This window comes from Nocardioides sp. GCM10028917 (assembly GCF_042666175.1).
In the GTDB taxonomy this organism is placed as follows: domain Bacteria; phylum Actinomycetota; class Actinomycetes; order Propionibacteriales; family Nocardioidaceae; genus Nocardioides.
The window spans coordinates 571,019-683,560 of record NZ_JBHTFL010000003.1 but is presented as its reverse complement, the minus strand read 5'-3'; the positions used below and the strand labels follow the sequence as shown (position 1 = coordinate 683,560).

At 71.8% G+C, this 112,542-nt stretch carries 104 protein-coding genes and 1 pseudogene (1 of these 105 running past the window's edge); 55 read left to right on the top strand and 50 right to left on the bottom strand.

All coding sequences use genetic code 11. The features are described from left to right. The first annotated feature begins 110 nt into the window (after window positions 1–110). Complete coding sequence (locus ACFQW6_RS06545; RefSeq protein WP_378542480.1) at window positions 111–518, top strand: YybH family protein; 408 nt, start codon at window positions 111–113, stop codon at window positions 516–518. 21 nt (window positions 519–539) lie between these two features. On the opposite strand, the gene ACFQW6_RS06540 is transcribed toward ACFQW6_RS06545, so the two are convergent. Continuing rightward, on the bottom strand, window positions 540–1,517 hold the full coding sequence (locus ACFQW6_RS06540) for a trypsin-like serine protease (RefSeq protein WP_378542478.1): 978 nt from the start codon (window positions 1,515–1,517) through the stop codon (window positions 540–542). Window positions 1,518–1,692: 175 nt separating this feature from the next. Here ACFQW6_RS06540 and ACFQW6_RS06535 point away from each other — a divergent pair, with 175 nt between their 5' ends. Further along, on the top strand, window positions 1,693–2,307 hold the full coding sequence (locus ACFQW6_RS06535) for a ClpP family protease (protein WP_378542476.1): 615 nt from the start codon (window positions 1,693–1,695) through the stop codon (window positions 2,305–2,307). Next, window positions 2,304–2,906 carry a ClpP family protease gene (locus ACFQW6_RS06530; protein ID WP_378542474.1) on the top strand — a complete coding sequence of 201 codons (603 nt, stop codon included), beginning with the start codon at window positions 2,304–2,306 and terminating at the stop codon, window positions 2,904–2,906. The genes ACFQW6_RS06535 and ACFQW6_RS06530 overlap by 4 nt, the downstream gene beginning before the upstream one ends. Window positions 2,907–2,920: 14 nt before the next feature. Here ACFQW6_RS06530 and ACFQW6_RS06525 read toward each other — a convergent pair whose 3' ends face one another. The 6 genes from ACFQW6_RS06525 to ACFQW6_RS06500 form a co-directional block, all read right to left on the bottom strand. Next, entirely contained in the window at window positions 2,921–3,217 is a 297-nt protein-coding gene (locus tag ACFQW6_RS06525; protein ID WP_378542472.1) for a helix-turn-helix domain-containing protein, read from the bottom strand. Between the two features lie 58 nt (window positions 3,218–3,275). Continuing rightward, window positions 3,276–4,730 carry a YdiU family protein gene (locus ACFQW6_RS06520; RefSeq protein WP_378542470.1) on the bottom strand — a complete coding sequence of 485 codons (1,455 nt, stop codon included), beginning with the start codon at window positions 4,728–4,730 and terminating at the stop codon, window positions 3,276–3,278. A gap of 52 nt (window positions 4,731–4,782) precedes the next feature. Beyond that, window positions 4,783–6,348 carry a peptide chain release factor 3 gene (locus ACFQW6_RS06515; protein ID WP_378542468.1) on the bottom strand — a complete coding sequence of 522 codons (1,566 nt, stop codon included), beginning with the start codon at window positions 6,346–6,348 and terminating at the stop codon, window positions 4,783–4,785. Window positions 6,349–6,427: 79 nt separating this feature from the next. After that, window positions 6,428–7,135, bottom strand: a complete 708-nt coding sequence (locus ACFQW6_RS06510; protein ID WP_378542466.1) for an ANTAR domain-containing protein — start codon at window positions 7,133–7,135, stop codon at window positions 6,428–6,430. A gap of 28 nt (window positions 7,136–7,163) precedes the next feature. After that, the gene (locus ACFQW6_RS06505) at window positions 7,164–7,877 is read right to left on the bottom strand and encodes a GAF and ANTAR domain-containing protein (protein ID WP_378542464.1); all 714 of its coding nucleotides are present in this window, start codon (window positions 7,875–7,877) and stop codon (window positions 7,164–7,166) included. 55 nt (window positions 7,878–7,932) lie between these two features. Continuing rightward, complete coding sequence (locus tag ACFQW6_RS06500; RefSeq protein ID WP_378542462.1) at window positions 7,933–9,198, bottom strand: ROK family protein; 1,266 nt, start codon at window positions 9,196–9,198, stop codon at window positions 7,933–7,935. Window positions 9,199–9,287: 89 nt separating this feature from the next. On the opposite strand from ACFQW6_RS06500, the gene zwf reads away from it, so the two are divergent. From zwf to ACFQW6_RS06470, 6 genes are all read left to right on the top strand, one after another. Further along, a complete protein-coding gene (zwf, locus tag ACFQW6_RS06495) occupies window positions 9,288–10,766 on the top strand; it encodes a glucose-6-phosphate dehydrogenase (protein WP_378542460.1) in 1,479 nt (492 codons plus the stop codon). Continuing rightward, entirely contained in the window at window positions 10,763–12,655 is a 1,893-nt protein-coding gene (edd, locus tag ACFQW6_RS06490; protein WP_378542458.1) for a phosphogluconate dehydratase, read from the top strand. The genes zwf and edd overlap by 4 nt, the downstream gene beginning before the upstream one ends. Then, window positions 12,639–13,307 (top strand): bifunctional 4-hydroxy-2-oxoglutarate aldolase/2-dehydro-3-deoxy-phosphogluconate aldolase, encoded by a 669-nt coding sequence (eda, locus tag ACFQW6_RS06485; RefSeq protein WP_378542456.1) that lies wholly within the window; start codon window positions 12,639–12,641, stop codon window positions 13,305–13,307. Before edd ends, eda begins: the two co-directional genes overlap by 17 nt. 111 nt (window positions 13,308–13,418) lie before the next feature. Beyond that, window positions 13,419–15,890 (top strand): molybdopterin oxidoreductase family protein, encoded by a 2,472-nt coding sequence (locus ACFQW6_RS06480; RefSeq protein ID WP_378542454.1) that lies wholly within the window; start codon window positions 13,419–13,421, stop codon window positions 15,888–15,890. Then, on the top strand, window positions 15,887–16,417 hold the full coding sequence (locus ACFQW6_RS06475; protein WP_378542452.1) for a hypothetical protein: 531 nt from the start codon (window positions 15,887–15,889) through the stop codon (window positions 16,415–16,417). The genes ACFQW6_RS06480 and ACFQW6_RS06475 overlap by 4 nt, the downstream gene beginning before the upstream one ends. A gap of 138 nt (window positions 16,418–16,555) precedes the next feature. Further along, window positions 16,556–17,830 carry a family 16 glycosylhydrolase gene (locus tag ACFQW6_RS06470; protein WP_378542451.1) on the top strand — a complete coding sequence of 425 codons (1,275 nt, stop codon included), beginning with the start codon at window positions 16,556–16,558 and terminating at the stop codon, window positions 17,828–17,830. Window position 17,831: 1 nt separating this feature from the next. On the opposite strand, the gene ACFQW6_RS06465 is transcribed toward ACFQW6_RS06470, so the two are convergent. Together ACFQW6_RS06465 and ACFQW6_RS06460 are read right to left on the bottom strand one after the other, a co-directional pair. Further along, complete coding sequence (locus ACFQW6_RS06465; RefSeq protein WP_378542449.1) at window positions 17,832–18,089, bottom strand: hypothetical protein; 258 nt, start codon at window positions 18,087–18,089, stop codon at window positions 17,832–17,834. Window positions 18,090–18,153: 64 nt separating this feature from the next. Beyond that, on the bottom strand, window positions 18,154–19,422 hold the full coding sequence (locus tag ACFQW6_RS06460; protein WP_378542447.1) for an MFS transporter: 1,269 nt from the start codon (window positions 19,420–19,422) through the stop codon (window positions 18,154–18,156). Between the two features lie 181 nt (window positions 19,423–19,603). On the opposite strand from ACFQW6_RS06460, the gene ACFQW6_RS06455 reads away from it, so the two are divergent. The 5 genes from ACFQW6_RS06455 (at window position 19,604) to ACFQW6_RS06435 (ending at window position 25,682) form a co-directional block, all read left to right on the top strand. Then, window positions 19,604–21,337, top strand: a complete 1,734-nt coding sequence (locus ACFQW6_RS06455) for a GAF domain-containing protein (protein WP_378542445.1) — start codon at window positions 19,604–19,606, stop codon at window positions 21,335–21,337. A gap of 282 nt (window positions 21,338–21,619) precedes the next feature. Continuing rightward, window positions 21,620–21,934 (top strand): hypothetical protein, encoded by a 315-nt coding sequence (locus tag ACFQW6_RS06450; protein ID WP_378542443.1) that lies wholly within the window; start codon window positions 21,620–21,622, stop codon window positions 21,932–21,934. Between the two features lie 223 nt (window positions 21,935–22,157). Continuing rightward, window positions 22,158–22,856 carry a response regulator gene (locus tag ACFQW6_RS06445; RefSeq protein ID WP_378542441.1) on the top strand — a complete coding sequence of 233 codons (699 nt, stop codon included), beginning with the start codon at window positions 22,158–22,160 and terminating at the stop codon, window positions 22,854–22,856. A gap of 46 nt (window positions 22,857–22,902) precedes the next feature. Further along, the gene (locus tag ACFQW6_RS06440) at window positions 22,903–24,468 is read left to right on the top strand and encodes a hypothetical protein (protein WP_378542439.1); all 1,566 of its coding nucleotides are present in this window, start codon (window positions 22,903–22,905) and stop codon (window positions 24,466–24,468) included. Further along, window positions 24,465–25,682 (top strand): hypothetical protein, encoded by a 1,218-nt coding sequence (locus tag ACFQW6_RS06435; protein ID WP_378542437.1) that lies wholly within the window; start codon window positions 24,465–24,467, stop codon window positions 25,680–25,682. The genes ACFQW6_RS06440 and ACFQW6_RS06435 overlap by 4 nt, the downstream gene beginning before the upstream one ends. On the opposite strand, the gene ACFQW6_RS06430 is transcribed toward ACFQW6_RS06435, so the two are convergent. From ACFQW6_RS06430 to ACFQW6_RS06400, 7 genes are all read right to left on the bottom strand, one after another. After that, window positions 25,657–26,415: a class I SAM-dependent methyltransferase gene (locus ACFQW6_RS06430; protein ID WP_378542436.1), complete on the bottom strand. Its 759-nt coding sequence runs from the start codon at window positions 26,413–26,415 to the stop codon at window positions 25,657–25,659. The genes ACFQW6_RS06435 and ACFQW6_RS06430 overlap by 26 nt on opposite strands. Continuing rightward, window positions 26,412–27,608 carry a dTDP-4-amino-4,6-dideoxygalactose transaminase gene (gene rffA, locus ACFQW6_RS06425; RefSeq protein ID WP_378542434.1) on the bottom strand — a complete coding sequence of 399 codons (1,197 nt, stop codon included), beginning with the start codon at window positions 27,606–27,608 and terminating at the stop codon, window positions 26,412–26,414. The genes ACFQW6_RS06430 and rffA overlap by 4 nt, the downstream gene beginning before the upstream one ends. Window positions 27,609–27,646: 38 nt before the next feature. Then, on the bottom strand, window positions 27,647–28,396 hold the full coding sequence (locus tag ACFQW6_RS06420; RefSeq protein WP_378542432.1) for a sulfotransferase family protein: 750 nt from the start codon (window positions 28,394–28,396) through the stop codon (window positions 27,647–27,649). Next, window positions 28,393–29,334, bottom strand: a complete 942-nt coding sequence (locus ACFQW6_RS06415; protein WP_378542430.1) for a glycosyltransferase family 2 protein — start codon at window positions 29,332–29,334, stop codon at window positions 28,393–28,395. The genes ACFQW6_RS06420 and ACFQW6_RS06415 overlap by 4 nt, the downstream gene beginning before the upstream one ends. A 130-nt stretch (window positions 29,335–29,464) precedes the next feature. Then, entirely contained in the window at window positions 29,465–32,863 is a 3,399-nt protein-coding gene (locus ACFQW6_RS06410) for an error-prone DNA polymerase (protein ID WP_378542428.1), read from the bottom strand. Window positions 32,864–32,881: 18 nt separating this feature from the next. After that, window positions 32,882–34,468, bottom strand: coding sequence for a DNA polymerase Y family protein (locus tag ACFQW6_RS06405; protein ID WP_378542426.1), 1,587 nt, complete (start codon window positions 34,466–34,468; stop codon window positions 32,882–32,884). 27 nt (window positions 34,469–34,495) lie between these two features. Continuing rightward, window positions 34,496–35,176, bottom strand: coding sequence for a hypothetical protein (locus tag ACFQW6_RS06400; RefSeq protein WP_378542424.1), 681 nt, complete (start codon window positions 35,174–35,176; stop codon window positions 34,496–34,498). A gap of 178 nt (window positions 35,177–35,354) precedes the next feature. Between ACFQW6_RS06400 and ACFQW6_RS06395 the strand changes: the two genes are divergently transcribed. Then, window positions 35,355–36,815 (top strand): phospholipase D-like domain-containing protein, encoded by a 1,461-nt coding sequence (locus ACFQW6_RS06395; protein ID WP_378542422.1) that lies wholly within the window; start codon window positions 35,355–35,357, stop codon window positions 36,813–36,815. Window positions 36,816–36,891: 76 nt separating this feature from the next. Here the strand turns inward: ACFQW6_RS06395 and ACFQW6_RS06390 are convergent, their stop codons facing one another. The 5 genes from ACFQW6_RS06390 to ACFQW6_RS06370 form a co-directional block, all read right to left on the bottom strand. Then, a complete protein-coding gene (locus tag ACFQW6_RS06390) occupies window positions 36,892–37,527 on the bottom strand; it encodes a YceI family protein (protein ID WP_378542420.1) in 636 nt (211 codons plus the stop codon). A 145-nt stretch (window positions 37,528–37,672) separates the two neighbouring features. Next, window positions 37,673–37,951, bottom strand: a complete 279-nt coding sequence (catC, locus tag ACFQW6_RS06385; protein ID WP_378542418.1) for a muconolactone Delta-isomerase — start codon at window positions 37,949–37,951, stop codon at window positions 37,673–37,675. A gap of 6 nt (window positions 37,952–37,957) precedes the next feature. Further along, window positions 37,958–38,821 carry a catechol 1,2-dioxygenase gene (gene catA, locus ACFQW6_RS06380; RefSeq protein WP_378542416.1) on the bottom strand — a complete coding sequence of 288 codons (864 nt, stop codon included), beginning with the start codon at window positions 38,819–38,821 and terminating at the stop codon, window positions 37,958–37,960. A gap of 61 nt (window positions 38,822–38,882) precedes the next feature. Next, window positions 38,883–39,983 carry a mandelate racemase/muconate lactonizing enzyme family protein gene (locus ACFQW6_RS06375; protein WP_378542414.1) on the bottom strand — a complete coding sequence of 367 codons (1,101 nt, stop codon included), beginning with the start codon at window positions 39,981–39,983 and terminating at the stop codon, window positions 38,883–38,885. Continuing rightward, window positions 39,980–40,891, bottom strand: coding sequence for a LysR substrate-binding domain-containing protein (locus ACFQW6_RS06370; RefSeq protein ID WP_378542412.1), 912 nt, complete (start codon window positions 40,889–40,891; stop codon window positions 39,980–39,982). The genes ACFQW6_RS06375 and ACFQW6_RS06370 overlap by 4 nt, the downstream gene beginning before the upstream one ends. Before the next feature lie 180 nt (window positions 40,892–41,071). Between ACFQW6_RS06370 and ACFQW6_RS06365 the strand changes: the two genes are divergently transcribed. Further along, a complete protein-coding gene (locus ACFQW6_RS06365) occupies window positions 41,072–41,665 on the top strand; it encodes a DUF6529 family protein (protein WP_378542410.1) in 594 nt (197 codons plus the stop codon). A gap of 20 nt (window positions 41,666–41,685) precedes the next feature. On the opposite strand, the gene ACFQW6_RS06360 is transcribed toward ACFQW6_RS06365, so the two are convergent. From ACFQW6_RS06360 to ACFQW6_RS06330, 7 genes are all read right to left on the bottom strand, one after another. Further along, entirely contained in the window at window positions 41,686–42,855 is a 1,170-nt protein-coding gene (locus ACFQW6_RS06360; RefSeq protein WP_378542408.1) for an endonuclease/exonuclease/phosphatase family protein, read from the bottom strand. Between the two features lie 58 nt (window positions 42,856–42,913). Then, entirely contained in the window at window positions 42,914–44,308 is a 1,395-nt protein-coding gene (locus ACFQW6_RS06355; RefSeq protein ID WP_378542406.1) for an MFS transporter, read from the bottom strand. Between the two features lie 83 nt (window positions 44,309–44,391). Beyond that, on the bottom strand, window positions 44,392–44,946 hold the full coding sequence (locus ACFQW6_RS06350; RefSeq protein WP_378542404.1) for a nuclear transport factor 2 family protein: 555 nt from the start codon (window positions 44,944–44,946) through the stop codon (window positions 44,392–44,394). 1 nt (window position 44,947) lies between these two features. Further along, on the bottom strand, window positions 44,948–45,589 hold the full coding sequence (locus tag ACFQW6_RS06345; RefSeq protein ID WP_378542402.1) for a 3-oxoacid CoA-transferase subunit B: 642 nt from the start codon (window positions 45,587–45,589) through the stop codon (window positions 44,948–44,950). Then, the gene (locus ACFQW6_RS06340; RefSeq protein ID WP_378542400.1) at window positions 45,586–46,386 is read right to left on the bottom strand and encodes a CoA transferase subunit A; all 801 of its coding nucleotides are present in this window, start codon (window positions 46,384–46,386) and stop codon (window positions 45,586–45,588) included. Before ACFQW6_RS06340 ends, ACFQW6_RS06345 begins: the two co-directional genes overlap by 4 nt. Next, window positions 46,383–47,159: a 3-oxoadipate enol-lactonase gene (gene pcaD / locus ACFQW6_RS06335; protein WP_378542398.1), complete on the bottom strand. Its 777-nt coding sequence runs from the start codon at window positions 47,157–47,159 to the stop codon at window positions 46,383–46,385. Before pcaD ends, ACFQW6_RS06340 begins: the two co-directional genes overlap by 4 nt. Then, a complete protein-coding gene (locus ACFQW6_RS06330) occupies window positions 47,156–48,373 on the bottom strand; it encodes an acetyl-CoA C-acetyltransferase (RefSeq protein ID WP_378542396.1) in 1,218 nt (405 codons plus the stop codon). Before ACFQW6_RS06330 ends, pcaD begins: the two co-directional genes overlap by 4 nt. A gap of 279 nt (window positions 48,374–48,652) precedes the next feature. Here ACFQW6_RS06330 and ACFQW6_RS06325 point away from each other — a divergent pair, with 279 nt between their 5' ends. The 6 genes from ACFQW6_RS06325 (at window position 48,653) to ACFQW6_RS06300 (ending at window position 52,007) form a co-directional block, all read left to right on the top strand. Further along, window positions 48,653–49,180: a hypothetical protein gene (locus tag ACFQW6_RS06325; protein WP_378542394.1), complete on the top strand. Its 528-nt coding sequence runs from the start codon at window positions 48,653–48,655 to the stop codon at window positions 49,178–49,180. Between the two features lie 67 nt (window positions 49,181–49,247). Further along, window positions 49,248–50,132 (top strand): LysR family transcriptional regulator, encoded by an 885-nt coding sequence (locus tag ACFQW6_RS06320; protein WP_378542392.1) that lies wholly within the window; start codon window positions 49,248–49,250, stop codon window positions 50,130–50,132. Window positions 50,133–50,228: 96 nt separating this feature from the next. Further along, complete coding sequence (locus ACFQW6_RS06315) at window positions 50,229–50,411, top strand: hypothetical protein (RefSeq protein WP_378542390.1); 183 nt, start codon at window positions 50,229–50,231, stop codon at window positions 50,409–50,411. A 6-nt stretch (window positions 50,412–50,417) separates the two neighbouring features. Then, on the top strand, window positions 50,418–50,576 hold the full coding sequence (locus tag ACFQW6_RS06310) for a hypothetical protein (protein WP_378542388.1): 159 nt from the start codon (window positions 50,418–50,420) through the stop codon (window positions 50,574–50,576). Continuing rightward, complete coding sequence (locus ACFQW6_RS06305; RefSeq protein ID WP_378542386.1) at window positions 50,563–51,147, top strand: TetR/AcrR family transcriptional regulator; 585 nt, start codon at window positions 50,563–50,565, stop codon at window positions 51,145–51,147. Before ACFQW6_RS06310 ends, ACFQW6_RS06305 begins: the two co-directional genes overlap by 14 nt. A 44-nt stretch (window positions 51,148–51,191) precedes the next feature. Continuing rightward, window positions 51,192–52,007 carry a DNA/RNA non-specific endonuclease gene (locus ACFQW6_RS06300; protein WP_378542384.1) on the top strand — a complete coding sequence of 272 codons (816 nt, stop codon included), beginning with the start codon at window positions 51,192–51,194 and terminating at the stop codon, window positions 52,005–52,007. 24 nt (window positions 52,008–52,031) lie between these two features. Here the strand turns inward: ACFQW6_RS06300 and ACFQW6_RS06295 are convergent, their stop codons facing one another. Then, complete coding sequence (locus ACFQW6_RS06295) at window positions 52,032–52,778, bottom strand: IclR family transcriptional regulator (RefSeq protein WP_378542382.1); 747 nt, start codon at window positions 52,776–52,778, stop codon at window positions 52,032–52,034. Between the two features lie 128 nt (window positions 52,779–52,906). Here ACFQW6_RS06295 and pcaH point away from each other — a divergent pair, with 128 nt between their 5' ends. The 4 genes from pcaH to pcaC are packed head-to-tail and all read left to right on the top strand — an operon-like array spanning window position 52,907 to window position 55,598. Then, window positions 52,907–53,713: a protocatechuate 3,4-dioxygenase subunit beta gene (gene pcaH, locus ACFQW6_RS06290; protein ID WP_378542380.1), complete on the top strand. Its 807-nt coding sequence runs from the start codon at window positions 52,907–52,909 to the stop codon at window positions 53,711–53,713. Next, window positions 53,710–54,237 (top strand): protocatechuate 3,4-dioxygenase subunit alpha, encoded by a 528-nt coding sequence (gene pcaG, locus ACFQW6_RS06285; protein WP_378542378.1) that lies wholly within the window; start codon window positions 53,710–53,712, stop codon window positions 54,235–54,237. Before pcaH ends, pcaG begins: the two co-directional genes overlap by 4 nt. Further along, complete coding sequence (locus ACFQW6_RS06280; RefSeq protein WP_378542376.1) at window positions 54,230–55,192, top strand: lyase family protein; 963 nt, start codon at window positions 54,230–54,232, stop codon at window positions 55,190–55,192. Before pcaG ends, ACFQW6_RS06280 begins: the two co-directional genes overlap by 8 nt. A gap of 28 nt (window positions 55,193–55,220) precedes the next feature. Then, window positions 55,221–55,598 carry a 4-carboxymuconolactone decarboxylase gene (gene pcaC, locus ACFQW6_RS06275; protein WP_378542374.1) on the top strand — a complete coding sequence of 126 codons (378 nt, stop codon included), beginning with the start codon at window positions 55,221–55,223 and terminating at the stop codon, window positions 55,596–55,598. Window positions 55,599–55,621: 23 nt separating this feature from the next. Here the strand turns inward: pcaC and ACFQW6_RS06270 are convergent, their stop codons facing one another. Further along, the gene (locus ACFQW6_RS06270) at window positions 55,622–56,602 is read right to left on the bottom strand and encodes a LacI family DNA-binding transcriptional regulator (protein WP_378542372.1); all 981 of its coding nucleotides are present in this window, start codon (window positions 56,600–56,602) and stop codon (window positions 55,622–55,624) included. Between the two features lie 77 nt (window positions 56,603–56,679). Between ACFQW6_RS06270 and ACFQW6_RS06265 the strand changes: the two genes are divergently transcribed. From ACFQW6_RS06265 to ACFQW6_RS06220, 10 genes are all read left to right on the top strand, one after another. Next, window positions 56,680–57,246, top strand: coding sequence for a TRAP transporter small permease (locus tag ACFQW6_RS06265; RefSeq protein WP_378542370.1), 567 nt, complete (start codon window positions 56,680–56,682; stop codon window positions 57,244–57,246). Next, window positions 57,243–58,517 carry a TRAP transporter large permease gene (locus tag ACFQW6_RS06260; RefSeq protein ID WP_378542368.1) on the top strand — a complete coding sequence of 425 codons (1,275 nt, stop codon included), beginning with the start codon at window positions 57,243–57,245 and terminating at the stop codon, window positions 58,515–58,517. Before ACFQW6_RS06265 ends, ACFQW6_RS06260 begins: the two co-directional genes overlap by 4 nt. Then, complete coding sequence (locus ACFQW6_RS06255) at window positions 58,514–59,425, top strand: shikimate dehydrogenase (protein WP_378542366.1); 912 nt, start codon at window positions 58,514–58,516, stop codon at window positions 59,423–59,425. Before ACFQW6_RS06260 ends, ACFQW6_RS06255 begins: the two co-directional genes overlap by 4 nt. Further along, window positions 59,425–60,456: a DctP family TRAP transporter solute-binding subunit gene (locus ACFQW6_RS06250; RefSeq protein ID WP_378542364.1), complete on the top strand. Its 1,032-nt coding sequence runs from the start codon at window positions 59,425–59,427 to the stop codon at window positions 60,454–60,456. The genes ACFQW6_RS06255 and ACFQW6_RS06250 overlap by 1 nt, the downstream gene beginning before the upstream one ends. Window positions 60,457–60,475: 19 nt before the next feature. Further along, a complete protein-coding gene (locus ACFQW6_RS06245; protein WP_378542362.1) occupies window positions 60,476–61,465 on the top strand; it encodes a phosphotriesterase in 990 nt (329 codons plus the stop codon). Further along, on the top strand, window positions 61,465–63,252 hold the full coding sequence (locus tag ACFQW6_RS06240) for a bifunctional sugar phosphate isomerase/epimerase/4-hydroxyphenylpyruvate dioxygenase family protein (protein ID WP_378542360.1): 1,788 nt from the start codon (window positions 61,465–61,467) through the stop codon (window positions 63,250–63,252). The genes ACFQW6_RS06245 and ACFQW6_RS06240 overlap by 1 nt, the downstream gene beginning before the upstream one ends. 99 nt (window positions 63,253–63,351) lie before the next feature. Beyond that, window positions 63,352–65,439, top strand: a complete 2,088-nt coding sequence (locus ACFQW6_RS06235; RefSeq protein ID WP_378542358.1) for an elongation factor G-like protein EF-G2 — start codon at window positions 63,352–63,354, stop codon at window positions 65,437–65,439. Between the two features lie 129 nt (window positions 65,440–65,568). Further along, entirely contained in the window at window positions 65,569–67,104 is a 1,536-nt protein-coding gene (locus ACFQW6_RS06230; RefSeq protein WP_378542356.1) for a DUF3375 domain-containing protein, read from the top strand. After that, window positions 67,101–67,910, top strand: a complete 810-nt coding sequence (locus tag ACFQW6_RS06225; protein WP_378542354.1) for a DUF4194 domain-containing protein — start codon at window positions 67,101–67,103, stop codon at window positions 67,908–67,910. Before ACFQW6_RS06230 ends, ACFQW6_RS06225 begins: the two co-directional genes overlap by 4 nt. Window positions 67,911–67,912: 2 nt before the next feature. After that, window positions 67,913–71,386, top strand: coding sequence for an ATP-binding protein (locus tag ACFQW6_RS06220; RefSeq protein ID WP_378542352.1), 3,474 nt, complete (start codon window positions 67,913–67,915; stop codon window positions 71,384–71,386). A 16-nt stretch (window positions 71,387–71,402) separates the two neighbouring features. On the opposite strand, the gene ACFQW6_RS06215 is transcribed toward ACFQW6_RS06220, so the two are convergent. From ACFQW6_RS06215 to ACFQW6_RS06205, 3 genes are all read right to left on the bottom strand, one after another. Continuing rightward, window positions 71,403–72,776 (bottom strand): FAD-binding oxidoreductase, encoded by a 1,374-nt coding sequence (locus ACFQW6_RS06215; RefSeq protein ID WP_378542350.1) that lies wholly within the window; start codon window positions 72,774–72,776, stop codon window positions 71,403–71,405. A 196-nt stretch (window positions 72,777–72,972) separates the two neighbouring features. After that, entirely contained in the window at window positions 72,973–73,413 is a 441-nt protein-coding gene (locus ACFQW6_RS06210) for a DUF6326 family protein (protein WP_378542348.1), read from the bottom strand. Between the two features lie 275 nt (window positions 73,414–73,688). Continuing rightward, window positions 73,689–75,152 carry an Ig-like domain-containing protein gene (locus ACFQW6_RS06205; protein ID WP_378542346.1) on the bottom strand — a complete coding sequence of 488 codons (1,464 nt, stop codon included), beginning with the start codon at window positions 75,150–75,152 and terminating at the stop codon, window positions 73,689–73,691. 265 nt (window positions 75,153–75,417) lie between these two features. Here ACFQW6_RS06205 and ACFQW6_RS06200 point away from each other — a divergent pair, with 265 nt between their 5' ends. Then, on the top strand, window positions 75,418–75,768 hold the full coding sequence (locus ACFQW6_RS06200; RefSeq protein ID WP_378542344.1) for a response regulator: 351 nt from the start codon (window positions 75,418–75,420) through the stop codon (window positions 75,766–75,768). A 26-nt stretch (window positions 75,769–75,794) separates the two neighbouring features. Beyond that, window positions 75,795–77,525, top strand: a complete 1,731-nt coding sequence (locus ACFQW6_RS06195; RefSeq protein ID WP_378542342.1) for an ATP-binding protein — start codon at window positions 75,795–75,797, stop codon at window positions 77,523–77,525. 34 nt (window positions 77,526–77,559) lie between these two features. Here the strand turns inward: ACFQW6_RS06195 and ACFQW6_RS06190 are convergent, their stop codons facing one another. Next, on the bottom strand, window positions 77,560–78,387 hold the full coding sequence (locus tag ACFQW6_RS06190) for a sigma-70 family RNA polymerase sigma factor (protein WP_378542340.1): 828 nt from the start codon (window positions 78,385–78,387) through the stop codon (window positions 77,560–77,562). 188 nt (window positions 78,388–78,575) lie between these two features. Here ACFQW6_RS06190 and pta point away from each other — a divergent pair, with 188 nt between their 5' ends. Together pta and ACFQW6_RS06180 are read left to right on the top strand one after the other, a co-directional pair. Next, a complete protein-coding gene (gene pta, locus ACFQW6_RS06185) occupies window positions 78,576–80,651 on the top strand; it encodes a phosphate acetyltransferase (protein ID WP_378542338.1) in 2,076 nt (691 codons plus the stop codon). Beyond that, complete coding sequence (locus ACFQW6_RS06180) at window positions 80,648–81,847, top strand: acetate/propionate family kinase (RefSeq protein WP_378542336.1); 1,200 nt, start codon at window positions 80,648–80,650, stop codon at window positions 81,845–81,847. Before pta ends, ACFQW6_RS06180 begins: the two co-directional genes overlap by 4 nt. A gap of 119 nt (window positions 81,848–81,966) precedes the next feature. On the opposite strand, the gene ACFQW6_RS06175 is transcribed toward ACFQW6_RS06180, so the two are convergent. After that, a complete protein-coding gene (locus tag ACFQW6_RS06175) occupies window positions 81,967–82,242 on the bottom strand; it encodes an HU family DNA-binding protein (protein WP_191195978.1) in 276 nt (91 codons plus the stop codon). Between the two features lie 261 nt (window positions 82,243–82,503). On the opposite strand from ACFQW6_RS06175, the gene ACFQW6_RS06170 reads away from it, so the two are divergent. Then, window positions 82,504–84,315 (top strand): histidine kinase N-terminal 7TM domain-containing protein, encoded by a 1,812-nt coding sequence (locus tag ACFQW6_RS06170; protein WP_378542333.1) that lies wholly within the window; start codon window positions 82,504–82,506, stop codon window positions 84,313–84,315. On the opposite strand, the gene ACFQW6_RS06165 is transcribed toward ACFQW6_RS06170, so the two are convergent. Beyond that, window positions 84,312–86,999: a GNAT family N-acetyltransferase gene (locus ACFQW6_RS06165; protein ID WP_378542331.1), complete on the bottom strand. Its 2,688-nt coding sequence runs from the start codon at window positions 86,997–86,999 to the stop codon at window positions 84,312–84,314. The genes ACFQW6_RS06170 and ACFQW6_RS06165 overlap by 4 nt on opposite strands. Before the next feature lie 163 nt (window positions 87,000–87,162). Between ACFQW6_RS06165 and ACFQW6_RS06160 the strand changes: the two genes are divergently transcribed. Continuing rightward, window positions 87,163–87,837: a GAF and ANTAR domain-containing protein gene (locus ACFQW6_RS06160; protein WP_378542329.1), complete on the top strand. Its 675-nt coding sequence runs from the start codon at window positions 87,163–87,165 to the stop codon at window positions 87,835–87,837. Window positions 87,838–87,974: 137 nt separating this feature from the next. Here the strand turns inward: ACFQW6_RS06160 and ACFQW6_RS06155 are convergent, their stop codons facing one another. Beyond that, window positions 87,975–88,685, bottom strand: coding sequence for a transporter substrate-binding domain-containing protein (locus ACFQW6_RS06155; RefSeq protein ID WP_378542327.1), 711 nt, complete (start codon window positions 88,683–88,685; stop codon window positions 87,975–87,977). A 201-nt stretch (window positions 88,686–88,886) separates the two neighbouring features. Between ACFQW6_RS06155 and ACFQW6_RS06150 the strand changes: the two genes are divergently transcribed. Then, on the top strand, window positions 88,887–90,746 hold the full coding sequence (locus ACFQW6_RS06150; protein ID WP_378542325.1) for a histidine kinase N-terminal 7TM domain-containing protein: 1,860 nt from the start codon (window positions 88,887–88,889) through the stop codon (window positions 90,744–90,746). Window positions 90,747–90,781: 35 nt separating this feature from the next. Here the strand turns inward: ACFQW6_RS06150 and ACFQW6_RS06145 are convergent, their stop codons facing one another. Beyond that, entirely contained in the window at window positions 90,782–91,483 is a 702-nt protein-coding gene (locus ACFQW6_RS06145) for a GAF and ANTAR domain-containing protein (RefSeq protein ID WP_378542323.1), read from the bottom strand. A gap of 4 nt (window positions 91,484–91,487) precedes the next feature. Continuing rightward, window positions 91,488–92,216 (bottom strand): GAF and ANTAR domain-containing protein, encoded by a 729-nt coding sequence (locus tag ACFQW6_RS06140; protein ID WP_378542321.1) that lies wholly within the window; start codon window positions 92,214–92,216, stop codon window positions 91,488–91,490. A gap of 181 nt (window positions 92,217–92,397) precedes the next feature. Here ACFQW6_RS06140 and ACFQW6_RS06135 point away from each other — a divergent pair, with 181 nt between their 5' ends. From ACFQW6_RS06135 to ACFQW6_RS06120, 4 genes are all read left to right on the top strand, one after another. Continuing rightward, entirely contained in the window at window positions 92,398–93,102 is a 705-nt protein-coding gene (locus ACFQW6_RS06135; protein WP_378542319.1) for a GAF and ANTAR domain-containing protein, read from the top strand. Window positions 93,103–93,207: 105 nt separating this feature from the next. Continuing rightward, on the top strand, window positions 93,208–93,612 hold the full coding sequence (locus tag ACFQW6_RS06130) for a ChaB family protein (RefSeq protein WP_378542317.1): 405 nt from the start codon (window positions 93,208–93,210) through the stop codon (window positions 93,610–93,612). 107 nt (window positions 93,613–93,719) lie between these two features. Next, window positions 93,720–94,208, top strand: a complete 489-nt coding sequence (locus ACFQW6_RS06125) for a DUF1269 domain-containing protein (RefSeq protein WP_378542315.1) — start codon at window positions 93,720–93,722, stop codon at window positions 94,206–94,208. 39 nt (window positions 94,209–94,247) lie between these two features. Then, window positions 94,248–94,736 (top strand): hypothetical protein, encoded by a 489-nt coding sequence (locus ACFQW6_RS06120; RefSeq protein ID WP_378542313.1) that lies wholly within the window; start codon window positions 94,248–94,250, stop codon window positions 94,734–94,736. Window positions 94,737–94,786: 50 nt separating this feature from the next. On the opposite strand, the gene ACFQW6_RS06115 is transcribed toward ACFQW6_RS06120, so the two are convergent. The 9 genes from ACFQW6_RS06115 to ACFQW6_RS06075 form a co-directional block, all read right to left on the bottom strand. Continuing rightward, window positions 94,787–95,050, bottom strand: a complete 264-nt coding sequence (locus tag ACFQW6_RS06115; RefSeq protein WP_378542311.1) for a GlsB/YeaQ/YmgE family stress response membrane protein — start codon at window positions 95,048–95,050, stop codon at window positions 94,787–94,789. A 48-nt stretch (window positions 95,051–95,098) separates the two neighbouring features. Beyond that, on the bottom strand, window positions 95,099–96,475 hold the full coding sequence (locus tag ACFQW6_RS06110) for a glutamate decarboxylase (RefSeq protein ID WP_378542309.1): 1,377 nt from the start codon (window positions 96,473–96,475) through the stop codon (window positions 95,099–95,101). Further along, window positions 96,472–97,182 carry a hypothetical protein gene (locus tag ACFQW6_RS06105; RefSeq protein WP_378542307.1) on the bottom strand — a complete coding sequence of 237 codons (711 nt, stop codon included), beginning with the start codon at window positions 97,180–97,182 and terminating at the stop codon, window positions 96,472–96,474. The genes ACFQW6_RS06110 and ACFQW6_RS06105 overlap by 4 nt, the downstream gene beginning before the upstream one ends. A 30-nt stretch (window positions 97,183–97,212) precedes the next feature. Beyond that, entirely contained in the window at window positions 97,213–98,136 is a 924-nt protein-coding gene (locus ACFQW6_RS06100) for an HAD family hydrolase (protein ID WP_378542305.1), read from the bottom strand. Then, complete coding sequence (locus ACFQW6_RS06095; RefSeq protein WP_378542303.1) at window positions 98,129–99,088, bottom strand: formylglycine-generating enzyme family protein; 960 nt, start codon at window positions 99,086–99,088, stop codon at window positions 98,129–98,131. The genes ACFQW6_RS06100 and ACFQW6_RS06095 overlap by 8 nt, the downstream gene beginning before the upstream one ends. Window position 99,089: 1 nt before the next feature. Beyond that, entirely contained in the window at window positions 99,090–100,589 is a 1,500-nt protein-coding gene (locus ACFQW6_RS06090; RefSeq protein ID WP_378542301.1) for an arylsulfatase, read from the bottom strand. A gap of 95 nt (window positions 100,590–100,684) precedes the next feature. Further along, window positions 100,685–101,578 (bottom strand): carbohydrate ABC transporter permease, encoded by an 894-nt coding sequence (locus ACFQW6_RS06085; RefSeq protein WP_378542299.1) that lies wholly within the window; start codon window positions 101,576–101,578, stop codon window positions 100,685–100,687. Next, entirely contained in the window at window positions 101,575–102,555 is a 981-nt protein-coding gene (locus ACFQW6_RS06080; protein ID WP_378542297.1) for a carbohydrate ABC transporter permease, read from the bottom strand. The genes ACFQW6_RS06085 and ACFQW6_RS06080 overlap by 4 nt, the downstream gene beginning before the upstream one ends. 4 nt (window positions 102,556–102,559) lie before the next feature. Next, the gene (locus ACFQW6_RS06075) at window positions 102,560–103,870 is read right to left on the bottom strand and encodes an ABC transporter substrate-binding protein (protein ID WP_378542295.1); all 1,311 of its coding nucleotides are present in this window, start codon (window positions 103,868–103,870) and stop codon (window positions 102,560–102,562) included. Between the two features lie 184 nt (window positions 103,871–104,054). Here ACFQW6_RS06075 and ACFQW6_RS06070 point away from each other — a divergent pair, with 184 nt between their 5' ends. The 5 genes and pseudogenes from ACFQW6_RS06070 to chrA all read left to right on the top strand — a co-directional run bounded on the left by ACFQW6_RS06070 (window position 104,055) and on the right by chrA (window position 108,672). After that, window positions 104,055–106,001, top strand: coding sequence for a sugar-binding domain-containing protein (locus ACFQW6_RS06070; RefSeq protein ID WP_378542293.1), 1,947 nt, complete (start codon window positions 104,055–104,057; stop codon window positions 105,999–106,001). A gap of 296 nt (window positions 106,002–106,297) precedes the next feature. Continuing rightward, the gene (locus ACFQW6_RS06065) at window positions 106,298–106,810 is read left to right on the top strand and encodes a Chromate resistance protein ChrB (RefSeq protein ID WP_378542291.1); all 513 of its coding nucleotides are present in this window, start codon (window positions 106,298–106,300) and stop codon (window positions 106,808–106,810) included. Beyond that, window positions 106,807–106,869 (top strand): annotated as a pseudogene (locus ACFQW6_RS06060) (chromate resistance protein); the annotation flags it as partial. The gene ACFQW6_RS06065 and the pseudogene ACFQW6_RS06060, both read left to right, overlap by 4 nt. A 79-nt stretch (window positions 106,870–106,948) precedes the next feature. Beyond that, the gene (locus ACFQW6_RS06055) at window positions 106,949–107,242 is read left to right on the top strand and encodes a chromate resistance protein ChrB domain-containing protein (protein ID WP_378542619.1); all 294 of its coding nucleotides are present in this window, start codon (window positions 106,949–106,951) and stop codon (window positions 107,240–107,242) included. Beyond that, window positions 107,239–108,672: a chromate efflux transporter gene (chrA, locus tag ACFQW6_RS06050; RefSeq protein ID WP_378542617.1), complete on the top strand. Its 1,434-nt coding sequence runs from the start codon at window positions 107,239–107,241 to the stop codon at window positions 108,670–108,672. The genes ACFQW6_RS06055 and chrA overlap by 4 nt, the downstream gene beginning before the upstream one ends. A 34-nt stretch (window positions 108,673–108,706) precedes the next feature. On the opposite strand, the gene ACFQW6_RS06045 is transcribed toward chrA, so the two are convergent. Then, a complete protein-coding gene (locus tag ACFQW6_RS06045) occupies window positions 108,707–109,372 on the bottom strand; it encodes a TetR/AcrR family transcriptional regulator (RefSeq protein WP_378542289.1) in 666 nt (221 codons plus the stop codon). 39 nt (window positions 109,373–109,411) lie between these two features. Between ACFQW6_RS06045 and ACFQW6_RS06040 the strand changes: the two genes are divergently transcribed. Next, a complete protein-coding gene (locus ACFQW6_RS06040) occupies window positions 109,412–110,122 on the top strand; it encodes a hypothetical protein (RefSeq protein ID WP_378542287.1) in 711 nt (236 codons plus the stop codon). Between the two features lie 95 nt (window positions 110,123–110,217). Here ACFQW6_RS06040 and glnA read toward each other — a convergent pair whose 3' ends face one another. After that, window positions 110,218–111,639: a type I glutamate--ammonia ligase gene (gene glnA, locus ACFQW6_RS06035; protein WP_378542285.1), complete on the bottom strand. Its 1,422-nt coding sequence runs from the start codon at window positions 111,637–111,639 to the stop codon at window positions 110,218–110,220. 180 nt (window positions 111,640–111,819) lie between these two features. On the opposite strand from glnA, the gene ACFQW6_RS06030 reads away from it, so the two are divergent. Further along, window positions 111,820–112,203: an RDD family protein gene (locus ACFQW6_RS06030; RefSeq protein WP_378542283.1), complete on the top strand. Its 384-nt coding sequence runs from the start codon at window positions 111,820–111,822 to the stop codon at window positions 112,201–112,203. Between the two features lie 188 nt (window positions 112,204–112,391). After that, window positions 112,392–112,542, top strand: partial view of a vanadium-dependent haloperoxidase gene (locus ACFQW6_RS06025; RefSeq protein ID WP_378542281.1) — the start only. It continues 1,178 nt past the right edge of the window; only the first 151 of its 1,329 coding nucleotides appear in the window; its start codon is at window positions 112,392–112,394; the stop codon falls past the right edge of the window.

The following is a 112,542-nucleotide window of genomic DNA, read 5'->3' as shown; positions in this document are numbered from 1 at the left end:
CGCTAGCCCCGCCGGTGCGGTCGTCTGGGCACGTGCCGGTTGACGGGCGCGCTCGAGAGAGGTGCGATGGACCGCGACCAGACGCCTGCGACAAGGGGAGGGGGAGCGCGATGTCCCACGCCGAGGAGGTCCGTGACCTCGTCCGCCGCTGGACGGAGGCCGTGCACAGGGGCGAACTCGAGTCCGTGCTGGCCGACCACGCGGACGACATCGTCATGTTCGACGTTCCGCCCCCGCACCGCGGGGTGCGCGGGATGGCGGCCTACCGGGAGTTGTGGCCGCCTTTCTTCGAGTGGCAGCGCTCGGGGGCCGTCTTCGAGATCGACGAGATCGAGGTCGTCGCCGGCGAGGACGTCGCGTTCGCGTACGCGCTCCTGCGCTGCGGGACGCCGGACGAGCTCGCCGAGCGGCCGGACCAGCGGCTTCGGCTGACCCTCGGACTGCGGCGGGAAGGCGAGCGGTGGGTGGTCGTGCACGAGCACCACTCGTTCGCCGACACGTCGGGCCCGTCCGGCTGACGGCCGGACGGGCCCGACGGCTCACTCGTAGGCGCCGGCAGGGTCCTCGAGGAAGGCGATGTCGTCGGGCTGGTCGAGGCGGTAGCTGCCACTGGCGTTGCAGTTGTAGTTGAGCCCGAACGACGTCACCGCGACGATGACGTTCTGCTCCTCCAGCTCGGGCGTCGAGATGTCGAACGTCGGCCCACCGGAGTCGCCGAAGCACGTGCCGCCGGTGGTGCCACGGCCCGCGTGGCTGAACATCACCGAGATGTTCTTGTAGCCGTAGGCGCCCTTGAAGCTCACCAGGCGACGGTCGGCCTTGCGGCGCGTGTCACCGCCGAACGACGACTTGGGGCTGCTGCCCTCGAGCCCGTAGCCGACCGACTCGAACAGGCCGTCGCGCCTGGCGGCCTTGGAGTAGTAGGTGTCGAGGTAGTTCTCCTCGGGCAGCGTCCCGAACTCGGTGAGGGGCTCGCCCTCGCCGTCGAGGAGGACGGGCTCGCTGAGCTCGACGACCCCGACGTCGTGCAGCAGGAACGCGGCGTCGACGTAGTCAGGGTGGGTGAAGGTGGACTCGGCCTCGTGCCACGTCGGGCTGGCGTCCAGGGCGGCCGCCCAGTCCTCGTAGCGTTCGTCGTTGCGGTCGGGCACGTAGGTCGAGCTCGGGGGGAGGATGGAGTAGTCGGGTTCCTCCTCGACCGAGAACCACACGTCGGTGCCGCCGTGCAGCGGGTCCTCCGGGACCTCGCCCTCGGTGCCCACGGCGTACGTGCAGTGACCGGCCGTCACGACCGTGTCGGCGTCGATCAGCGTGCCGGTGCAGTTGTACCAGCCGCCGGGGTCGTCGAAGCGCGAGTCGACGGCGTCGGGGACGTAGAACAGCAGCTGTCCGACGAAGGGGTGCTCGTAGTCGTCCGGCTCGCCGCCGACGATGGCGGTGGCGGGCTGCGTGGTCGACACGAGCAGGGCGGCGGACGCGAAGGCGATGACCGTGAGGCGGCCGGGGATCAGCGACATGGGGGGAGTCCTCCTGGTAGCGAGGTGTGCTGGTGCGTCCAACTCAGCGCGACGGAGGGTGGGATGTCCATCCCCCAGATGGGGTAGCGGCCGGCCCGGGTCGTTCAGCTGTCAGCGGATCCACGGGCAGCAGAACCCCCTGTGGCCACGCGCCGCAGCGCGCCACGCTGGCGGCATGACCACCCACACCACTTCCGAACGCATCGAGGACGAGCTGGTCCGACGACTGATGCACCAGCGGATCATCGTCCTCGGCGAGGAGCTCGGCGAGCGCAACGGCAACCGCCTCATGCACCAGCTCCTGCTCCTGTCCGCCGAGGACCCGCGCGCCGACATCAGCCTCTGGATCAGCTCGCCCGGCGGCTCGGTGTCGTCGATGCTCGCCATCCACGACGTCATGCGGCTGATCCCCAACGACGTCAGCACCCTCGCCATGGGCATGGCCGCGAGCGCCGGGCAGTTCCTGCTCTCGGCGGGCACGCCCGGCAAGAGGTACGCCCTGCCGCACGCCCGCGTGCTGCTCCACCAGGGGTCGGCCGGCATCGGCGGCACCGCCGTCGACATCGAGATCCAGGCGGACGACCTGCGGCACACCCGCGACACCGTCCTCGGCCTGATCGCCGAGCACACCGGACAGGACCGCGAGACCGTCGAGCGCGACTCGCGGCGCGACCGCTGGTTCAGCGCCGAGGACGCGCTGGCGTACGGCTTCGTCGACCAGGTGACCAGCTCGGTCGACCACGTGACACCGGCGCGCACCCGCGCGGTGGGGCTGGCGGGTGCGCGATGAGCGGCTACACGATCCCGTACGTCGTCCAGCAGACGCCGCGCGGCGAGCGCACCCTCGACCTCTACTCGCGGCTGCTGTCCGAGCGGATCGTCTACCTCGGCACCGAGATCGACGACGGCGTGGCCAACGCCGTCATCGCCCAGATGCTCCACCTCGCCTCGGAGAACCCCGAGCTCCCGATCAGCCTCTACCTCAACTCGCCCGGGGGCTCGATCACGGCGATGCTGGCGGTCTACGACGCGATGCAGTTCGTGAAGCCGCCGGTCGAGACGGTGTGTGTCGGGCAGGCCGCGTGGACAGCGGCGGTCCTGCTGGCCGGGGGAGCGCCGGGGCGGCGAGCGATCCTGCCGCACGGGCGGGTGGTGCTCCACCAGCCCGCGACGCAGGGCCGCGGCACCATCCCCGACCTGATCCTCGAGGCGGACGAGGTGGCCCGCGTGCGCCTGCTGCTCGAGGAGGTCCTCGCCCAGCACACCGGGCGCACGGCCGAGCAGATCCGGCAGGACACCGACCGCACGCTCGTGCTGCCGGGGGAGGCCGCTGTCGACTACGGGCTCGTCGACACGGTCCTGCGCGAGCAGGGACCGGCGCTGGCCTGAGCGGCCGCGCCGGGTCAGGCAGCCAGGGCCAGGGCGTCCGGCCGGCCGGCGCGCACCGCCAGGCGCCGGACGCTCAGGTCGAGGGCGCCGGCGATGGCCTGCAGCATCTCCGAGGACGGGTCCTTGAGTCCGCGCTCGACCTCGGAGAGGTACTGCACGGACACCCCGGCCCTCTCGGCCACGTCCTTGAGCCGTTCACCCCGGGCCGCGCGCTCGCGATGGAGCTCCTCGCCGACGATCTCGCGCCACAGGCGCTCGGGCGCCGGGGGCGCGTCTGGCTGCTGCTCCGGGAACCGCACGACCTCACCCATGTCGTCGAATGTAGCCACGTCGCCGGTCCCGTGGCACGCCGTTCTGCTGACAGCAGAACTAGGTGCCGCAGAAGGTCGTGTAGGCGCCGAACGAGTCGGGAGCGGGCTCCGCGTAGCGCTCGAGACCGGGCCGCTCGCCGTACGGAGTTGACACCGCCTCGAGCAGCCGGTCGAGCGGCGCGAGGTCGCCGTCGGTGGCTGCGGCGAGGGCCTCCTCGACGAGGTGGTTGCGCGGCACGTAGACCGGGTTGGTGCGGTCCATCGCGTCGGCGTCGGGGTCGATCGCCAGCCAGCGGGCGGTCCACGCGTCGAAGCCGGCGAGGTCGAGGAACATCCCGCGCGCCGGCTCGGCGTCGCCGCGCGCCGCCGCACCGAGGCGGCGGAAGAACGACGTGTGGTCGACGTGGTCGGCCTGGACGAGCGCGACGAGGTCGGCGACGAGGGTCGACGCCTCGGCCGGGTCGACGCCGTCGCGCAGGCCGAGCTTGGCCCGCATGCCGGCGGACCAGGCGGCCGAGTAGCGGTCGCGGAAGGCGCCGAGCGACTCCACGGCGATGGCCACCGCCGCGTCCTGCTCGTCGGACAGGAGGGGCAGGATCGCCTCGGCGAGGCGGGCAAGGTTCCACTCCGCGACCACGGGCTGGTTGCCGAAGGCGTAGCGACCGCCGGTGTCGATGGAGCTGTAGACCGTCGCCGGGTCGAAGGCGTCCATGAAGGCGCACGGTCCGTAGTCGATGGTCTCGCCGGAGATGGTCATGTTGTCGGTGTTCATCACGCCGTGCACGAAGCCGACGAGCATCCACTCCGCGACCAGCGCCGCCTGGGCGGCGACCACCGACTCGAACAGCGCGAGGTGGGGGTGCTCCGCGTCTGCGGCGGCGGGGTGGTGGCGCGCGATCGCGTGGTCGGCCAGGCGTCGGAGCAGCTCGAGGTCGTCGGTGGCCCGGGCGTACTGGAAGGTGCCGACCCGCAGGTGGCTGCTCGCCACCCGCGCCAGCACGGCACCGGGCAGCACGGTCTCGCGCTGCACGGGGCGACCGGTCGCCACGACGGCGAGGCTGCGGGTGGTGGGGATGCCGAGGGCGTGCACCGCCTCGCTGACGACGTACTCGCGCAGCATCGGGCCCACCGCGGCCAGGCCGTCGCCGCCGCGGGAGAACGGCGTACGCCCCGACCCCTTCAGGTGCAGGTCGCGCAGCCGTCCTGAGTCGTCGACGAGCTCGCCGAGCAGCAGGGCGCGGCCGTCGCCGAGGCGCGGGGAGTAGCCGCCGAACTGGTGGCCGGCATAGGCCTGGGCGACCGGAGTCGCCCCCTCGGGAAGTCGGGTGCCGGTCAGCAGGCCGACGCCGTCGCCGCGGAGCCAGTCCGGGTCGAGGCCGAGCGCGGCGGCCAGCGGCTCGTTGAGGGCGAGCACGCGGGGCTCAGGCGTCTCGGCTGCCTGCCAGGGCAGGGCGAGCTCGGGCAGCTCGCGGGCGAAGCGGCCGTCGAGGACGAGGGTGGGTGCCGAGGTCACTCCCTCGACGATACGCGGCGGGCGGGGACGATCCCACCCGTCGGGCGCCACGTCAGGCGCCGCCGGCGGGCAGCGCCTCGAGCATGATGTCGGGGTTGTCGCGGGCGGTGACCTGGGCACGCCACTGGTCCACGAACAGGGCCAGGCGGGTGCCGTCGCTGCGCTCGAGGACCTCGACGCCGCGCTTGCCCGCGAGGGCGGCCGCGCCGTCGGCGTCGGTGCGTCGGGCGACCTGGTAGTCGAGGCGCGAGAAGCGGATCGGCGCGTTGAACTCGTTGGTCATGCGGTCCTCGACGACCTCGAACTGCATCGGGCCGACGGCGGCGAGGACGGGGTTCTGGTCCCCGCGCAGGTCGGAGCGCAGCACCTGCACCACGCCCTCCTGGTCGAGCTGCTCGATGCCGCGCCGGAACTGCTTGTAGCGACTGATGTCGCCGGCGCTGGCCGTGACGAAGTGCTCGGGCGCGAAGCTCGGGACGGGTGGGAACTCGATGGGGTCCCCGACGTAGACGGTGTCGCCGACCCGCAGGGCCTGCGCGTTGACGAAGCCGATGATGTCGCCGGGCTCGGCGCTCTCGACGGCTGCGGTGTCGCGGCCGAAGACCGACTGCGCGAACTTCGTCGCGAAGGGCCGTCCGCTGCCGGCGTGGGTGACGACCATGCCGCGCTCGAAGGTCCCGGACACGACCCGGGCGTAGGCGAGCCGGTCTCGGTGGGCGTTGTTCATCCCCGACTGCACCTTGAAGACGAACGCGCTGAAGTCGTCGGACGGCTCGCGGACGGAGCCGTCGACGCCCTCGGTCGCACTGGGGTCCGGAGCGATGTCGAGCAGCAGGTCGAGCAGCTGCGCGACGCCGAAGTTCTGCAGGGCCGAGGCGAACATCACCGGGGTCGTCTCCCCGGCCAGGAAGCGCTCCTGGTCGTGGTCGGCCTCGTCGAGCGTGAGCAGCTCGTGCTCCTCGAACGCCGCGTTCCACTGGAGGGAGTCGTCGTCCTCGACCTCGTCCGCGCCCATCCGCCGCTCGGGCGCCCGGGTCGCGCCACCGGCGGTGCGGGTGTACTTCACGAACTCGCCCGTACGCCGGTCCAGCACGCCGCGGAAGTCGCCGGCCTCGCCCACCGGCCAGGTCAGGGGCGTGGGCCGGAGCTTGATCTTCTCCTGGATCAGGTCCATCAGCTCGAGGGCCGACAGCCCGGGCCGGTCCCACTTGTTGATGACCGTCAGGACGGGGATCCCGCGCAGCGCGCACACCTTGAAGAGCTTGAGGGTCTGCGGCTCCAGGCCCTTTCCGGCATCGACCAGCATCACGGCGGAGTCGACGGCTGAGAGCACGCGATAGGTGTCCTCGGAGAAGTCGCTGTGGCCCGGGGTGTCGACGAGGTTGATGACGTGGTCGCGGTAGACGAACTGCAGCGCCGCCGAGGTGATCGAGATCCCGCGAGCCTTCTCCATCGCCATCCAGTCCGACACCGTGGCACGCCGGTCGCCCTTGCCGTGCACCGCGCCGGCCTCGGTGATCACCCGCGCGTGCAGGGCCAGGGCCTCGGTGAGGGTGGACTTGCCGGCGTCCGGGTGGCTGATGACGGCGAAGGTACGGCGGGGGCGGGTGTCGGGCACCGCGCGAATCTACCGGCCGAGGACCCCTACCTCCGCTTCCGGGACGCGGTGGTCCGCGAAGCGGCAGCCGGGCGCCGGCTCACTGGTCGGGTCGTTCGTCGTGCAGGCCGAGCACCACGCGTGCGAGCCGGATCACAGGGACGCCGGCCCGGAGGGCAGCGTCCTCGAGCTGCGCGCGCGCCTCGGGCAGGGAGCTGCCGCGCTGTGCGGCGATGACACCCGTCGCCTGGTCGAGCCAGGCCCGCTCCGCGAGCCGGACAGGGGCCTGCTCCGCCTGGTTCCGCGTCGAGAAGGACAGGTCGGCGTTGGTGACGGCGCCCGGTGCCCACGCCCCGAAGGCGGTCGCCAGCTCCGCGTGCTTGTGCTGGAACGTGTCGGCTGCGTCTCCGTAGAGGTTCACGGTGGCGATCACGTCGCCCGCCTGCACCACCGGGAAGGTGAGGGTGCTGTGGATGCCTGCTGCGGCACTCGCCCGGGCGAAGTCGTGCCACTCGCGCTCGTCGAGCAGCCCGCCCGGCGACGAGGCCAGGCCCCGCCCGAGGTCGATCGCGTCCACGCACGGACCGGTCGCGACGTACTGCACGGCGTCCAGCGTCGCGATCTCCTCGTCGGTCGCGACCAGGGTGAAGGTGACGCCGTGCTCACGCGAGCCGATGCTCACGCCGACCAGCCCAGGGGCGATCGTCCGGGCGCGATCAGCCGTCGCGGTGAGGTGCTCGACGAGGTCGCCGTCGTCGTAACGGTCCAGCTCCTCGAGGGCCTCCAGGGTCTCCGGGATCGGTTCCACGGGTCGGTGGTACCCCGACCGGGCGAACCTATGTCCGGTCGGGACGTTCGTCGGTCAGGTCCGGGTCGCGCTCGCCGATCGAGTCGACGAGGTCCTGCGCGACGCTGCGCACCTTCCGGTTCTGGGTGCTCGCCTGCCGGGTGAGGTAGCTGAAGGCCGTCGGCTGGTTCATGCCGTAGCGCTCCATGATGATGCCGACGGCCGCACCGATCAGCGTGCGGGTGCCGATGGCCGTGCTCAGCTGTTCGGCCCTGAGCACGTGACCGAGGGCGAGCCCGGCGTGCACACCGAAGTGCTCTGCCACGCCGACCGACCCCGGGTCGATGGTCGACGACGTGGTGGAGTGCAGGTTGAGGCAGAGGACACCGTGCGAGTCGCTGCGCAGTCGCACCCCGATCTGCGACTGCAGGCCGAGCCGGGTGGCCCGGCCGATGTAGGTCGGCCAGCGCTGCTCGTGCCGAGCTCCCCGCACCACCACGAGCTCCTCCTCCGTCGCCTCCACGCAGGGTCCCTCGTGGGAGGAGGACTGCACCTCGTCGAAGCTGCGGGCGAGGTCGGTGGTCGCCGCGAGCGTCTCCAGGGACCCGTCGGCATGGATCCGGGAGACGCTGACGTGCTCGAACTCCGGCAGGCACCGCCGGGCCTGGAGCACGATCTCCTCGAGCGTCTCGGTCGTGCCGGTCTGCGAGTGGAGGGACGCAGTGGCGTCCCTGATGGTGTCGACGACGCGGTCGCCCGGCATGTGTGCACTCCTACGCTGCGTCCGGCCCACGGGGGCGGCACGGAAATTCTCGGCGTCAGGATAACGCCGCGCGCACAGGCCCGGGGCCGTCTCCGGACGATCCGGGCCAGCGGGCGAGAGCGGCGTCGACGGCGCGCGGGGAGAGCACGGAGTCGAGGGCCAGCCGTACGCAGCCGACCAGCCCGGCGCGGTCGCCGTACGCCGCCGGGACGACCTGCAGGTCCCGCCCGGCCAGCGCCGTGGTGGCGCTGAAGACGCCCTCGCGCAGCCCGGCGGAGAAGGTGTCGAAGGCGCCGGCCATGTCGCCGCCGACGACGACGGTGCGCGGGTTCAGCACGGTGACGGTCGCGGCGAGCGCCTCGCCGATGTGGCGGCCGGACTCGCGCACGACGGCCCGGGCCCGTCCGTTGCCGCGGCCGGCGGCGGCGACCAGGTCGCGCACGTGGTGGACGTCGTCGCCCGCGGCGCGCAGCCGCTCGACGAGCGCCCAGCCGCTCGCGACCGTCTCCAGGCAGCCGGTCTCGCCGCAGCGGCAGCGGAGACCGTCGGCGGCAGGGACCTTGACGTGGCCGAGCTGTCCGGCGGCATTGCGGTGGCCGCGGGTCAGCCGCCCGTCGGCGATGATCGCGAGGCCGATGCCCGTCGACGCCTTGAGCACCAGCGCCTCGTCGTGCTCGTGCACCGTCGGCTCGACATCGGCCCGGGCGGTCGGCATCTGCGACAGCGCCATCACCCGCATGTCGTTGTCGAGCGTGAGGGGAGCGCCGGTGACCTCGTGCAGGTAGGGCGCGAGAGCGACGCCGTCCCAGCCGGTGAGGGCGGGGGAGTCCACGCTCATCGCGCGGGACGGGTCGACCGTGCCTGCCAGCGACATGCCCACCCCGCGCACGTCCTCCCCGCTGCGGCCGAGCTCGTCCAGCATCTGCTCGAGGTGGCGCACGACGAGCGGCATCAGCACGTCGGGTCCCTGGCCCGACTCCTGCTCGAGGCTCGCCGCGGCGAGCTCGGTGCCGTCGAGCGAGCTCACCGAGAGCTGCGAGCGGCTGCGCCCGACGGCGATCCCGAGGACCAGTCCCGCCGCGCTGTTGAGCACGAGCGTCGTGGCGGGGCGCCCGCCGGTCGCGGACTCCTCCTCGCCCTCGAGCACGAGCCCGGCGTCGACGAGCGCGGAGAGCCGGGCGTTCACGGCCGTGCGGGACAGGCCCGTGGCGCGACCGAGGGAGCCGCGCGTGACCGCCTGTCCGGAGCGGATCAGCGCGAGCACCTCGCCGGCGGTCGCCGCGGGCAGGACCGGCGGCGGGGGAGGCGAGGTCTGCGTCATGGTGCGCCGATTGTGGCACCAGGGAATATGTCTTGAAAAGACGTAAGTTGCGTTGCATCAGGACCGAAGCGTCCGTACGGTGGTGTGCCATGGACTCGATCACCCCCGTCGACGCCTGCGACTTCACCGTCTTCGGCGGCACCGGCGACCTCGCCCTGCGCAAGCTCCTCCCCGCGCTCTACCTGCGGGACCGCGACGGGCAGCTGCCCGACGGGTTCCGCGTCATCGGCGTCTCGCGCGCCCAGGTCGACGACGACGGCTACCGCGCCCTGGTGGCCGACGCGCTGCGCGAGCACGTGGTGGCTGAGGACCTCGATGCCCCGGTCGTCGAGCGGCTGCTCGCCCGGCTGCACCACGTGACCCTCGACGTCGCAGACGTCGCGGCCTGGCACCAGCTCCACGACCGCCTCAAGGACGGCGCCGCGTCCGACGACGTCATCCGCGTCTTCTACCTCGCGGTCGCCCCCGGCCTCTTCGGGACCATCTGCGAGCACCTCGACGAGGCCGGTCTGGTGACCGAGCGCTCGCGGGTCGTGCTGGAGAAGCCGATGGGCACCGACCTCGCCACCGCCCAGCAGGTCAACGCCGCGGTCGGTCGCGTGTTCGAGGAGTCGAGCATCTTCCGCATCGACCACTACCTCGGCAAGGAGAGCGTGCAGAACCTCCTGGTCACCCGCTTCGCCAACACGTTCCTCGAGCCGCTGTGGAACAGCCGGTGGGTCGACCACGTGCAGATCACCGTGTCCGAGTCGATCGGCGTCGGCGACCGGGGCTCCTATTACGACCGCTCCGGCGCGCTGCGGGACATGGTGCAGAACCACCTGCTGCAGCTGCTGTGCCTGGTGGCGATGGAGCCGCCGACCTACGTCGACCGCGAGACCGTGCGCGACGAGAAGCTCAAGGTGCTCCAGGCGCTGCGACCGATGACGCCCGAGCTGGTCGACCGTGACACCGTCGCCGGGCAGTACGCCGCCGGGCTGTGCGAGGGCGCCCCCGCGTCGTCGTACGCCGACGAGGTGGGCCACGCCAGCAGCACCGAGACCTTCGTCGCGCTGCGCACGGAGGTGCAGAACTGGCGCTGGGCCGGCGTCCCGTTCTACCTGCGCACCGGCAAGCGGATGCCCGAGCGGGTCTCGGAGATCGTCGTGGTCTTCAAGGAGCCGCCGCACGCGATGTTCCCGCACAGCGAGGGCCCGACCGAGGCCAACCGGCTGCACATCCGCGTGCAGCCCGACGAGGGCATGCGCCTCCACATGACCGCCAAGGAGCCCGGCCCCGGCGGCATCCGGCTGCGCCCGGTCTCGCTCGACCTGAGCTACGCCGCCGCCTTCGGCGGCCGCTCGCCCGACGCCTACGAGCGGCTGCTCATGGACGTCGTGCGCGGCAACACCACCCTCTTCATGCGCCGCGACGAGGTCGAGGCGGCGTGGACCTGGGTGGCTCCCATCCTCGAGCGCTGGTCCCAGCCCTCGCACCGGCCGCGGAAGTACCCGGCCGGCACGCACGGTCCCGTTGCCGCCGTCACGCTCCTCGAGCGCGACGGCCGATCCTGGCAGGAGACAGAATGAGCACCAGCGCATCCCCCGTCCACCCAGTGGTCGCCGAGGTGACCGACCGCATCGCGCAGCGCAGCGCCGCGACGCGCGCCGCCTACCTCGCCCGCACCGACGCCGCGACCGTCAAGGGCCCGGCGCGCGGCAAGCTCGCGTGCGCCAACCTCGCCCACGGCTTCGCCGCCGCCGACGAGCCCGTGAAGTCGGGCCTGAAGTCCGGCCGCAAGCCCAACGTCGCGATCGTCTCCTCCTACAACGACATGCTCTCGGCCCACCAGCCGTTCCGCGACGTGCCCGAGGTCCTCAAGAAGTCGATCGTGCGGGCCGGTGGCCTCGCGCAGTTCGCCGGGGGAGTGCCAGCCATGTGTGACGGCATCACCCAGGGTCGCGCCGGCATGGAGCTCTCGCTCTTCAGCCGCGACCTCATCGCGATGTCGACGGCCGTCGCGCTCTCGCACGACATGTTCGACGCCGCGATGATGCTCGGCGTCTGCGACAAGATCGTGCCGGGGCTGCTCATCGGCGCGCTGTCGTTCGGCCACCTGCCCACCGTCTTCGTGCCGGCCGGCCCGATGACGTCCGGGCTCCCGAACGGCGAGAAGGCGCGCGTGCGCCAGCTCTACGCCGAGGGCAAGGTCGGGCGCGAGGAGCTGCTCGAGGCCGAGTCGGCGTCGTACCACTCCAAGGGCACCTGCACGTTCTACGGCACCGCCAACAGCAACCAGATGCTGATGGAGGTCATGGGCCTGCACCTCCCCGACGCGACGTTCGCCAACCCCGACACCCCGCTGCGCGCGGCGCTCGACCGGGCGGCCGGCGCGCGCGCCGTCGCGATCACCCACGCCGGCGGTGAGCCCACCCCGGTGGGGCACCTGGTGGACGAGAAGGCGATCGTCAACGCCTGCGTCGCCCTGCTCGCGACCGGTGGCTCGACCAACCACACGATGCACCTCGTCGCGATCGCCGCGGCCGCGGGCATCACGCTCACGTGGGACGACCTGTCCGACCTGTCGGCCGCCGTGCCGCTGCTGACGCGGATCTACCCCAACGGCTCGGCGGACATCAACCACTTCGTGGCCGCCGGCGGTACGCCGTTCCTGGTGCACACGCTGCTCAAGCACGGCTACCTGCACGACGACGTCCTGACGGTCTCGGGCCGCGGCCTGTGGCGGCACACCCGCGAGGCGCGGCTCGACGGCGACTCCGACCGGGCAGGGGTGGTGTGGGAGGAGGGCCCGAAGTCGTCCCTCGACACCGACGTGCTGCGCCCGGCCGACCAGCCGTTCGCCCCGGACGGCGGCCTGCGGATGCTCTCCGGACGCCTCGGCCGTGCGGTCATCAAGACCTCCGCCGTCAAGCCCGAGCACCGCGTCGTGACCGCGCCGGCCATCGTCTTCGACGACCAGGCCGACTTCCTCGCCGCCTTCGCCGAGGGCCGCCTCGACGGCCGCGACCTCGTGGCCGTCGTCCGCTACCAGGGCCCGGCCGCCAACGGCATGCCCGAGCTCCACAAGCTGATGCCCGCCCTCGGTGTGCTGCAGGACCGGGGTCAGCGGGTCGCGGTCGTCACCGACGGCCGGATGTCCGGTGCGTCGGGCAAGGTGCCCGCCGCCATCCACGTCACCCCCGAGTCCGCCCTGGGTGGTCCGCTGGCGCGGGTCCGCGACGGCGACCTGGTCACCGTCGACGCCGACGCCGGGGTGCTCGAGGTCGAGCTCCCGGACGCCGAGTTCGAGCGCCGCGAGGCCACCGGCCGCGCGCCCCACGACGTGGAGTGGGCCGGCACCGGTCGGGAGCTGTTCGCCGGGTTCCGCGCCATCGTCGGCACCGCCGAGACCGGCGCGAGCGTGATCCGTCCCCTGCCCGCCCCCACCGAGGAGGCCCCCGTTGTCCAGCCCGTCTGACGTCCAGTCCGCTCCCGGCCTGCTCCCCGGCAGCGGCGGCTCGCTCCTGTCACTGGTGCCCGTCGTGCCGGTCGTCGTGCTCGACGACCTCGACCACGCCGTCCCGGTCGCCCGGGCGCTCGTCGCCGGCGGCCTGCCGGTGATCGAGCTGACCCTCCGCACGCCGGTCGCCCTCGACGCCATCGCCGCGATCGCCTCGGAGGTGCCCGAGATCCTCGTCGGCGCGGGCACGATCACCTCGCCCGAGCTCGTCTCCCGCGCCGTGGATGCCGGGGCGCAGTTCCTCGTGTCTCCCGGTACGACACCGGGGCTGCTGCGGGAGATGGTCGGGTCCGGGGTCCCCTTCCTCCCCGGCACCGCCACGGTCTCCGAGGCGATGACCGTGCTCGAGGCGGGCCTCTCGGAGATGAAGTTCTTCCCGGCTGAGGCCTCCGGTGGCGCGGCGTACCTGAAGTCGCTGGCCTCGCCCCTCCCGGCGGCCCGGTTCTGCCCGACCGGTGGCATCACCGCCGCCAGCGCGCCGTCGTACCTCTCCCTGCCCAACGTCGGCTGCGTGGGCGGCTCGTGGCTCACGCCGGCCGACGCGCTCGCCGCCGGTGACTGGGACCGCGTCGCTGCGCTCGCCCGGGAGGCTGTCGCGCTGGGGTCCTGAGGCTGCACGCCGCCGAAGCCGTCGCGGCGCGCATCACCTCTCGGACACCGGGTACGGCACGAGGTGGAGCCGCCGTGCCGAGGGCCGCACGGCGCAGCCGAGGAGGCAGCCGTGCGACGTGTGGACCGGATCGCGGAGCCCTGGGGCGATCGGACGCCGTACGGCCCCGGCGAGCAGTGGCCCGTGCGGGTGGACACCCACCTCGCCGACGGGCTGGAGCCCGAGGACGTCGACCGCTGGGTGCAGTCGGCGTCGATCCTCCACTCCAACGGCGACGCGATGGACATCGCCGTCAAGGACGGGCGCATCGTCGGCGTCCGAGGCCGGGCGGACGACCGCGTCAACCGTGGGCGGCTGGGGCCCAAGGACCTCTACGGGTGGCAGGCCAACGGCTCGCCCGACCGGCTGACCCGGCCGCTCGTACGTCGCAACGGCGAGCTCGTCGAGACCGACTGGGAGACCGCCATGGAGGCCGTCGCGGGCCGCACCCGCGAGCTGCTCGAGGAGCGCGGCCCCAGCTCCGTCGGGTTCTACACCTCGGGGCAGCTGTTCATCGAGGAGTACTACACCCTCGGCCTGGTCGCCCACGGCGGCATCGGCACCAACCACGTCGACGGCAACACCCGGCTCTGCACGGCCACGGCCGCCGCCGCGCTCAAGGAGTCCTTCGGCAGCGACGGGCAGCCAGGCTCGTACTCCGACATCGACCACGCCGACACGCTCTGCCTCTACGGCCACAACATGGCCGAGACCCAGTCGGTGCTGTGGACCCGCGTGCTCGACCGCCTCGACGGACCGAACCCGCCCCGGCTGGTGTGCGTCGACCCCCGGGAGACGCCGGTCGCCCGACGAGCCGACGTGCACCTCGCCCCGCGCCCCGGCACCAACCTCATGCTGATGAACGCGCTGCTGCGCGAGCTCCTCGACCGCGACCGGGTCGACCTGGCGTACGTCGAAGCGCACGCGGTGGGCCTCGCGGAGCTGCGGAAGACGATCGACCGCTGCACGGTGGAGCAGGCCGCCGACGTCTGCGACGTCCCGGCGGACGACTTGCGCGAGGCCGCGCGCCTCATCGGCACCGCGGAACGACTGATGTCGACGGTGCTGCAGGGCTTCTACCAGTCGCACCAGGCGACCGCGGCCGCGGTGCAGGTCAACAACATCCACATCCTGCGCGGGATGCTGGGCAGGCCCGGCTGCGGCCTCCTGCAGATGAACGGCCAGCCGACCGCGGAGAACACCCGCGAGTGCGGGGCCGACGGGGACCTGCCGGGTTTCCGCAACTGGTCCAACGACGCGCACGTCGAGGACCTGGCGCGGGTCTGGAACATCGACCCGAGCAGCATCCCGCACTACACCGCGCCGACCCACGCCATGCAGATGATGCGCTACGTCGAGGACGGGTCGATCCGCTTCCTCTACGTCACCGCGACCAACCCCGCCGTCTCGATGCCCGAGCTCCGCCGGATGCGCTCGATCCTGTCCCAGGACCGCCTCTTCCTCGTGGTGCAGGACGTCTTCCTCACCGAGACCGCCCGGCTCGCCGACGTGGTGCTGCCGGCCGCGACCTGGGGCGAGAAGACGGGCACCTTCACCAACGCCGACCGCACCGTGCACCTGTCGGAGAAGGCGGTCGATCCGCCCGGGGAGGCGCGTCCGGACCTGGACATCCTGCTCGACTACGCCACCCGTCTCGACCTGCGCGACAAGGACGGCGCGCCGCTCGTGACGTGGCGCACGCCGGAGGAGGCCTTCGAGGCCTGGAAGGAGTGCAGCCGGGGTCGGCCCTGCGACTACACGGGCATCACCTACGACAAGCTCCGCGGCGGCAGCGGCATCCAGTGGCCCTGCAACGAGGAGAACCCGGACGGGTCCGAGCGGATCTACGCCGACGGCGCGTTCTGGTCGCACCCCGACTACTGCGAGGACTACGGGCGCGACCTCGTCACCGGAGCGCCGGCGTCCCCGACGGACTACCGGGCGCTCAACCCCGACGGCAAGGCGATGCTGAAGGCGGCGGAGTACCTGCCACCCCACGACCTGCCGTCGGAGGACTTCCCGTTCCAGCTGGTCACCGGCCGCACGCTCTACCACTTCCACACCCGCACCAAGACCGGGCGGGCGCCCGAGCTGCAGGCCGCGGCACCGGAGGTGTGGGTCGAGGCATCGGCCGGCGACGCGTCGTCGTACGGCTGGGCGGAGGGCGACGTCCTCCGGATCACCACCCCGCGTGGGCACGTGACCGCCCGGGTGCGGGTCAGCGGCATCCGCAAGGGCGTGCTGTTCCTGCCGTTCCACTACGGCTACTGGGACACCCGGGCCGGCCACGAGCCTGACGGGGACGCCGACGGCCGTGCGGCCAACGAGCTGACGCCCACCGACTGGGATCCCGTGTCCAAGCAGCCGATCTTCAAGACGGCCGCTGCCGCCGCGACCCGGGTCAGCGGGTCGGACGGCACGCCGGCGCCCGCACCGACCACCACCGCGTCGAGGCCCGTCGGTCCCGGCGTCCCACCCACGCGAGGCGTCGCCACGGCGCAGGTCACCGAGGAGTCGATGACGACGACCGGGGGTGCGCGATGAGCGCCCCGGACGTGGCGAGGACCCTGCGCAGCCTGCACGGCAACAAGGTGGGCGCCGCGATCGAGGAGCTGCACCGGTCTGAGGACGACCTGGCCAGGACCCTGCTCGACCTCAGCGACCGGCAGCGCACCGACCACGAGATCTTCCACGTCGCGCGTGACATCGCACGATGGTCGCAGCAGCACGTGCGCGAGCTGGCCCGCGTGGGCCGCGACTACGGGCTCGACCTCGACCCCGAGGCGACGCGCGTGTCGCCCGTGGTGGCGCGGGTGAAGCAGAAGGGTGCCGAGCTCGTCGGCCGGCACCACGAGCCCGGCCTGCTGCTGCTCGCGGACCTGCGCCACCTGCACCGCGCGGCGGCGGGCGTCTCTCTCGACTGGGAGGTGCTCGCCCAGACCGCTCAGGCGATGCAGGACGAGGAGCTGCTCGCGCTGTGCCAGGACGCGCACCCGGAGACGGTGCGGCAGATGCGCTGGGCCGATGCCAAGGTCAAGGAGACCGCCGCCCAGGTGATGGTCACGGGCTGACCCGGTCGCACCGTCGATCTCCTCGGACCGGTCGACAACCAATCCGGCCTTCGCGGCGTCCCAGAAGCACCAGCACCACCTCCCGCGACCGCCGCCCCTGCCGCACCCCGTCGCGCTCGACACCCACGAAGGTCGCCCATGCCAGCACGACGTCCTGCCTGCCTGTCTCCCGGTCGCCCCTCCCGTCTCCTGCTCGGCGCTGCGACCGCCCTGCTGCTCCCGGCCGCCCTGCTCGCCCCGGCGCAGCCCGGTGCCGCCAGCGGCTCCGCCCCCGCCCTCAGTCCCGCGGCTGTCGACGACGTGCCCGCCAACGTCTCGGTGCGCGCCGGCGGCCGCCAGCGGATCCGGCTCGAGGCGCTGCCGCAGGTCGTCCAGCCAGGAGGCGCGGTCGCCGGCGCCGACGCGGCCCGCGCCGCCGTCGTCGCCTCGCTCCGGCCGGTCCGCCCGGGCCGCCGCGTGCAGCTCCAGGTGCGAGAGGGCGAGGCGTGGCGGGCCGTCGCCTCGAGGCGGCAGGACGGCCTGGGCCGGGTGCAGTTCGCCGCCGCGGCCGGGGTCGACGGCACGTCCCTCACCTACCGGGTCAAGGCGATGGCGTCGTCGTCGACGAGCCCGTTCACGAGCGCGCCCGTCAGCACCGCCCGCTGGCTCGACGCGACCTGGACCGACGAGTTCGACGGCTCGCACCTCGCCCCGGTCTGGAACCACCGCGGCCGGGAGTACGCCCACGGCAGCCGCCGCTCCTGCGCCAAGGGCGACCCGAGCGCGGCCAGCGTGGGCGGCGGCGCCGTACGACTGAGCGTCACCGCCGACCCGGCTGCCACGACGCGGTGCCGGATCGAGGGACGCGACGCGCGCGCCGGCCGGTTCGCCTACCGCCTCAACGGGCACATCGGCACGCAGCACGCCTTCGCGTTCCGCTACGGCGTCGCGGCCGCGCGGGTGAAGTTCCACCGCCTGCGCGGGCAGCACGGCGCCTTCTGGCTGCAACCGGTCGACGGCATGCAGGCCGGCGCGCTCGGCACCGAGATCGACGTCGTGGAGTACTTCGGCGACCACCACCCGCAGGGCGGGCTGGCCTCCTTCATGCACCGCTACGAGGGCAAGCGCCGGATCGCCTCGGGGGGCTGGATCCCGAACTCACGGTCGTTCCTCGCGAGCCGCAACGACGGCTGGTCGAAGAACTACCACGTCTTCTCGGTGGAGTGGACGCCTCGGATGCTGGTCTTCCGCATCGACGGCAAGGAGACCGGCCGGGTGCGGGGCAAGGTCTCCGCCGTCCCGCAGTTCCCCATCCTGAGCCTCATCGCCGCCAACTACGAGATCCCGAAGATCAAGGAGAAGCGGCTGCCCCAGCACATGTACGTCGACTGGGTCCGGGTCTGGGAGACGGGCGCGCCCGGTCAGGCCGGGTGACTCACCCGCGACCGCCCAGCCCGCGGTAGAGGTCGATCTCGGACCGGAGCCGCGGGGGCAGCGGCGCTCCCGCCAGGGCGAGGGCGTCGGCATAGGCATCGAGGGCGGCGAGCAGCTCCCTGCGGAGCTGCTGCTGCTCGACGTGCCTCTTGTCGTGCCTCGCCCGGTCGAGCACGCGGCGCGCTGCCTTGATGTCCTCCAGCAGCGACGTCAGGCGCTGGTGACGGCCGGGATCGCATCCGGGTTCAGCGTGCAGCATGAGGAGTCCGAACCGCCCAGCGGGGCTGCAGCGCGGTACCGCAGCGTCGTGGACACCCCCCAACCTACCGGCTGCCGCCCACCGGCGCCGCGACGCGGGGCTCGGCCGACGCCGGAAGAGCGGGCTGCTCGCCGGCCGACGCCGCGCGGAGTCGCCGCTGCTGTGTCGACATCAGCGCGACCGCGAGCACCGTCGCACCCACGGTCACGGCGAACGCTGCCGTCGCTCCCGACGTGTCGGCGAGGCGACCGGCGACGCTCGAGCCGAGCGCGTAGCCCAGTCCGGTCGCGCTGGCCAGGGTCGTCATCGCCGCACCGACCCGGGCCGCGGGGACCACGCGCTCGGCGAGGGAGAAGACGGCGATCATGTAGGGCGCCACAGCGAACCCGAGGAAGAGGACGGTGGCGGCGGTGCCGGCCAGCGAGCCGACGACGAGGAGGGGGAGCGCGAGCACGAGCAGCGCCCACGCCGCGACGAGCGCCCGGCGCTCGTGCCCGACGCGCTCGGGGAGGTACGCCGTCGCGAGGCCGGCGAGCGCGCTGCCGACGCCGAGGGTGGCGTGCACCAGCCCGGCCACGCCGGGCGTGCCGGCATCCGTGGCGAGCACGGTGGCACCGGTCTGCGTGGCGCCGAAGAGCATCCCGATGGAGACCTGCGCGCCGACGAGCACGACGAACGCGGCGCCCAGCAGGCGGCCCCCGCCGCCCGGGTGGTCGGCGTCGTGGGCCACGCGCGCGGACGGGTCGAGGGCGAAGGCCGACCCGAAGACCGCCAGCAGGACCGCCGCGACGAGCAGCGCGCCGGACGGCGAGACGAGCGCGACGGAGAGGCCGACCAGGGCGGGCCCGATCGCGAACGACGCCTCGTCGGCCGCTCCCTCGTAGGAGAACGCGGCGTCCACGAGCCGGCGCTGGTGCTTCCCGGTCGAACGGGTCAGCGGCCGCCAACGGACGCGGGCCAGGGGACCCACCTGCGGGAGCACCAGACCGGTGGCTGCGGCGCTGACCACGATGGCGGCGTCCGCGGACCCGCTTCCGACGACGGCGACGAGCGTCGCGAGGCCGGTGGCGCCCAGCAACGACTGGACGAGGACGACGGGACGCTGGCCGACCCGGTCGGCCAGCGAGCCGGCGATCGGGGCACCGACGGCGTTGGCGACGGCGAGGGCGCCCGCGCTGAGCCCGCCGAGGCCGTAGCTGCCGGTCGCCGTGGAGACCAGGAGGAGCGTGCCGAGCTGGCTCATCGCGAGCGGGAGGCGCCCGACGAACGCCACGAGGACGTAGGTCGGGCCGGCGATCGACAGGAGTCGTCGGTAGGAGGCGAGAGGGGTCACGGGGGGTCCTTCGGGTGCGTCGGTACGACGCGCCGAACCCACCTCCAAGGACGCGTTGAACCCTCTGCGGTGCCCATTCTAGGAGCGGTCGCGACGGGTGCGGAATCGCCGCTGGCAGGGTTCCGGTGCGCGCGGCCCGGGACTAGGGTCGGAGCTGTCCCGGGGGACGTCGGGAGGGCGATTGCACGCGCACGGGGAGGGCGGCCAGGAGCCGCAGGCCGATGGTCTGGCGGAGGTCGACTTCGATCACCTCCTCCGGGAGGTCCTGACGCGCGTGCAGGGGGTGCGCGACGAGCAGGTCAGGCTCCGCCACCTCCTCGACGCAGTGGTCGCCATCGCCTCCGAGCTCACCCTCGACGAGGTGCCGACGCGCATCGTCCGCGCCGCGAGCGGCCTCGTCGGCGCACGCTACGCGGCCCTCGGAGTCCTGTCCGAAGGACCCGAACGCGTGCTGCGCACGTTCGTGCACCACGGGATGGGCAGCGACGTGGTCGCGCAGATCGGCAGCTGGCCCACCGGCCACGGCCTCCTGGGCCTGCTGATCGAGGAACCGCGGCCGCTCCGGCTGCGCGACATCGCCGCGCACCCGGCGTCGTACGGGTTCCCCGACCACCACCCGGCGATGACGTCGTTCCTCGGGGTGCCCGTCCGTACGCGCGAGCACGTGTTCGGCTACCTCTATCTCACCGACAAGGAGGGCGGCCAGGACTTCACCGAGGTCGACGAGCTGGTCGCCGTGGCTCTGGCGGCCGCCGCGGGCGTCGCGATCGAGAACGCCACCCTCTACGAGGAGGCCGAGCGACGCCAGGCCTGGTTGAGCGCCACCGTCGAGATCACCTCCCTGCTCTCCGAGGACACACCGACCGACCGGGCGCTGCAGGCCGTGGCCGACCGCGCCAGGTCGGTCTCGGGCGCCGACGTGGCCTGGGTCGTCAGCGGTTCCGACCCCCAGGACCTGCACCTCGAGGTGGTGGCGGGCGCACCGGTCGACCGGGACGCCATGCACGCCCTGCCGATGGAGAGGTCACTGGCCAGCCTGGTGGTGCGCACGGGCGTACCCGTCTCGGTCGACGACCTCGCCACGGATCCGCGCGCCGTGGACCCCTCGTCCCTCGACGGCTGGCCCCAGCTCGGTCCGATGATGGCCCTGCCACTGCGATCGGGCTCCGAGATCGAGGGCGTGATCTCGCTGGCGTGGACACCCGAGCGCATCGACGCGTTCCGGCGCCTCGACCCCCGCCTGCCCACCAGCTTCGCCGAGCAGGCGGCACTCGCCCTGCACGTCGCGAGGAGCCGGGAGGACCGCAAGCGGATGTCGTTGCTGGAGGACCGCGACCGCATCGGGCGAGACCTGCACGACCTCGTCATCCAGCGGCTGTTCGGCGTGGGTCTGGGGCTGGAGAGCACCGTGCGGATGGTGCCCACCGGCGAGCCGGCGCAGCGTCTGCGACAGGCCATCGTCGACATCGACGACACGATCAAGGACATCCGCCGGGCGATCTTCGCCCTCGGGACGCTCGAGGGCTCGACGGACCTGCAGACCGAGATCGAGATCCTCGTCGACCGAGCAGCCGCGACGATGAAGCTGCGGCCCAAGCTCCGGCTCGAGGGGCCGATCCGCACCACCGTGCCCGCAGCGGTCACGCCCGACCTGCTGGCAGTGGTGGGCGAGGCCATGACCAACGTCAGCCGGCACGCGCACGCCTCGACGGTGGAGGTGAGGGTGGTCGTCCACCACGACACGCTCGAGGTGAGCGTCGCCGACGACGGGCGGGGCATGCCGCCGGACGTCCTCGAGAGCGGGCTGCACAACCTGCGTGAGCGGGCGGCCGGTCACGGGGGTGAGCTGTTGGTGGAGTCCGAGGCGGGCGCCGGCACGACCCTCACGTGGCGCGTCCCGCTCGTCGAGAGCTGATCGACCCGGGCGGGCGAAGCCTTCGCGTCCCGGGACTCCTCGGCCGCCGGCGTCCCGGGATCGGGTCCCGAACGTGCTGGGACTTTGGTCCGTTGCGCCCGGCACGGCCCTGCATTGCTATGGACTCGCACCGGGGTCGCACCGGGTGCCCCGCTCCACCGGCGCTCCTCAGCCGCACGCCGCGCTGTCGAACCACGAAGGTCGGTGGAGCGGGGCACCCGCGAGCGAGGCCGGGGCACCGTAAGGAGGAAGCATGGTTCCGCAGCAGGGGGAGGAGCATTCATGACGAACGCGCCCGGAGGAGTGGCCGACCTGGCCTGGATGCCCGGTCTGACCAACGAGGACCTGAGGGAGGCGGCGGACCGCCTCGTCCTCGACCGTTGCGACGTGCCTGCGGGTTCGGTGCTCCGGACGTTCTCGCGCTCGGTGCGCGCCGCCCTGCTCGACGGATTCCTGACCTCGGAAGTGGTGGCGGAGGCCGAGCGCAGGACCAGGGAGCTGCTGGCCCAGCGGCCCGCCGCGGGGGGTCGCCCCCGCTTGCGCGACTGGGCCGGTGTGCGCGTACCCGAGGTGCCCCGACCGCGGAGGGCGCGATGACCGCCCGGGACCGTCGACGCACCCGGAGCCGCGTCGGCCCGGACACCGAGCGTGCCTCGTGGAGGCGCTGGCGAGCCCGGTCCGCCGTGCGCGCAGCCCGCCTCGTCTCTGCTGCGGCGCACCGACGCACGCGGGAGGACGCGACGTAGGGACCGGTCAGGACCAGTCAGGACCGGGCAGGAAGTCCGGGGCCATCCGCCCCGGGCAGGAGTACCGTGCTCGTATGGACGGACATGCTCATGTCCCCGTCACGGAAGACACCATCACGGTGTTCTTGCTGGACGACCACGAGCTCGTCCGGCGGGGGGTCCGCACCCTCCTGGAGTGCGAGCCCGGCATCGAGGTGATCGGCGAGGCCGGCTCGGCCGCGGAGGGCGAGGCTCTCATCACCGCGCTCCGTCCCCGCGTCGCCATCGTGGACGGTCGTCTGCCCGACGGCTCGGGCATCGAGGTGTGCCGCCAGGTCCGGTCGGTCGACCGGCGCATCGAGGTGCTCGTCCTGACGTCGTACGACGACGACGACGCGCTGTTCGCGGCCATCATGGCCGGCGCCTCCGGCTACGTGCTGAAGCAGATCAGCAGCGGGGACCTCGTCACGGCCGTACGGCGGGTGGCGGCGGGCCAGTCGATGCTCGACCCGGCCGTGACGGCCCGGGTGCTGCACCGGCTGCGACAGGGGTCGGACCGGGACCCGCTCACCCAGCACCTGACGCCCAAGGAGGAGCAGGTCCTCGGGCTGGTGGCCGAGGGGCTGACCAACCGCCAGATCGCGGAGCGGCTCGGCGTGGCCGAGAAGACGGTGAAGAACTATGTGTCGACACTGCTCGCGAAGCTCGGTGTGGAGAGCCGGACGCAGGCGGCGGTGATGGCGGCCCGCCGTCCCGCCTCGGGCGAGGGCCGTCCGGGACACCGGGCCACGTAGGTCGCCCCTGCGCGTCCCTGCGCCCGGGCCTCCGTAGGGTGTCCGCGTGCCCCCTCGCCCCGACCGGTCCGACGGCGTCCGACCCGGTGGGGTCTCTCGGCTGCGCGCGATCGACCCGCTGGTGCCTGCGGTGGCCGGGGTGTCCCTGGTGGTCTACGTGCTGCACGGCTTCCAGGGGATGCTGAGCCGCGATCTCGGCATCTACAGCTACGCCGGCCAGCAGGTGGCCGACGGCGTCCCGCCCTACCTCGGCGTGCTCAACCGTGCCGGGCCGCTGGCGCACGTGCTGCCCGGCGTGGGGGCGCTCGTCGCGCGCCTCGGCGGACTCGACGACGTCATCACCATGCGGGTGTTCTTCATGCTGATGGCCACCGCCGCTGTGTGCGTCTCCTACCTGCTCGGGCGCGACCTCTTCCGCTCCCGCGGTGCCGGCCTGGTGACCGCGAGCGCGATGCTAGCCGTCCACGGCTTCATCCAGTACGCGTCCAACGGGCCGCGCGAGAAGACCCCGATGACGCTCTTCGTGCTCGGCGCGCTGTGGGCGGTGACGCACCGGCGCTGGTTCACCGCGGGCGTCCTGACGAGCCTGGCCACGCTGTGCCTGCAGACGGCGTTCTTCAGCACCTTCACAACCGTGGCGGTGGGCGCGCTCCTGCTCGCCACGGGCGGCCGGGTCCGCGCGCTCGCGCGTATCGCCGTCGGCGGGCTGGTGCCGGTGGCGGTGCTCGGCACCTGGTTCGCGCTGGCGGGGTCGCTGGGCGCCGCGTGGGACGGCTTCTACGCCATCAACCGCCGCTACACGGTCCCCAACCCGCTCGACGCCGAGCGCGAGATGGTGTGGGACGACCTCCAGGGCGCCTACGGGGTGACGGTGTGGCTGCTGCTGGCCGGGACGATCCTGCTGGTCCTGGTCTCCCTGGCCGCCCTGTCCCGCCGGGCGCGGGCCGCGGAGCCGGGACTGGTCGTGCTGCCAGCCATGTCGGCCGGTCTCGTGGCCGGTCTCGCGTGGATCCTCCAGGAGTACGACGCGTGGCCCGACCTGTTCCCGGTGCTTCCGTTCGCGGCGGTGGGCTTGGGGGCCGGCTTCGCGGTCGCCACCCACGGCTTCGCTCGCCGTCGCCGGGACGCCGTGGCGGGGGTGCTCGCCGTCGCTGCCGTCGTCATCGCGCTGACCTACTCGCTCTCGACCCGGAACGACTCCCTGCGGGACCAGCGCGAGGCCACGGACGCGGTGCTGGCGGTCCTGCCCGCCGACGCCACCATCACGTCGATCGAGGCGCCGCAGCCACTCGTGCTGACGGGGCGGACCAACCCGACGCGCTACCAGATGTTCCGCAGCGGGTTGCAGGACTACATGGAGGACACCTGGCCCGGGGGGCTGGACGGCTTCAAGCGCGACCTCGTCGCGGACGGCCCTGACCTCGTCGCGGTGGGGGAGACGGTCTCGCGTCGCTGGCGCGCGTCGATCCAGCCGGACTACGTGTACGTCGGCAGCGCGCCGCTCTGGGACTGGTATGCCCGCGCGTCGCTGGGTGACGAGGCGATCGCCGAGCTGCGGGCGGCGGCAGGCTACGACGCCGACGACCCGCTGGCCGAGCCGCTCGTGCCATGAGCCGACGCAGCGCCTCGCTCCTGCTCGCCACCGGTTCGGTGGTGAGCGGGGTGCTGGCCTACGTCCTGTTCGCCCTGGTCACCCGCGGGCTGGGCGCGAGCGCCGCGGCGCCGGTGTCGGTGCTGTGGACGGTGTGGGCGCTCGCAGGCGCTGCGTTCACCTTCCCGCTGCAGCACTGGATCACCCGGTGCCTCACCGCCGGCCGGGCGGGCGAGGTCCGCGGCTCCGCCGGTCGCGTCGCCGCCGTCGTGGTGGCCGCGAGCGTCGCCACCGGCGCCCTGGCCTGGGCGTTCCGGGACCGGCTTTTCCACCGCGACGACGCGTGGTTCCCCGCTCTCGTCGTGCTCGTGGTCCTCGGCTCGGCCGCCGTCGGCGTGCTGCGGGGCAGCCTGGCGGGCCGGGGCCGGATGGGGGCGGTGGCCGTGAGCCTGGTCGCGGAGAACGCGGTGCGGTGCCTCCTCGTGGCCGTGCTGCTGCTGGCGCAGGTGCACGACCCGGTCGCCCACGGCCTGTGCCTGGTCGCCGGGTCGTTGGTCGCGCTGTGGCCCGGCACCTGGCGTTTCGACGAGGTGGGTGCCGGCCGCGGCGGCTCGCTGTCGTTCCTGGGCGGCGCTGCGACGGGACAGCTGCTGGCGCAGGGCGTGCTGACCGGGGGAGCGGTGGTCCTGGCCCTGCTCGGCGGCGCACCCGGGGAGATCACGGCGGTGTTCGCGACGCTGGCGCTGTTCCGCGCGCCGTACATGGTCGTGCTGGGCACGCTGCCGCAGGTCACGCACCACGTCACCGGGCTCGTCGAGGCGGGCGACCTGCCGGCCCTCCGCCTCCTCGCGGGACGCCTCGCGGTGCTGGGGACCGTGGTCGTCACGCTCGGCGCCGTGATCGGCGGGACTGCAGGCCCGGCACTCGTGCGCGCGATCTTCGGCGACACCGTCGAGATCGGTCATGGCGATTCCGGGGTCATCGCGACCGGCTGTGCCCTGGCCCTGGTCAACGTCGTGCTCATGGTGGCCGCGCTCGCGCTGGACCGCCCGGGACGGGTCGCCGGTGCCTGGGGACTCGCCGTCCTCGCGGGCGCCGTCGTGCTGCTGCCGACGACCTGGTTGCTGCCGGTCGAGCGTGTCGCCTTCGCGTTCGTCGCGGCCGAGCTCGCGGCGACGGTGCTCCTCGCGGTGGTCGCGTCGTCGGCGCTCAGGGCCGGGCGGACGACGGCCTGACGGCCACGACGAACACGGACGAGCCGAAGGGCAGGTCGCGCCGGCGCAGGAGCCGCGCCTCCGCCCGGCACACGGCCATGAGCACCCGGTCGAGGCCCGGCGAGACCTCGGGCAGGCGGGAGTCGCCGGTGGCGGCCGGACGCAGGCGGCGGCGCAGCCGCTCGGCCGCGAAGAGCGGGAACACGCCGCCGAAGGCGTACGTCGCCCGCTGCACCTCCATCCCGGCGGCCTCGACCAGCCCGGTGATGCCGGCGCGCGTGTAGCGGCGGTGGTGACCCGCCTGGACGTCGTGGTCCGACCACGCCCACTGGTAGGCCGGCACCGAGAGCAGCATCCGCCCGCCGGGCACCAGCACGCGCCGCAGCTCGGACACCGCGCGGGCGTCGTCCGCGCAGTGCTCGACCACGTCGAACGCGGAGACGACGTCGAAGGTCCGGTCGCCGAAGGGCAGCTCGGTCGCCGACCCCACGATCCCCTCGCCGGGCCGCAGGCCGTCGGGGAACAGGTCGAGGCCCACGTGCTGGTGCTGCCCTCGCATCCACCCCACGCTGGGGGCGTCCGCGCTGCCGACGTCGAGGGTGCGGCTCGGGGCAGCGAGGTGCGGTGCCATCACCGCGGCGAGCAGGTCGGTGCGGGCCCGGTGCCACCAGTAGCCCTCGCGGTGCAGCGACGACGAGCCCGGTTGTCCGTCCGGTCCGAGCGCGTCGGGTCCGGGCCCCGGAGCGGGGCTCACCGCTCCGGGAGGGTGGAGGCGCTCGCCTCGAGGAATGCGGCCACCACGCGATCGAGGTCGGGGTCGGACAGGTTGTTGTGGAAGGGCAGGCGCAGCAGCCGCTGGCTCACGTCCTGCGAGACCGGGCAGTCGGTCTCCCGGACCGCGAAGGAGCGCCCGGCCTCGGAGGTGTGGAGCGGCTGGTAGTGGAAGGTGGCCTGCACGCCTGCCTTGCGCATCAGCTCGAGCACGTCGTTGCGCCGGTCGTGGTGCGACAGCAGGACGTAGAACATGTGGTGGGCCGAGCCCCGGTCGTCGGGCACTCGCATGACCTCGAAGCCCAGCTCGTCGGCGTACGGCGCCAGCGCCGAGGCGTAGCGCTCGCTGACGCGCCGGCGCTTGCCCTGCACCGCGTCGCGCTGCTCGAGCTGGCCGAGGAGGTAGGCGGCGAGGACGTCGGAGAGGCCGAACGAGGAGCCGGTGTCCTTCCAGGTGTACTTGTCGACCTGGCCGAGCATGAAGGCGTGGCGGTTGGTGCCCTTGTCGTAGAGCACGCGGGCGCGGTCGACGTCCTCGGGGTCGTTGAGCAGGAGCGCGCCGCCCTCACCGCAGACGAAGTTCTTGGTCTCGTGGAAGCTGAGCGTGGCGAAGCGTCCCAGGCTGCCGAGCGGCTCGCCGCGCCACGTGCCGAAGAGCCCGTGCGCGTTGTCCTCCACCAGCCGCACCTCCGGCCAGTCGGCCAGGACGTCGCGGATCCCCTGCACGTCGCACGCCACGCCGGCGTAGTGCACGATCACCACCGCCCGCACGTGCTCGTCGAGGAGGGTGGCGAGGTGCGCGGGGTCCAGGCCCAGCGTGTCCGGCTCGATGTCGCAGAAGAGCAGGCCGGCGCCCTGCCGCGCGAACGCGAGGCCCGTGCTGGTGAACGTGAACGACGGGACGATGACCGTGTCGCCCTCCTGGAGGTCCATCAGCATCGCCGACAGCTCGAGGGCTGCCGTGCACGAGGTCGTCATCAGCACCTCGGCGGACCCGGCGTCGGCGGCGAGGAGCTCGGCCGCACGACGCGCGAAGGCACCCCCGGACGACAGGTGGCCGCCCCGGACCACCTCCTGGACGTAGTCGAGCTCGCGCCCCTCCACCGACGGGACGTTGAACGGGATGTCCGGCAGCTCTGCGGCGGGACCGTCCTCGATCTCCTGTGCCTGTGCCACAGCGGGCACCTCCCTCTCGTCGTTCGTCTCGTCGCGGGTCACCACGGCAGCGGCCTCCCCAATCGGTCGGCCAGTCGTGCGTTGCTCTCCTCGAAGTACCCCTCGAGCGTGCTTGTCACGCCTGCATCGAGCGCGGGCGCGACGCCCGGCGCCGCGTTGACCCGCTCGTCGTCGGGAACCGGCGTACGGCCCGGGTCGAGCCCGAGGTCCGCCACCAGCCCGGTCAGCACCGCGGGGTCGGCCAGCAGCTCCTCGGTGAAGAGCACGTGCGTGGTCGAGGGGAACGTCGCGGACCAGGGCTCGAGCTGCTCGGCGTAGCGGCCACGGCGCAGGTAGGCGAAGGGCGAGACGGACGAGCGCTGCCGGTCCCACTGCCGGTCGTCGCGCAGGTCGGCGAGCAGGGCGTCCTCGAGGTCGAGGGTCTCGAACCCGTTCGCGGTGCTGAAGCGCCAGTGCGACACGGCGCGGCGCACGGGGTCGCGCAGCAGCACGACCACCTCGGGCTCGCCGAGCATCTCCGCCGCGCGGCCCGGGGCCTGCGGGTCCTCCAGGTAGCTGGTGCTCTTGTCGCCCAGGACCTGCTCGTCGCGGGCGTGCGCGAACCACGTGCGGTGGTAGGCCTCGACGCCGCGCGCGGATAGGGCCGCGTCGTTGAAGACCTTGGGCTCGGGAGGCGACGGCCGGGCCATCGTGACGTCGGGGTGCGCGTCGAGCGCCCGGCTCAGGTAGGTCGTGCCGCACCGTTGCGCGCCCACGACCAGCAGGTGCCGGTGGTCGCAGCCGCTCACGAGGACACCCGTCGCGCCACGTGGTAGGTGTTGACGGCGCTGACCGCGTTGAGCGTCCGGACGACGTACTCGCCCAGCATCGACAGCAGCATGATGACGAAGCCGTTCATCAACGCGAGCAGCACCGCGATCGTCGTCCAGCCGGGCACGGACGAGTCCACGAACAGCGCGCGGACGAGGTAGAAGAGGCCGAGCAGGAAGCTGCCGGCGGCGACCGCGAAGCCGATGCCAGCGGCCAGCCGCAGTGGGAACACGGAGTAGCTGAACAGGATGGTCAGCACGAGCGAGGCGATGCGGCGCAGGCCGTAGTTGCTGGTGCCCACCGGTCGCGGGTCGTGACGGACGAGCACGTCGGCGGGGTCGCTGGAGAACATCAGCGCCTGACCCGTGATGTAGGGGTGGGCGGTGCGGGACCCGCAGATCCGCTCCACCACGTCGCGCCGCAGGATGCGGAAGTTGGACACGGCCAGGCCGGGCGGCTGGTCGAAGACCCGCCGGTTGATCATGCTGATCGCCCTGCTGCCGAGCCGGCGGTAGCCCCGCGCCTGCTTGCGGTCGAAGCGGCCGAAGACGACGTCGTGGCCCTCCATCGCCTTCTCGATGAGCAGCAGGGCCTGGTCGGGCGGGTTCTGCAGGTCGTCGTCGAGGGTGATCACGTAGTCCCCGGTCGCCTCCCGCATGCCGGCGACGTTGGCGTGGTGCTGGCCGTAGTTGCGCAGCAGGTCGAGCGCGACGACGTGCGGGCTCTGCGTGGCCCGGGCGCTGATGACGTCCCAGCTGCCGTCGCGGCTGCCGTCGTTGACGAGGACGACCTGGTGGCGCAGCCCGGCGGACTCGAAGACCTCCAGGACCGCGTCGATCGTGCGCCCGACCACGTCCTGGCTGTTGTAGACCGGGATCACGACCGAGTAGGAGAAGTCGGCCGGGTCGGCGCTCACGGTGCCCCTCTCGCGGTGCGGCTCGTCGTCCACCACCCCCGAGTGGGCGGCTCGCCCCGAGCATAGGGCCGACCCCCGGGCCCGCGCCCCACCCCTCGGCACCCGCCACCGGTCGTGCGGACACCGGACGTCAGCGGAAGTCGCGCGACGACGCCCGGGCCTGGAGGACCGCGCCGGCGCCGGGGACGACGACGTCGATGCCCTCGACGCGGTCGGCCACGAGGTTGGTGACGCCCTCGTTGCGCTCGAGCCGTCCGCGCACGACCACCGCCACCTTGTTGCGGGCCGCCTGCCGGTGGGCCTTCATCACCCCGATCGAGCACACGACGTTGAGCATGCCGGTCTCGTCCTCGAGGTTGAGGAAGGTGACGCCCATGGCGGTGCCCGGACGCTGGCGGTGGGTGACGAGCCCGCCGACGTGGACCCGCCGGCCGGACTCGGCCTGGGCCAGCTCCGCGACGGACCGCACGCCGGCGCGGCGCAGCTCGTCGCGAAGGTGCTCGATCGGGTGGCGGTCGGGCGAGACGCCGGTGGCCCAGAGGTCGGCGAGGGTGAGCTCCGCATCGCTCATCCCGGGCAGCGTCGGCGCGGCAGGTGCGGGGGTGATGCCGGGCAGGTGCTCGGACCCCTCGGCGAAGCCGGCCGCCCACAGCGCCGATCGCCGGTCGAGCCCCCAGGCGTCGAACGCGCCGGCGGTGGCCAGCGCCTCCAGCTGCGCGGACGTCAGGTCGGCACGCCGGGAGAGGTCGGTGATGCCGGTGAACGCGGCCTCGTCGCGTGCGGCGACGATCCGGTGCGCGACCTCGAGGCCGATGCCACGCACCGAGTCCAGCCCGAGGCGTACGGCGAGCGTCCCGTCGCGGCGGTGGGCGGGCACCGGGTCGGGGGTGCCCGGCACCCACTCCACGCGCTCGAAGCGGGGCCGGCAGCACGCGTCGAGACCCGTGGCCGTCACCGCCTCGGACGGCCGGATCGGCTCGAGGTCGGCCTGCGCCCCCGACAGGGTGACGTCCGGGCGGCGTACGTCGACGTCGTGGCGGCGGGCGTCGTGGACCAGCGACTGCGGGGAGTAGAAGCCCATCGGCTGGTTGCGCAGCAGCCCCGCCAGGAAGGCGGCCGGGTAGTGCAGCTTGAACCACGAGGACGCGTAGACGAGCAGCGCGAAGGACAGGGCGTGCGACTCGGCGAACCCGAAGTTGGCGAAGGACAGGATCTTGACGTAGATCGAGTCGGCCAGGTCGCCGGTGATGCCGCGGCGCTGCATGCCGGCGTAGAGCTTCTGCTTGACCGACTCGATGCGCTCGACGCCCCGCTTGGAGCCCATCGCGCGACGCAGCAGGTCGGCATCGTCGCGGCTGCAGTCACCGAGGGTGACCGCCATGGCCATCAGCTGCTCCTGGAACAACGGCACGCCCTTGGTGCGCTCGAGCACCGGCACCAGCTCGGGGTGGTCGTAGGTCACCGGCTCCTGCCCGGTCGCGCGCCGCACGTAGGGGTGCACCGCGCCGCCCTGGATCGGGCCGGGACGGATGAGGGCGATCTCGATGGCGAGGTCGTAGAACTCGCGGGGACGCAGCCGGGGTAGCGTGCCGATCTGCGCGCGGCTCTCGACCTGGAACACGCCGATGGAGTCGGCGCGGCACAGCATGTCGTAGACGGCCGGCTCCTCCTTGGGCATCGTCGCCAGGTCCCACTGCTCGCCCAGGTGGTCGGCGACGAGCCGCATCATGTGGTCGAGCGCGCCGAGCATCCCCAGGCCGAGCAGGTCGAACTTGACCAGCCCCATCGACTCGCAGGCGTCCTTGTCCCACTGCAGCACGGTGCGCTTGTCCATCCGCCCCCGCTCGATGGGGCAGACCTCACCGATCGGTCGCTCGGTCAGCACCATCCCGCCGGAGTGGATGCCGAGGTGGCGCGGGGCTCCCATCAGCTCCTCGGCCAGCGCGACCACCGGGGCCGGCACGTCGTGGGCGGCCGGGTCGCCCATGTCGCCGGCGACGACCGACTTCCAGCCGTCGATCTGCTTGGACCAGGCGTCCTGCTGGCCGGGGGAGAAGCCGAGCGCCTTGGCGGCGTCGCGCACCGCCATCCGCGGGCGGTAGGCGATGACGTTGGCGACCTGGGCGGCGTTGCGGCGACCGTAGGTGTCGTAGACCCACTGGATGACCTCCTCGCGCCGGTCGGAGTCGAAGTCGACGTCGATGTCGGGCTCCTCGTCGCGGTGGGCGGAGATGAAGCGCTCGAAGGGGAGCTTGTAGAAGACCGCGTCGACGGCGGTGATGCCGAGGGCGTAGCAGACCGCGGAGCTGGCGGCCGATCCTCGGCCCTGGCAGAGGATCTTCTGCTCGCGGGCGAAGGCCACGATGTCGTGGACGATGACGAAGTAGCCCGCGAAGTCCTTCTCGGCGATGACCCGCAGCTCGTGCTCGAGCCGCTCGCGCGCCTCCGGCTCGTGGGGCACGCCGGCGTACCTCTCGGCGAACCCGCGCTCCGCGAGCACCCGCAGCCACGAGTCGGCAGTGTGTCCTTGGGGGATCTGTCGCTTGGGCAGCGCGGGTGAGGCCTTGCGCAGGTCGAAGGCCAGCTCGCCGGCCAGGGTGACGCTGCGCGCCACGGCGTGGGGGTACGACGGCAGCGCGGCGGCCGTCTCGGCCCCGCTGCGCAGGTGGGCCGAGCCCGACAGGTCGAGCCAGCCGTCGAGCTCGGCCAGGCTGCGCCGGGCCCGCACCGCTGCCATCGCCGAGGCGAGTTTGTGCCGCTGCGGGGTGGCGTGGTGGACGTTGCCGGCGGCGACGACGTCGAGGCCGTGGACGGCGGCCAGCCCGGCCAGGGAGGCGTTGGTGGAGTCGCCGCCGGGGCGCGGGGAGAGCTCGACGAGCACGTGCTCGAGGCCGAAGAGCGACGTCAGCCGGTCGAGCGCCTCGGCCGCCGCCGTCTCACCACCCGTGGCGAGTGCCTGCCGCACCGCACCCTTGCGGCAGCCGGTGAGCACCGCCCAGTGGCCGCGCCCCTGCTCGGCCAGCTCGTCGAGGTCGTAGACGGGTCGGCCCTTCTCGTCGCCTCGCAGGTGGGCCTCGGTCATCGCCGCGGCCAGCCGGTGGTAGCCCTCGACGCCCCGCGCCAGCACCAGCAGGTGGCTGCCCTCGGGGTCGGGGACGCCGTTCTGCGGCCCGCTCAGGCCGAGCGACAGCTCGGCGCCGAAGACGGTGGGCAGGTCGTAGGCGGCCGCCGCCTCGGCCAGCATGGGGGCGCCGTAGAAGCCGTCGTGGTCGGTCACGGCGAGGGCGTGCAGGCCCAGCCGCACGGCCTCCTCGACGAGCTCGGCCGGGGAGGAGGCGCCGTCGAGGAAGCTGAAGTGGCTGTGGCAGTGCAGCTCGGCGTAGGGGGTGACCGCGGTCGGTCGCTCGATCGAGCGCGCCTCGGTCGAGGCCCGCTTCCGACGCGACACCGGGGCGTCGTCGGCACCGGGCAGGCCGCTCAGCCGGCGCTCCAGCTCCTTCCACGGCATGGTGGGGTTGTTCCAGCCCATCAGCGCACCCCTGTCCGATCAGTCATAGCCCGCCTCCAGGGACCAGCCGTCGGGTGCTCGCAGCAGGAGCCAGGCGCGACCGTCTGCGCCGACGACCTGGAAGCGCGCGGTGGGTCCGGCCCCGCCCGACCACCAGCCCTCGTCGGTGGGCCACGGTCCCGCCCACGCCGTCACCGGCTGCCAGGGCAGGTCGCCGGTCTGCCCGGCGACCCGGAAGTGCCGCGGCTGGGCGCTCACCACGCCGCGGTCCGTGACGCACACCGGGCGGCCGCCGTCGTCGACCACCTCCGCGGCCCGGGGAGGGACGAACACCCGGACCGGTGCCGGCCCGGGCACCCGCCCGGGCCACGGCCGGTCCACCGGACGCAGGTCGACCGCCCGCTCGCCCCACGGCACCAGCGCCTGCCGCGCCGACGGGCTGCGGCCGCCCTGCAGCACCGGGCGGCGGACGGCGTCGAAGCCGACCATGCCCTGCACCCGGGCCACCCCGCGCTCGACGAGGTCGTCGGAGGCCGACCCCCAGAGCGCCTCGCCGTGCGCGGCCGCCGGCTCGACGAGCTCGGGCACGAACCGGACCCGGTCGATCGGCGCGCGAACGACGCCCGCGTCCTTGCGGCCGCGCAGGGAGCCGCTGACGCCGCTCGTGGACCCGGCCGACTGGAGCTGCCAGTGGACGCGGTCGACGAGGTCGCGCGCGCTGAAGTGGCGCGGGTGCAGCCAGGAGCGCGACGAGCACACGACGCCGTCGGACTCGGCCTCGACCCGCACGCCGGTGGCGACGAGCTGGTGGTGGGCGAGCTGGGTGACGAAGCGTTCTGCGGTGGTTCGGACGCTGAAGGTGATCGCCTCGACGGAGTCGAGCGGCGGCTCGAACGGCACCTCCGCGTCGAGCTCGGGCGGCGGGGTGCGCGCCGCGAACAGCGTCGGGTCCTCGCCCCGCGCCCGTCGCCGGACCGTCGCGCCGTAGGCGCCGAGCCGGTGCTTGACCGCGTCGCCCGGCAGGTCGGCGAGGTCGCCCAGGGTGCGCAGGCCGAGCCGCTGCAGGAGTCCCACGAGCTCGCGACCGCGGGCGCCGTCGTCCTGCAGCACGTGGACGGGCAGTCCGCGCAGGAACGCGGGTGACTCTCCGGGAGGGACGACCGTCCACGCCTGCACCTCCGCCACCCGGGCGGCCTGCTCGGCGGTGAACAGGTCGTCGGCGATGCCGACCCGCACGTCCCACACGCCCGTCTCGACCAGCGCCTGGCAGGCGGTCGCCGCTGCCGCGGTCTCGCTGCCGTACCAGCTGCCCGGAGCCCGGACGGCGAGCAGACCGGGCCGCAGGGCGGCGACGCCGGGGCGCAGGTCCTCGACCACCGCGAGCACCGGCTCGAAGGCACGGGCGTCACGGTCGGGGTTGGCCGGCAGCAGCAGCAGCTCGGGACACCGCGCCTGCGCGTCGCGACGCCGCTGCCCCCGGCGTACGCCCTCGGCACGGGCGGGACCGTTGCAGACCTCCACGACGTTGGCCGCCAGCACGGCGGCGGGGGAGCGGAGGGACCGGTCGGCCTCCTCGAGCGCCGCGACCACGGACCAGTCGGGGCACCACACGACCATGACCCTCATCGTCGGACCCTCATCGCCGGACCCTCGTCATGCGGGTCGGACCTCCCGGATCTCGCGGGCCTCCCGGTCGGGGCCCGGGTCGACGCGGTGCACGCCCGGCCAGGCCAGGTCGGCGCGCTGGGGTGGCCGCGCACCCCGGTGCACCGCGACGCGCGCCCGCCGCTCCCGCAGCTCACCGCCGCCCGACGCCGGGCCGGTCCAGGCCGACTCCTCGACGCTCAGCCGGGCCGAGACCCGCGGCCACTGGCCGTGGACGACCAGCACCGCGGACCTCGTGCGCAGCCGGGAGTCGAGGAGCCCCGCGGTGCGCTCGTCGACGGTGGCCGGTGGGCGGAGCACCACCACCCGCAGCACGTCGACGAGGGCGGCGGTCACCTCGAGCCAGTGCTCGCCGGGGTCGGGCACCAGCACGGTGCGCGACAGCTCGATCCCCAGCTCCGCGGCGGCCTCGGCGCCGAAGTCGGCGCAGCCGGCGAAGCCCACCCACTCCCCGGCCCGCGAGGCCCCGGCGGCCAGGGCGAGCGCAAGCGAGGCCGAGTCGACGGCGTAGGTCGAACCCGCGTGCAGCGGGACCAGGTCGGCCAACCCTGGCAGGGTCGCGACCGGCTCACCTGCAGGCCTGCGCTCCATCGCGGCGACCCGCTCGCGCAGCTGCTCGACCACGGACCGGCCCGGGTCGAGCGCGGCGACGGAGCGGGCGGACGACATGTCCCCATGATCGAACACGTGTTCGAACGAGTCAAGCGAGGCCGTGCCGACGCCGCCCTCCGGGTGGGACATCAGACCACGGCCGGCACGTCGTGGTGAGACGCGGCCCTGTGCGCGGCCCGGATGGGGTCGGGTCTGCTTATGCTGACCGGACGCGCTCGATGGAAAGGTGGGGGTCGTGTCGAAGATCTCGGGGCTCGTGGGAAGCCTGGGCCTCGTGCTGGTGGTGTCGTTGGGTCTGGTGGCCCCCGGGCAGGCGAACGGAGTGGCGTCGTCCGCCGACACGTCGTCGGCGCCCGAGTCGAAGCCGAAGCCGAAGCCGAACAAGTGGGAGGCCTTCAGTGGCCCCTTCTTCAACGACCCCCATCTCGCCAAGGGTCACTTCCAGATCGAGCGGCGGGTGATCAAGACGATCAACAACACGCCCAAGGGCTCGTCGATCAGGATCGCGATCTACTCCTTCGACCGCCTGCCGGTAGCCCGCGCGCTGGTGGCGGCCCACCGTCGCGGGGTGCAGGTGCAGATGCTCCTCAACGACCACTGGGAGACGCCCGCCATGAAGGTGGTGCGCGCCGAGATCGGCAAGAACCGCAACAAGGGCAGCTTCATCTACAAGTGCAAGCAGAGCTGCCGGGGAGCTGCCAACGAGTTCAACAACCTGCACACGAAGTTCTACCTCTTCAGCCAGGCCGGCACGTCCGAGGACGTCGTGGCGGTGGGCTCGGCCAACATGACGCGCAACGCCGCCATCCACCAGTGGAACGACCTCTACTTCACTGACGGCGACCACGAGATGTTCCGCCAGTTCGTGGCCCTCTTCAAGGACATGTCCCAGGACTACGACACCCGTCAGGAGCCGTGGGTCTTCTGCGGCGTCCCGACCGGTCCGGCGTGCGACGACTCGGTCGACAAGCACACGGCCGTCGCGTTCCCGCGGGTCTCGCGACCGAAGGACGACCTGGTGGTCCAGATGCTCGACCGGATCCAGTGCCTCACGCCCGACCCGGTGACCGGCAAGGTCAAGCGCACCCGCCTGGCCCTGTCGATGCACACGATGCGCGGCGCCCGCGGCAACTACCTGGCCGAGGCGATCCGTCAGAAGTGGGTCCAGGGGTGCGACGTACGGGTCAGCTACGGCCTCATCGGCTACCACACGAAGGGCGCCATCGCCGCCCCCACCAAGCGCGGCCGGATCCCGCTCCGCTCGACGGGGATGGACTACGACCTCGACGACAACTTCGACCTGAACAACGACGGCATCGACGACCTGATCCTCGACTACTACAGCCACCAGAAGTACTTCATCATCCAGGGCACCTACAACGGCGTCCCCGACACCTCGATGGTGCTGACCGGATCGGTGAACTGGTCGAGCCTGAGCACGGCCAACGACGAGGTGTGGTTCACCGTGAAGGGCGCGGTGGTGGCGAACAAGTACCTCAAGAACTTCGACTACCAGTGGAACAACACCCGCAACACCCGCAACGCCTACACGACGACGTACGCGAACTTCCGGGTCCGCCGCGAGGTGCGACAGCCGGACGGCACCGTGCGCACCGTCTGGCGGACCGTCCGTCGCCCGGTCACCACCGTGGAGCCCGACCGATACCTGCCGGGTCCCTACTGGGAAGCCGACTGACCGACGCGTCGGGCCAGACGCGCGGACGGACCCGGGACCAGTGGTCCCGGGTCCGTCCGTCAGGGGGTGCTGGTGATCAGGCGTTCTTGATCGCGGAGACGTCGAACTCGAGCTTGATCTTCTCCGAGACCAGGACGCCGCCGGTCTCGAGGGCCGCGTTCCAGGAGAGGTCCCAGTCCTTGCGGTTGATCGTGGTCGCGCCCTCGAAGCCGACGCGGGTGTTGCCGAACGGGTCGATCGCGGTGCCGGTCTCCTCGAAGGGGATCGTGACCGACTGGGTGGTGCCCTTGATGGTCAGGTCGCCGGTGACGGTCCACTCGGCGCCGTCGCGCTCGACCGAGGTCGACGCGAAGGTGATGGCGTCGTGGTTCTCGACGTCGAAGAAGTCGGCGGAGACCAGGTGGCCGTCGCGGTCGGCGGAGCCGGTCGAGATGCTGGCGGGTCGGATGGTGAGGGAGACGGTCGAGGCGGCCGGGTTCTCGGCGTCGACGTGCGCGGTGCCCTCGAAGTCGGTGAACTGGCCGCGGACGGTCGTGACCATCGCGTGGCGGGCCGAGAAGCCGAGGCGGGAGTGGCTGGCGTCGATGGTGTAGTCACCGGTGAGCGCGTCGCGCTCGGCGACGGCCACGGGGGCGGCGGCCTGGTCGACGGCCGGGGTGGGCGTCGAGGTGGCGACGTGGGCGGGCTTGGACGTGCGGCGGAAGAACGACATGGGAACTCCTGGAGGATACGGGGGTTGGTTGACGATTCAACTAACCTAACCGGTCGGCGTCCGTTCTCATTCCCGCCCCGGTGTGATCCGCGCCTCACGGCGACGGCCCGACCGTCCGGACGGAGGGTCGGGCCGTCTCCCGTGTTCAGGCGATCGACGAGGGGTGCTTCGCCAGCGGAGTGACCTGGATGTCCATGTAGGGGAACAGCGGGAGCCCTGACAGCAGCTCGTGGAGCGCGTCGTTGGACTCGACGTCGAAGATCGAGACGTTGGCGTACTCGCCGACCACGCGCCACAGGTGCGGCCAGCGACCGGAGCGCTGCACCTCCTGGGCGTACGCCTTCTCCCGGGCGACGAGGTCGGCCTTGACGTCGGCATCCATGTCGAGCGGGATCCGGACGTCCATGCGCACGTGGTAGAGCATCGGCCCTCAGCCCTCCGCGGGGTCGAGGACGAAGCCGTAGGCCACCGTCGCGGAGCCGTCGGCCCGCTGCTGCGGGTCGAGGATCAGCTCGGGCTTCACGGCCGAGGCGATGTCGTCGTCGTTGTGCTCGTCGCCGGGGAAGTACAGCTGGGCGGTGAGGAGCTCGTGGCCGGGTGCCGAGACCTTGACGTGCAGGTGGGCGGGACGCCAGGCGTGCCAGCCGGCGGCGGCGATGAGCTTGCCGCAGGAGCCGTCGGTGGGGATCTGGTAGGGCGCGGGCTGCACCGTGGTGATCTCGAAGCGACCGTCCTCGTTGGTGGTGAAGGAGCCGCGGAGGTTCCACTCGGGGATGCCGGGGGCGAACTGCGAGTAGAAGCCGTCGTCGTCGGCGTGCCAGAGCTCGACCTTGGCGCCGCCCAGCGGCAAGCCTGCGGTCGAGGTGACCTGACCGCTCCACACGAGCGGGGTGCCGCCCTCGTCGTCGCGCATCGAGATGGTGCCCCTCGCGCCGTGATCGGGAGCGTCCGGGACGTAGTAGGGGCCCTCGATCGAGCCCTTGTTGCCCTCGCGGTGCTCGGTCGCGACGTCCTCGACGACGTGCTCCAGCCAGACGTCGAGGAAGAGCGGCCACTCGCCGTCCTCGCCCACGCCGATCAGCCACGCCTTGAGGGCGTTGAACTCGTCGTACGTGACCTTGTGCGTGCGCACGGTCGTGTAGATCGCCTCGAGCACCTCGCGGGCCAGGGTGTCGACGCGCTCGGCGGGGACGTCCTTCACTGCGGCGTACGGCGACTTGTCGGCGTGGAAGCGCTCGGTGGCGCTGGCGCCGGAGGCCGCCGCGGTGGCGGACTCGGTGACGGTGGTGGACATGGGGTGCTCCTCGGGAGGGGTGGGGTGTGGTGCGGCGGGTGGGAAGAGGTCCTGGGTCGGGTCAGTCCTGGCGGTAGTGCGCGAGCTTGTCGGGGTCGATGACCGCCCCGAGCCCCGGGCCGGACCGGGCGACGAGCTGGCCGCCGCGGATCTCGAGCGGGTCGGCGAGCAGGTCGTCGGTCATGTCGAGGAAGTTCGACAGCTCCCCCGCGCGGCGCGAGGTGAGCTCGAAGGCCGAGCCGAACGCGACCGAGCACAGCGACCCGAGCTGGCCGTCGATCTGGTTGCCGATCACGAGCTCGAGGCCCAGCCCCTCGGCGAGGTGGTGGACGCGCCGGCTGGTGGTGAAGCCCGTGCGCGCGGTCTTGATGCTGATCGCGGTGGCGGAGCCGCCGAGGACCTCGCGGGTCACCTCGGCGGGGGTCACCGCCGACTCGTCGGCGATGAAGGGGACGTCGAGCTGCTGCACCAGCCAGCGGCGTCCGAGCACGTCGTCGGCCGGGCACAGCTCCTCGGCGAAGGTGAGACCCAGGTCGGCCATCTCGGCCATCGCGCGCGCCGACTCGGAGGCCGACCAGCCGCGGTTGCCATCGACGTACAGCTCGACGTCGTCGCCGAGCTCCTCGCGCAGGGCACGGACGACGGCCGTGTCGAGGCGGTAGGGGTGGCGACCGACCTTCACCTTGAAGGTGGTGATGCCGTAGGTGTCGCGCATCCGCTCGGCCTCGGTGACCATCGCTGCGGGCTCGTCGAAGCCGAGCATGTGCGAGACGTGCATGCGGTCGGTGTAGCCGCCGAGCAGCTCGGTGACGCTGTAGCCCAGCGACTGGCCCAGGGCGTCCCAGATGGCCATGTCGAGCGCCGACTTGGCGGTGGGGTTGCCGATCGTGCGGGAGAGCCGGGTGTGGATCTGCTCGCGCTCCATCAGGTCGAGGCCGACCACCTGGCCGGCGAAGATGGTGTGGATGACCGCCACGATGCCGGCCTGGGTCTCGCCGTAGGTGAAGGGTCGCGGCGGGGCCTCCGCGACGCCGACGACGCCGTCGTCCGTGGTGACGCGGACGAGCACGTGCTCGGCGACGCGCACCTCGCCGCTCGCGAACCTGAGTGGCTTGCGGTAGGGGATGGCGAACGGGATCGCCTCCACGCGGGTGATCTTCATCGGTCGACCTCGTCGGAGTCGGAGAGGGCCACGGGGGAGCCGGCGGACAGGACGTCGAGGACCGCGAGCACCGCGGGGTTGGTCTCGTCGGCGCGCCACACGAGGGCCAGGTCGACGGTCGGGGCGTCGGTGACGTCGCGGAAGGCCACGCCGGCGAGCGGGGCCGCCCGGACGGAGGCGGGGACCAGCGCGACGCCGAGGTCGGCGGCGACGAGCGGCAGCAGGACCGAGATGCCGGCCGCCTCGTGCTCGCGGATCGGCACGAAGTCGACCTCGCGGGCGCTGCGCAGGACGGCGTCGTTGACCGCGGAGTCCGGACCGGAGAAGAGGACGAAGCGCTCGGTGCGCAGGTCGCTCATCGAGACGCTCGGCCGGTCGGCCAGCGGGTGGTCCTCGGCGACCGCGAGCACCAGCGGCTCGGTCGAGAGGGTGCGCGAGGCGAGTCCGTCGCCGGTCATCGGCGGACGCAGCACGCCGAGGTCGAGGGTCCCCTCGTGCAGCCCGTCGACCTGAGCGGGGGTGAGCAGGTCGGCGTGGATCTCGAGCGCCATGCCGGGGAGCTCGCGCTTGACGGTGCGCGCCATCCGGGGCAGCTCGGTGTGGGCCGCGCTGCCGGTGAAGGCGATGCGGACGAGGCCCTGCCGGCCGGCAGCGATGCGTCGTACGCCGCGCACGCCGGCCTCCACCGACTCCAGGATGCGCGCCACCTCGAGCTGGAAGAACTCGCCGGCGGGGGTGAGCCGCACCTGGCGGGTGGTCCTGACGAAAAGAGGGGTGCCGAGCTCGGCCTCGAGCTGGCGGATCGACTGCGACAGGGCGGGCTGCGCCAGGTGGAGGCGGTCGGCCGCGCGCCCGAAGTGGCGGGTCTCGGCCACCGCGGCGAAGTAGCGCAGGTGTCGCAGCTCCACAGGGTCCTCCGGATCGACAAGACGGTGACGACGCTCACGTCGTCGGTCGACTCACGGTAGGTCCGGACATTGATCGATGACAAGGACTTGTTTCGCCGCCATTGATACGCCAGGTCGATCAAACGGCGACGGGGTGCGAGCGGGGTTCCGCGGCGCACGCGATCGGCGCATCCTGACTCCATGGCCGACCCTGCGGCAGCGAGGACCTCCGGGAGGATGACGGTCCCGCTCGCGGCCTTCGCGGCGGGCGCCGTGGTGGCGGTGCTGCTCGGCGTGTTCGGGCGGGTGCACGACCCGACCCTCAGCGGGACCACCGATCTCGGCTTTCGCACGGTGATCGAGATGAAGGTCGTGCTCACGACGGTGATCGGCGTGCTGGCGGTGCTCCAGCTGCTGAGTGCCCTCTGGCTCTACGGTCGTCTCGGCGGCCGGCCACCGTCCTGGCTCGGCACGGCGCACCGGGTCTCGGGCGCTCTTGCGCTGCTGCTCGTGGTGTTCGTCGGCTACAGCTGCCTGTGGGCGCTCGGCCTCGAGGTGGGCACGCTCCACACCGGCGAGGCGGTGCCGCTGCGCGCCGTCGTCCACGGCGTGCTCGGCTGCGCGGTCTTCGGTGGGGTGGTCGTCAAGCTCGTGGCGGTGCGGGCCCGCCGCGCTCCCGGCTGGTTCCTGCCGGTCGCGGGCGGGCTCCTCCTCACCCTCCTGCTCGTCGTCGTGCTGACCTCGGCGGGCTGGTACCTCGCCGCCCGCGGCTGGCCCAGCCACGGCGGCTGGTGATCCCGAGCACTGGTCCCCGGCTACTGACCCCGGCGGGCCGGGATCACCAGGCGCGCCACCACTCCGGCGTGATCGGAGGGCCACAGGCCCGACGCCGTCATCTCGGACGGGTCGTCGCCGATGATGGTCGCGCGCGGCGCCTTCACGTCGTCGCTGTGCAGGACCAGGTCGATCCGCGAGGTGAGCGGGTTGTCCGGGTCGGTCAGGGTCGCACCGAGGCAGCAGGTGAAGCCGGGGTCGCCCGGGTGGCTGCTCGTCCACGCGTCGGCGCCCACGCCCGCCAGGAGCCGGACGTACGCCGGTGCGTCGGGAGCGTCGGAGTTGTAGTCGCCGACGTAGACCATCGGGAGCGCTCCGAGCTGCGTCGTGAGCGCGGCCTGCGCGGCGAGGAGCTCGCCGACCTGGGCCACGCGCACCTGCTCGCCGTCGACGCCAGGGACCCCGAAGGCCTCGAGGTGCGAGTTGACGAAGCGGAACGTCGCCTTGCCGACGGACAGGTCGGCCGAGCCCCACCCACGTGCGACCGGCAGCAGGGCACCGTCGACCGGGAAGCTGATGATCGTCTGGTACGTCCCGGTGCGGGCGTTGGTCGCGTCGACGTCATCACGGACGATGATCACGTCGCGGTCGGCGAGGCTGACCGCCCGGGTCGGGAACGTGGCGGTCGGGCTGGCCAGGTAGGGGATCGGCGGCGAGGAGAAGTTGTCCGCCGTCGCCCCGGCGACCTCCCGGTAGTCGGCCCCCCGCTCCTCGAGGGCGTCGAGCAGCAGGTCGAGGAAGTCGTAGGCGATCGTCGGGTTGCTCGTCGTGCCGTTGACAGGGTTGTAGGCGTACGTCGTCCAGGTGGTCACCTCCTGCAGGCCGACGGCGTCCGCGTCGGCCGCCACGATCTCGTCGGCGATCGCCCCCATCCGCTCCTCGGGCCGGGTCGCCTGGACGGCGGCCCACGTCTGCGTCGCCGCACCGACGATGGCGGCGTCGTTGCCGCTGGCGAGGGCCAGCAGGATCGGGCTGAGGTCGGCGCCGAGGTAGAGGTTGCGGGTCATCACGGTGGCCGTGCGTGCCGGGGTGCCGTGTCCGGCACCGGGAGGACCGGCATGGACGCTGGCGCTGGGCACCAGTGCGGTGCCCAGCGCGAGTGCCGTGGCGAGGAGGCCGAGGAGGACGCGATGGCGAGGGGCTCTGGTCATCCTCGGACCGTGGCACTCCCCGTCACCGCGGGCAAGCCCCCATTTGGGGGCATTGCCGTCAGCCGTCGCGGGACCCCGTGAGGGCCGGCTGCCGGAGCGTCGTCCCGACGGGTGCCGGCGCGGCCGCGTCGCCGTCGGAGAGGCTCGTCCGGTAGGTCTCCGGGGCGAGCAGCGCGGAGACGAACGTGATCGCGGCCAGCACGACGACGTAGATGCCGACCGGCCAGGAGGCACCGTTCGCCGAGGCGGCGAGGCTGACGGCGATCAGCGGGGCGAAGCCACCGAAGATGATCGCGGCGAACTCGCGGCTGACGGCCGCACCGCTGTAGCGGCTGGCCGTGCTGAACAGCTCGGACAGGATCACGCCCTGCACGCCGAACATGATGCCGACGCTGCCGCCCTGGGCGAGCGCGAGGGCGAGCATGGCGAGCACCGGCCGGCCGCTGTCGACCAGCATGAAGAACGGGAAGGCGAACGCGATCGCGTAGACCGCGCCCACCATCAGCACGGGGCGGCGGCCGAACCGGTCGGAGGCGATGCCGGCCAGCGGCGCCGTGATCATGACGACCAGACCGGCGACGAGGAGGCCGGTCGTGCCGGTCACCCGGTCGTAGCCGGCGTCGGCCATGTAGGACAGCGCGAACACCTGGTAGAGGTGGCTGAAGGAGAGGGGAGCCGCGACGAGGCCCATCACCAGGAGCATGCTGCGCCACTGGGTACGCACCAGGGTGAGGAGCGGCGCCTTGGCCGGCGCGACGTCCTCCGTGGCCTCCTCGAAGGCCGGCGTCTCCTCCAGGCGCAGGCGGATCCACAGGCCGAGCGCGATGAGCAGCAGGCTCGCCAGGAACGGCAGCCGCCAGCCCCACGCCGCGAACTGTGCGTCGGTCGTCAGCGACGTGGTCAGCAGCAGGGCGCCGGACGACAGCACCAGGCCGAGGTAGACCCCGGCCGCGGAGAAGGAGCCGAAGAGCCCGCGACGGCCGGGGGGTGCGTACTCGACGGCGTACACCGAGGCGCCGCTGTACTCCGCGCCCGACCCCATGCCCTGCAGCAGCCGCAGCACCACGAGCAGCAGGGGTGCGGCCATGCCGATCATCGCGTGGGAGGGGATGAGAGCCATCGCCGTGGTGGAGAGGCCCATCAGCATGAGCGTCGCGATGAGGGCGGGGCGGCGACCGTGCTTGTCGCCGATGTGGCCGAAGACCATCGCCCCGATCGGGCGGGCGACGAACCCGACGCCGAAGGTCGCCAGCGACAGGAGGAGCGACGTCGACTCCGAGGCGGTCGGGAAGAACACCTGCCCGAACACCAGGGCCGCGGCCGCGCCGTAGAGGAAGTAGTCGTACCACTCCAGTGCCGAGCCGAGGAGCACGGCGGTGCAGACCCGCGTCAGCGTACGACGGTCGGGGGCCGGCTGGCCCGACGGGGTGGACGCGGTGAGGGTGTGGGACATCGAGGTCTCCGGTGGTGGATGGCTGCACGTAGGCGCGCAGCAGCGGCTCCCGGCACGTCGTCGTGCCGGGGGTGCGGACCGGGTCAGCGGTGGGAGGCGGTGACCCGTTCGAGGGTGCGTACGTCGGCCGCGGCGCGGGCGGGTGCCCAGCCGTAGCGACCGGGGGCCCAGTCCTCGTAACCGGGGACCCAGAAGAAGAACGTCACCTGACGCTCGGCGAAGCGCCACCGGCCGTCGGCACCGCGGACCATCCGGTCCTGGTAGCGCCCGGCGGCGACGTGGGCGCGACCGTCGACGACGCACGGCTGGTCGAGCCACGTCGCGCCGGTCGCTGCGTGGGCAGGTGTGCCCACGAGGTCGATGGTCTCGTTGGACGAGAAGTGCCACCAGGCCGACAGCGGGCCGTCCTGGAGGTCGGAGAAGAAGGAGCGCAGCTCGTCGTGGCCGCGCGCGGTGGAGAGCCCGACGAACGCGCCGTCGGGGGTGAAGAGGTCGACCAGGTCGTCCCAGCGGCCGTCGTCGAGGGCCTGGCAGTAGTGCGCGCGGAGCTGCCCGATCGCGTGCAGGTCCTCCAGACGACGCACCCGTGCGGCCAGGTCCTCAGCGGGGTCCTGCTCGACGGGCCCGGGGGTCGGCACGTCAGACCCCGACCGGCACCCGGACCGGGGCCCCGGTCCGCTCGCTGATCTCCTCGACGGTGACGCCCGGCGCGAGCTCGACGAGCTCGAAGCCGTCGCCGGCGACGTCGAGGACGCCGAGGTCGGTGACCACGCGGTCGACGACCCGACGGCCCGTGAGCGGCAGGTCGCACGTCGCGACGAGCTTGTGGCTGCCGCCGCGCGACACGTGCTCCATCAGCACGATCACCCGGCGGGCGCCGCTCACGAGGTCCATCGCGCCGCCCATGCCCTTGACCATCGAGCCCGGCACCATCCAGTTGGCGAGGTCACCGGCCATGGAGACCTGCATCCCGCCGAGGACGGCCGTGTCGATGTGGCTGCCGCGGATCATCGCGAAGCTCAGGGAGGAGTCGAAGAACGACGCGCCCGGCAGCACGGTCACCGTCTGCTTGCCGGCGTTGATGAGGTCGGGATCGACCTCGTCCTCGTAGGGGTAGGGGCCGACGCCGAGGATGCCGTTCTCGGCGTGCAGGGTCACCGTCGAGGTCGCCGCCAGGTGGGCGGGGATCATCGTCGGCAGACCGATCCCGAGGTTCACGTACTCACCCGGCTTCAGCTCCAGCGCCGCGCGCGCGGCCATCTCGTCACGCGTCCAGCTCATGCTCGTGCGGCCTCTCGGGGTCGGGTGGTCAGCTTCTCGATGTCCTTCTCCTGCGCCTGGGCCGGTGTGAGCTCGACGACGCGCTGGACGAAGACACCGGGCAGGTGGACGTCGTCCGGGTCGATGTCGCCGATCTCGACGACCTCCTCGGCCTCGACGATCGTCAGTCGGCCGGCCATCGCGGCCGGGATGTTGAAGTTGCGGGCCGAGGCGTGGAAGACGCAGTTGCCGGCGCGATCCACCCGGGCCGCCCGGACGAGGGCGACGTCGGTGACGATCGACTCCTCGAGCACCATGTCGACGCCCTGGAAGGTGCGTACCTCCTTGGGCTCCGAGGCCAGTGCCACGGTGCCGTCGGGGTGGTAGCGCCAGGGCAGGCCGCCCTCGGAGACCATCGTCCCGACGCCGGTCGGGGTGAAGAACGCCCCGATGCCGGCCCCGCCCGCCCGCAGTCGTTCGGCGAGGGTGCCTTGCGGGGTGAGCTCGACGGTCAGCTCGCCGGCGAGGTACTGCCGGCCGAACTCCTTGTTCTCACCGACGTACGACGCGATGACACGGGTGATCCGGCGGGCCTCGAGGAGCAGCCCCAGGCCGGCACCGTCGACGCCGCAGTTGTTGGACACGACCGTGAGGTCGTCGGCGCCCTGGTCGAGGAGCGCGCTGATCAGTGTCCACGGGATGCCGACGAGGCCGAAGCCGCCGACCGCCAGGCTGGATCCGGGCGCGATGTCGGCGACGGCCTCCTCGGCGCCACTGACCACCTTGTCGATGCGGTCGATGCCGTCGATGCTCCTCATGCCGCCCCGCCCCTCAGGTGCTCGATGATCGCGGGGGTGATGGTCTGCGGCTGCTCGGCGTTGGCGAGGTGGGCCGAGTCGGGCACGACGAGCAGACGCCCGTCCCGGACGCCGTCGGCGATCGCCTCGAGGTGTGGGGGAGGGGTGGCGGGGTCGTCGGCGCCGGCGATCGCCAGCGTCGGGGCAGTGATGCCGGCGAGGTCGTCGCGCAGGTCCATCCCGGCGATGACCTCGCAGCACGAGGCGTAGCCCTCGGCCGGGGTCGCCGCCACGATGCCCTCGCACGCGGCCTTCACGTCGGGGTTCTTCTCCAGGAACTCCGGGGTGAACCACCGCGCGACGACGGCCTCGGCCACGGCGGTGCTCCCGTTGGCGCGAACGGTCGCGGCGCGGTCGTGCCACGCGCTCGACGGCTCGAGGCGCGCGCCGGTGCACAGCACCACGAGGCGGTCGACGCGCTCGGGGTTGCGGGCGGCGAGGCGCAAGGCGGTCATGCCGCCCAGCGAGAGGCCGACGACGTGCGCCTTCTCGACCCCGAGGGTGTCGAGCAGGGCGACGACGTCGTCCGCGAGGTCGTCGATGTCGTACGGGCCCTGCGGGACGGGCGAGCCGCCGTGGCCGCGGGTGTCGTAGCGGACGACGCGGAAGTGCTCGGCCAGCTCGTCGGCCTGGGCGTCCCACATCGACGTCGTGGAGCCGAGCGAGTTGGACAGGACGACGACGGGTGCGCCCTCCGGCCCGGTCACGACGTGGTGGACCTCGACGGCGCTCATGTGGCGACCCGCTCGAAGATCGCGGCGAGGCCCTGGCCGCCGCCGATGCACATGGTCTCGAGGCCGTAGCGCGACTCGCGGCGCTGCATCTCGTGGGCCATCGTCGCGAGGATGCGTGCGCCGGTCGCGCCGACGGGGTGGCCGAGGGAGATGCCCGAGCCGTTGGGGTTGAGCCGCTCGTCGGTGGGGTCGACCTTCCACTCGCGCAGGCAGGCCAGCACCTGGGCGGCGAACGCCTCGTTGAGCTCGATCAGGTCGATCTCGTCGAGGGTGAGCCCGGCGCGGTCGAGGGCGGCGGCGGTCGCAGGGACCGGGCCGATGCCCATCACCTCGGGGCCGACACCGGCCACGGCCCACGACCTCAGGGCCAGCAGGGGGCGCAGGCCGCGACGCTCGGCCTCCTGGCGGGTGGTCACGACGCACATCGCGGCTCCGTCGTTCTGGCCGCTGGCGTTGCCGGCGGTGACGGTGGAGGCAGGATCGATCTTCTGGCGCACCGGCCTCAGCGCGGCGAGCTGCTCGAGGGTGGTCTCCGGACGCGGGTGCTCGTCGCGGTCGACGACGACGTCCGGCTTGCCGCGGCGGCCCGGGACGGTGACCGGCACGAGCTCGTCGGAGAACCGGCCGGCCTCGTGGGCGGCGCCGGCACGCTGCTGGGAGCGGACCGAGAGCTCGTCCTGCTCCTCGCGCGAGATGTCGTACTCCTTGCGGAGGTTCTCGGCCGTCTCGAGCATGCCGCCGGGGACCGGGTGGTCCTTGCCCCCGGCGGTCTCGCGGGCGCGGACCAGGCGGTCCATCAGCTCGACCGAGCCGCCCTTGACCCCGGTGCGCAGGCCGAGGGCGTAGTGCTCGACGTTGGACATCGACTCGGCACCGCCGGCGACGATCAGGGTGCCGCCACCGCTGGCGATCTGCGAGGCGGCGTAGAGCACCGCCTGCAGCCCGGAGCCGCAGCGGCGGTCGAGCTGGAGGCCGGGCACGCCGGTGCCGAGACCCGCGTCGAGGGCGGCGATGCGGCCGATGGCCGGGTTCTCCCCGCTGGGGTAGCAGTTGCCGAGGATCACGTCGTCCACGTCGCCCTCCTGCAGGCCCGTCCGACGCACGAGCTCGGTCAGGGTGGTCGACGCCAGGTCGACCGCGGACAGCGAGGCCAACGCGCCGCCGTAGCGACCGACGGGGGTGCGTACGGGTTCACAGATGACGATGTCGGGCATGGATCGAACCTAGTCGTGACGTTCGATACAGTGAAGTATCCATTTTGCTGCCACTGAGACGCTGAGCGTCCTAAACGTGGGGCGGGTACTCCCCGGCGCGTCGGACGACCAGAAGTCCCGCGTCGGACCCAGCCTGCGCGTGAGACCCGCCGCCCGCCGCAAGTTGTGGTCGTCCGACACTCCGTTCCGAGGATGCCGGTCACTCGGGCGACGTACCTCCGACCCTTGCGGCTGGTGAGCACCGGGCGCGACCATGGGATCCGGCGAGGGGGGAGTCGCATGGACGCAACGAGATGGAGTGCTCGCGCACTGTCCGCCTGCGCGGTCGGCGCGGTCGTGGCGGTGGCGGGAACGGCCCACGCGGGCACGGGGACGTTCGACGACCCGGTCGGCGACTCGACGGGCGTCGACATCAGCGCGGTGCGTGTGGTGCACCGGAACGCGGTGAAGGTGAGCGTCCGCTCGGCCGTCCCGCTGGCGGCGGGGCAGGACTACGCCTTCTGGATAGACACCGGTCGCGGACCGCGGCCGACGTTCCACGTGTCGTTCCGCGCCAACTCGGACTTCGACGACTCGGTCGCGGTCGTGCGGTCCTTCGGCCGGCGACCGATCCGCGTGGTGACGTGCCCGGGCATGCGTGCCCACGCCGACATGTTCGACGGCGAGCCGGTATCGGTCCGGATCCCGCGGAGCTGCATCGGCGATCCGAGGACGATCCGTGTTGCGGTGAGGTTCGAGGACGAGACCACCGGCTCGGTGGACTGGGCGCCGGAGCGACGGACGTTCACGCCCTGGGTGGCGCGGTAGTCCCGCTATCCGGTGAGACGCAGCTCGGCCCACATGCTGCCAACTGGGACCCTGCGAGTATGAGTGGATGGAACTGCGCCACCTCCGCTACTTCGTCGCTGTCGCCGAGCAGCGGCACTTCGGGCGGGCTGCCGAGCTGCTCCACATGGCACAGCCGCCGCTCTCGCAGCAGATCCGCCAGCTGGAGGCCGAGCTCGGCGTCACCCTGCTCACCCGCACGACCCGACGCGTGGACCTGACCGCCGCCGGCGCGGCCTACCTGGTCCGGGCACGCGAGATCCTCGCCGCGGTGGACGCCGCGGGGGAGGAGGCGGGACGGATCGCATCCGGCAGCTCGGGCCGGCTCGTCGTCGGCTGCGTCGGGTCAGCGACGTACTCGCTCCTCCCGGCCCTCGCCCGCCGGCTGCGCGAGCAGCTCCCGGCCGTCGACTTCGGCTTCCGCGGCGAGATGCTCTCGCCCGAGCAGGTCGAGCGGCTCAGGGACGGCTCGCTCGACCTCGCGCTCCTGCGCCGCCTGCCCGACCAGACGGGTCTCACCGTGACGAGCGTGCGGCACGACCGCCTGCTCGTGGCGATGCCGCGCGAGCACCGCTACGCCGGACGGCAGCGGCTCCGGGTGGCCGACCTGGCGGAGGAGGACCTCGTGGTGCACGCCGGGGGAGGCCGGTCGGCGATGAACGCCCTCGTGCAGGACCTGTTCGGCGACGCGGGGCACGAGGCGCGGGTCGTCCACCAGGTCGCGGAGACCTCGACGCTGGTCACGTTCGTGGCTGCCGGGCTCGGCATCGCGGTGGTGCCGGAGCCGACCGCAGCGCTGGCGGTGCCCGGTGTCGTCTACGTCTCGCTCGTCGGGGTGCCGGGCATCGAGCTGGTCGCCGCGCACCGCACCGACGACGACAACCCGGTGCTCGCCCGGGCGCTCGCCGCCCTGTCGGCGGTGGCGGAGGGGTGACCGGGCGAGGGGTTTTGGCTCCCGGCGCCAATATCGCTACGCTAGTCGTATCGCAATCCTGTTGGGCCGGTCGGCCGGCTCGGGAAGAGGTGGCACATGACTACCGAAGTGATCGTGTTCATCGTTGCGGCGTCGATCGCGGGCGGGCTGTCGATGGGCGCCGTCACGTGGATCTACTTCCTCGACAAGTGGCGGAAGGACCCGGAGAAGTCGTCGACGCCGCCGGCGCCCTCGGTCTTCGCGCGGCCCGATGATCGTCGGCTCGACGAGGTTGCGTGAGCGAAGATGCACCCGTTGCTCGTCCTGCTCGCGTTCGGCCTCGCTGCCCTGCTGACGTACGTCCTCGTGCTCGGGCTGCTCACGGCGCTGTCGGTCCCCCGGCACGAGACCGAGGAGGAGTCCGCGTCGGACCCGATGGCACGGCGTGAGCATGCCCGACACTGATGAGGCCGGTCCTCGGCCGGGACGACCGCGCGAGGCGTCGGTGGACCAACGCCTGAGGGAAGCCGTCCTCGCGCTGCTCCGCGAGGGCGGCCCGGGCGCCGTCACCATGGACCGCGTGGCGGCGACCTCGGGCGTCGCGAAGACCACCATCTATCGCCGCCACCCCAACCGCGGCGAGCTGCTGACGGCCGTCCTCTCCGCGGCGATCGGCCTGCCGGACGTGCCGGACGAGGGCGACGTCCGCGACAAGATCCGCTTCGCGCTCGAGCAGGCGTGGCACCAGATGGGCGTCGTGCTGGGACCGGGCGGCCTCGCGGCGATCGTGGGCGACAGCGACCCGGAGTTCACCGATCTGTTCCGCGCCGCGCTGCAGCCCTACATCGCCAACCTCGTCCGCCGGATTCGCGAGGACGTCGAGGCCGGCCTCCTGCGGGAGGGCCTCGACGCCGAGGGCGTGGTGAGCCTGCTGATCGGGGCCTACCTCGGCGAGCTCGTCCGCCGCGGCGAGGTGTCGCCGGAGTGGATGGACCGGGCGCTCGAGCTCCTGTGGGTTCTCATGGCTCCCGGCTGAGCGCGGCACCGCCGCCTGTCCGAGGCGTGCGCGAGACTGCGGCCATGGCCGACCTCGGGTACGACCCCCGCTTCCTCGACACCGATCTCGCACCGCCGCAGGCGCCTGCTCCCGGTCCGGACGAGGACCCCGCGCTCGCCACGCCGCTCGACTACGCGCACTTCACGGTCCGGATGCACCCCGATCGTGGGCTGGCGTGGTGGGTGGCCTGGAACATCGACGGCCTGCGCCTGTTCCCTGGTGACAGCATCAGCCGCTCGGGACAGGTCTTCCGGCTCGACCCCCGCATCCCGGCCGACGCGCAGACCGGTGAGGAGGTGTACGCCGACAACGACCTCGACCGCGGCCACGTCGCGCGCCGCTCCGACCTGCTGTGGGGCACTCTCGACGAGGCGAAGCAGGCCAACTCCGACTCGTTCCACTTCACCAACATCACGCCCCAGCACCAGGACTTCAACCAGTCCGGACGCGGCGGGGTCTGGGGCCTTCTCGAGAACGCCGTGCTCGAGCTCGACGGCCTCGAGGACCGGCGCCTGACCCTGTTCGGCGGGCCCGTGCTCGGTCCGGACGACCCGCCCTACCGGGGCGTCCAGCTGCCGGTCGAGCACTGGAAGGTCGTCGTCTACCGGCTCGACGGCGAGCTGCGCGCGAAGGCGTTCGTGCTGACCCAGGACCTCGACGGCCTCGAGGGCGCGGTGCCCGACTTCCTCGAGGACTTCGACACCTGGCTCGTCCCGCTCGACCTGCTCGAGGAGCGCACCGGTCTGGACTTCACCGGTCTGCAGGACGCCGTCGAGCCCGACGAGCTCCGGCCCGCCGGCCCCGTCCTGGTCACGGACGCCGAGCAGGTCGCCTGGTAGCACCCCTCGCGGCTGGTGCTGCCTTCACCGTGTCAGGCGGGTGATCCCCGCCGCCGCGACCGAGAGCGCGGCGACGAGCCGTTCGCGGTCGCGGCGCAGCGACGGCACGACGACGCCGAGTGCGGCGACCACGTCACCGTCGGCGTCGCGCACCGGCACCGCGACGGAGCAGGCGCCCAGCGTCAGCTCCTCCCGGGTGGTCGCGAAACCGTCGCGTCGGACCCGCTCGAGCTGGCGGGCCAGGGTGCCCGGCGTGACGATCGTGTACGGCGTCAGCCTCTGCAGGTCGGCCAGCACCCGCTGCTGCACGTCGGCCGGGGCGTGCGCGAGCAGCACCTTGCCGACGCCGGTGGCGTGCATCGGCAGCCGCGAGCCGACGCGGCTCACCACCGGCACCGAGGCGACGCCGGAGAGCCGGTCGAGGTAGAGGACCTGGTCGCCGTCGCGCTCGGCGAGGTGGACCGTCGCGCGGGTGGCTGCCTGCAGGTCCTGGAGGAAGGGTGCCGCGACCTCGCGCAGCCCCGTCTGCACCGGCGCGAGCAGGCCGATGTCCCACAGTCGCCGACCGACGACGTACGAGCCGTCGTCGGTGCGCTCCAGTGCACCGGCGGCGAGCAGGCGTCGGACGATCCGAAGGGTCGTGGGCGGGGACAGGTCGCTGCGTGCGGCCAGCCGGGTCAGTGTCAGCCGTCGGTGGCGCTCGTCGAACGCGCCGAGCACGTCGAGGGTGCGGTCGACCAGCGACGCGCCGGGAGCGGAGCCACCTGCCACGTGCGCAGCCTATTCCACTGAGTGACATTCGGGTGGTGACGCGACCACCGCCACCTCCCTACCGTCCGACCCATGACCACCACCCGCTCCCGCGCCGGCGCCACCTACCTCGCGGAGGGATACACCGGATGGCCGTCGACGTGACCACCGAGCGCGACCCGGGGACGGGGCTGGAGCTGCAGGCCGTCATCGACGCCGAGATCCGTGACATCTGGGCGTCGTACGCCGCCCGCGACGCGGTGGAGACGCAGCCGCGGCGCGACTACGCGCCGTACCGGTCCTCCCGGCTGCGTCACCCCACGAAGGATCTCCAGCAGGCCGACCCCGAGGGGATCGAGCTGTGGGCGCCGGTGTTCGGCGCACGCGACGTCGGCGAGCTCGAGTCGGACCTCACGATCCAGCGGGGCGGCGAGCCGGTGGGGGAGCGGATGGTCGTCACGGGTCGCGTCCTCGACGGCGAGGGGCGGCCGGTGCGCCACCAGCTCGTGGAGATCTGGCAGGCCAACGCCGGTGGGCGCTACGTCCACCAGCGCGACCAGCACCCGGCGGCGCTCGATCCGCACTTCACCGGCATGGGAAGGTGCCTCACCGACGCCGACGGCACCTATCGGTTCACCACCATCCGGCCCGGCCCCTACCCGTGGAGGAACCACCACAACGCCTGGCGGCCGGCGCACATCCACTTCTCGCTCTTCGGCACCGACTTCACCCAGCGGCTGGTGACCCAGATGTACTTCCCGGGCGACCCGCTCTTCGACCGCGACCCGATCTACCAGTCCATCGTCGACCCGCGCGCCCGTGAACGGCTGGTGGCGACCTACGACCACGACCTGACGCAGCACGAGTGGGCCACCGGCTATCGGTGGGACATCGTGTTGACGGGGTCGCACCGCACCCCGCTCGACCAGGACCTTGCCGAGGAGGACCACGCGTGACCCCCATCCCGACTCCCGGCCAGACGGTCGGACCGTTCTTCCACGACGCGCTGCCCTACGACGGCGACCAGGAGCTGGTGCCGCCGGGCACGGCAGGAGCGGTGCGCCTGCACGGCACGGTGCACGACGGCGCGGGCGAGCCGGTGCCCGACGCCGTCCTCGAGCTCTGGCAGGCCGACGCGGCCGGTGAGGTCGTGCAGCGGGCGGGCTCGCTCCACCGCGACGGCTGGACGTTCACCGGTTTCGGTCGGAGCGCGACCGACGCGGAGGGGCGCTACTGCTTCACCACGGTGGTCCCAGGGGATGCGGCGCCGTTCTTCGCGATCACCGTCTTCGCGCGCGGGCTGCTCCACCGGCTCTTCACGCGTGCATATCTTCCCGGCACGTCCGACGCGTTCCTCGACGGGCTGGAGGCGGACCGTCGTCCGACCCTCGTGGCCGTCGCCGACGAGTCCGGCTTCCGCTTCGACGTACGCCTCCAGGGCGAGGACGAGACCGTCTTCCTCGACTTCGGCGATGAGTGAGCTGCTCTGGCCCGGCGACCGCCGGGCCGGTGACGTGTTCACCGACGAGGCGTTCGTGACAGCGATGGTGGCTGTCGAGTCGGCGTGGGCGGACACCTCCCTCACGGTCCCGGACGGTCCGTTCGACGCGGAGGCCGGCGGCAACGCGGTCATCCCGCTCGTCGCCGCTCTGCGCGACGCCAACCCCGGGGTGGACGTGCACACCGGCCTCACGTCGCAGGACGTGCTCGACACCGCGATGGTGCTGATGCTGCGGGACGCCGTGGGTGAGGTGCGCTCGCACCTCTCCTCTGCCTCATCGGCGCTCGACCAGCTCGCGGCCTCCCACGCCGAGGCGCCGATGATCGGCCGGACGCTCACGCAGTGGGCGCTGCCGATCACCTTCGGGCACAAGCTCTCGGCATGGCGCTCCGGCCTGTCGGGCGCCTCCGACGACCTCGCCGCGCTGGCCTTCCCCGCACAGTGCGGGGGACCGGTCGGCACCCTGCGGGACGACCGCCTGGCCTCCCGCCTCGGCCTGGACGACGTACCCGCCTGGCACACCGACCGCCGGCCGATCACCCGCATCGCCGACGCCCTGACGGCGACCACCGGCGCCTGCGGACGGATCGCGCGCGACGTGCTCGAGCTCTCGCGACCCGAGATCGCCGAGGTCGCGGAGTCGTCGGGCGGCGGGTCGTCGTCCATGCCTCACAAGGCCAATCCGGTCCTGTCCGTGCTCGTCCGGCGGGCCGCCCTGACCGCGCCCCAGCTGCTCGCGACCCTGCACCTGTGTGCCGCCGACCAGGTCGACGAGCGCGGCGACGGTGCGTGGCACGCCGAGTGGGACACGCTGCGCCTGCTGGTCCGGCGTACCGCCGTCGCCGCGAGCCAGACCGCCGACCTGCTCAGCGGGCTGCAGGTGCACGCGGACCGGATGGCCGACAACCTCGCCGCTGCCGACGCGGCCCGCTGACCTACGTTCGATCCCACTGGGAGGTGGCATGACGAAGTACGACGACGGCATGGCCGTGCGCCGCGAGGTGCTCGGCGACGCGCACGTCGACCGCGCGACCGACCGGATCACCGACCTGGACCGCGACTTCCAGACCGTGATCACGGAGTACGCATGGGGCACGGTGTGGACGCGTCCCGGCCTCGACCGGCGTACCCGCTCGCTGATCACGATCACCGCGCTCGTCGCCAGGGGTCACCACGAGGAGCTGGCGATGCACCTGCGCGCCGCACGCCGCAACGGGGTGACGGTGGAGGAGATCGGCGAGACCCTGCTGCAGAGCGCGATCTACTGCGGCGTACCGGACGCGAACACCGCGTTCCGGATCGCCCGCGAGGTGCTCTCTGACGAGCAGGGCCAGGTCTGACGTCCGAGGACGACCGGGCACCCCTACGCGGCCCCGGTGGACCCGCGCAGCACGAGCTCCGTGGGCAGGACGACGGATGGCTGGTCGTCGGTCCCGCGGGTGTCGGCGGTGAGCAGCAGCTCGACGGCGACCCTCCCGAGGTCCACGTGAGCCCCACCGAGCGTGGTGAGTCCCGGGGTGCACACGTCGGCGGCGAAGATGTTGTCGAACCCGACGACGCTGACATCGGCGGGCACTCGTAGCCCCCGTTGTGTGAGGCGCTGGATGACGCCGATCGCGAGCAGGTCGTTGTGGGCGACGATCGCCGACGCGCCGTCGTTCAGGGCGCCGTCCGCGGCTGCCCCGCCCTGGCTGACCTTCGGGGTGAACGGTCCGATCCGACGAGCGGTGGTCCCGGCTCCCTCAGCCGCCTCCTTCAGGGCGGCCCAGCGGGTGGCAGCCATCCAGGAGTTGCGCGGTCCGGCGAGGTAGACGAGCTCGCGGTGGCCCAGCGAGCAGAGGTGGGCGACGATCTGCCGGCACCCCTCGACGTGGTCCAGCACGACGCTGGCGAGCCCGGGCACCTCCCGGCTCATGAGGACCACGGGACGCTGGTCCGCGATCTGCCTCAGGTTCTCGTCCGGCAGCCGGCTCGCCGCGAGGAGGAACCCGTCGACGGCCGGCGCGAGTCGCTGGATCTGCTCCCACTCCATCCGCGGCGACTCCTCCGCGTTCACGAGGAGCAGCGTGTACTCCGACATGCGGGCCCGCATCTCGGCTCCCCGGATCAGCTCGAAGTAGTGCGGGTTGGTGATGTCCGACACCACCATGGCCACGGTGTGGTGCCGGCCCGACAGCAGCGCCCGTGCATGAGGGTTGGGCCGGTAGCCGAGCTCCGCCGCGCTGGCCAGCACCCGCTCGCGGGTCGCCGCCGAGACCCTTCCGGGGTTGGTGAAGGCGCGCGAGACGGTCGAGGTGGCGACGCCCGCAGCAGTGGCGACGTCGTAGATGGTGGGTCGGGCCACGAGGACAGGACAACGTACGTGGCAACACGATGGCAACCCCTTGCCGCCCGTTTGCCGCACTCCGTAACTTCGCGGCTGTGACGACCATCACCGACGACGGCCGAGGAAGCCGGCGCATGCCCGCGTGGCTGACGCGAGTCGCGCGGGTGCTGACCGCTGTCGAGCTGACGATCGGCGTGGCCGCGCTGCTGCTGATCTTCGGCCTGGTGCTGGTCCAGGCGGCGCAGCGCTACCTCCCGATCGACGGATGGCCGTGGAGCGGGGAGCTCGCCAGGTTCTGCCTGGTCTGGCTCACCTTCGTCCTCGCCGGGGTCCTGGTCACCAACGACTCCCACATCTCGATCGAGATGATCGACCTCGTTCCGGGCGATCTCGTGCGGCGGGTCGTCCGCGTCGTCTCCTGCCTCATCGTCGCGCTCATCGGTGTCGCCCTGTGCGCGGAGGCGTGGGAGCTCGTGCAGACCCAGGACATGCTCAAGTCGCCGGCGATGCGCATGCCGATGTCCTGGCTCTACGGCGTCTCGCTGATCGGCTTCGTCAGCGTGGTGGTCCGCTCGCTGATCGCCGCCGTGGACTACGCCGTGCACGGCGTTCCCGAGCCGAGGTACGACGACCTCGCAACCCACGAGATGCCCACGGCATGAGCGTCCTCGTCCTCTGCCTCCTGATCGCCGGCCTGCTGGTGATCCGCGTCCCGGTCGCGTTCGCCTTCTTCGGCCCCTGCTTCCTCTACATGATGACGAGCGACCAGTCCGTGGGGCTGGCCCTGAGGCTCGTGTCCAACTCGACGGCGAGCTTCCCGCTGCTCGCGGTGCCGCTCTTCATCCTGCTCGGCTCGATCGCCAACCAGGCGGGCATCGCCGACCGGCTCTTCGACTTCGCGCTCGCCCTGCTCGGCAGGGTCCGCGGCAGCCTGGGCTACGTCAGCGTCGGTGTCAGCCTCGGCTTCTCGTGGATGAGCGGCTCCGCGGTGGCGGACGCGGCCGCGCTCGGCAAGGTCGAGATCCCGGCCATGCTGCGCGCGGGCTACTCGCGTCCGTTCGCGCTCGGGGTCGTCGGCTCGTCCTCCCTGATCGCTCCGGTGATGCCGCCGAGCATCCCGGCAGTCATCTACGCGGGTCTGGCCGGCATCTCGACGGGGGCGCTCTTCGCAGCCTCCGTGGTGCCTGCCTTCCTGATGGCCGTCGGCCTGTGCCTGGTGGTCTTCCTCTGGGTGCGGCGGATGCCCGACTTGCCGCGGACCGAGTTCAGCTGGAGCCGGGTGGCGTCCACCGGCCGTCGCGTGATCGCCCCTCTCGGTGCGCCGGTGATCATCCTCGGTGGGATCCTCGGCGGCTTCGTCACGCCCACCGAGGCGGCGGCCGTCGGCGCCCTCTACATGCTGCTCCTCGGGTTCGGCCTGCGGACCCTCCACCTGCGGGACCTGCCGAAGGTGTTCGTGGAAGCGGCGCTCACCACCGGCAGCATCATGCTGATCGTCGCGTCGGCCAACCTGCTCGGCTACGTCCTCGCCCGCGAACGGGTCCCCCAGGAGATCTCCCAGTGGATGCTCGGGCTGACGAGCGACCCCACCGTGTTCCTCCTCCTGGTCTTCGCGATGTCGATGGTGTTGGGCACCGCACTCGACGCGATCGCCGTGCTCACGCTGACCGTTCCCATCCTGTTGCCGATCGCGGCGCAGTACGACGTGGACCCGATCGCGCTCGGCGTGTTGATGATCCTGTCGCAGATGATCGGGCTGCTGACGCCCCCCGTGGGCACGGTCATCTTCGTCCTGCAGGCCATCACCAAGGCCAGGATGGCGGAGGTCTTCTGGGGCTCGCTGCCCTTCCTCGTGCCGCTGTCGCTGCTCTGCTTCGGGATCATCTTCTGGCCGGACGTGATCCTCTACCTGCCCGAGAGGCTGGGCCTGTGAGCGGGCCGGACAGGCGTTCGTGGCTCGCCGGCCTGATCGGGCAGGGTGTCGGCCCGTCGCTGACGCCCGAGATGCACGAGCGGGAGGCCGAACGCCAGGGCCTGCGCTACGTCTACAAGGTCATCGAGCAGGCCGGCGGAGTGGTGGACGAAGCCCACCTCGAACATCTCCTCGCGGCTGCGGTGGAGCTGGGCTACGACGGCCTCAACATCACCCACCCGGTGAAGCAGGCGATGGTGCCGCTCGTCGACGAGACGGCTCCCGCGGTCCAGGCGATCGGCGCGCTCAACACGATCATCATCCGGGACGGACGAACCACCGGGCACAACACCGACGTCACCGGGTTCAAGAGGTCCTTCACCGAAGGACTGCCGGACGCCGATCGCGACCGCGTGGTCCTGCTCGGTGCGGGCGGGGCGGGCACGGCGGTGGCACACGCGCTCGTCGACCTGGGCGTACGCCGTCTCCTCGTCGTGGACCTCGACCACGAACGCGCGGCTCGTCTCGCGGTCTCGCTGGACGACCGCTCGACAGTCATCGAGATCGTGCAGCCGACCGCCGGCTGGCTGCGGGCGGCCGTCGGCATGGCCACCGGTCTGGTCAACGCCAGCCCCATGGGGATGGCCGCGCACCCCGGGACGCCGGTCCCGGCCGAGCTGCTCCGGCCCGGGTTGTGGGTGGCCGACATCGTCTACCGCCCGCTCCACACGACTCTTCTGGACGCCGCCGCAGCGGCCGGGTGCACCGTCCTGACGGGAGCGGGGATGGCCGTGCACCAGGCCGCCGACGCCTTTGAGCTGATCACCGGCCGGCCTGCCGACCGCGCCGCGATGCTGCGCGACTTCGACGAGCTCGTCGCGACCGAGACGAGCCGCTCTCGGAACCCCACTGAGAAAAGGAATGGATGATGGCACATCGCACGAAGGGAAGGAGCGCGGTCCTCGCAGCCTGCGTCGTCGCGCTACCGATGTTCCTCGCCGCCTGTGGTGGCGACGACGAAGGGGGTGCCGCCGGGGAGTCCGGCGGCGACACCACTCTGCAGCTGGCCCACAGCTACACCGAGGACCAGCCGCAGCACCGCTGCGGGGCTCAGGTCATCGCAGACGAGGTCAAGAAGGCCGACGTCGGGATGTCGATCGAGGTCTTCTCCTCGAGCCAGCTCGGAGCGGACGCCGACCGGATCGCGTCGGTCGTCTCCGGTGACATCGACATGGACATCCAAGGCGCATCCGCACTGGGCGCGGTCTACGAGCCGGTGTCCGTGCTCGACGCGGCGTACGCCTTTGACGACAGCGACCACCTCGCTCGCTACTTCGACAGCGACGCCGCCGACGAGCTGCTGCAGGGATTCGAGGACGAGACCGGCGTGCACACCCTGGGCGCGTGGTCTGCCGGCATGCGGGAGTTCACCGCCAACGAGCCCATCCGCGAGCCCGGCGACCTCGACGGCCTGCGGATGCGCTTCCCCAACTCCCCGCAGTTCCTCATGAACGCCAAGGCGCTGGGCGCCGACGCGACCGAGGTGGCCTACGAGGAGCTGTTCCTCGCCCTCCAGCAGGGCACGGTCGACGGGCAGGAGAACCCGATCACCAACATCGCGGCCAGCAGTCTCCAGGACGTCCAGGACTACATCTCGATGTCGGACCACCAGGCGAACTCCAACCTGGTGATCATCGGCGGCGACTCGTGGGCGGGCCTCAGCTCCGAGCAGCAGGACGCCCTGGCGTCCGCGGTCGAGGCGGCGGAGGAGCAGGTCCCGGAGTGCGTCGCCGAGGACGAGGAGGCCACGCTCGCCGAGTGGGAGGAGACCGGCGACATGAAGGTCGTCGACGACGTCGACGTCGAGGCCTTCCGTAGCCAGGCCGACGCCTACCTCCGCGACAACTTCGACGAGGAACAGCTGGCGGTCTACGAAGGCATCCGCGGCGAGGCCGAGTGACGAGGAGCGTGACGAGACGGTGACCGAGCGGATCGTGGAGACCTTCCGCGGCCCGGTGGCGCCGCGCGACCTCGGCACGACGCTCATCCACGAGCACCTGTTCGTGGGCCACCCCGAGCTCGACGTGGACTTCCCCCACCCCGAGTGGGACGAGGACGTGGCGATCGAGACGGCCGTCCGAGGACTGGAGCGGCTGTGGGACCTCGGGGTCCGCACCGTCGTCGACCTCACCGTCCTGGGCATCGGTCGTGACGTGGCCCGCGTCGCGAAGGTGGCCGAGCGGGTCCGCGTGCACCTGGTCGCCTCGACCGGCTACTACGCGGCCGATGTCCTGCCGGCGTACTTCTCGACCCACGGCCCGGGCCGCCTGGTGGGGGGTCCGGACCCGCTGCTCGAGCTGTTCCTGCGCGACATCGAGGTCGGGATCGCGGGCACCGGTGTGCGGGCCGGCATGCTCAAGGTCGTCACCGACCGCTCGGGCATCACTCCCGACGTGCGCCGGGTGATGGAGGCGGCAGCGTCCGCGCAGCGGCGCACCGGCGTCCCGGTCACGACGCACACCCACGCGCCGTCGCGCAACGGGCGCGAGCAGCTCGCCTTCTTCCAGGAGCACGGCGTCGCACCCGAGCGGCTGGTCATCGGCCACTGCGGCGACAGCGAGGACCTGGACTACCTGCGCGAGCTGATGGACTCCGGGGCGAGCATAGGGATGGACCGCTTCGGGATGGAGCACGTGCTTCCCGACGACGTACGGGTGGCGACCGTGCTCGCGCTGCTGCGAGAGGGCTACGCCGACCGCATGGTCCTGTCCCACGACGCGGCGTACTTCAGTCGCGTCACGCCTCCGTCGTGGCGCGCGGCAAACGTGCCGCACTGGAACCTCGAGAACATCTCGCGTCGGATCCTTCCCCGGCTGAGGGGCGGAGGGGCGACCGACGAGCAGCTCCATCAGATGATGGTGCTCAACCCTGCACGGCTGCTCACCCCGTCGACCCCCGAGGAGACGTGATGCGCACGTCGATCGCGACGGTCTGCCTCAGCGGCACCCTGACCGACAAGCTCCACGCCGCCGCCGACGCCGGCTTCGACGGGGTCGAGGTCTTCGAGCCCGACCTGATCGCCTCTCCCGCCGGTCCGGAGGAGATCGTGGCGCTGGCCAGCCGGCTGGGCCTCTCGCTCGACCTGTACCAGCCGTTCCGGGACGCGGAAGGCGTCACCGAGGACGAGTTCGAGCGTGTGCTGCGGCGCGCCCGGGCCAAGTTCGCCCTGATGCAGCGACTGGGCATCGACACCATGCTCGTGTGCAGCAACGTCGGCACCGCGACGATCGACGACGACGCGGTGTCGGCCGAGCAGCTGCGCCGACTGGGGGAGGCTGCCGCCGATCACGGCGTACGCGTCGCCTTCGAGGCGCTGGCGTGGGGGCGGTACGTCGACGACTACCGCCGGGCCTGGCGCATCGTCGAGCTCGCCGACCACGACGCCGTCGGTGTCTGCCTCGACAGCTTCCACATCCTGTCCCGTGGCCACGACCCGGTTGCGATCGAGGAGATCCCGGGCGAGAAGGTGTTCTTCCTCCAGCTCGCGGACGCTCCGGCGCTGAGCATGGACGTGCTGTCGTGGTCGCGCCACCACCGCCTGTTCCCGGGGGAGGGAGCGTTCGACCTCGGTTCGTTCCTCACCCACGTGCTGCGAACGGGGTACGACGGACCGCTGTCCCTCGAGGTGTTCAACGACGTCTTCCGGCAGACCGAGGTCGGGCGGACCGCGCGCCAGGCCCGCCGGTCCCTCACCTGGCTCGAGGACCTGGTCGGCAGCAGACCGCTCCCGCCGGTAGCCGAACCGACAGGATTCGACTTCGTCGAGGTGCGGGCGGAGGACACCGGCGATGTCGACGTGCTCCTCGGCCAGCTCGGCCTCACGTTCCGGGGCCGACACCGGAGCAAGGACGCCCGGCTGTGGGCCGACGGGCCGGCGCGGATCGTCTGCAACGAGCAGCACGCCCGTGACCGGGCACCGTCGCTCGCCGCCGTCGGGTTCCAGGTGGCCGACCCGGCCGTCTCGGCCGCTCGCGCTCGGGCACTCCAGGCGCCGACGGTCTACCGGCGGACGCTCGCCACCGAGCAGGAGCTCCCGGCGTTCCGGGCGCCCGACGGCACGGAGGTGTTCCTCGGCTCAGGGGGCGGCCAGGAGGCAGCGTGGGTGCCGGAGTTCGAGGGAGGCCGGGAGCCGGGCTCCGGCGTGCTGACGGGGATCGACCACGTCAACCTGGCCGAGCCGTGGCAGTGCTTCGACGAGGCTGTCCTCTTCTACAGCAGCGTCCTCGGTCTCCGGGTGGACGTCAGCCATGAGGTCCCGTCACCCCACGGACTGGTGCGCAGCCAGGTCGTGCGCTCGGCATCCGGTGCGTGCCGGCTCGCCCTCAACGTCGCGCCACTGGCGTGGGACGCGTCGTCCGGCTTCCCGCAGCACGTGGCGTTCTCGACCGACGACGTCGTCACCGTCGCCCGGCGCGCGGTCGAGCGCGGCCTGGTGCCGCTCGCCGTCCCGCAGAACTACTACGACGACCTCGTCGCCCGGTTCGACCTCTCCAAGGCCGAGGTCCGGGAGATGGCCGAGCTCGGCCTCCTGCACGACCGTGACGGGGCGGGCACCTTCACGCACTTCTACACCGCCACGGTCGGCGAGGTGTTCTTCGAGGTGGTGCAGCGCGTCGACGGCTACGACGGCTACGGCGCTCCCAACGCCGGCGTACGCCTCGCGGCCCAGGACACGGATCGCTGGCAGCGCACCTGACGTCGCCAGCGCCGGCTCGCCCTTGCCTCGCGGGACCAATCGGGCGACAGTGGGTTGAGAGTTCTCGGACCGTCGCACGAGTGAGCGGGAGCCGCCACGGTGAGCAGAGAGTCCGGCGGTGGTGCCGCCCAGGCCGGCGCCCCGGTCGCGACCGGACCGGAGCGCATCCGCAACGTGCTGGTCGTGGGCGCGGCGGGCGCGGGGAAGACCACCCTCGTCGAGCGGCTGCTGGTGACGGCCGGGGTGCTCAACAGGGCCGGCAGCACCGACGACGGCACGACCGTGTGCGACTTCGAGGAGGTCGAGCACCGTCACCGACGCTCCGTCGGACTCGCGCTCGCGCCGCTGGTGCACGACGGCGTGAAGGTCAACCTGCTGGACGCCCCCGGCTACGTCGACTTCGTGGGGGAGGTCCGAGCGGGCCTCCGGGCTGCGGACTGCGCGCTGTTCGTCGTCGCCGCGAACGAGGGCGTCGACGAGCAGACACGGGCGCTCTGGCGCGAGTGCGCAGAGGTGGCCATGCCACGGGTGGTCGTCGTCACCAGGGTCGACCACGCCCGCGCCGACGTCGACGGCGTCGTGGCGCAGGCGCGCGACGCCTTCGGCGAGCGGGTCCTGCCCGTCTACCTGCATGAGGGAGGGCGTCTCGTCGGCCTGATCACCGGGGACCACGGCCACGACGCGCAGCGAGCCGCCCTCGTCGAAGGCATCATCGAGGAGTCCGAGGACGAGACGCTGATGGAGCGCTACGTCGGTGGCGAGGAGATCGACGCCGGGCTCCTCCTCGCCGACCTCGAGCTGGCGGTCGCCCGGGGGTCGTTGCACCCCGTCGTCCCCGTCGACTCCACCAGCGGCGTGGGAGCCGGCGAGCTGCTCGACCTGATGGTGTCCGCGTTTCCCTCACCCCTCGAGCACCCCATGCCGAAGGTATGCACACCGGCGGGTCGACCGGGGCCGGAGATCGCGTGCGACCCGTCCGGTCCGTTGGTCGCAGAGGTCATCAAGACGACCACCGACCCGTACCTCGGGCGCGTCAGCCTGGTCCGCGTGTTCTCGGGCACCGTGCTGCCGGACGCCACGGTGCACGTGTCCGGGCACCGCTCGGCGTGGTCGGGCGATGCCGACCCGGACGCCAGCCACCCGGACCACGACGAGGACGAGCGGATCGGGTCCCTCTCCGTGCCACTGGGCAAGGCCCAGCGCACCGTCCCGGCCGTGGTCGCGGGCGACCTGTGCGCCATCGGACGACTGAGCCGGGCCGAGACCAGTGACACCCTCGCCGACGTCGACGCGCCGCTCGTGCTCGAACCCTGGCAGGTGCCGGACCCGCAGCTGCCGGTGGCGATCCAGGTCCGGACGAAGAGCGCCGAGGACAAGCTCGGCCCGGGGCTCCAGAGGCTCGCCGCCGAGGACCCCACCCTTCGCGTCGAGCACAACGAGGAGACCCACCAGGTGGTGCTCTGGACGATGGGGGAGGCCCACGCGGACGTGCTGCTCGACCGGCTCGCCGGCCGCTACGGCGTGGACGTCGACGAGGTCGAGCTCCGGGTGCCGATGCGGGAGACCTTCGTCGGCCCGGCCACCGGTCACGGCCGGCACGTCAAGCAGAGTGGCGGTCACGGGCAGTACGCCGTGTGCACCGTCGAGGTGGAGCCGCTCCCGCAAGGCGGTGGGTTCGAGTTCGTCGACCGCGTGGTGGGGGGTGCGGTGCCCCGTCAGTTCATCCCCTCGGTCGAGAAGGGAGTCCGGTCGCAGATGAGGGACGGGGTCGCGAACGGCTGTCCGACGGTCGACATCAGGGTGACCCTGACCGACGGCAAGGCGCACAGCGTCGACTCCTCCGACATGGCGTTCCAGACGGCCGGCGGGCTCGCGCTGCGCGACGCCGCGACCCGAGGAGGGACGTGCCTGCTCGAACCGGTCGACGAGGTCGAGGTGCTCGTCGCGGACGCCCTCGTCGGCACCATCATGGGGGACCTGTCCGCTCGCCGGGGCAAGGTCCTGGGCAGCGAGCCGGCCCGTGAGCCGGGCATGGTCGTGATCAGGGCCCACGTGCCACAGCTGGAGCTCCGCCGGTACGCCGCCGACCTGCGCTCCCTCGCCCACGGCTCGGCGTCGTTCACCCGGGCGTTCGCGCGCTACGAGCGGGTTCCGGACCAGGTCTCCTCCACGCTCTCGCCCCGGTGATCCGGCGCATCGCACCGACTGTCTTCGATCGCCATCCGCAGCGACGACGGGCCCGCCCCACGCGCCGTCGGTGCGCTTTGCGATGCTTGCGCACCGACACAGGTGGGACGAAGCGGGGGAGACCGGGTGGTGAGCGAGATCGCGGGCGAGCTCGCGCGCGTGCAGAGCGCGTTCGCGCAGCCCACGCTGACCCTGCTCCACCAGCGGCAGGCGCCTGTGGTGATCACGATCTTCCGCACCGCCTTCGGCCGCAACAACAACCCGATCCCGACGGCCCGGCTGCACACGCAGGTCGAGGACCACCTGGCCCAGATGCGGCTGGCGGGGGAGCAGGACGTCCCCTCCGGCAGCGGCCGGGAGGTCTGCCAGCGCTGGATGCGCGGCCAGTGGCTGGTGCGGTCGCTCGACGAGGCGGGCCACAAGGTCTACGCGCTGACGTCGCACGCACAGCAGGCGCTGGAGCTGGTGAAGAACCTCGCCCGCGACCGGGCCACGCTCAGCGAGCACCGGGTCGCCACCATCCTCGGCACCGTCCGCCGCTTCAACTCCGAGGCCAACCCCGACCGGACGGCCCGCGTGACGATCCTCAACGAGGAGATCGCCCGGCTGCGGGCCGAGCGCGACCGCCTCGTGGACGGCGGTGAGCTGGAGGGCGCGACCGAGGACTACATGCTCGAGGGGTTCACCGAGCTGCTGTCGCTGATCTCCGCGCTGCCGAGCGACTTCGCCCGGGTCGAGGAGCGCTTCGCGACCATCCGCACGGAGATCCTCTCCGCGTTCCGGGCGGAGGACCGTCCGGCCGGTGAGGTGATCGACGACTACCTGGCGCGCGCAGACGCGCTCATGACGGCGACGCACGAGGGACGGGCGTTCGAGGGAGCGTTCGCGCTCCTGCGCGACGACGCCCTGGTGACCCAGCTCCGCGAGGACCTGGCGGACCTGCTCGAGCACCCGCTGTCCGACCGGCTCCTCAGCGACGCCGACCGGGCCGAGCTGCGCGGCACGGTGCGCCTGGTGCGTGACGGCCTCGACCGGGTGCTCGCCCAGCGGTCGCGGGTGACGGCGACCCTCAAGGAGTACATCGTCTCGCACGACGCGGCCCGCGACCGCGAGCTCGAGCAGACGCTGCGCCAGGTGGAGGCCGAGCTGATGACGTGGATGGCCACCACCGGGCCGCGCGCGACCCACGACGTCCCGCTCCTGCCGGCACGGACCGGCATCGACCACCTCCGCGAGCGCTTCTACGACCCCGCCGACGACGTGCTGCCCGACCGCATCGGCACGCCCGACCCCGACCTCGCGCCCCCGGTCTCGCTCGCCGAGCTCGTCTCGCAGGGCGGGCCCAAGCTGGCGACGCTGCGCGAGCGCCTCGACGCGGTGATGACCTCCCTGCTCCCGGTCGCGTCCCTCGGCGCCCTCTTCGAAGGGCTCGAGCCGTCACTGCGGCGGCCGGTCGAGATCTTCGGCCTGCTGCACCTCGCCGCCGACCGGGAGTGGCGGGCCGAGGAGTCCGTGGAGTCGTTCGAGGCCGTCCGCCCCGACGGGAGCAGGCGCACCTTCGCCGTGCCTCGCACGCCCCTGCCCGACCCCGACCTCCCCGACACGCGCGAACAGACGCGGGAACAGACCCAGCGACAGACCCAGCAGACGGAGACCCGCGCATGAGCGTCGAGACCCACCCCGAGACCGACGCCCACGTCGACTCCGCGCTCGACGCGGAGCTCGACGCCGACCTCGACCCCCAGGCCCACGACGTCGACCTCGTCGACGACGAGCTCCTCGACGAGCACTCCGTCTCGCTGTTCGAGGGCGACGAGGGCGGCCTGGACTACGCCCAGCGCCGCGCCCTGGTGGCGTTGCTCAAGCAGCGCTTCATCAGTGCCCGCACGCACCCGCGCGACTGGAACGTGCTCGTCGAGCACGAGCGCCTGCTCCGGTCGCGGCTCAACGACCTCTTCCTGGACCTGCAGCTCGACCGGGCCCGGGAGGTCGCGTGGAAGCGCCAGGCGACCTCCGAGACGGGCAGCCGTTTCCCCACGATGCTCTACGACGCCGCGTGGTCGCGCGAGGAGACGCTCGTGCTGGTCCACCTCCGCGACCGGCTGCGTGCCGGGGTCGCGAGCGGCGACGCACGCGTCTTCGTCGACCGGGAGGACGTCGTCCGCTACGTCTCGAGCTTCCGGCCCTCGCACGCGACCGACGTCGCCGGCGACGAGAAGCGGGCGCGCAACGCGATCACGGGCATCGTCAAGGCCGGGCTGCTGATCGGCACCGGCTCCGAGGAGCGCTTCGAGATCAGCGAGGCCGTGGAGCCGCTGATCCCGCTGGAGCTCCTGCAGGAGCTGCTCGCGGCGCTGGTGGCTGCCAACGACACCGAGGACACGTCCCGGTCCGACGACACGGCCGACCTGTTCGACGACGAGGCCGACGCCGTCCCCACGGTCACCGGCGACCCCGCAGAGGAGCAGTGAGCATGTCGATCGACGAGGTCGAGCAGACGCCGGTCGACGGACTCTTCGAGCGCAGTGACGTGGCCACCCCGGCCGACGACACGATGCAGTGGCGGGCGGCCCTGCTCCAGATGGTCAACTGGGGCGGCTTCGGCGGCCTCACCGTCGTACCCCTGCGTGGCGACGCGACGATGATCTCCGGCGCCTCGGGCGTCGGCAAGAGCACCATCCTCGACGCCTACACGGCGCTGATGATGCCGTCGGACACCAAGTTCAACGGTGCGTCCAACGACGCCGTCGCGGGCCGTGCCAGAGGCGCCGGCCAGCGCAACCTGCTGTCCTACCTGCGGGGTGCGGTGGACGTGGTCGACGACCCCCGCACCGGTCGGCCGGTCGAGAAGCTGCTCCGCGGCAAGGGCGCCGACACCTGGGGCGCGATCGCGATGACGTTCGTCAACGACCAGGGCGGCCGGTTCACGGTGCTCCGCACCTACTACGTGCCGCGCCGCGCGACTCGCTCCGCCGACGTGCAGATGCAGCTGGCCACCCAGGACGGGGCGCTGCCGCTCGACACGCTCGAGGTCGCCGTGCCCGAGCGCTTCCACGCCACCACGCTGAAGAAGCTCTTCCCCGGCATCCGGGTGCACCGGACGTACGCCGAGCTCGCCGCCGTCCTGCACGCGCGGCTCGGCATCGGCGCCAACGGCGACGGTGCGAAGGCGCTGCGGCTGCTCGCCCGGATCCAGGCAGGAAACCAGGTCCGCAGCGTCGACGAGCTCTACAAGGACATGGTCCTCGAGCGACCCTCGACCTTCGCCGCCGCCGACCGCGCCATCGAGCACTTCGACGACCTCGACACCGCTCACTCGGCCATGCGCACCGAGGAGCAGAAGCTCGAGCTCCTGGCGCCGATCACCGACCTCCACGACCGCAAGGTGGCGGCCACCCGGCGGCTCGCGGAGCTCGACTCCTACGGCGTGACGCTCGACGGCGACACCCCGCTGCGGATGTGGCTGCTGCGCACCCACCTCCGCCTCATCGAGTCCGCAGTGGTCGACAACCGCGCCGACCGAGCGGCGGCCGCAGACGAGCTGGGCACGACGACGGCCGCGGAGCGCACCTACCTCGCCGACCTCGAGGCTGCGAAGGAGTCGCACCGCGCGGCCGGCGGCTCCACGCTCCAGTCGCTCGCGCTGTCGCTGGAGCAGGAGCAGGTCGTCCGGGAGGACCGGCTCCGGCGCCGTGAGGTGCTGCAGGGGCGGCTGCTGCCGCTCATCGACGCCACCGACGCCCAGGCGCCCGACGTCGAGGCGGCGCTGCTGTCGAGCGAGTCGTTCGCCGTGCTGCAGATGCACGCCCAGCAGTGGCTGGCAGGGTTCCAGCGGGAGCAGGAGCTGATCCGGCGCGAGCGTGACGCCGCGCTCCGCGACCAGTTCCCGCTCAGCCAGCGCCAGGCCGAGCTGCGCCGCGAGCGGACGTCGCTGGAGAGCCGCGCCGGCCGGGTGCCGGCCCGGATGGACGAGCTGCGCGCGGAGGTCGCGCAGGTGAGCGGGATCGGCGTCGACGAGCTGCCCTTCGTGGCGGAGCTGGTCGACGTGGCGCCTGACGAGGCGCGGTGGCGCACGGCGATCGAGACGGTCCTGAGCGCGAGTGCCCGGATGATGCTGGTGCCGCTCGACCGGCTGGAGAGCTTCGCCTCCGCGATCGACGGACTGCGGCTCCGCGGACGGCTGACCTTCGAGGGCGTCGAGCTCCACCTGCCCGACCTCGGCCCGGCCGACCCGGAGCGGGTCGCCGGCAAGCTGGTCTTCAAGGACTCGCCCTTCTCGGGCTGGGTGCAGGCCCACGTCGGCGAGACCTCGCGCAACGCGCTGTGCGTGGAGTCCGCCGACGGCCTCGCGGGCGCCGGCTTCAGGGTCACCCTCGCCGGCCAGACGCGCAACGGCCGCCGCGGTGCCCACGGGCGCAACGACACCCGCAGCATCATCGGCTTCTCCAACGCCGACGCGATCGCCGAGGTCGACGCCGAGCTGGCCGAGCTCGAGGAGCGGCTCGACGGCGTCGGCGCCGAGGTGGCCCGGCTCGACCAGCGGTCACGGGTGCTGGAGCAGCAGCGGACGTCGTACGACGTCGTGGCCGCCGCACGCTTCGACGACGTCGACGTCGACGGCAGCGACCGACGTCTCGCCGACCTCGAGCGTCGACGGACGGAGATCCTCGAGTCGGACGACGGCCTCCAGGCGCTGGACACGCAGATCGCCGACCTCACCGCACGGCTGGAGGAGACCCGACGGGCCCGCTACGCCGCCGAGCAGCGGCAGCGCGAGCTCAACGCCGCCCACGGGGACCTGGTCGACGCGGAGGACGTCGTCAATGACCGGCTCCAGGCGATGGAGGAGGCCGGTCGGGTCGTGCTCAGCCCGGAGCAGGAGGCGGCCCTCGCGGTGGACTTCGCCGCAGCCGCGTCGCCCGCGGATCCCGACGACCTCGACCGGTTCGCGGAGTCGTCCCAGCGGCTCGCCGAGCGGCTCCGCACCGCGGTCGGCGACGCCGAGGCCGAGCTCCGCCGGGTCGACGACGACCTCGCCCAGGTGTTCCGGGTCTACAAGCTCCAGTGGGACTCGCCCAACCTGGGCGCGACCGCGGACTCCTACCCCGACTACGCCCGCATCCTCGACGACATCCGCGGCGAGGGCCTCGCCGTCCGGCGGGCCGAGTGGCGACGTCGGCTCACCGAGTGGAGCGGCCAGGACCTGGTGCCCCTCGTCGGCGCGATGGCCGCGTCCGTCGAGGAGATCGAGGACCGGCTCGAGCCGATCAACGCGATCCTGCGACGCCTGGAGTTCGGGGCGTCGGGGGACCGGCTCCGGATCCGCCTGCGGCGGCTGGCGCCCGCCCACGTCCAGACGTTCATGAAGGACCTGCGCACCCTGTCGTCCGGCTCCGCGACAGAGCTGGACGAGGACGCCCTCGACAAGCGGTTCGCCGAGCTCAGCCGATTCATGCAGCAGCTGCGCAGGCCGAGCCAGGTCGGTGACGCGGCGACGTCGATGACCGACCGCGAACGCCTGCTCGACGTACGCCGTCACGTGGAGATCAGCGCCGAGCGCTACGACCACACCACCGGCGAGCTGCGGGCGACCTACCGGACACTGGGGGAGAAGAGCGGTGGCGAGAGCCAGGAGCTGGTCGCCTTCATCGTCGGCTCCGCCCTCCGCTTCCGGCTGGGTGACGAGTTGCGGTCGCGGCCACGGTTCGCCCCGGTCTTCCTCGACGAGGGTTTCGTGAAGGCGGACTCCGAGTTCGCCGGCCGCGCCGTCCAGGCGTGGCGCGGCCTCGGCTTCCAGCTCATCGTCGGTGTCCCTCTCGACAAGGTCACGGGCCTCGAGCCGCACATGGACGAGCTGCTCGCCATCACCAAGAACAGCACCACCCACCAGTCCTGGATCACGCCCATCACCGACGCCGGGCCAGCAGGTCGAGTGGGCGCCTCCTGAGCGCCACGACCCTGTGTCAGCCGGGCTGGATGTTCTGGTTGTGCCGGAACAGGTTGTCCGGGTCGTAGCGACGCTTGACCTCCGCCAGGCGGTCGTAGTTGCCGCGGTAGTTCGCCCGGATCCGGGACTGGTCGTCCTCCGCCATGAAGTTGACGTAGCCCCCCTCCTCCGAGTGCGGCGCGGTCGCGGCGTAGTAGTCCTTCACCCACGTGGTGTTCGCGTCGTTGTCCGCTGCGTCGGGCCACATCCCGGCGATCACCGTCGCGAACGTGGCGTCGCGGTAGGCGAATGCCGTCGAGTCCGGCGCGACCCGCTGGGCAGCGCCGTTGATGGGGTATATGTGCACCGTGGAGTTCACGACGGGCACCTTCGGTCCGTGCTCGAGGTGCGCCGCGATCGCGTCGTCGGTCAGCTCGCTGACGAAGTTCGCCTTCCAGTAGTGCTGGAGCCCCGGCGGGACGAGGGCGTCGAAGGCACTGTTGAGCGCCGGGTACGGCATGACGCCGACGTGCTCGGCCACCCGCGGAGCCACGTCCCGGATCGGCTGGAGCGCCTTCTCTCCCGCGTCGGGGTCACCGGCCCAGCAGGTCACCATCGCGATGAACGGCTCGCCGTGGCGGTCCTCCGGAATGAACGGCAGGGGAGGCGCGATCTGGTACGCCGGGAAGCACCCGAGCTCCTCGGGTGCGTCGGCGATGAACTCGCGGTAGAACCGCAACAGGTCGCCGGCCGCGTCGAGCTCGAAGAACATCGGCCCGCCGTAGATGTCCTTGACCGGGCTCATCCGGAACTCGAACGACGTGATGACGCCGAAGTTGCCGCCGCCGCCGCGGATGGCCCAGAAGAGGTCGGCGTCCTCCTTGTCGCTCGCGACGTGGAAGCTGCCGTCGGCGGTCACCACGTCCGCGGCGAGAAGGTTGTCGCACGACAGTCCGAGACCCCGGGTGAGGTAGCCGATGCCGCCGCCCAGGGTCAGCCCGCCGACGCCGGTCGTCGAGATGATCCCGCCCGTGGTGGCCAGGCCGAAGGGATAGGCCGCGGCGTTCAGGTCGCCCCAGGTGGCGCCGCCCTCGACGCGGGCGGTCTGGGTGAGCGGGTCGACGCGGACGCCCCGCATGGTCGAGAGGTCGACGACCAACGCATCGTCCGCCGTGCCGAATCCCGGCACGCTGTGCGACCCTCCCCGCACCGCGATCGTCAGGTCGTTCTCGGCCGCGAATCGCACGGCAGTCATCACGTCGCCGGTGTTGGCCGGGCGCACGATCACCGCCGGCCGGCGGTCGATCATGGCGTTGTACACGCGGCGCGCATCGTCGTACCCGGCGTCCTCCGCGGTCGTCACGGTTCCCCGAACGTTCTCGCGCAGGGCGGTCAGCGCATTCGTGTCCATGAGCAAGTCCTCGCCTCGTCGTTTCACTGGTCCCAGACGAGTGGGCCCGAGGTCGCCACGTGCCGCCGCGATCCGCAGCGGTGCGTCCATGGGATCTATTCACGCTAGACCCGCCCGGCAGTGCCCACAAGAGAGATCCACGTCGCGGCTCAGGTGGTCCGAACCAGCAGTGAGGGGGACTGGACAAGCGCCTGGCTCACGCTCGTTGGTGGGCGCGAACGGTGTCCTTGTCCAGGCTGGTCGCCGCGGTCGCCGACGGTGCGGTGCGGGGCCAGGTCCAGGCGTACCGGACGATGAGGGCGAGAAGGACCAGCTCCAGGACGATGCCGAGCCCGTAGAAGTACAACCAGGACTCGCCGACCGCGTTGAACGCCGTGACGGGGACGTAGAGCGAGGCCACGACGAGATTCGTGATGCGGTTCGCCCCGGCGGGCAGCGTCATCGACAGCACGACCATGAGGATCGGGATGGCCACGAGGGCCAGCGCCGTGGTGGAGAAGGTCTGGGAGAGGTCGAACTCGAAGACCTTGCCGTCGAGGATCTCGTCGACGACGCCGGGCGTGAAGAAGTTGAGGATGTCCACGTAGGCGTACAGGAACATGAAGCTCGTCCACGTGGCGGCGAGCTTGGCTCGCACCGGGATCGGTTGGTCTTCCAGTGTCCCGGCGGTGGGTTGTGATGTTCTCATCATGGACTCCGTTGATGTGATGGGTCGGTAGGTCCACGATCGCTGAGCCCGGGGGCGGGCGCCTCGGCCCGCAGGCCGGGGTTCGCCCGGCCGAGTGGCTCGCTGCCTCGGCCATTCGGCTGGTACGCCGAGGCACGCCGTTCCTGTTCGAGACCGCCAAGGCTGCTGCCATCTACGACAGGCACGCGGGACGGCGGTGGCCCGGCGATCCGTCGAGGAGCACCTCAGCGCAGGCGCGTCTCGTAGGTCACTCGCGCGTAGCCGCTCGGGTTCCCGGCCGCGTCGACAGCCGTCAGGCCGATCGCGACCGTGCTGCGGCGACCGGTGAGCACGCCCGCGGTCGCGAAGAAGTCGCGTTCCAGCGTGGCGGTCCATGACCCGTTCGAGTCGGCAGTCGTCGAGAGGTAGGCGTTCGAGGTGGCGTCGTAGACGGTCACCACGGCGCCGGGGCTGGTGGTCCCTGTCAGCGTGACCGGGAGGGAGGTCAGCGTCGAGCCGGGCGCAGGACTGACGACGACCGGCGTGGCCGGGGGGACCGTGTCGACCGTGACCGAGACGGACTCCGTCACGGTCGTGCCGCCCGCGGACATGCTCGCGGTCAGGGTGTGCGGCCCGTCGCCGAGGAAGACGTTGAAGCCCCAGCGGCCCTCGAGGCACTGGCGGCGTTGGTCCTGCACGCCGTCGACGGCGAGCTCGACGTCGAGGTCGCCGGTGCACGCGCCCTCGACGGTGACGAAGGTCTGCTGGAGGCTGCCGTCCTCGGGCGAGGTGATGCTCAGGCTGGTGTCGAGGAGCTCCACGGTGTGGACGATGCAGTCGTCGGCGATCGGGTCACCCTGCCGGTCGGTCATGCGTGCGCAGATCTCGTGGGTGCCCCAGTCGACGCTGAGGGGGGCTGACCACTGCCCGTCCGTCGCTGTCGCGCCGTTGGTGATGACGCCGTCGACGTAGATCTGGACAGTGGGATCGACGTTCGAGCTCGCGGTGCCCGAGACGACGAGCTCCGTCCAGTCGCTGACGGAACCGTCCTGCGGCGAGGTGATCTCCACGGTGGCGACCGGTATCGGCGCGGAGGTGAAGGTGTGCGTGATCGAGGCCACGACCGTGGTGCCGTCGACCGCCAGCTGCTCGACGGTGAGCGTGTGCTCGCCCTCCGGGACGTCCACGTAGCGGCGGTGGTACTGGTAGTAGTCGCAGAAGATCTCCTCCGACTGACCGTCGAAGGTCAACCGCACGGTGGAGCCGCCGTGACACCCGCCGCTGGCCGTGAAGGTGCTCTGGACGGACGCACCGTCGTCGGGGAAGAGGCTGAGGTACTGACCGTCGACAGCGACGGTGTAGGTGATGCACGTCCGTGCGATCGACACGCCGGCGTCGAACGCCTCGGCGCAGATCTGGGTCGTGCCGGCGGGCAGCGGGTTGACGGTCGTGCCCCACTCACCCTTCACCACCCAGGTCTCGTAGGCGTTCGGGTCGCCGGGGATCGTGATCACGACGGTGGTGGCCCGCTTCGCGGTCCCGGCCACCAGGAGGTTGACGTCGTCACCCGTCGACCCGTCCACAGGCGAGGTGATGGCCACGGAGCCCCTGGTCGGGGCCTGTGCCGTGGCCACTCCCGCTGTGCCGAGCACGAGCAGTGCTGCCACCAGCGCGATGAGGATGCGACGTACCGACCCGACAGCGACCATCAGAACTCCCGAAGAGGATGGGCCATCGAGGCCCGGCCCCTCAGAAGACATGGGTGGGTGCCGCCTACGCAAGGGACGTTCACCCTTGGGGGTGCACCTCGGCTCATGCCGATCGGTACAACGTCGCCGACCGCATGTCGGACGTCAGACTGGTGCCGAGGGTGGTTCTTCCGACCGATAGGTTCACACCGTGAGCTCAGCTGATGGGTCACTGCGCTTCCTCGTCGTCGATGACAACGAAGACATCCGCGACGTCCTGGTGCGGATGGTCGAGCGCCTGGGACACACGGCGTCGGTGGCCGCGGACGGCATGGAGGCGGTCGAGATCCTCGCTGAGCATCGCTTCGACTTCATGCTGCTGGACCTGACCATGCCACGGATGACTGGCGACGAGGTGGTCCGGTGGCTCAGGGCCCACCCGGATCGCGGTGAGGGACTGCGTGTCGTCGTGGTCAGCGCGTGGGTGGGCGAACAGCGAGGCCACCTGCAGGAGCTGGGCGTGCATGCGGTGCTGCCGAAACCCTTTCGGGCGCAGCAGCTGCGTGACCTCATCGGTGGGACCCTGCCGGTTCCGCCGTCCGCCGATGGTGCTGCTCGACAAGTGAGGAAACGGTGAATCAGCCGGACATCGAGGCTGTGTTCGTGGACGCCCTGCAGAACATCGCCGAAGGCGTGACAGAGCTCCTGGGCTTCGAGGTCGCCGCCATCAGCATCGCCCGCGACGACCACACCCTGGAGATGGTGGCGGTCGCCGGCAGCCCAGCTGCGCGCGACCAGCTGCTGGGTCGGCGCACGCCGATCGCGGACATCGAGCGAGAGCTCGTCACGGCCGAGGAGTGGGGCGATCTCCGGTTCGTCCCGCACGAACGGATGAGCATCGAGGTGGACGACCTGGGGTGGGTGTCAGATCTCGAACCCACCGACGACCCGGACGCCTGGCACCCGTTGGACCTGCTCCTCGCGCCGATCCACGACGAGCACCATCGATTTCGTGGGCTGTTGTCAGTGGACCTGCCGCACGACGGCAGGCGCCCGGACGCGGCGCAGCGGGAGCAGCTGCAGCGCTACGCCCGGCAGACCCGCCGCAGTGTCCTCACCGCTGTGGAGCGCGCGGAGCTCGCGGAGCGTGTGCGGCTGGCTGATGCCGCCCGCAAGATCGTCCGAGAGGTCAGCTCGGAGCTGTCCATCGGACGGATCGTGGAGCTCTGCCAGCCGGCGATCACCACGGGCTTCAGCGCCGTCGGCATGTGGCTCCAGACGTTCGACGCCACGGGCGGAGGAGCCGACGCGGTCTACGGCGCCACCGAGGGCGACATCCTCGTGCCGGACGAGTTCAAGGTGCTCGGCCGCGAGGCGGCCCACCTGCTGTGGTCGCGCCAGGAGGTGGCGGTGATCACCCTTGCCTCGGTGCCCGACATCGCGGGCCTCGTCCTGGACGAGGACCAGGTGCGGCGGCTCCATGACTTCATGGCCGAGACGCTCGAGGCATCCTCGATGCTCTTCGTCCCGATCGGCGCGGGCCTCGAGTGTCTGGGGAGCGTGGCCCTGACGCGACGCGGACCCGGCACCGACTGGAACGCGCTGGAGGGACGGACCGCGCTCGAGCTCGGTCATGACCTGGGACGCGCCCTGGTCAACGCTCGTACGTTCGAGCGTGAGCGGCAGCTGCTGCAGGAGCTCCGGGAGCTGGCCGGCTACAAGAGCCGGCTCATCGCCACGATCGCCCATGAGCTCAAGAATCCGTTGACGTCGCTCCTCGGTCACCTCGACCTGGTGGAGCTCGAGCCCGACCTGACCAGCTCGGTGACGGAGTCGACCCAGGCGATGGGACGAGCGGTCGATCGGATGCGCAGCATCGTGGACGACCTGCTCCTTCTCTCCCAGGTCGCCGACCCCAACGCTGCGCTCGACCCGGTGCCGGTCGACCTCACGGCCGTGGTCGACGAGGTGCTGGACCTGCTGGGTGTCACCGCCGACCAGAAGAGCCTGACCATCGTCCTGGACGTGCCGTCCACCCCGGTGTCCGCCTGGGGCGAGACCCACGAGCTGTTCCAGGTGTGTGCCAACCTCATCAGCAACGCCATGAGGTACACGCCCGGCGGGGGAACGATCACCATCGCGCTCGCCCCCATCGCCGACGGCGTCGAGATCGTGGTGGCCGACACGGGGATCGGCATCTCCGCCACGGACCAGCAGCGGCTGTTCGACGAGTTCTTCCGCTCCACCAATCCCGCGGCACTGTCCACGCCGGGCACCGGGCTGGGGCTGAGCATCGTCCACCGCATCGTCGAGCGGCACCACGGTCGGATCGCGGTCGAGTCGGAGCTCGGCTCCGGAACGACGTTCACGGTCACCCTGCCGGCAGCGCCCTAGGGACTCTCGGCCACCGCCTGGGCGGTCGGTCCGCTCACGCAGCGGTCGGGGGCTCCGAGAGGTCCGAGCGCAGCCGGCCCAGGATGCGGGTGAGGGTCCGCGACACCTGCGCCTGCGTCAGGCCGACGAGGTCGGCGATCTCCTGCTGGGTCCGCTCGTCCTCGAAGCGCCAGCGCAGGATCAGGCGCTCCCGGTCGGACAGGCGACTGACCGCGTTGTCGAGCACCAGCTTGGCCTCGAGGGTCGCGAGCTCCCGATCCTCGTGGCCCAGCACGTCGGCGATGGTCCCGCGCTCCTGCTCGTCGCCCCTGCTGTCGAGCGAAGCCGGACGGAAGCAGCCGTCGGCCGCGAGCGCCTCGACGACCTCGTCGACCTCGACGCCGAGGTGAGCGGCGATCTCGGACGGGCGGGGCGAACCTCCCAGCAGCGCCTCGAGCTCGTGCTGGGCGTCCCTGATCCGGGCCTGCATCTGCTGCACCCGGCGGGGGACGCGGACCATCCAGCCGGAGTCGCGGAAGTGGCGGCGCAGCTCGCCGCGCACGGTCGGGACGGCGTACGACAGGAAGTCATGCCCGGCGGCGGGGTCGAAGCGGCGGGCCGCCTTGACCAGGCCGACGAGCGCGACCTGCTCGAGGTCGTCGAGGTCGATGCCGCGGTTGCGGTAGCGGGCGGCCATCGAGCGCGCCACGGCGACGTTGGTCTCGATGAGCTCGTCCACCAGCTCGAGGCGCCGCGACTCGGAGGTCCCGGCGCGCAGCTCGTCGACGATCGAGGCCGTGCGGCTGGCCCGCTTCTCGCGCTCGCCCGCCGTGCGGCGGTCGCCGAGGTGGGCAGGGACTGAGGGTGTCGTGAGGGTGTCCACGATCTGCTCCTTCCGGGCTGGGGGGCGGTGTGGTCGTCGCCCCGGTCTGGGCGTGCACTGATCGTCGCCGGAGCGGAGGACGCGTGGACAGCCGAAATGCGAAACGTTGGACAAACCATCGACAACTGTTGCCCGGTCCGGGATCGGGGCGGGTCACGGAGCCCGGTCCCGGCCGCTAGGGTCGGGCCATGGCACGCAGCGTCTACGTGGCCGGCGTCGAGGGATTCACCGGCAAGTCCGCGGTCGCGCTCGGCGTGCTCGAGCAGCTGTCGCGTCGCGTGGCGCGGGTCGCCGTCTTCCGCCCGGTGGTCCGCGCCGAGGCGTCCACCGGTGACGTCCACGACTACGTCCTCGACCTGCTGGTCTCGCACGACGCGGTCCCGTTGTCGTACGACGAGTGCGCCGGCGTCAGCTACGACGACGTGCACGCCGACCCGGACGGCGCGATGGACCGCATCGTCGCCCGCTTCCACCAGGTCGCCGAGCAGAGCGACGCCGTGGTCATCGTCGGCAGCGACTACACCGACGTCGGCGCCCCGGCGGAGTTCGCCTTCAACGCCCGGGTCGCGGCCAACCTCGGCGCGCCCGTCCTGCTGGTGCTCAACGGCCAGGGCAGGGGAGTCGACCAGCTCCGCGCGACGGCGGCGATGGCGCAGGCCGAGCTCGCCGCCAACCACGCGACGCTCTTCGCCGTGATCGCCAACCGCGTCGATCCCGAGGCGACCGACCGGACCGCGACGGCGCTGCGCCGCGAGGGCGTGCCCGCCTTCGCCCTGCCCGAGCAGCCGCTCCTCAGCGCTCCCTCGGTGGGCGACCTGATGGCGGCCTGCGACGGCCGCCTCGTGCGGGGCGACGAGGCCCAGCTCGCGCGCGAGGTCCCGGGACTGGTGGTCGCCGCGATGACGCTGCCCAACGTGCTCGACCGGCTCTTCGACGGCGCGCTCGTCGTCACGCCCGGCGACCGTCCAGAGGTGGTCCTCGGCGTCCTCACCGCCCACCAGTCGGCCAGCTTCCCGCAGATCTCCGGCATCGTGCTCAACGGCGGGCTCGACCTCCCGGAACAGGTGGACCGGCTCCTCGACGGGCTCGAGGTGGCGCTGCCGATCATCGCCACCGACCTCGGCACCCACGCCACCTCGACGACGCTGACCAACCGTCGTGGTCGCCTCGACAAGGACTCCCCGCGCAAGATCGCGACGGCGCTGACGCTCTTCGCCGAGCACGTCGACGGCGACGAGCTGATGGGCGGCCTCGAGGTGGCGCGCACCTCGGTCGTCACGCCGCTGATGTTCGAGCACAAGGTCCTCGACGACGCGATCGCCGACCGTCGCCACATCGTGCTGCCGGAGGGGGAGGAGGAGCGGATCCTGCGCGCCGCCGACGTCCTGCTCCGCCGCAACGTCGCCGACCTGACGCTGCTCGGCGACCCGATGATCGTCCGGACGAAGGCCGCCCACCTCGGCATCGACGTGTCGGGTGCGCGCCTGCTCAGCCCGTTCGACGAGGAGCTGCGGGAGAGGTTCGCGCAGGAGTACCACCAGCGGCGCGCCCACAAGGGCATCGACCTCGAGGCGGCCCGCGACATCGTGGTCGACGTGTCGTACTTCGGCACGATGATGGTCGAGCTCGGCCTCGCCGACGGGATGGTGTCGGGGTCGGTGCACACCACCGCCCACACCATCCGGCCCGCCCTCGAGATCATCCGCACGGTGCCTGAGGTGTCGGTGGTCTCGTCGGTCTTCTTCATGTGCCTGAAGGACCAGGTGCTCGTCTACGGCGACTGCGCCGTCAACCCCGACCCCACCGCCACCCAGCTCGCGGACATCGCGGTCGCGTCGGCCCGCACCGCCGCGGCGTTCGGGGTCGAGCCGCGCGTGGCGATGCTGTCGTACTCCACCGGCACCTCCGGCAGCGGCACCGACGTCGAGAAGGTCACCCAGGCGACGGCGATGGTCCGCGAGCGCGCGCCGGACCTGCTCGTCGAGGGTCCGATCCAGTACGACGCCGCGATCGACGTCGCGGTCGCGCGGACCAAGCTGCCCGACTCCGCCGTCGCCGGGCGGGCGACGGTCTTCGTCTTCCCCGACCTCAACACGGGCAACAACACCTACAAGGCGGTGCAGCGGTCGGCCGGGGCGCTGGCGGTCGGTCCCGTCCTGCAGGGCCTCCGCAAGCCGGTCAACGACCTCTCGCGCGGCGCCCTGGTGCGCGACATCGTGAACACGGTGGCGATCACCGCGATCCAGGCCCAGGACCGGTCATGACGGATCGGGTGCTGGTCCTCAACGCCGGGTCGTCGTCGCTGAAGTACCGCCTGCTCGACGGCAGCACCGGTGCCGCCGAGGCGTCCGGGGCGGTGGAGCGGATCGGCGAGGACACGGGCACCCTGACGCACACCGTGGGCGGTGAGGAGCACACGGAGGAGCGGCGCATCGCGGACTTCGAGGACGCCCTGCGCTCGGCGCTCGACGCCTTCGACCGGCACGGTCCCGCGATCGACACGAGCGGGCTGGCGGCGGTGGGGCACCGCGTCGTTCACGGCGGCGACCTCTTCTCCGAGCCGGCGCTCGTCGACGACCGGCTGCTCGCCACGGTCGAGGACCTCGTGCCGCTCGCCCCGCTGCACAACCCGGCGAACCTGGAGGGCCTCCGCGTCGCCCGACGGCTCTTCCCCGACGTGCCGCAGGTCGCGGTCTTCGACACGGCGTTCCACCAGACGATGCCCGAGCACGCCTACACCTACGCCGTGCCGCTGGCCTGGCGCGAGGAGCACCGGATCCGCCGCTACGGCTTCCACGGCACGTCGTACGCCTTCGTGTCCCGGCGCGCCGCCGAGCTGCTCGACCGTCCGGTCGAGGACACCAACCTCGTCGTGCTGCACCTCGGCAACGGCGCGTCCGCCGCCGCGGTGCGGGGTGGTCGCTCGGTCGACACGTCGATGGGGCTGACCCCGCTCGAGGGGCTGGTGATGGGGACGCGCTCCGGCGACCTCGACCCGGCGATCCACGGCCACCTGCACCGCGAGCTCGGCTGGTCGCTGGACGAGATCGACCGGGCCCTCTACCGCGAGTCGGGCCTGCGCGGCCTCTCCGGGGTCAACGACTTCCGCGAGGTGACCCGACGCGCAGCCGCCGGCGACGAGGCGGCCGGGCTCGCCTTCGACGTCTACGCCTACCGCGTCCGCAAGTACGTCGGCGCCTACTTCGCCGCGCTCGGCGAGCTGCACGCCGTCGTCTTCACGGGGGGCGTGGGCCAGCACAGCGCCCAGCTCAGGGCCGCTGCGCTCGGCGGTCTGTCCCGGCTCGGGATCGTGCTGGACGCGCAGCGCAACGAGGCCGTGGCGACGGACGCCCGCGCGGTCTCGGCCGACGGGTCCGCGGTCGCCGTCCTCGTCGTCCCCACCGACGAGGAGTGGGAGATCGCCCGCCAGGCGCTCGAGGTCGTGCGCGCGTCGCGCTAGCAGCCGCCTCGGTGGTCGAGGACGGACGCGTTGCCGAGCGCGCAGCTCACGGCAGCCGAATGCTGGTCAGTCGCAATCTCCGGATGCCGCGAGCCGCGCGGCTCGTCATGACGAGATGGTCAGCCGTTGACGGCGTTCTTGAACGCGGCAGCCGGCTTGAACGCCGGTGCCTTGCTGGCGGCGATCTCCATCGTCTCGCCGGTCTGCGGGTTGCGGCCCGTGCGGGCAGAACGCTCGCGGGACTCGAAGGTCCCGAAACCCGGGACGGTGACCTTGTCACCGCCGGCGACAGCGGTGGTGATCGAGGTGATGACGGCCTCGAGGGCCTTGTCGGCCTGGGCGTTGCTCAGCTCGGCGTGCGAGGCGATGGCGTCGCGGAGTTCAGTCTTGTTCACGTGCAGCTCCTGCTCGTTGGGTCTTGGACAGCGGCCATTCAACATCGCCGCTCGGCATCGGTGCGCGTTGCCCCAACCCCAAGGGGTGAATGGCGATGGCGGTGTCCACCCCAATTGTGGGGAAGGGTCGGGCGGCGCGCGCGCCTCGGCAGCGGCGCGTCGTGACAATGACGGAATCAGCGGCCAGGTGCTCCACCTGGGGGTAGCGTGGCCTGGACGGTCGAGAACTGTGCCGCTGGAGGGGACGGAAAGGAACTCGGCGTGCTGACGTCCTTCGCCACCATCATGGCGACGGCCGGGCTGTGCCTGGCCTGCTTGGCGGCCTATGTCGCCTACCGCAGGGACGCGCGCATGGGGTGGAGCCTGGCCGTCCTGCTCCTGGCGGGGGCGTGGTGGGGCGTCGCCTACGCGGTCGAGCTCGGGGTCGCCGACATCGGGCTGAAGAGCAGGTGGGGCGACCTCAAGTACCTCGGCATCATCGCCCTGGCGCCGGCGTGGCTGACGTTCGTGCTGCAGTACGTCGGTCGGGAACGGTGGGTGACCTGGCGCCTGCTCGGTGTCCTGGCCGTCGTGCCCGTCGTGACCACGCTGCTGCTCGCTGTCCCTGCCACCCACGACCTGCTCAGGTCCTACCCGCCGTCAGCGGGTGGCGAGCCGCCGGAGGTCGAAGCGGGTCCGCTCTTCGATGCCTTCTTCGCCTACAACTACCTCCTCCTGGTCTCAGCGACCGCGCTGTTCGTCGCCAGGATCGGGCGCCTCGCCCGGAGCTACCGCCGCATGGCGGTGGTGCTGGTCGCTGCCGCTGTGGTGCCCCTGGCCGTCAACGCCCTGTACAACCTCAACGTCGGCTGGTTCGCCTCGGTCGATCTGACACCTTTCGCCTTCACCCTCACCGGAGCCGTCCTGGTCTGGGGACTCTTCCACGAGCGGCTCGTGGACCTCACCCCGCTCGCTCGTGGAGCCGTGCTCGAGAAGATGTCGGACGCCGTCTACGTCACCGACCCCTTCGGGCGCATCGTCGACCTCAATCCAGCAGCGGAGCACCTGGTCGGGACCAGCCGCACGGCCCTGCTGGGACGACACCTGGACGACGTGGTGGCTCCGGACGCCTCTGAGGCAGGGACGACCGAGCTGACCCTGCCGGGGGCCGATGGCGTTCCGCGACGGCGGACCTTCGACATCGCCCGCGAGCAGCTCGCCGACGTGACGGGTCGGCCGGCAGGCGTGGTGGTGGTGCTCCACGAGATCACCCAACGCGTGCAGGACCGGCAGCGTCTCGAGCGGGTCCTGGAGGACCAGTCCCGGGTCGCCTCCGCCCTGCAGGCCAGCATGGTGCCACCGAGGCTCCCCGACATCGCCGGCATCGAGCTCGCCAAGGAGTACCTGCCTGCGGGGGACGGCCGAGAGGTCGGTGGTGACTTCCTGGACGTGTTCGACCTGGGGGAGCAGACGTGGGCCTTCGTCCTCGGCGACGTCAGCGGAAAGGGAGCCGAGGCAGCGACGGTGAGCGCGGCCACGAGGTACACCTTGCGCGCCCTCGCGGCTGCCCAGAGCCTCCCCAGCGACACCGTGCGCAAGGTGAACACCAGCCTGCTGAGCCAGACCGACATCGAGCGCCACTGCACGCTCGTCTACGGCCAGCTGCGCCCCGACCCAGAAGGGACGACCGTCGTCTTCACCCTTGCCGGGCACCATCCTCCGATCGTGCTGCGCACCACGGGGGAGGTCGAGGAGGTCGGCACGCTGGGCACCGCGTTGGCGCTGTTCGACGAGCCCGACCTCCACGACACCACGGTGCGCCTGGCGCCGGGAGACCTGCTGTGCATCTTCACCGACGGACTGGTGGAAGCACGACGCGGACGCGAGATGTTCGGGGGTGAGCGCGTCGCCGCGCTGCTCAACCGCTCGGTCGACCGGCCCGCCGCCGAGCTCTCGGCGCTCCTCGTCGACGCGGTCCACGACTTCCACGGCGACCAGCTCGCTGACGACCTCGCCGTCCTGGTCGTTAAGAACTCGGAGCGGCAGCAGCCCCCGCCACTGGCGATGGCGAGCGCGAGGTGCGCCAGCAGCTAGGAGCGCAGCCGGCGGGGGATGCCGGTGTCGAGCTCGGGGGGCTCCGCGATGCGGAGCTTCACGTCGACGCAGAAGAGGCCGTGCGCGTTGACGACCACGGGCTCGAGGGTGAGGTCGGAGACGTGGGGCACGTCCGCGGCCAGCCGGCCCACCGACGACACCAGCGCCTCGAGGGGAGCCAGGTCGACCTCCTCGAGGCCGTGCTCGCCGACCAGCTGGGGCCACAGCCGCAGTGCCCGCACCGCGCGAGCCGCGTCGGCGACCCCGACGGGCGGCAGCAGCAGCACCTCGTCGGCCCAGCTGCCGACCGGTCCCGCAGCCCCGCCGGCGACCCGGACGAGCGGGCCGAGCTGCGGGTCGCGGACCAGGCCGACTGACGCGAGGTGGCCGAGCACCAACGGCTGGACCAGCACGTCGACCCGGTCGCGCCCGAGCTCCTCGGCGAAGCGTCGTACGGCGTCGCCGACGTCGCTGCCGGTGCGCAGGTCGATCCGCACCAGGCCGCGGTCGGACTTGTGCAGCACCGTCGGGTCGGCCACCTTGACGGCCACCGGGTAGCCGATCTCAGACGCCGCCGCCTCCGCCTCGTCAGGCCCGCCGGCGAGACGGCCGACGAGGTGGATGCCGTAGGGCGCCAGCAGCTCGGCCTGCGCGGACGGCGCCAACCACTCCGGCTCCCCGTGCCGGGCAGCCAGCCGCGATCGCGCCCAGGTGCGGGCGTGCACGCCTCGGGTGCCGAGCTCGACCTCCGGCCGGTCGGCCGGCACCCGTCGCCACGCGGCGTAGCGCATGGCCCGGCCCAGCGCCCCGATCGCCGCATCGGTCGTGCGGTAGACGGTCACCCCCGGGAGGCCACGGGCCGCGTCGAAGGCAGCGCCCGGGGCGACCAGCAGCAGGGGTACGCCGGCGCCTGTCGGTCGTGCCCGGGCGACGGCGTCGAAGAGTGCGTCGCGGTCGGTCAGTCGGTTGGCCACGAGCACCACCAGGACGGCGTCGGCCTCGCCGGCGTCGAGCACCGCGCGGAGCGCGGCGGTGAGCTCCGCGGGAGTGACGTCGGCTCCGAGGTCCACCGGGTTGCGCACGTCGACGGCGCCCGGCACGGCCGCCCGCAGGGCGGCGCCCAGGTCGTACGACGTCGGCGCGACGACCATGCCCTGGCCGTCGGCACGGTCGGTCGTGAGGGCGCCGACGCCACCGGTGTTGGAGACGATGCACACCCGGAGCCCAGCGGGCAGCGGCTGCTGCACGAGGAGCAGCGCGGTCTCGGCCAGCTCGGCGCCGGTGCGGCAGGCGATCACCCCGGCCTGGTCGAGCAGGGCGTCGACGCCGACACCGACGGTCGAGGAGGCCGACGGGTCCTGCCGGGCGCGAGAACGACCACCCACCACGGCCAGCAGCGGCTTCTGCTCGGCGAACCGCCGAGCGGTGCGCGCGAACTTCAGTGCGTTGCCGAACGACTCGAGGTAGAGCGCGCCTGCCGCGACCGACTCGTCGTCCATCCATGCCGCGAGGAGGTCGTTGCTCGACACGTCGACCTTGTCGCCGAGGGAGACGAAGGCCTGGATGCCGAGGCCGACGTCGCGGGCGAGGTCGAGCAGCGCGAAGCCCATGCCACCCGACTGGGACGCGACGGCGAGGCCGCCCACCTCGGGCACGTCGTGGAGGAGCGTCGCGTTGAGGCCGGCGCCGTTGGCCAGCACGCCCTGCGAGTTGGGGCCGACCAGACGAAGGCTGTTCGCCCGGGCGAGGGCGAGCAGCTCCTGGCGCCGCTCGTCGCTGCCGTTGCCCGAGAAGCCGGACGAGATGACGACCGCCGCCCCGGCTCCGTTGGCGGCGGCGTCCCGCAGCACGTGGGCGACCTCGTCGGCCGGCACCGCGACGACGACGAGGTCGACCGGACCGTCGAGGTCGGCGAGGCTGCGGACGGTCGGCAGCCCGTCGATCACGTCGGCCTCCGGGTGCACCACGTGCACCGCGCCGGCGTAGGCGGAGCTGCGGATCGCGTCGAGGACGCCGTGGCCGAAGCCGCCCGCCGACCGGCGTACGCCGACCACGGCGACGCTCGCCGGGTGCAGCAACGGGCGGAGCGACCGCGCGGCGGCGCGCCACTCTCGCTGGTCGGCCGCCTCGACCGCCTCACGCGAGGCGTCGGTGCGCAGCTCGACCTCCACCTCGCCCGCGACCGTGCGGCGGGTGGCGCCGAACCCGGCTGCGCGGAAGACGCGGAGCATGCCGTAGTTGTCACCGAGGACCTCCGCCTCGAAGCGGCTGACGCCGTGCCGCCGGCCGAGCGCGGCCAGGTGCTCGAGGAGCAGGCTGCCCAGGCCCCGGCCACGGTCCTCGTCAGCGACCAGGAACGCGACCTCGGCGGCGTCGGGGGAGAGCAGCTCCGCGGTCGCCAGGCCGGCGACCCGGCCACGCACGAGCGCCACGAGGGCCGCCGACGCGGTGTTGTCGGGGGCGAAGAGGTGGTCGACGTAGAGCCGACCGGCCTCCCGGCTGGGGGAGAAGAAGCGAAGCCGCAGCGTGTCCACCGACACCGACTCGTGCAGCCCCAGCACGGCGTCGCGGTCGTCCTCGCGCAACGACCGGATCACTGCGACGGTCCCGTCGGCCAGCAGCACGTCCGCCGGCTCGGCGCGCCAGTCCCGGGGCGCGAGGGTCGGCGTCGTCTGGTCGGTCACGTCCCCAACGTGCCAGAGCGGAGGACGACCTGCCAGCGTCAGGGACCGCGGATCCGGGTCCGCTCGAGGCATGGATGCCGCGGCGTTGGGTAACGGGGCTCGTGGCTCCGATGCGCAGCGTGCGCACACCCCGCGGTGGACGGAGCCGTTGGGAGGGTCCCTGGTGGACGACCTGTCTGACCGCGCGATGGTGATGGCCACGCGGATCGCCGACTCCGTGTCCGGCAAGGACCTCGACGACACGCTGCAGTCCCTCACCCGGGCGGCAGTGGAGATGCTGCCGGGCGTGGACGAGGCGACGATCAGCATCCGGCACGAGAGCGGGTCCCTGCGGTCCTACGGCCTGACCGCGGACTTCCTGGAGGACCTCGACCGCTGGCAGTACGACCAGGAGGAGGGGCCCTGCTACGACGGCGTCACCGACAATGCCTTCACGGTGTGCGGTGACCTCCGCAGCGATCCGCGCTACCCGAGCTACGGGCCGCGTGCCGTGGCGGCCGGCATCCGGTCGCAGGCCGGCCTGCGCATCTTCGAGTCCATGCGCACCGTGGGCGGCCTCAACATCTACTCCCGGTCGCCCGGAGCCCTCGCCGACGTCGCGTTCATGGTGGAGCTCTTCTCGGAGCACGCGCGCACCGCGCTCGCCTACGCCACCCAGATCGACGGGCTGCGCGACTCGATCGCGGCTCGCCAGGTGATCGGGCAGGCCGTGGGCATCGTGATGGAGCGCTTCGACCTCTCCGAGGACCGCGCCTTCGCCTTCCTCGCGCGCCTGTCCAGCCACCGCAACGTCAAGCTCCGCGTCGTCGCGCAAGAGCTCATCGACGACCGCGACTGACGTCGATAAAGGCCGGCGGGCCGCGGGTCCGGAAGGGCACGCCGAAGGGTTCCACCCGCGAACTCACGCCGAAGGTCGGCGCGATCGTCACCGACCGGCTCTCGTCCGTGCACCCCGAGCCTCGACCGGTCAGCTGCTCAGGCTGGTGGCGCCACCGTTGCCGCGACCCCGCTCCGCGCGAGCTCGTCGCTGACGAAGCCGGAGGCCTTGAGCTCCTCGACGAACGACGCCACGGCTGTGACGTCGTCGGGGTCGAGCGCGCGGGGCAGGCCGACCGACTGCGGGATCTCCATGAAGGCGGGCTCGAGGATGCGTCGGCCGGTGGCCGCGACGTAGTCCTCCATCGGCCGACGCACGCCCGCCGCGGCATCGAGTCCCTGCTCCTCGAACACGTCGGTCGCCTCGGCGGCGCGGACGACCTCCGCGTGCTCCAGCGAGCGGGTGAGGAAGAGGTCGTACGCCGACCCCTCGCGCACGCCGACGCGGATGCCGTCGCGGTCCACCTCCGCCGAGGACTGCAGCGGGGAGCTCGCGTCCGTGACGTAGACGCCCTCGATCAGCACGTAGGGAGCGGTGAAGGCGACGCCCTCCTCGCGCTCCGGCTCGTTGGCCAGGAAGCACAGGTCGACACGACCGTCGCGGATGGCGGCGTACGCCTCGCGGGCCGCGTCGACGCACACCAGGTCGAGCGGGACTCCCAGCCAGTCCGCGACGGCGTGGGCGATGGCGACCGTGACGCCCTGCGGCTCGTCGTGGGTGCCCTGGGCGAGCACCGGGTTGCCGAGGTTGATGACGACGCGGAGGGTGCCGGTCGGTGCGACGCGGTCGGTGGGTGGGGTGGGTGACATGGGAGCTCCTCGGTCGGGACAGGACGGGGACAGACGGTGCTCGCCGAGTCGTTCGAGCGGATCAACCGATCCAACCCCATCGGCACGTCGCGCTGACGGCGCGGCCCTCGGCACCTCACCCCAAGGAGGCACGAACGCGCCCGAACACCTGACGCGGTGCGACGCTGCGGCTAGCGTGGAGTACCGGCCACGCGACGGCGCGTGGACGAGCCCGAGCGCGGGAGGTTTCGGGTGCTGACGTTGCTCGCGACCCTGATGGCGGGCGCCGGACTGGTGCTGGCCGCGCTGGCGGCGTACGTCGCCTGGCGTCGAGGCACGGCCATGGGCTGGAGCCTCGCGGTGATGCTCGTCGCCGTGGCGTGGTGGGGGACCGCGTACGCCGTGGAGCTCTCCGCCGACTCGTGGGCGGTCAGGAGCAGGTGGGGCGACCTCAAGTACGTCGGCATCGTCACGCTCGCGCCCGCCTGGCTGGTCTTCGTGCTCCAGTACACCGGCCGCGGCCGGCTGGTCACCCGTCGCCTGGTGGCCTTGCTGGCCATCCCGCCGGCGGCTGCGCTGGCAGTCCTCGCGGTGCCGGCCACGCACGACCTGGTGCGCTCCTACTCCGGGACACCCGGCGCGCACGAGCTGCCCCACGTCGAGACGGGGCCGGTGTTCTGGGCGATCTTCGCCTACAACAACCTGCTGCTCGTCGGCGCCACCGTGCTCTTCGTCGCCAGCATGGTGCGGCTGGCCCGGACCTACCGCCGCATGTCCGTGGTGCTGCTGTGCTCGGCCCTGCTGCCCTGGGCCGCGAACATCCTGCACAACCTCGAGGTCGGCTGGTTCACCCTCATCGACCTGACGCCGTTCGCGTTCACCGTCACCGGCGGGCTGCTCGTGTGGGGGCTGTTCGAGGAGCGCCTGGTCGACCTTGCTCCGCTGGCCCGCAGCGCCGTGGTCGAGAGCATGGCCGACGCCGTGTTCGTCCTCGATGCGTTCGAGCGGGTCGTCGACGTCAACCCGGCCGCCGTCGCACTCTCCGGCAGGACCAGGGGGCAGCTCATCGGCAGGCGCGTGAGCGACCTGATGGACACCTCGGAGATCGTGGAGGTCGGCCCGAGCGGGTTGGTGCTGGCCGACGGCGCAGGAGGCCAGCGCACCTTCGACGTCAGCCAGCAGCCGCTCACCGACATCGCGGGTCGTACGGCGGGGGAGCTCGTCGTGCTCCGCGAGGTGACCGATCGGGTCCGCGACCAGCAACACCTCCAGCAGGTCCTGGACGACCGGTCCCGGGTCGCCGCCACCCTGCAGGCCAGCATGGTGCCGACGAGGCTGCCGGTGGTCCCGGGGTGCGAGGTCGCCAGCCGCTACGTCCCGGCGGGCGACGGCGGCGAGATCGGCGGCGACTTCCTCGACGTCTTCCCGCTGGACGAGGGGACGTGGGCCTTCGTGCTCGGCGACGTCAGTGGCAAGGGCGCCGAGGCGGCCGCGGTCAGTGCGGCCACCCGCTACACGCTGCGCGCCCTCGCGGGCCCGTTCCTGTCGCCCGCGTCGACGCTCCGTGAGGTCAATGCCGTGCTGCAGGCGCAGACGGAGTCCGAACGGCACTGCACGCTCGTGCACGGGCACCTCCGGCCACCTCACGAGCACGACGCCCCCGGGGCACCGCTGCGCATGGTCATCTCCCTCGCGGGCCACCACTGGCCGCTCGTCCTGCGGGCGGACGGCGAGGTCGAGGAGGTCGGCACGCTGGGCACCGCCCTCGCGCTCTTCGACGACCCCGAGCTGCACGACGCCGAGATCGAGCTCGCGCCGGGCGAGGTGCTGTGCGTCTTCACGGACGGCCTGGTGGAGGCGCGTCGCGGGCGGGACCAGTTCGGCTCCGAGCGGGTCGCCGAGCTGCTGCACACGTATCGCGACCTCTCCGCCGACGCGATGGCTGGAGCCGTGCTCGACGCCGTCCGCGCCTTCCACGGCGAGGAGCTCGGCGACGACCTCGCGATGCTCCTGGTCAGGTACGACGGCGCGCGCGACGTCCGCGGCGGGGACCGCGCGTACAGGCTTCTCGAGACGTCCTGACCTCTTGACCGTGGCTGCCCCTCGGGCTGCCGGCCTCAGGGTCGTCGGGTGACGATCGCGTCGAGGATGTCGCGCGCCACCTGCGACAGTGGTCGCGCGGTCTGGTCGCTGACCTGGACGAGACGAGTGAACGCCTCGTCCATCTCGAGGTTGTCGGTCTGGGCCAGCACGCCCTTCGCCCGCTCGATGGTCACCCGGCCCTGCAGGGCAGTGCGGAGCCGCTGCGCGATGGTGTCGAGGTCGTCGGCCATGGGCGACTGCATCAGCACCAGCGTCGAGATGTCGGCGAAGGCCTGCGCGAGGTCCATCTCGTCGTCGCTCAGGGTCCTGGAGGACCAGAAGATGTTCAGCCCGCCGATGACGCTGTCGTGCCAGCGCATGGGAGAGGCCAGCACCGTCGTGAACCCCGCGGCGGCCATCGCGCGGGCGAAGTCGGGCCACTTGCGCGAGAGCTCGGCTTCGCCGGTGAGGGCGACGCTCTCGCCCGTGTCGATCGTCTCCACGCACGGGCCGTGGTGGACCTGGGCCTGGTAGAGCTCGAGCTCGGTTGCCTTGTGGGAGGTCGCTGCCATCAGCTCGAGGCCGCGGTCCACGCGGACGAGGACCGCGGCCGCGTCGGCGTCGAGGAACCGGAGGCAGTCGGCGAGCAGCACGTGCACCGTGCTCGCGCCGTCGACCCCCTGGATCATGGCCGCGTTGGCCGCCGCGAACGCGGCTCCGCTGGTGGTCGGTCTCATGGCGTCAGTCTCCCTCCACGTCGAAGTTCGAGAAGTTGATGCTCCTGGAGACGACGCGCTCCGCGACGTCGTCGATGTCGGTCGCGAGTGCGTAGGCATGCCCGCGCAGCAGCGCCAGCGCGTCGTCGGGCGTGACCCGGACCTGCGCCATCACCATCCCGGTCGCTTGGTGGACCAGGCTGCGCGAGCTCCACCCGTCTCCCGACTGCAGGGGTCCCTCCGGATGCCCCGCGGCATCGGTCACCAGGGCGGCGCCGATCGCGTTGGCCAGGAAGACCACGCGGTCATCCGGCTCGGCAAGCGGCTGGCGGTGACCGTTGTGGAGCGTCGCGACCCCGCCCAACCCGCCGTTGGCGTGCACGGGGACGGCGTACACCGTGAGCGGGCCGTACCTCGACTGGAGGGTCTGGGCCAGCATCGGCCACCGCTGGTCGGCCTCCCCGTCGAGATGCGCCACGACCACCACGTCGTGTGTGGCCGCCTCGTAGCCGGGGCCCTGTCCGAGGACCTCCTGGAGGCTCTCCAGGGCGGCGGCGACGTCGTTGCTGGCGCACAGCGTGACGCGGTTGTCCGACAGGTACTCCAGCGTGATGGCGACCCCGTCGGCGCCCAGCATCAGACGCATGGCCTCTCCCAGCCGCCAGGTCTGGGCCCGGTCGGTGGGCAGAGTCGCCAAGGTCGATGCGAGCTCCGAGAGGAGTCGCCCACGCTCGGTCAGGGGAAGGTCGCTCAACTCGTCCCCGTCCTTCCCGCATCCGCTTCCGACACGACCGACTCTACGCCTGCCACCGCTGGTACGGCATCGCGGAGCGCGGGCGGGGGGGGGGGGGTAGGCTCGACGTGGCTCGAGCAGAGGGCCAGACCTCGGACGGTGCGGCATCCGTGCTGCAGCCTGACCCGAACGCAGGTGAGCGATGGACACGTCCCCGGACTTCGCCGTGGCGGAGGGACTGGCTCGTGCCAGTGCCCTGATGAACACCTCGCGCAGCTTCCAGGGCACCCTGGACGCGATCGTGCAGGCCACTCGCACCTCCCTGCCGGAGTTCGGCCACGTCAGCATCTCCGTCAAGAACCGTCAGGGCACCTTCGAGACCGAGGCGGGGACCGACCGGCTGGTCTGGGAGCTCGACGGCGTCCAGTACGACCTGGGCGAGGGGCCGTGCGTGGAGGCGGTGGAGGACGAGCCGGTCGTGGTGGTCGAGCACCTCCGACACGAGCAGCGGTGGCCGCGCTACGTCCCTGCGGCCGTCGAGCGAGGAGTGCGCAGCCAGGTGGCCGTCCGGCTCTTCACCGACAACCAGCACGTCGCGGGCCTCAACCTCTACTCCACCGAGCGCGACGACGTAGACGTGAGCTCGACGGAGACGGCGCGGCTCTTCGCCACCCACGCGGCGATCACCCTCGGTCATGCCCAGCAGGAGGACCAGCTCCACCAGGCCCTGCACACCCGCAAGACCATCGGCCAGGCCATCGGCATCCTGATGGAGCGTTACCGCATCGACGCCGACCGGGCGTTCCAGTTCCTCATCCGGGCATCCTCGACCAGCAACGTCAAGCTCCGCGACGTCGCTGAGGAGGTCGTCACGTCCAGCATCGAGCGCTACCGCACTGGCCCCTGACCGCCGGGCCAGCGCTTCAGCCGTGCCCCGGTGGGTGGGCGGATGAGTCGCGCCGGTCCGGGTACGGATACGTCACGCACCGGACCGACCACCTGAGGAGGCCTCATGCCCGGCAAGCAGGAGCTGCCGTCGACGTTGGAGCGTTCGTCGAAGAAGGCGCAGCGCACGTGGATCAAGGCGCACGACTCGGCGGTGGAGGAGTACGGCGAGGGTGAACGTGCCCACCGCACCGCCTTCGCAGCCCTCAAGCACTCCTTCGAGAAGGTGGGCGACCGCTGGGAGGCCAAGGACGAGAAGGGGCCCTCGGACAAGCAGGCCGCGAGGTCCGGCGCCGCAGCGCGGAAGGGTGGGACGACCTCGGAGGGCGTCGACGCGAACGCGACGAAGGCTCACCTGATGGAGGTGGCGAAGCGGCTCGACGTCTCCGGACGGTCCCGCATGAACAAGGACGAGCTGGTCGAGGCCATCAAGAAGGCCAACCGCAAGGAGACTCGCGAGAGCCGCAGGTGACCGTCGGCGGGGTGCACTCCCCGCGCGATTCACCCTCGCCGGGGGAGCCGTCTCGGAGCTCGGCGGATGACGATCGTCGTACTCTGCCCACACGAAAGGGACCACCCATGGGAACGCTCACCGTCTGGAAGTTCGACACCACCGACGGCGCCGACAAGGCGACTGACCTCCTCAAGGACATGGCGGCCCAGCGCCTGCTCACGATCCACGACGCGGCCACTGTCAGGTGGGAGGAGGGCAAGAAGAAGCCCCAGACCAGGCAGCTCAACAACCTCGCCGGTGCCGGAGCGCTCGGCGGTGCGTTCTGGGGCATGCTCTTCGGGCTGATCTTCTTCGTCCCGTTGCTCGGCCTGGCGATCGGCGCGGCTTCGGGGGCGCTGGCAGGGTCGCTGTCCGACGTCGGCATCGACGACAAGTTCATCAACCGCATCCGAGAACAGGTCACCCCGGGCACCTCGGCCCTGTTCATCATGACCTCCGACGTCGTGGTCGACCGCGTGCACGAGGCGTTCGCCGACGCGCGACCGGAGCTGATCTTCACCAACCTCAGCGACGAGCAGGAGCGCGCGATCCGTGAGGTCTTCTCGGAGGCCTGAGCGCTGCCCGTCAGTGCCACACCGTCAGGGCCGGTCCTCGTGCCGGCCCTGACGGTGTGGTGCTACAGCACGCCGCTCGGCGCCACGGCCGGGTCGGTACGGCTCCGGCGCCTGGAGGAGGCCCAGGCCCTCGAGGTGATCGACGCCATCACCGTCTCCTGGGCGCCCGGCGCGCACCGGCCACGCGTCACGCGGTTGTGGCCGCCGCCGGAGGTGATCACCCGCGAGCCCTCGGTCCTCGTCGCGCTGCTCCGCACCGCGATCGGTGCCTCGCACAGCGGTGATCCGCTTCCTCCTGATGTCGCAGACCGGCTCGCCGCGACCGGCCTGGACCCGGCGCTGCTCGAAGCGGTCACCGAGCGACTCGTCCGCGGCACGTCGGCGCTGCTGGTGCTGTCCGGGGCCGCCGACCTCTCCGTCGTGGTCCCGGCCGTGAGGCAGCGCATCGTCAGCGGCGACGTCACCCTGCTGCGGGCGGACCTTCCCGACGACGGACCGGCGCTCCTCCGCACGGCCGTCGGTCTCTGACCGCCGGCTCGACCGCTGACGACGTCAGGGGTCCACCGCGCGTCGCGCGGTCAGGCGGTGCTGCGGCGCTTGTCGTGCCAGCCCCAGGCCAGGGTGAGGAGCAGGGCCCCGACGAACGAGCCGATCAGGCCGCTGGGGCGGAGCTCGAGACCGTCACCGGCGAGCAGGCTCACCAGCAGGCCGCCCACGAAGGAGCCGATCAGGCCGGTCAGGATGGCGAGCGTCCAGTTGACGTCGCGCATCGACTGGCCGAGCACCATCTGTGCCAGGCCGCCGGCGATCATGCCGAACAGGATGATGGCGAGGATCAACATGGGGCGAGCCTAGTGGTTCGCGGGCACTTCCCGCACTGCGTCGTCACGTCAGTACCCGGTGCCCATCTTGGTCTGCTCGCGTTCGGTCGGGTGGGCTCCGCCCTTCTCGTCGAGGGTGGCGCACGCGTCGGCGATGTCGCGGCTGAGTCGTTCGACCTGCTCGCGGCTCATGGTCTCCTTCACGAGCGCACGCATGATCTTCACCCGTTCGGCGTTCGGGGGGAGCGTGTACGCCGGCACCATCCAGCCGCGCTCGGCGGACAGCTGCCACGCGATGTCGGACTCGTCGTACGTCGTGTGCTCGCCCGAGAGCCGGAAGGCCACCAGCGGCAGCTGCTCCTCATCGGCGCCGATCACCTCGAACCGGCCGCTGTCGCGCAGGTTGGACGCCAGCGCCTGGGCGTTCTGCTGCATCTGCTTCATCACGTAGGTGTAGCCGTCGCGTCCCAGCCGGACGAAGTTGTAGTACTGCGCCAGCACCATCGAGGCGCCTGTCGAGAAGTTCAGCGTGAAGGTGGCGTCCGTCTTGCCGAGGTAGTTCTCGTAGAAGACCAGGTCCTGGGCGAGGTCGGACTCCTCACGGAAGACCAGCCAGCCGATGCCGGGGTAGACGAGTCCGTACTTGTGTCCCGAGACGTTGATGGAGCGCACCTGCTCGAGGCGGAAGTCCCAGCGTGAGTCGGGGTAGAGGAACGGCCACACGAACCCGCCGCTGGCGCCGTCGACGTGGAGCGGGATGTCGAGGTCTCGTCGGTTCCGGATGTCGAGCAGCAGGTCGTTGATGCCGACGATGTCGTCCATGTGGCCGGTGAAGGTGGTGCCCAGGACGCCGACGACGCCGATGGTGTTCTCGTCGAGGTGCGGCTCGACGTCCTCGGGGCCGATCGTGTACTTGCTTTCCTCGAGCGGGACGATGCGCGGCTCGACGTCGAAGTAGCGGCAGAACTTCTCCCACACGACGTGGACGTCCCCTCCGAACACGAGGTTGGGCCTGTCGGTGGGCAGGTTCGCGGCCTGACGACGCTCCTTCCACTTCCACTTCAGGGAGAGTGCCCCGAGCATGATCGCCTCGGACGACCCCTGGGTGCGGCAGCCCGTCGTGGGACCCGGGGCGTTGAAGAGGTCGGCCAGCATCCGGACGCACCGTTGTTCGATCTCCGCCGAGATCGGGTACTCCGCGTGGTCGATGAAGTTGCGGTGCAGGTTCTCGGCGATGATCCGCTGCGCCTCCGGCTCCATCCACGTCGTTACGAACGTGGCGAGGTTGCGCTGTGGATCGCCCTCGAGGTTGAGGTCCTCGCTCACCAGTCGGAGGGCGTCGGTCGGGCGCATCCCGCTCTGCGGGAAGGCCGTCGACGGGACGCGTTCGGTCAGGAACCGGTTGCCGAAGAGACTCTCGGCTGCTGTCTGGCTCAGGGAGGTCATGGGGTGTGCTGCACCACCGTTCGTGTCGTAGTTGGCTTGTCGAAGAGTTGGACCGCCCCACCGATCGCGAAGCAGACGGCGCCGGCGAAGGTGCCCCAGTTGACGAGTCCGGCGTCGAGGGCGGCGGAGGTCGCCGGCCGGACGAAGGCGGCCAGCCCGGCGAGGAAGAACAGGACGGAGCCGAGCTGGTTGACCGCCACCACCCACCACGAGAGCGCATGGACGTGCACCCCGACGTGACCCCCGCCGACCTCGAGCATCGCGAGGTGCCCGGAGACGAGGAAGCAGATGCAGCCGAGGATGTCCGGGAACCAGATCCAGCCGTCGGACTGGCGGGGGGTGAGCCCCTCCGCGAAGGCCGCGACGAGGCTGACCGCGAACAGGAGCGTCCCGACGAACAGCACGGCCGCGCTCAGCCAGTCCCGCCGCTGCGGCTGGTAGCCCCACCACCGGATCGCTGCGTTTGTGGGGTCGTCGTCGCGGACGACGCCGTTGACCGCGAGCAGGACCGACGCGTAGCCGCCCAGGCTGAAGAAGAAGCCCCCCACCAGGTAGGTGATGTTGACCGTCAGCAGGGCGACCTCCCCGACCTGCGCGAGGACCGCGCCCACGGCGAAGAGGCTGCCGCCGATGGTGAACGCCACGGCCGCGACGGAGTTGATCGTCGTGAGTCGTGCCGACTCGGCCGTGGCCGTCGGTCGTGTCATCACCCCACCCGTCGCATCGATGTCGACCGCCTAGCGCTCGGAAGTCACGGACGGGAAGACGGTCTCCCAGTCGGTCGCCATGCTGACCACCGTCCACCCCAGCCGAGCGCCGACCTCGGTGATCGGCTCGGGCTCGGCGAACGTCTCAGCGCGGCTCACGTAGGCGAACTCGCGCTCCGCGTCGTCGTGGTCGATCAGCAGGGCGAGGGTGGGACCCGGGCCGGACGCCGCCCACTCCAACATCTCGCGGTCGCCCCCGGAGTTTCCGGCGACGAGGATCGGGCGGCGGCCCAGCTGGCTCTGGATGTTGCTCACCTTGGCCTCGCCCTCGTTGGCTGCGGCGGCCGGGCGACCGGTCCTGAGCAGACGGGGTGCCCCGTCCTCGCCCCGGACGAGCTCGTAGCCGATCAACGTCCCGACGACTGCCTCGGGAGGCACGCCGTACAGCTGCTGGCTGACCGCCCGCACGAACTCGGTCCCGCCGCCCGTGACGATGGTGACAGTGACGTCCCGGCGCCGGAGCTCGTCGATCAGCTCGAGCATCGGTAGGTAGACGTTGCGGAGCAGTGGACGGCCGAGCGTCGGGTGCTGGGCGTCCGACATGAACGCGCGGACCCGGCTGGTGAACTCCTCGGGTGAGATGCCCTGGCACAGGCTGGTCAGGGCCAGGGCGATGCGTTCCAGGCCGAGCTCGCCCATCGCGGCCGCGTCGTTTCCCAGGAGCGCGTCGAACTCGGGCGTGTGCACGAAGTCGGGCTCGGACGCCCTGGACCTCAACGCGTCGACGAAGAAGTCGAGCTGGACGTAGCTCGGGCGCTCGCACCACAGGGTGCCGTCGTTGTCGAGGCACGCGACCCGCTCCTCCGTCGGCACGTCGAGGACGTCGTCGAGGAACGCGACGAGCGCATCACGGGTGGGCCCGGGACGCCAGGAGGGGAGCAGGTCGTCAGGCATGGTCGGTCCTCTCGGGTGCGGCTGCGGGTGCGGCTTCGGGTCGCCGCACACAGCGGAAGCCGACGTGGCTCATGCCGGTGTCGATGGGTTGGGGTCGCCGTGCCGCGGGCCGGTACCGCAGGCAGTACGTGTCGGCGCACAGGTGGGAGCCGCCCTTGATGACCTTGCGGCCGACGCGGAACTGCGGTTGTGCCGGGTCGTAGCTCGCCTGGAGGTCGCCACCGCGCGGGTTCTCCGGCGCGCAGCACGGCGAGCCGGCGTCGTCGGGGTGTCGGCTCGTCCACCAGTCGTCCGTCCACTCCCAGACGTTGCCGGCCATGTCGAAGAGCCCGTAGCCGTTGGCCGGGAAGCTGCCGACCGGCGCGGTGCGCAGGAACCCGCTCTCGCCGGAGCTGCGCCACGGGAAGTCGGGACCGTCCCAGGTGTTGGCCATCAGCCTTCCCCCGGGCCGGGCGTCCTGACCCCAGGTGTACGCCGTCCCGTCGAGGCCGCCGCGGGCGGCGTACTCCCACTCGGCCTCGGTCGGCAGCGACGCCCCCACCCAGGCCGCGTACGCCAGTGCGTCCTCGTGGGCGACGTGCACCACGGGATGGTCGAGCAGCTGGTCGATGGAGCTCTTCGGTCCGCGCGGGTGCCGCCAGCTGGCGCCGGGTTTCCAGCGCCACCACTGGCTGAGGTGGCGCAGGTCCACCGGACCGCGGGTGGGGACGAACACCATCGAGCCCGGCTGGAGGCTCTCGGCCGGCGCGTCCGGGAAGTCGGCTGGGTCGGGGTCTCGCTCGGCCACCGTCACGTACCCCGTCTCGGCCACGAACGCTGCGAACTCGGCGTTCGTCACCGTGGTCGCGTCGATCGAGAACGCGTCGACGCGCACGCGGTGGGTCGGTGCCTCCTCGGGGTAGTGGTCGTCGGACCCCATCGCGAAGACCCCGCCTGGGAGCTCCACGGCCATCTCAGCTGCTGCCAACGCCGGCCTTGAGCTTCTCGAGCACCCGGTCGATGCTGAAGCTGGGTGGTTCCTGCCGGGCCGGGAACTCGGCCAGGGACGAGATCATCCGGGAGACGTACACCTGTGCCGGGATCGGCAGCCAGGCGTGGTCCAGGCACCAGTCGTAGTAGGTGTTGGACGTGATGTCGGCGCGCTCGTAGGGGTCGGTGCGGAGGTTGAACATCTTCGGCACCCGCAGCTCGGTGAACGGTTCGGCCCACACCCGCAGCGTCCCGGTCGCGCGCTGCTCGAGGAAGACCAGCTTCCAGTTGTCGTACCTCAGGGCGGTGAGGTCGCCGTCGTCGGAGACGTAGAAGAAGTGCTTGCGCGGGCTCTCGTCCACCGCCCCGGTGATGTAGTCCAGCTGGTTGTGCCCGTCGAGGTGCACCTTGTACGTCGCCCCGCCAAGATCGGTGCCCTCCTTCAACCGGTCCGCGACGTCGGTGTCACCGGCCGCGGCGAGGAGGGTGACGAACCAGTCGTTGTGGCTGACGATCCCGTTCAGCACCGTGCCCGCCGGGATCCGTCCGGGCCACCGCACCACCGCCGGCACCCGGTACGCGCCCTCCCAGTTCGAGTTCTTCTCGCTCCGGAACGGCGTCATGCCGGCATCGGGCCAGGAGTTCATGTGGGGACCGTTGTCGGTCGAGTACATGACGATCGTGTCCTCGGCCAGCCCGTTGTCGTCGAGGAACGCCAGGACGTCGCCGACCAGGTCGTCGTGGTCGCACATCGTGTCGTGGTACGCCGACTGCCACCGACCGGCCCGGCCGCGGCTGCCGTCCTTGACGTGGGTGCGGAAGTGCATGTGCGTGGTGTTCAGCCACACGAAGAACGGCGTGTCGTCCGCCTTGGCGTCGGTCATGAAGCGCAGCGCCTCGGGGACGACCTCGTCGTCGATGGTCTTCATCCGCTCCTTGGTGAGCGGGCCCGTGTCCTCGATCCGCTGACCACCGTCCCCGTCGGCCCACGAGTGGATGACGCCGCGCGGACCGAAGTTCTTGCGGAAGTCGGGGAAGTCCTCCTCGGGCGGGTAGTCGTCGAGCTCGGGCTCCTCCTCGGCGTTGAGGTGGTAGAGGTTGCCGAAGAACTCGTCGAAGCCGTGCATGGTCGGGAGGAACTCGTCACGGTCGCCGAAGTGGTTCTTGCCGAACTGCCCCGTGGCGTAGCCGAGGGCCTTCAAGGCCGTCGCGATCGTGGGGTCCTCGGCCCTCAGCCCGACGTCCATGCCCGGCATGCCGACCTTGGTGAGGCCGGTCCGGTACGGGTTCTGGCCGGTGATGAACGCCGCGCGACCCGCGGTGCAGCTCTGCTCGCCGTAGTAGTCGGTGAAGCGCACCCCCTCGTCCGCGATGCGGTCGATGTGGGGAGTCCGGTAGCCCATCAACCCGTCGCTGTAGCAGCTCAGGTTGCTCACCCCGATGTCGTCCCCGAAGATGATCAGGATGTTCGGCCTGTCCGCCATGTGTGGTGCTCCTTCGTGGGACTCGTCGAGACGTCCAACGTCGGCGACCCGACGGCGGCGTGCCTCACCCGGGAAGGGTGACTTCGTCGGGTCCGTCAGCCCTTCAGCCCGGCACGGGACACGCCTTCGACGACGAAGCGCTGCGCAGCGGCGTACAGCACGAGAACCGGCACGGAGGCGATCACCGCGCCGGCCATGAGCAGGTCGTAGCGCACGGCGTTGGCGTTCTGGAGGGTCGCGAGTCCGGCCGGCAGCGTCTGGCTCTCGGGTGAGAAGAGCACGTAGACCGGCCACAGGAAGTCGTTCCAGTTGGCGAGGAACGACAACATCCCGAGCGTGACGAGGGCCGGCTGGGAGAGGGGGAGCACCACCGTCAGGAAGGTCCGGAAGCGTCCGGCACCATCGATGGCGGCCGCCTCCTCCAGCTCCTTGGGGAGCCCGAGGAAGAACTGCCGCATGAAGAACACCCCGAAAGCGCCTGCAGCGCCGGGCACGATGACCGCAGCCAGGGTGTCGAGCCACCCGATCCGGCTGGTGATCAGGTAGTTGGGGATCAGCAGGATCACGGGCGGGATGAAGAGGGTGCCGATGATGAGGGCGAAGATCCACCTCTTGCCGGCGAAGTCCATCCTGGCCAGCGCGTAGCCGGCGAGAGCTGCGGTGGCGACGATGAGCAGTGACTGCAGTCCGGCGGCGACCAGCGAGTTCACCAGCCACCGCTCGACCGGGGTGGCGTCGTTGCCGAGGATCTCCTCGAAGGCGCTCGTGGTGGGGTTGGCCGGAATCCACTGGGGGTCGGGCGAGGCGGCGTCGCCCGTCGTCTTGAACGCCGTGGACAGCATGTAGATGAGCGGACTGATGAAGAGCAGCGTCAGGACGCCGAGCACGCCGTACTGGAGGATCCGCCGCAGTCGCGCGGGACTGCCGTTGTCCCGGCTCGGCGCGTCGCCGCCGGACGAGGGCTCGCGGGTGCGGGTGGTGGTGCTCATCCTCGGCTCCCCTCCGGGTCACGGTCGCGGAACAGGAAGAAGACCACGACACTGACCAGCATCAGGAAGAACGAGAAGATCATCGACATCGCGGTCGAGTCTCCCGAGTTGAAGTTGGTCAGACCCGTGTCGGCGATCTGGTAGATGGCGGTGCGCGTCTCCGTGCCCGGACCTCCCTGGGTCATCAGGAACGACTGGCCGAACATGTTCACCGAGGCGATGATGGTGACGCTGGTGACGAAGAGGAGCACCGGACGCAGCCCCGGCAGGGTGATGTGCACGAACCGCTGCCATCCGTTCGCACCGTCCATCCGTGCGGCCTCGTAGAGGTCGGGCGAGATCTCGCCGAGCGCAGCGAGGTAGATGATCGCGTTGAACCCGAGCGTCCACCACACGGTGACCCCGACCAGCGAGATCCATGCCCAGGGCTGGTCGGTCAGCCACGCCGTGTCGGACGGCAGCCCGAGCACGCCGAGGTAGTGGTTGACCAGTCCGATGTTGGAGTCGAGGAGGTAGCGCCACAGCACGGCGACGACCGCCACGCCGAGGACGTAGGGCGCGAAGTACATCGCCCGGAAGAAGTTGCGACCGCGGAACTTCTCGTTCATCACCATGGCCACCAGCAGCGGGAGCACGAGAAGCAGCGGCACGGAGAGGACGGTGAAGATCCAGGTCGCCTTCATCGAGTCCCAGAAGGGCTGGGCGTAGGGGGACGTGCCGTCGAGCAGCCCGGTGTAGTTGTCCAGGCCGACGAAGGGCTTCTCCGGCAGGGAGTAGTCGTACTGGTGGAGGCTGATCCAGAGCCCGTAGACGAAGGGGCCGATGACGAAGGCGAGGAAGAGCACCAGGTAGGGGGCCAGGAAGAGGTAGGCGTCGCGGGTCTCGTGCTTGCGCCGCCCGCTCTGGGCGGCGCCCGGGGCAGTTCCGGGATCGACGTGCCGGGCGGCGTGGTCGGCTGGGGGCCGGGTCGTGGTCATCGTGTCACCGCCCGAACTTCTCGAGGTTGGCCTGCAGCAGCTGGGTCGCGCGGTCGGCGGCTTCGCGGAGGGCGGCGTCCGGCTCGAGCCGGCCCAGCACGGCCTCGCTCACCGCCGTCTCCAGCGTCTGGGCCTGTACGTCGGGGACTCCGGGGACGCTGGGCAGGAAGCGCATGGCGGGGATGGCCGGCGCCAGCGCCGCCTGGGGGGAGTCGGTGAACTCAGGTGTCTCCCTCGCCTCGTTGCGCGCGGGGATCATCCCGGCGCCGGACCAGGCAGCCGACTGCTCGGTGAGGAAGCGGATGAATGCCTTGCCGGCCTGCAGTCGGTCGTCGTCCGGCTCACGGTCGCGGAACAGCACGAGGTGGTGGGAGTTGGCCCACACGGCCGGCTTGTCGCCGATGGTCGGGATCGGCGCGATGCCCCAGTCGAGGTCCTCCGCGGCGGCCTCGAGGTCGTTGATCTGCCAGATGCCGTCCCAGGTGAAGGCGCCCTCGCCGTTCTTGAACGCCGTGTACTGGGTGTCCACCGCCACGTTGTCGGGGCTGTAGCCCGCCTCCACCTGCTGGCGCATCCAGGACAGCGCCTCGACGCCGGCGTCGCTGTCGAAGAGCGCCTTGCTCCCGTCCTCGGCGTACGGCTCGCCGCCGAACTGCCACAGCAGTGAGAGGAACATGAGGTGCGCGGGCCAGCGGTTCGGCATCCAGAACGGCGTCTCGACGCCGGCGGAGGTCATCTCGTCGAGCACCCCGCGCAGCTCGTCCCCGTCGGCCGGCTGCTTCGACAGGTCGACGCGTTGGAGCAGCGACCGGTTGGTGTAGCTGGCCAGGCAGTGCACGTCCAGAGGGACGCCGTACCTGACGCCGTCGACGATCCCGCCGTCCCACACCTGCTGGGGGAACTGGTCGGCGCTGAGGCCGAGCTCCTCGAGCACGTCGTCGAGGGGGTTCAGCGTCTGTCGGGCTGCCTGCGTCGCGAGCTGCTCGAGGTGCATCGCGCCGACGTCAGGGCCGCGGCCGGCGTGGATGGCGGCCACCACGCGCTGGTAGTACTGCGCCCACTGGATCGTGTTCTGCTCCACGGTGATGAGGTCCTGGCTGGAGTTGAACTGGGCGACCAGGTCGCGCATCGCCGGGCCGTCGCCGCCGGTGAACCCGTTCCAGTAGCTGATCGTCACCGGCGGTCCGTCGTACTGCGAGCCGAGCGCGGAGCCGGTGTCGATGATCGGGGTGGTGGCGCCGCCGCAGCCGCTCACCACGGAGGCCACGGTCGCGCCACCGGCAACCGCGAGCAGCTGTCGTCGGGTCAGGGCCATCGCTCAACTCCTCCCGCACGCGCGTCGGGAACCGCGCCGCACTCCGGTGTACTACGCCCTTCTCGCGACACGGATCACCCCGATGGGCGACCCGCTCACGGTGCCCGACGCGCCGACCGCCGAGCAGGTTGCCGGGCGTCTCGGACGATGTGAACATGAGCAGCCACGACCGCTAGGAGAGCACGTGCCCGAGTCTGCTGCCACCGCCCCGGACGCCCCCGGCCCCGACGCACCGACGGCGCCCGATGCCGGAGCCGCGGAGGCCGACACGCAGACCGGTGCAGCCCCGCCCGAGGAGCTCCTCCACCCACGTCCGCAGTTCGCGCGCGCCGCGTGGAACGAGCTCGACGGTGCGTGGGGATTCGCGTACGACGACACGGACGTGGGGCTCGAGGAGTCGTGGTTCGACCAGGAGGAGGTCTTCGACCGCGAGATCGTCGTCCCCTTCCCGCCGGAGTCGCGGCTCTCGGGCATCCACGACCCCGGCTACCACCCCGTCGTCTGGTACCGCCGCGTGGTGCCGTGCCCGCGGCCCGACGACGGCGACCGCATCCTGCTCACCTTCGGGGCCGTCGACTACCACTGCACCGTCTGGGTCAACGGCCACCGCGTCGGCGAGCACGAGGGCGGACACTCCTCCTTCACGCTCGACGTCACGACCGCCCTGGACCGCGACGCCGACGACCAGGTCGTCGTGGTGCGCGCCGAGGACTGGTACGACGACGTGTCCCAGCCGCGCGGCAAGCAGGACTGGGCCGAGAAGCCCCACACCATCTGGTACCACCGCACCACGGGGATCTGGCAGCCGGTGTGGTGGGAACGGGTCTGCCCCGCCCACCTCACCGACCTGCACGTCGCACCGGACGTGGTCCGCGGCCGCATCGACGTGGAGGCCCGGGTCCCGCGGTCGGCCGGTCCCGGGCTCGCACTGCGCTGTCGCGTGCGGTTCGAGGGCGAGATGCTCGCTGAGACCACGGTCACCGTCGTCGACCCCGACGTGCGCCTGTCGGTGGAGCTGCCGTTCGCGCGCAACTACCAGGAGGTCCACCGGATCACGTGGCGGCCGGAGTGGCCCAACCTCCTCGACGTCGACCTCACGCTGCTCCTCGACGGCGAGCCGGTGGACGAGGTGACGAGCTACACGGGCTTTCGCCAGGTGGGATACGCCGACGGCCACTTCCTGCTCAACAACCACCCCTACTTCCTCCGGCTCGTGCTCGGCCAGGGCTACTGGCCCGAGTCGCACCTCGCCGCGCCCTCGCCGGCTGCCCTGCGCCGCGAGGTCGAGCTGATCAAGGAGCTCGGGTTCAACGGTGTCCGGGTCCACCAGAAGGTCGAGGACCCCCGCTTCCTCTACTGGTGCGACCGGCTCGGCCTGGTGGTGTGGGGCGAGATGCCCAGCCCGTACGCGTACTCGCCCACGATGGTCGAGCGCCTCACCCGCGAGTGGCTCGAGGTCGTGAGGCGCGACCGCAGCCACCCCTGCATCGTGACCTGGGTGCCGCTCAACGAGAGCTGGGGCTTCCAGATGGTCGAGCAGGACGCCGCCCAGCGGCACTTCGCCTCCGCCCTGTACCACCTCACCCGGTCGGTGGACCCGACCCGACCCGCGATCAGCAACGACGGGTGGGAGCACACCGACAGCGACATCTGGGGCGTGCACGACTACGGCCCCAGCGGGCGCGGGCTCCGCGAGCGCTACGGCACGTCCGAGGCACTCGACCGGAGCCTGCGCGAGGGCAGGCCCGGTCGTCGCAGGGTGTTGCTGGAGGAGGGCACCGACCGCGGTCAGCCGGTGGTCATCACGGAGTTCGGCGGGCTGTCCTTCACCCCCGAGGCGGGACAGGACTGGTTCGGCTACTCGACCGTCGCCAGCGCCGAGGACCTCGTCGCCAAGCTCTCCGAGCTCGTCGACGCACTGGTGGACAGCCCGACGATCGCCGGCTTCTGCTACACCCAGCTCACCGACACCGAGCAGGAGGACAACGGCCTCCTCACGGCTGACCGACACCCCAAGGCCCCCCTGGAGCAGCTCCGGGCAGCCTTGTCGCGGCCCGCGCGCTCGGACCCCGCGAGCGAGGTCGACGAGACGCGCGCGGACGCCGCGCCGATCGACGGCACTGCCCCCTGACTTCGAGACCCACCATGCGCCCGCGGGTCAGCAGGCCGCGCCCGACGAGGAAGTGAGGGGCAGACCACCCCCGGTCGGCACAAGAGCACCGGGGGTGGCAGACCTGGGCCGTCCGCGAGCGGCGGCCCGAGTCCCATCGTCGGCCCGCCGCGGTGATCGGGCATCACACGATCCGGGGGAGCCGTCGGCCCAACGGCGCAAGGCACTCGCGGCGAAGTCGAGCGATCCGCTTGACTTTCACACAGCGACCGATGTTGCATGTAACCGTGGTTGCGCACCTGGCGTCGGAGTAGCGGGTGTCGTGGGTCGTTCTCATCCATCGGGTCCCACGCGAGCCCTCGACGCCCCGCATCGCCATCTGGCGCAGGCTTCGCGCGCTCGGCGTGGCACAGCTCGGCGACGGCGTCGTCGCGCTGCCCGAGGACGCCCGCACCCGGGAGCACCTCGAGTGGGTGGCCGATCAGGTCCTCGAGGCGGGAGGCACCGCCCTGCTGCTGCGCGCCCAGGCGTTCTCCGGCCGTGACGAGCAGACCATCGCCCTCGGCATGGCTGCCGCGCGAGCCGAGGAGTACGAGGAGGTACGACGCAAGGCCGCCGAAGCAGGTGGCGCTGCCTCGCCCGGGGACAAGGTCCGGACCCTGCGGAGGCTCCGCAAGGAGCTGCGCGACATCAAGCGCCGAGACTTCTTCCCGCCGGCCGAACGCGACCTCGCCGTCACGGCCGTGTCCGAGCTCGCGGCCCGGACGCAGTCGGACGCAACCCCTGCCCCCGCAACCGTGTCGGCCCTCGCGGAAGGAGGCCCGTCGTGAAGTGGGCAACCCGCGCCGGCGTCCACATCGACCGGGCCTCCTCCGCATGGCTGCTGCGCCGGTTCGTCGACCCTGAGGCGACGTTCGTCTTCGTCGACGGGCCCCGGCGACGTCCCCCCGGACGCCACCGCCTTCGACATGCGCGGTGTCGACTACGGCCACCACGGCGCCGACTGCACCTTCGAGACGATCCTGCGCCGGCACGACCTCGACGACCCCGTCCTGTGGCGCATCGCCGCGATCGTCCACGAGGCGGACCTCGAGGACGAGCGCTACGACGCCCCCGAGGCACCCGGCCTCGACGTCGTTCTTCGCGCCCTGTCGATGACCAGCGACGACGAGACCGTCCTCGCCCTCTCGGCACCCGTGTTCGACGGCCTCTACGAGTACTACCGACGCAGCCTCATCCTCGGAACGGATACCCCCACATGAGCACCCGCCCCACCGAGAACCAGTCCACCGACCCGACCGCTGGCCGGCAGGACCGCCAGGAGGACCCACGGATGGAGGGGCACTCGCACGACGTCATCCCGCTCCGCGAAGCGACCAAGGCGTGGTTCGCCATCTCGCTGCAGACCTTCGGCGGACCTGCCGGCCAGATCGCCGTGATGCAACGCACGCTCGTCGACGAGAAGCGTTGGCTGGGCCAGCAGCGGTTCCTGTTCGCGCTGTCGTACTGCACGCTGCTGCCCGGCCCCGAGGCCCAGCAGCTCGCCACCTACGTCGGCTGGCTCCTCAACGGCGTGAAGGGCGCGCTGGTGGCCGGCATCCTGTTCATCCTTCCCGGAGTCGTGGCGTTGCTGGTGCTGTCGGGCGTCTACGTCGCGTTCGGCGACACGACCCTCGTGGAGTCCCTCTTCCTCGGCCTCGCGCCCGCCGTCATCGCCATCGTGCTGCAAGCCGTCATCCGCGTCGGGAAGAAGGGCCTCGGCCACCCCGCGCTGGTCGCCCTCGCCGTCGCGTCGTTCGTCGCGCTCACCTTCTTCGGTGCACCGTTCCCCGCAGTCGTGCTGGTCGCGGCCGTCGCTGGCTGGGCGTTGGGTCGCCGCATCCCGAACCTCACCGAGCCGCCGAGGACCGCAGCCGACGACGGACCGCCGCCCCTCATCAGCGACGACCAGCTCCACACCGAACGACCCTCCGGCCGCCGCGCCACATGGACGCTCGTCATCGGGCTGGTCATCTGGTTCGCACCCGTCGCGATCGTCGCGGCGCTGTTCGGACGGTCGAGCATCTTCGTCGACCAAGGCGTCTTCTTCTCCGGCGCAGCCGTCGTCACCTTCGGCGGCGCGTACGCCGTCCTCGCCTACGTCGCCCAGCAGGCCGTCAACGTGTACGGGTGGCTCCTGCCCGGCGAGATGGTCCGCGGACTCGCCCTCGCGGAGACCACGCCCGGGCCGCTCATCATGGTCGTCCAGTTCGTGGCCTTCGTCGGCGCCTACCGGCATCCCGGCGACCTCGACCCGTGGGTCGCCGCCATCACGGCTGCGCTCCTGGTCACCTGGGTGACGTTCGTGCCGTGCTTCCTCTTCATCCTCCTCGGCGCCCCCTACGTCGAACGGCTCCGCGGCAACCGCAACCTCGCCGCCGCCCTGTCCGGCATCACCGCAGCCGTCGTCGGCGTCATCGCCAGCCTCGCCGTCTTCTTCGCCCTCCACACGCTGTTCGACTCCACCGGTCAGGTCACCGCGGGACCGCTCGACTTCGAGTATCCGCACCTTCGGTCGGTCGACGTGGCCGCGCTCGGCATCACCGCCCTCGGGTGCGCGCTCATCTTCTGGCGCAGGTGGTCGGTGCTGCGCACCCTCGGCGCCTGCGCACTGACCGGCGTCGTCATCGGCGTCGGAGCGACCCTCACCTGAGCACGAGGCCGGGCGGCGGAGCCACCCTGGGCGCCTAGGGGGCGGCGACGGACGACGTGTCTCGCAGGAGCAGGCGGGCGAGCGTCTCGGTCCACCACGCCTCGACCCGGTCCGGCGACCAGCCACGCGCCTGGGTGAGCTCGAGGTAGACGTCGACGCTGAGCAGCGCGGCAGCCGTGTCCAGCGCATCGTCCAAGGTCACGCCATCTCGCCACGCCTGCGCCGGCCACGAGCCGTAGACCCTCCTGCGGGCCTCGTCGCCCTGCCTCCGGCCGGCGACGTACACCGGCGCGAGGTCCGGGTTGGACCGACCGGCCTCCCTGATCACGGTGATCACGTCGGCCCCGTGCTCGAACAGCTGACGGTCGATGGCGACCAGTGCCGCTATCTGGCGCCGAGGGTCGCCCTCGGCGGCGGTGAGCTCGGACATGTGCCGTGGGAAGTCGATGGGTGCCGTGAGTGAGTCGAGCAGCGCCATCGCGAGCCCGGCCTTGTTGCCGTAGACGGCGTACACGGTGGGCTCGGACACCCCCGCCGCTGCGGCCACGTCCCGCACCCGGGTGCCGGACCAGCCTCGTTCGACGAAGAGCGTCCGTGCGGCATGCGCGATCTGACGCCGGGTCTTCTCCGCCTGCGCGCGGCGGGTCGGGGAGTCGTAGGAACGGGCGTTGACAGATTCGTTGAGTCTCTCTACATTCATTGAGTCAGTCTATCTCGAATCACACCAAGGACGTCAGTCATGAATCTCAGCTCCATCCGTGTCGGTGGTCTCGCCGCTCTCGGCTTCGCCGGCCTGGTCATGGTCGTCAACGTCATCCTCGGCACCGCCGGGATGCCCCAGCCCGGCGCGACCCCGGGGGAGGTCCGCGAGTTCTTCGCAGCCGGCGGCTCCGGCCTCACCGTGTCCACTGCCCTCGCGCCCATCGCGTGGATCCTCCTCCCGGTCTTCGCCGCCGGCGTAGCGGCAGCATCCCGCCGCCGGTCGCTCGTCCAGGCTGATGCCTGGCCGCTGGTCGGCCTGGGTGCAGCCATCATGCAGAACTGCCTGTTCGGCGGAGTCGTCGCCACGCAGGCTGTGCTCAGCGCGGGCGGCCTCTCCGCTGACGTGGAGTGGGGGATCTGGCAGCTGCACACGGCACTCTTCTCCCTCAACGCGGTCAGTCTCGCCATCATCATGGCGTCGTTGTCCCTGGCCGGCGTGCGCACCGGACTCATCCGTCCCTGGCACGCCACGCTGGGCTTCGTCAGCGCCGGGGTCATGACGGTCGTGTCGGTCACCACCCCGCTCCACATGGACGGAGGCCCGCTCGGGATGCTCGGCCTGGCCGGCTTCCTCGCCTGGGTCGTCTGGCTGGCGGCGTACGGCGTCGTGCTGCTCCGTGCTGCGAAGGACACCGCCGACACCGCCGACGCTCCCGCCGCGACCGAGCCCGTTGCCGTCAACGCCTGACTCGGCGGCGCCTCCCGGTCCCGGTTCGCGCGAAGGACGAAGGCCCCGGTCCAGCGGACCGGGGCCTTCACCGCTCGACGAGCCGTCGTGGTGGCTCAGATGTCGTAGTACAGCTCGAACTCGTGCGGGTGCGGCCGCTGCTGGACCGGGGCGATCTCCTGGGTGCGCTTGAAGTGGACCCACGTCTCGATCAGGTCGTCGGTGAAGACACCGCCGGCCGTGAGGTACTCGTGGTCCGCCTCCAGCGCGTCGAGCACGGCGTCGAGGCTGGTCGGCACCTGGTCGATGTCAGCCATCTCGTCCGGCGGCAGCTCGTAGATGTCCTTGTCGATCGGCGCGGCGGGCTCGGTCTTGTTCTGGACGCCGTCGAGGCCGGCGAGCATGAGCGCAGCGAAGGCGAGGTAGGGGTTGGCCGACGGGTCGGGGAAGCGGGTCTCGACACGCTTGGCCTTCGGGTTGGCGCCCGTGATCGGGATGCGGACCGACGCCGAGCGGTTGCGCGAGGAGTAGACCAGCGAGATCGGCGCCTCGAAGCCCGGAACGAGGCGGTGGTAGGAGTTCACCGTCGGGTTGGTGAAGGCCAGCAGCGACGGGGCGTGCTCGAGGATGCCGCCGATGTACCAGCGGGCCATGTCGGACAGGCCGGCGTAGCCGGTCTCGTCGAAGAACAGCGGCTCGCCGTCCTTCCACAGCGACTGGTGCACGTGCATGCCCGAACCGTTGTCGCCGAAGATCGGCTTCGGCATGAAGGTGACCGACTTGCCCTGCTCCCAGGCTGTGTTCTTGATCAGGTACTTGAACTTCATCACGTCGTCGGCCGCCTTGAGCAGCGTGTCGAAGCGGTAGTTGATCTCCGCCTGGCCGGCGGTGCCGACCTCGTGGTGGGCACGCTCGACGTGCAGGCCGCACGACTCGAGGTTCTTGACCATGTCGGCGCGCAGGTCGCTGTAGTGGTCGTACGGCTCGACGGGAAAGTAACCGCCCTTGAGGCGGGTCTTGTAGCCCTTGTTCTGGCCGTCGTCCTTGCCGGAGTTCCACCAGCCCTCGACGGAGTCGATGTGGTAGTAGCCCTCGTTCACGCCCGTGCTGTAGCGGACGTTGTCGAAGATGTAGAACTCGGCCTCGGGAGCGAAGTACGCGGTGTCCGCGATGCCGGTCGAGTCGAGGTACGCCAGCGCCTTGCGGGCGATGTTGCGCGGGTCGCGGCTGTAGGCCTCGCCGGTGATCGGGTCGTGGATGAAGAAGTTGACGTTGAGCGTCTTCGACTTGCGGAACGGGTCGAGGTACGCGGTGGTCGGGTCCGGGAAGAGCGACATGTCGGACTCGTTGATCGCCTGGAAGCCGCGGATCGAGGAGCCGTCGAAGCCGAGCCCGTCGTCGAAGACGCTCTGGTCGAAGGAGGAGGTCGGGACCGTGAAGTGCTGCATCACGCCCGGCAGGTCGCAGAAGCGGACGTCGATCATCTCGACGCCCTCGTCCTTGATGAACTTCAGGAGCTCATCGGAGTTGTTGAACATTCGGTTCCTCCTTGACGGCGGCGCGCGCACGTCGAGTTTGCAGCGTTCGGGAGCGGAGCCTCGTTGCACCGTGCCGCCACGCTAGGTGGGAGCAGTTTCCAGACCGTATCCCGTTTGTTTCGCCCGTGTTACGCGTGACCGGTCGCTGAGCCGTCCGCGGACGCCTCCTAGGCTGGCCGCGTGACCAGCGCTGTAACACCGGAGCTCGCGTCGGCCTCGTGGGGACGGCGCATCCTGGCCCTGTTCGTCGACTGGATCGCCTGCCTGGCGGTCGTCGAGGGCCTGGTGGCGGTCGACGTCCTCGGCGGCAACCCCAACGGCGTCGGCACGCTGGCGCTCTTCGTCCTCGAGTCCGCCCTGTTCACCACGCTGGCCGGCGGGTCGTTCGGCAAGCTCGCCACCCGGCTGCGGGTGGTCCGGAACGACGGCTCGGGCGAGCCGGTCTCGCTGCTGCGGGCCCTCGGTCGCTCCGTGCTCGTCGCGCTGCTCGTGCCGCCCCTGCTGACCTTCGACGGTCGTGGGCTCCACGACGTCGCGGCCGGCACCCGCACCGTCGCGGTCTAGTCAGGTCCACGCGGAGCACGCCTCCGTCCCACGTCGTCGGTCGCCGCGACGCCGGCCCGGGAGTACGGTCGAACGATGGCCACGGGGGACCCATGGCCGCCGGAACCTCCTGAGGAGGACCGATGATGACACCCCCGACCACGCACGCCCATCTGGCGCCGGGGCGGCGCGCAGCGGGGCGGACAGCAATGGCTGCCGCCACCGTGCTCGTCGTCCTGCTCGCGCTCCTCGCCCTCGGCGGCGTCGCCGAGGCCACCGGCGAGAAGAACGCGCGGGGCGCCCCCGCGCCGGCTCGCGCCGCCACGACCGGGCACCCGCACTCGACCGCGGCCAGCAGCG

Excerpts from the sequence above, each read along its gene's own strand:
- ACFQW6_RS06130 (WP_378542317.1), top strand. The coding sequence starts at position 93,208 with ATGCCCGGCAAGCAGGAGCTGCCGTCGACGTTGGAGCGTTCGTCGAAG.
- ACFQW6_RS06240 (WP_378542360.1), top strand. The coding sequence starts at position 61,465 with ATGCGCACGTCGATCGCGACGGTCTGCCTCAGCGGCACCCTGACCGAC.
- ACFQW6_RS06055 (WP_378542619.1), top strand. The coding sequence starts at position 106,949 with ATGCGCGGTGTCGACTACGGCCACCACGGCGCCGACTGCACCTTCGAG.
- ACFQW6_RS06125 (WP_378542315.1), top strand. The coding sequence starts at position 93,720 with ATGGGAACGCTCACCGTCTGGAAGTTCGACACCACCGACGGCGCCGAC.
- ACFQW6_RS06305 (WP_378542386.1), top strand. The coding sequence starts at position 50,563 with ATGCCCGACACTGATGAGGCCGGTCCTCGGCCGGGACGACCGCGCGAG.
- pcaH (WP_378542380.1), top strand. The coding sequence starts at position 52,907 with ATGGCCGTCGACGTGACCACCGAGCGCGACCCGGGGACGGGGCTGGAG.
- ACFQW6_RS06320 (WP_378542392.1), top strand. The coding sequence starts at position 49,248 with ATGGAACTGCGCCACCTCCGCTACTTCGTCGCTGTCGCCGAGCAGCGG.
- ACFQW6_RS06500 (WP_378542462.1), bottom strand. The coding sequence starts at position 9,198 with ATGACGCAGACCTCGCCTCCCCCGCCGCCGGTCCTGCCCGCGGCGACC.
- ACFQW6_RS06545 (WP_378542480.1), top strand. The coding sequence starts at position 111 with ATGTCCCACGCCGAGGAGGTCCGTGACCTCGTCCGCCGCTGGACGGAG.
- ACFQW6_RS06530 (WP_378542474.1), top strand. The coding sequence starts at position 2,304 with ATGAGCGGCTACACGATCCCGTACGTCGTCCAGCAGACGCCGCGCGGC.
- ACFQW6_RS06135 (WP_378542319.1), top strand. The coding sequence starts at position 92,398 with ATGGACACGTCCCCGGACTTCGCCGTGGCGGAGGGACTGGCTCGTGCC.
- ACFQW6_RS06220 (WP_378542352.1), top strand. The coding sequence starts at position 67,913 with ATGTCGATCGACGAGGTCGAGCAGACGCCGGTCGACGGACTCTTCGAG.
- ACFQW6_RS06215 (WP_378542350.1), bottom strand. The coding sequence starts at position 72,776 with ATGGACACGAATGCGCTGACCGCCCTGCGCGAGAACGTTCGGGGAACC.
- ACFQW6_RS06040 (WP_378542287.1), top strand. The coding sequence starts at position 109,412 with ATGAATCTCAGCTCCATCCGTGTCGGTGGTCTCGCCGCTCTCGGCTTC.
- ACFQW6_RS06475 (WP_378542452.1), top strand. The coding sequence starts at position 15,887 with ATGAGCGCCCCGGACGTGGCGAGGACCCTGCGCAGCCTGCACGGCAAC.
- ACFQW6_RS06340 (WP_378542400.1), bottom strand. The coding sequence starts at position 46,386 with ATGAGGAGCATCGACGGCATCGACCGCATCGACAAGGTGGTCAGTGGC.
- ACFQW6_RS06075 (WP_378542295.1), bottom strand. The coding sequence starts at position 103,870 with ATGGCCCTGACCCGACGACAGCTGCTCGCGGTTGCCGGTGGCGCGACC.
- ACFQW6_RS06260 (WP_378542368.1), top strand. The coding sequence starts at position 57,243 with ATGAGCGTCCTCGTCCTCTGCCTCCTGATCGCCGGCCTGCTGGTGATC.
- ACFQW6_RS06145 (WP_378542323.1), bottom strand. The coding sequence starts at position 91,483 with ATGAGACCGACCACCAGCGGAGCCGCGTTCGCGGCGGCCAACGCGGCC.
- ACFQW6_RS06355 (WP_378542406.1), bottom strand. The coding sequence starts at position 44,308 with ATGTCCCACACCCTCACCGCGTCCACCCCGTCGGGCCAGCCGGCCCCC.
- catA (WP_378542416.1), bottom strand. The coding sequence starts at position 38,821 with ATGTCCACCACCGTCACCGAGTCCGCCACCGCGGCGGCCTCCGGCGCC.
- ACFQW6_RS06105 (WP_378542307.1), bottom strand. The coding sequence starts at position 97,182 with ATGACACGACCGACGGCCACGGCCGAGTCGGCACGACTCACGACGATC.
- ACFQW6_RS06080 (WP_378542297.1), bottom strand. The coding sequence starts at position 102,555 with ATGACCACGACCCGGCCCCCAGCCGACCACGCCGCCCGGCACGTCGAT.
- ACFQW6_RS06405 (WP_378542426.1), bottom strand. The coding sequence starts at position 34,468 with ATGAGGGTCATGGTCGTGTGGTGCCCCGACTGGTCCGTGGTCGCGGCG.
- ACFQW6_RS06085 (WP_378542299.1), bottom strand. The coding sequence starts at position 101,578 with ATGAGCACCACCACCCGCACCCGCGAGCCCTCGTCCGGCGGCGACGCG.
- ACFQW6_RS06435 (WP_378542437.1), top strand. The coding sequence starts at position 24,465 with ATGAGCCGACGCAGCGCCTCGCTCCTGCTCGCCACCGGTTCGGTGGTG.
- pta (WP_378542338.1), top strand. The coding sequence starts at position 78,576 with ATGGCACGCAGCGTCTACGTGGCCGGCGTCGAGGGATTCACCGGCAAG.
- pcaD (WP_378542398.1), bottom strand. The coding sequence starts at position 47,159 with ATGAGCGCCGTCGAGGTCCACCACGTCGTGACCGGGCCGGAGGGCGCA.
- ACFQW6_RS06525 (WP_378542472.1), bottom strand. The coding sequence starts at position 3,217 with ATGGGTGAGGTCGTGCGGTTCCCGGAGCAGCAGCCAGACGCGCCCCCG.
- glnA (WP_378542285.1), bottom strand. The coding sequence starts at position 111,639 with ATGTTCAACAACTCCGATGAGCTCCTGAAGTTCATCAAGGACGAGGGC.
- ACFQW6_RS06330 (WP_378542396.1), bottom strand. The coding sequence starts at position 48,373 with ATGCCCGACATCGTCATCTGTGAACCCGTACGCACCCCCGTCGGTCGC.
- ACFQW6_RS06505 (WP_378542464.1), bottom strand. The coding sequence starts at position 7,877 with ATGCCGGGCGACCGCGTCGTCGACACCATCAGGGACGCCACTGCGTCC.
- ACFQW6_RS06095 (WP_378542303.1), bottom strand. The coding sequence starts at position 99,088 with ATGGCCGTGGAGCTCCCAGGCGGGGTCTTCGCGATGGGGTCCGACGAC.
- ACFQW6_RS06225 (WP_378542354.1), top strand. The coding sequence starts at position 67,101 with ATGAGCGTCGAGACCCACCCCGAGACCGACGCCCACGTCGACTCCGCG.
- ACFQW6_RS06465 (WP_378542449.1), bottom strand. The coding sequence starts at position 18,089 with ATGCTGCACGCTGAACCCGGATGCGATCCCGGCCGTCACCAGCGCCTG.
- ACFQW6_RS06375 (WP_378542414.1), bottom strand. The coding sequence starts at position 39,983 with ATGAAGATCACCCGCGTGGAGGCGATCCCGTTCGCCATCCCCTACCGC.
- ACFQW6_RS06200 (WP_378542344.1), top strand. The coding sequence starts at position 75,418 with ATGGTCGAGCGCCTGGGACACACGGCGTCGGTGGCCGCGGACGGCATG.
- ACFQW6_RS06310 (WP_378542388.1), top strand. The coding sequence starts at position 50,418 with ATGCACCCGTTGCTCGTCCTGCTCGCGTTCGGCCTCGCTGCCCTGCTG.
- ACFQW6_RS06535 (WP_378542476.1), top strand. The coding sequence starts at position 1,693 with ATGACCACCCACACCACTTCCGAACGCATCGAGGACGAGCTGGTCCGA.
- edd (WP_378542458.1), top strand. The coding sequence starts at position 10,763 with ATGAGCACCAGCGCATCCCCCGTCCACCCAGTGGTCGCCGAGGTGACC.
- ACFQW6_RS06280 (WP_378542376.1), top strand. The coding sequence starts at position 54,230 with ATGAGTGAGCTGCTCTGGCCCGGCGACCGCCGGGCCGGTGACGTGTTC.
- ACFQW6_RS06315 (WP_378542390.1), top strand. The coding sequence starts at position 50,229 with ATGACTACCGAAGTGATCGTGTTCATCGTTGCGGCGTCGATCGCGGGC.
- ACFQW6_RS06410 (WP_378542428.1), bottom strand. The coding sequence starts at position 32,863 with ATGGGCTGGAACAACCCCACCATGCCGTGGAAGGAGCTGGAGCGCCGG.
- ACFQW6_RS06365 (WP_378542410.1), top strand. The coding sequence starts at position 41,072 with ATGGCCGACCCTGCGGCAGCGAGGACCTCCGGGAGGATGACGGTCCCG.
- ACFQW6_RS06540 (WP_378542478.1), bottom strand. The coding sequence starts at position 1,517 with ATGTCGCTGATCCCCGGCCGCCTCACGGTCATCGCCTTCGCGTCCGCC.
- ACFQW6_RS06100 (WP_378542305.1), bottom strand. The coding sequence starts at position 98,136 with ATGCCTGACGACCTGCTCCCCTCCTGGCGTCCCGGGCCCACCCGTGAT.
- ACFQW6_RS06300 (WP_378542384.1), top strand. The coding sequence starts at position 51,192 with ATGGCCGACCTCGGGTACGACCCCCGCTTCCTCGACACCGATCTCGCA.
- ACFQW6_RS06445 (WP_378542441.1), top strand. The coding sequence starts at position 22,158 with ATGGACGGACATGCTCATGTCCCCGTCACGGAAGACACCATCACGGTG.
- ACFQW6_RS06045 (WP_378542289.1), bottom strand. The coding sequence starts at position 109,372 with ATGAATGTAGAGAGACTCAACGAATCTGTCAACGCCCGTTCCTACGAC.
- ACFQW6_RS06110 (WP_378542309.1), bottom strand. The coding sequence starts at position 96,475 with ATGACCTCCCTGAGCCAGACAGCAGCCGAGAGTCTCTTCGGCAACCGG.
- ACFQW6_RS06155 (WP_378542327.1), bottom strand. The coding sequence starts at position 88,685 with ATGTCACCCACCCCACCCACCGACCGCGTCGCACCGACCGGCACCCTC.
- ACFQW6_RS06470 (WP_378542451.1), top strand. The coding sequence starts at position 16,556 with ATGCCAGCACGACGTCCTGCCTGCCTGTCTCCCGGTCGCCCCTCCCGT.
- zwf (WP_378542460.1), top strand. The coding sequence starts at position 9,288 with ATGGACTCGATCACCCCCGTCGACGCCTGCGACTTCACCGTCTTCGGC.
- ACFQW6_RS06390 (WP_378542420.1), bottom strand. The coding sequence starts at position 37,527 with ATGTCGTTCTTCCGCCGCACGTCCAAGCCCGCCCACGTCGCCACCTCG.
- ACFQW6_RS06325 (WP_378542394.1), top strand. The coding sequence starts at position 48,653 with ATGGACGCAACGAGATGGAGTGCTCGCGCACTGTCCGCCTGCGCGGTC.
- chrA (WP_378542617.1), top strand. The coding sequence starts at position 107,239 with ATGAGCACCCGCCCCACCGAGAACCAGTCCACCGACCCGACCGCTGGC.
- ACFQW6_RS06180 (WP_378542336.1), top strand. The coding sequence starts at position 80,648 with ATGACGGATCGGGTGCTGGTCCTCAACGCCGGGTCGTCGTCGCTGAAG.
- ACFQW6_RS06115 (WP_378542311.1), bottom strand. The coding sequence starts at position 95,050 with ATGTTGATCCTCGCCATCATCCTGTTCGGCATGATCGCCGGCGGCCTG.
- ACFQW6_RS06450 (WP_378542443.1), top strand. The coding sequence starts at position 21,620 with ATGACGAACGCGCCCGGAGGAGTGGCCGACCTGGCCTGGATGCCCGGT.
- ACFQW6_RS06205 (WP_378542346.1), bottom strand. The coding sequence starts at position 75,152 with ATGGTCGCTGTCGGGTCGGTACGTCGCATCCTCATCGCGCTGGTGGCA.
- ACFQW6_RS06360 (WP_378542408.1), bottom strand. The coding sequence starts at position 42,855 with ATGACCAGAGCCCCTCGCCATCGCGTCCTCCTCGGCCTCCTCGCCACG.
- ACFQW6_RS06250 (WP_378542364.1), top strand. The coding sequence starts at position 59,425 with ATGGCACATCGCACGAAGGGAAGGAGCGCGGTCCTCGCAGCCTGCGTC.
- ACFQW6_RS06090 (WP_378542301.1), bottom strand. The coding sequence starts at position 100,589 with ATGGCGGACAGGCCGAACATCCTGATCATCTTCGGGGACGACATCGGG.
- ACFQW6_RS06400 (WP_378542424.1), bottom strand. The coding sequence starts at position 35,176 with ATGTCGTCCGCCCGCTCCGTCGCCGCGCTCGACCCGGGCCGGTCCGTG.
- pcaC (WP_378542374.1), top strand. The coding sequence starts at position 55,221 with ATGACGAAGTACGACGACGGCATGGCCGTGCGCCGCGAGGTGCTCGGC.
- catC (WP_378542418.1), bottom strand. The coding sequence starts at position 37,951 with ATGCTCTACCACGTGCGCATGGACGTCCGGATCCCGCTCGACATGGAT.
- ACFQW6_RS06345 (WP_378542402.1), bottom strand. The coding sequence starts at position 45,589 with ATGAGCTGGACGCGTGACGAGATGGCCGCGCGCGCGGCGCTGGAGCTG.